A 115343-nucleotide genomic window follows, 5' to 3' on the forward strand; every position below is an offset into this window, starting at 1 on the left:
CTCATGGGCTGGGAGCACGCCTGCGAGCTGTTCCCGCTGATGGACGCCGCCGACGATCTCGTACGACCACTGCAGGACCGCGAGGTGCGTGTGGACCGCGAAACCCTCAGCCTCGGCCATGCGGGCGTGTACTCCAGCTTCCTGCGCCACGCCGAGACCGCGGCCGCCCGCCACGGCCTGGACACCCGCAGCATCCTCGTCGAGGTCGGCCGGCGGGGCATGGTCGGTGGCCAGGAGGACATGATCACCGACATCGCGCTGGATCTGCTCGCCCGCGCGGAGACATCGTCCTGAATTCCCTGATCGGAAAACTCCTGGCCGTGCGCGACGGGGAACGCTACGATCCCTCGCGATGACGACTCATTCTGTTGACAGATTGGGGGTCCCGTCCACGCCAGGTGAGTGCTGATGCTCACTCTGACTGCAAACGGAGACTCCCGCCATTCCCTCTGGCGACGTTCCTTCTGGCAGCGCGTGCGCGAGTTCGCCGTGCCGCCCTCCATGATCGAGACTGCGACCTCCCGCCGCCTCGTCGGCGACTGGGCCGGGGCTTGTGCCGCCGCAGGCTTCGATGTCGATCTCAACCTGCGTTCCGTGGCGCGCAGCCACGGCCGGGAGCTTGCGGCCCTAGTCCGGGCCGATCTGCGCCGCTTGGCTCCCGACCTGGTGCGCTGGCACATGCCGAGGATCGCTCCCGACGGGTTGCTGCGCCCAGGACTGACCATCGCTCTGGCCCGGTACGACGCTGCCGGGCGGGACGGCCCAGGTCCGGTGCACCTGGTGGTGCGGACTCCGCCGGCCTGGGCGGACGCCGGGCAGCGGATCAGCCTCGCGCTGTGGGACGGATACCGTCCCGAGGCCGCCGCCCGGCGTCATCCGCATCCCCGTCCCAGCCGGCGCTTCCGTCTCGACCTGCATCGGCATCTGTGGGATGCGAGCAGAGCCTTTGAGCTACTGACACGGTCCGGGGCGGATCGGCCGAGCGACGACAACATCCCTGAAGTGGACCGGGAGTTGCTTGGCCCGGTGCCGGACGGTCGGCGCTGTGCCGTCGAGCGGTGGGCGGCCGAGGCGGGGATTCTGCTCGGCGCCGAAGGGCGGCGCGGGGTCGGCGCTTGCGTTCTCGTACGGCTCGGGGGCAGGCGCCGGCTGGTCCTGGACCTGACCGCGGGCAGCGATGACGTCGGGCCGCCCTCGGTGCGACTCGCCGAGGCGGCAGGGTACGGCGACTGCTCCGCGCTGCCGGCCCTGCCCGATGCGGCGACCTGGGTCCCGCCCGACCTGGAGCTCCTGCGCACCGGTTCGATCACGCCCGAGCACCTGCACCCGCTGGTCGCTTCCGCCCTCGTACCGGACTACTCGCCGGCCGGCCCGCCCCCTGCTCCGGAACCGGCAGGGCAGCCGCGTCTCGTGGAGTGCCGTGGAGCTCGGCACCGGATCGGTCTGGTGGATGGCGTACTGGCCCCGCTGGACCATGACCCGGCCGAGATCCGACGGGAGGAGCTGCTGGTCGCGCTGACCGGGACTCCGTTGCCCTGTCTGCAGGCCATCGACGAGGCGCACCGTCGTCCGGACTGTCTGACGGGTGTCCGCGAACGACTGGACCACGGCGACATCGCCGGTGCACTTGCCGTAGTGGAAGGCCTGCTCGGCCCTGAGGCGGTGCTGCGCGACGGACCGCTGCGCGACGAGCTGGAGGCGGCCGCGGAGCGGCGGATCACCTACGGCCTGTTCAGGGAGGGGCTGACCGGACTCGACCGCGGGCCTGCGCGCTACCGCCACCGTCCCGGAGACCTCATCCGCACCCCCAACCGGCGCTCGCGTCCACGCCACGCGAACTTGCGCTGACCTCACCCTCGTACACCCGTCTCACTCGGCTCACCCCGACTCAAAGGTGATCAAACATGCCTGCACACACTCCGTTCCCCGCTTCCCAACTCGACGTCGCCGACGAGCTGTTGACCCTGCTGCGCGACGCCACCACCGAACCCCGTCCCGACATGCAGCTCGAGGCCCTGACGCTGGCCGTCGCCGCCGATCTGCCCGTGCTGCTGTGGGGTGAGCCGGGGATCGGCAAGACCGCGGCCCTGACCCAGCTCGCCGAGGCCCTGGACCTTCCGCTGACCACGGTGATCGCCAGCGTGCACGAACCGTCCGACTTCTCCGGGCTGCCCGTCGTCGGAGACGATCCCGCCGAGCAGGGGGTCCCGATGGCCCCGCCGGACTGGGCGGTGCGCCTGGTGCGGGCCGGGCGGGGGCTGCTGTTCCTCGACGAGCTGTCCACCGCGCCGCCCGCGGTGCAGGCCGCGCTGCTGCGCCTGGTGCTGGAGCGACGCATCGGCGCCCTCCAACTGCCGCCCGGGGTGCGGATCGTGGCCGCCGCCAATCCGCGGTCCTCCGCGGCCGACGGCTGGGAGCTGAGCCCGCCGCTGGCCAACCGTTTCGTGCACCTTCAGTGGATCCACGACCACGAGGTCGTCGTCCGGGGCCTCGGCGGGACCTGGCCGCGGGCCACGCTGCCGCAACTCTCCCCGGAAAAGCTGACGGAGGCGGTGGACTTCGCCCGCCGTGCGGTGTGCGGGCTGCTGACCGCGCGGCCCAAACTCGTGCACCAGCTGCCCGGCAACGAAATGCGGCGGGGCGGCGCGTGGCCGTCTCCCCGGAGCTGGGAGATGACGCTGTGCCTGATCGCCTTCGCGACCGCGGCCGGCTCCTCCCGGGACGTGCTCTCCTTGCTGGTGCGGGGCACGGTGGGCGACGGACCGGGCCTTGAACTGCTGGCCAGTCTGGACCGGCTGGATCTGCCCGATCCCGAGGTGCTCCTGGCCGACCCCACGAACGCCGAGCTGCCCGAGCGGGGTGATCTGCGCCAGGCCGTGCTCGACGGTGTGGTGGCGGCGGTCCGCGGCCGCCCCGAGAAGTCCCGCTGGGACGCGGCCTGGTCGCTCCTGGTCCGCGCGTTGGAGACGGGGGCGCCGGACCTGGTGGTGGTGCCCGCGACCACGCTCGCCACGCTGCGCCGCGAGGACTGGGACGTACCGGCGGCGATCGAGAAGCTCGCCGGAGCGGTGTCCGTGTCCCGGCGGGCGGACCAGGCGGCGGCCCGCGCCGCCCTCACCGCGAAGGCCGGCCGATGAGCCCCGACGAACCCGGGGCCCTGGACCTCGACAAGCTCTTCGCGGCCCGGCTGCAGGCCGCCCGGGCCCGCCCCTACCTGGCGACCGCGCTGTTCGCCCTGCACACCGTCGAGTCGCGGCAGGTGCCGACGATGGCGGTCGACCGGCACTGGCGGTGCTATGTCTCACCGGGGTTCGTGGACCGTATGCCGGTGGAGGACCTGGCGGGTGTGTGGGTGCACGAGGTGTCGCACCTGCTGCGCGACCATCACGGGCGCAGTGACCGGGTCGCCCGGGAGCGCGGGCTGACCGGCCCCGGAGAACGGCTGCGGATGAACATCGCCGCGGACTGCGAGATCAACGACGACATCTACGGCGACGGGCTGGTCCCGCCCCGGGGTGCGGTGCGGCCGACGGCCCTGGGGCTGGACGAGGGGCAGCTGATGGAGGACTACCTGCGTCAGTTCACGCTCGGCGCGCGGACGCAGAGCATGGCCTGGCTGGACTGCGGCAGCGGCGCCGACGGGCTGGCGCGGGAGTGGGAGCTCGGGCCGGACGGCGCGCACGGCCTGAGCGCACAGGAACAGGACGCGGTGCGGTTCCGGGTGGCGCAGGGGCTCAAGGGCCGTCCGGGGAGCGCCCCGGAGGGGTGGCGGCGATGGGCCGAGAAGGCGTTCCATCCACCGCAGCCGTGGCGGGAGTTGCTGGGCGCGGCGGTCCGTTCCGCGGCCTCCGGGTCGGGCGCGGGCGAGGACTACAGCTACGGCCGGCCCGCGCGGCGCTCGGCGTCACTGCCCGGCGTCGTGCTGCCGAGCCTGCGGCGCAGACCGCCCCGGGTCTCGGTGATCATCGACACGTCCGGGTCGGTCAGTGACACCGAACTGGGCAGCGCGCTCCTGGAGGTCGCCGCGATCTCCCGTGCCGTGGGCGGCCGCCGCGACCTGGTGACCGTGGTGCCGTGCGACGCGGCGGCCCGGATCGCGCACCCGCTGTGCCGGGCCGAGGGCATCCCGCTGATGGGCGGCGGCGGCACGGATCTGCGCACGGGCTTCGCCAAGGCGCTGCGCACGCACCCGGGCCCCGATGTCGTGGTGGTGCTGACCGACGGTCAGACGCCCTGGCCGGACTCGCGACCGGCGTGCCGGACGGTGGTGGGTCTGTTCCCCCGGCAGGGCGCAAGCTGGGACGAGGAGGATCCCGACCATGTGCCCGATGCGCCGCCCGCCTGGGCCCGGGTGGTCGACATCGGGTAGGCGACCGCGGCCCGGCGGGCACTACGAAGTGGTAACAGACAGCAACCGTATGGTGGTTGGACGGGTCCAGCCCACCATGGGCCGAGCGGCACGAGGTGGAGATCGTCTCCGTGCTGCGGCACCGGGAGCACCCGAACTTCGCCCTGGATCCGAAGGTGACGCTGCGCCCGCTGGTGGACCTCAGACACGAGAGGGAGCATGCGTCACATCTGAGACCGGCGAGGGTGTTCCCGCGCGCCGAGTACCGGTACGGGCAGTACAGCGAGCTGACCGACCGGCGGATCGGCGAGTGCCTTGCCACGACCGACGCCGACGTGGTGATCGGCACCCGGCCGGGGCTCAATGTGCACCTCGCGCTCGAGGCTCCCCGGCATGTCGCGCGGATCGGTCAGGAGCACCTCACTCTGGACGACCATTCACCGCGGCTGCGCAGCGCGCTGCGTCGGGCCTACCGCCGGCTCGACGTCGTCACCACGGTCACAGAGGCGGACGCGGGCGCCTACCGGCGCAAGATGCGGCTGCCGGGCGTACGGGTGCAGGAGCTGCCGAACAGCGTGCCGGACCCCGCGCTGCCGGCCGCGGACGGCACCGCGAAGGTGGTCGTCGCGGCCGGCCGACTGGCCCCTGTGAAGCGCTACGACCTGCTGATCGAGGCCTTCGCCGTGGTCGCCGCCGCACACCCGGACTGGCTCTTGCGCATCTACGGCAAGGGCGAGGAGCACGACCGGCTGCGCCGGCTCATCGCGGAACTCGGCCTGTGCAACAACGTGTTCCTGATGGGTGCGGCGGCCCCGATGGAGGCAGAGTGGGGCAAGGGCTCGATCGGTGGACAACGACCTGTCCGTCGAGGTGAGAAGGACCGGATCTACTCTTGCCCGGTGACCAGCTTCGATCCGCCGGACCAGGCGGGCAGCGCACCCCGGCCGCAGTCGCTGATGCTGAGCTTCTTCGGCATTCACGCCCTGGGCCGGGACGTGGCCCTGTCGGCGAGCAGTCTGATCGACGTGTTCGGGCAGGCCGGGATCACCGAGGACGCCGTACGGTCGACGCTGACCCGCATGGTCAAGCGCGGCCTGCTGGAACGGCACCGGCGCGGCCGTAAGACGTACTTCGGCCCGACGCCCCGCGCCACCCGCGTCCTGCAGGACGGCCACGACCGGGTCTGGCACACCGGCGCGGTCAACCGCACCTGGGACGGCACCTGGACCCTGGTCGGGTTCTCCCTCCCGGAGGCGTGGCGCCGCGAGCGGCACGATCTGCGTTCCCGGCTGCTGTGGAGCGGTTTCGGCCCGCTGCAGAACGGCCTGTGGGTGGCGCCCGGCACGGTGGACGTGCCCGGGATCGTCGCCGGGCTGGACCTCGACCCGTATCTGCGTGTCTTCCAGGGAGCCACGGCCGTCGCCCCGACCGACGCCCGGACGATCCTGCACACGGCGTTCGACGTGGAGTCCGTCGCCAAGGGATACGAGGCCTTCCTGGCCCGCTGGAGCACGGACGCCGACGAGCCGGCGAACGCACTCGTACGGCAGCTGCTGCTGCACACCGACTGGCTGGACCAGGTCCGCCAGGATCCCCATCTGCCCGCCGAGCACCTCCCCGAGGACTGGCCGGCGGCCCGCGCCGAGGAGCGGTTCCACGAGCTGGCGCGCCGCTGCGAGGAGCCGGCGCGTCAGGAGGCCGCGAGCGCACTGGACGTGATCGCGGTGGCCGTCCCGTAGTACCGCCCGGACATCCGGTGGCACCCCCCGGGCACAGCCATGCTCACCGTTACTGGGCAATCTATTGACCGCCGTCGAAAAACTGCCCTACATTCATCGCGTTCTTGGCGTCCCCGCTTCGTTCAAAGCCGCCCAGCCGCTCAAAGGGGAGCACCTGTGTCCACCGAAACGCGCACCCAAGCCGGCGCCACCGCCGCCTCACAACCATCCGGCGGTCTGCCCGTCGGCACCCTGATCGCCGGCTGCTTCGCGGTCTGTCTGGCACAGATCGCCCTGGCCATGCCGGCCACGCTGAACGGGCTCTTCCAGGAGGACCTGCACCCCGTCGGTTCGCAGCTGACCTGGATCTCGGATGCGTTCCTGCTGCCCGTCTCCGTACTGGAGCTGACCTTCGGCGTCCTCGGTGACCTCTTCGGCCGCAAGCGGCTGCTGGTCGGCGGCGGTGCGCTGCTGGTGGTCGGCGAGGCACTGGCCGCCGCCAGCACCGGCATCCACATGCTCTGGGTGGGCCAGGCCATCGCCGGGCTGGGCGCGGCGGCGCTGTTCCCGACGTCGCTCGCGATGATCGCCGCGGGCACCCACTCGGCCAAGGACCGTGCCCGCACCATCACGATCTGGGCGGCGGCCCTGTCCAGCGGCGGTTTCGTCGCCCCCGTCCTGGGCGGCATCACCGGCAACTACGGCTCCTGGCGGTGGGCGTTCATCGTCGTCACCGGCCTGGCCCTGATCAGCACCGTGCTCAGCCAACTGCTGGCACACAACTCCAGCGCCCCGGAGGGCCGTTCACTCGACCTGGCCGGACAGATCACCATCGGCATCGGCATGTTCGCCCTGCTCTACGCGGTGATCCAGGGCCCGGCGGACGGCTGGACGGCGACGCCGGTGGTGATCGCGTACATGGTCGCCGCGGTGTTCATCGGCCTGTTCATCGTGGCCGAACACCGAGCCGCCTCCCCGCTGTTGCGGCTCGATCTGTTCAAGAACCGGGCCTTCGCGGTGGCGTCCTTCGTCGCGGTGGTCGGCATGTTCAGCTACCTCGGCACCGCCTACGCGACCAGCATCCGGCTCGGCCCGATCCAGCACCAGAGCCCGCTGCGCGGCTCGTTCGCGTTCATCCTCCTCAACGCCTGGACGCTGCTGCTGATGCCGCTCATCTCCCGGCTGCTGGAGAAGGTCAGCCCGCGCTGGGTGCTCGGCGCCGGCCTCGGACTGATGGCCACCGGGGACTTCATCGCCGCCACCCTCTCGGTCCACGACCGCGCCCTGACCTCTCTCATCCTCCCCATCGGCCTGGTCGGCATCGGCTTCGCGCTGACGGTCTCCTCGATCACGGCGACGGCCGTCAACACGGTGGAGGTCCACTACGCGGGTATGGCCAGCGCATCGACGAGCCTGTTGCGCGACTTCGGCTTCACACTCGGTCCGGCGGTCATCGGTGCGATCGCGCTGAGCCATGCGGCGAACGAGTTCACCTCGAAGCTGGCCACCTCCCACCTGTCCGCCGAGGTCAAGGCGGCCGCAGGACAGGTGGCCGCGGAGGGCGGCCCGCTCGCCTCCAACTCCGTGCCGCCGTCCTCCCCGCCGGGAGGCGCCGTTCCCCTCGCCCTGGAAGCCCTCGGCAACGGGTACGCCATCGGCTACGTGATCTGCGGCCTCTCGGCCCTGGCCTGCTGCCTCCTCAGCGTGATCGCGCTGCGCGGGAAGGGCGACAAGGACGCAACGGTGGGCATCGCGGAGGAGGAGCCCGCGGCGGCCTGACCGGTCGCGTAGTTCCCCGCGTCCCAACAGGGCGCGGGGCTGTATCCATATGCGGCTCCGCCGCGCGGGCGCGACCAGCCCCGACGGACCCGCAGACGATCGACGGCCAATCACGCCCCGCGGCGGAGCCGCAGATGAATGCGGCCGAACCGCAGCGGACTTCGCCCGGGAGCGGCAATTCGGCACAACCCGCGGAGCGCACGTCACCGCACTGTCACAGAAGATCCACACGTGTCACAGCTGACCCACAGGAGAAACCCCCGGCGAGGCAGTCATGTCTCCATGGTCGGGTGCCGGCGAAGGACCGACCCCGCACCATCCGAACTCGGGGGACTCCATGCAGTACGTGAACGGCATCCGCAAGGCCGCGCTGGCGATCGCCGCACTCTCGGCCGCCCTGTCGGTGACCGCGTGTCAGGCCGACGGCTCCAAGGCGGGGGCCGAAACGTCGTCGAAGGCGCCGAGCAGCGCGCCATCCGCTCCCACCACACCGGGCACGACGACCCCGGCACCCTCCCAGGCCCCCACCTCCCAGGCCCCCACCGCGAAGGCCCCGACCGCGACGGCATCCCCCATATCCGGCTCCGGTTCCACAGGTACGGCCGTGAAGGCGTGCGCGGCGACCGCCCTGAAGGTGACGGCACACCAGGCCACCGACCGCCCGGAGGGCACCGGGATCGGAGCGGCGGTGATCGAGTTCACCAACGTCTCCGCCAAGCCGTGCACCCTGCAGGGCCACCCCACGGTGGCCGGCGCGGGCAACGGTTCCCCGGACCACAACGCCCCGCTGAAGGTGACGCCCTCCGGCTCCGCCGCGCCGGTCAAGCTGGCCCCGGGCGCCAAGGCCTCGCTGAAGCTGACCTTCGTCCAGGTCCAGGGCGAGGGAGACGGCTACTGCAAGTCCGGCGCCAAGCCGGTCGGCTACCCGACGCTGGTGGTCGGCCTGCCGGCCTCCGGGGCACACCAGGTCGCCCTGGACGACGGCGTCTTCGCGGAGTGCGACAACACGGTGACCGCCACCGCGGTAGCGGCCGCGTAGTCCTGAGCGCACAGGACATTTTCACCATGGACACCGAAGGCGTTCGCCTTCTCCTCAATTCGGTCTGCCTGTCCTGATTTATTGGCTGGTCGGTCACGGGTTCCGTGATCGACCAGCCCGGACGACCAGCTCACCACGGAGAAGGACCAGACTGTGATACCCAACCCGACCGGAAACGATCACCTGCCGGTGTACGAAAGCCTGCTGCGTGAGCGCGGTGACGTCGTGGCGGAAGCCCGTGTGGCCGCGGAGCAGATGCAGGACCAGGCACCGCAGGCGTCGAGCAGCCACGACTGGGATCCGTCGGACTTCGGCCCGCAGTGAGCAAGGAGCCCCGCCGGTGAGGAAGGGGCTCCTCCTTTGCGCCACCCCGCCGGAATGTTCGATCACCGGGCCCTCGTCCCCGTAGGCTCAACGTCATTGACCTGCAAGGGGATTGACGGCCGCCGTGCCGAGCACGGGCCGGAGGGGCAGGAACATGACGCACGACGGGCTGATCCGGCCGCTGCCGGAGCTGCTGAAGGCGCACGCGTGGGAGGCGCCCTCACGTGTGGCGTTCGCCGACGACGTGCGCGCCGTGACCTACGAGGAGTTGGAGCGGCGCACAGGTCGACTTGCCGCGTACCTCGCCCGGACCGGTCTGCGGCGGGGCGAGCGGGTCGCGATCTGCCTGGGCAACTGTGTCGAGACGGTGGAGAGTGTGCTGGCCGTCGTCAGGGCAGGAGCGGTCGGCGTACCGCTCAATCCCCGGTCCTCCGACGCCGAACTCGCCCATTTCCTCGAGGACAGCGGCGCCTCGGTCCTCGTCACCGACCCCGCGCACCTGGCCCGGCTGCACCGCCTGCGTCCCGGACAGGACCGTACGCGCATCCTGCTGACCGGCCCGGGCCCACTCCCCGAGGACGCCCCGGACGGCACGGCCCTCTTCGACGCCATAGCCGCCGATCCCTCCCCCGCCGGGCCGCCCCGGGACGATCTCGGCCTCGACGAGCCCGCCTGGATGCTCTACACCTCCGGCACCACCCACCGGCCCAAGGGCGTGCTGTCCACGCAGCGCGCCGCCCTGTGGTCGGCGGCCGCCTGTTACGCCCCGCTGTTCGGGCTCTCCTCCGCGGACCGCCTGCTGTGGCCGCTGCCGCTGTTCCACAGCTTCGGGCACTCTCTTGCCGTCCTGGGTGTCACCGCGGTCGGCGCGAGCGCCAGGATCACCGCCGAACTCCTCCCGCCCGACGGCCTGTTGCAGGAGCTGCGGACACCGCGCGAAGACCTGGGCGGCCCCTACACCGTCCTGGCCGGGGTGCCCGCCACCTACCACCAGCTGCTGGCGTCCGCCCAGGAGGAGCCGTCCCCGACTCCGCCGGGACTGCGGACCTGCATCGTGGCGGGCGCCCCGAGCGCACCCGCCCTGCGCCGGGCGGTGGAGGACCTGCTGGGGGCGCAGCTGCTCGATGCATACGGCAGCACCGAGACCTGCGGCATGATCGCGGTGAACCGTCCGGACGGGCCGCGGGTCGACGGTTCCTGCGGCCCGCCGGTGCCGGGCATGGAGGTGCGCGTCGTCGATCCCGGCTCCGGCAACGATGTCGCGGACGGCGACGAGGGCGAGATCTGGGTGCGCGGCCCGAGCCTGATGACCGGCTACCACAACCGGCCGAAGGAGACCGAGGCCGCGCTGCGGGACGGCTGGTACCGCACCGGAGACCTCGGCCGACGCGTCGCACACGGCCATCTCACCCTCACCGGCCGGGTCAGCGAGCTGATCATCCGCGGTGGGGAGAATATCCACCCCACGGAGATCGAACAGGCCCTGCTGCGCTGCCCCGGCGTGCGGGACGCGGTAGTGGTGGGCGCCCCGCACGACGTCCTCGGCGAGGTCCCGGTGGCCTATGTCGTCCCGGGACCGGAAGGGTTCGACCCACGGCAGGTCCTGGACGCGTGCCGTACTCGGCTGGCCGCGTACAAACTGCCCGTCGAGATCCGCGAGATCGCGGCCGTACCGCGCACGGCGTCCGGCAAGATCGCCCGGCACGCCGTCGTGACGGGAGCGGTCCGGCCGGCCCCGTCCTCCCCCACGGCCGCCGCGGGAGCCCTGCGGCAGCGGCTGCTGTCCCTGCCGCCGGAGGGGAGGGAGCGGGCGCTGCGCGAGGCGGTGCTCGCGGAGACGGCCGCGGTCTGCGACAGCGGACCGTACGAACGGCTTGACGCGGACGGCCCGTTCACCGATCTCGGCCTGACCTCCGTGGGCGCCGTCACGCTCGTCGACCGGCTCGGCGAGGCGACCGGGCTGCGGCTGCCCTCGACGCTGGTCTTCGACCAGCCCACACCGGCCGCGCTGGCCCGGCACCTGCACCACACCCTCTTCACGCCCGCCACCGCGTCCGTCCCGCCCTCCGCCGCAGACGCGGGCACCGACGATCCGGTGGTGATCGTCGCCATGGGCTGCCGCCTGCCCGGCGATGTCGACTCCCCCGAGGACCTGTGGCGGCTGGTGTCGGAGGGCAGGGACGCCACCTCGGACTTCCCCACCGACCGGGGCTGGGACCTGGCTGCCCTCTACGATCCCGACCCGGACCGGATCGGCACCTCGTACACGCGCCGGGGCGGATTCCTGCACCGGGCGGCGGAGTTCGACGCGGGTCTCTTCGGGATCTCGCCGCGCGAGGCACTGGCGATGGATCCGCAGCAGCGGCTGCTGCTGGAGACCTCGTGGGAGGTCTGGGAGCGGGCGGGCATCGACCCCGCCGCGATCCGCGAGAGCGACACGGGCGTGTTCGTGGGCGTGATGCACGGCGACTACTCCGCCCGCTTCACCACCCACGAACTGGAGGCCCATCTGGGCCTGGGCTCGTCCGGCAGCGTGGCCTCGGGCCGCATCTCGTACGTCTACGGCCTGCGCGGGCCCTCGATCACCGTCGACACCGCCTGCTCCTCCTCGCTGGTGGCGCTGCACTGGGCGGCGAAGGCGCTGCGCTCCGGGGAGTGTTCCCTCGCGCTGGCGGGCGGGGTCACGGTGATGGCGACGCCCAAGCCGTTCACGGCGTTCAGCCGGCAGCGCGGTCTCGCGCCCGACGGCCGCTGCAAGTCGTTCTCGGCCACGGCGGACGGCACCGCCTGGGCCGAGGGTGCGGGCCTGGTGCTGCTGGAGCGGCTGTCCGACGCCCGCCGCCACGGCCACCCGGTGCTGGCCGTGCTGCGCGGCTCCGCGGTCAACTCCGACGGCGCGTCCAACGGGCTGACGGCGCCCAACGGCCAGGCCCAACAGCGGCTGATCACACGGGCGTTGGCCGACGCGGGACTGCGCCCGCAGGACGTGGACGCGGTGGAGGCGCACGGCACGGGCACCACGCTCGGCGACCCCCTGGAGGCGCGTGCCCTGCTGGCCACCTACGGCCAGGGGCGGCCCGAGGACCGGCCGCCGCTGTGGCTCGGCTCGGTCAAGTCGAACCTCGGTCACACCCAGGCGGCCGCCGGAGTCGCCGGAGTCATCAAGATGGTGCAGGCCCTGCACCACGAGGAACTCCCCCGGACCCTGCACACGCAGACCCCCACACCACACGTCGACTGGTCCGCCGGCCGGGTGCAGCTGCTGACCGAGGCCCGCCCGTGGCCCGCGACGGACGCCGGGCCGCGCCGGGCCGGTGTGTCGGCCTTCGGTATCGGAGGCACCAACGCGCACGTGATCCTTGAGGAGCCCTGGGCAACGACAGCGCCCCAAAGGGGCGCGGCGACCAGCCACGATGACGCCGCAGACGAAGGACGGCACATCACCGCACCTCCCGCGGACCTCTCAGCGGCAGCCCCCTGGCTGCTCTCCGGCGCCGACGAGACGGCCCTGCGGGCCCAGGCCCGCCGACTCGCTGACCGCCTGAAGGCCCGCCCCGGCCTCTCCGCAGCCGACATCAGCCTCTCCCTGGCCGTGTCGAGGTCGGCGCTCGCCCACCGGGCGATGGTGCCGGCCGACGACCGAGCGCGCATGCTGTCGGCCCTGGAGGCACTCGCCGAGGGCGGCGACGGCATCGGCTCGATGCGGGCCGTCGCCGACCCGGGCCTGCGCACGGCCTTCCTGTTCACCGGGCAGGGCGCCCAACGCGTTCGGATGGGCGCGGAGTTGCGTGCCGCGTTTCCCGTCTTCGCCACCGCTTTCGACGACGTCTGCCGGGAGCTCGACGCCCGTCTCGAACTGCCACTGGGCCAGGTGCTGTCCGCGGAGCGGGTTTCGCCCGAGGCCGCGCTGCTCGACCGTACGGACTTCACGCAGGCCGGTCTGTTCGCCTTCGAGGTGGCGCTGTTCCGGCTCCTGGAGTCCTGGGGGGTGCGGGCCGACTTCCTGACCGGCCACTCCGTGGGAGAACTGGCGGCGGCCCATGTCGCCGGAGTGCTGGATCTGCCCGACGCGGCGCAACTGGTCGCGGCCCGCGGCCGGTTGATGCAGGCCCTGCCCGCCGACGGGGCGATGATGGCCCTGCACGCGACCGAAGAGGAAGTCCTCTCGGCGCTCGGGAACGCGGGCGACCGGGTGGCGATCGCCTCCCTCAACGGGCCGCGCTCGGTGGTGATCTCCGGCGTACGGGAGACGGTGCTCGCCGTCGCGGCCGGGTTCGAGGCGCGCGGCCGCAGGACCGTACGCCTGCGGGTCGCCCACGCCTTCCACTCACCGCTGGTGGAGCCGATGCTCGACGACTTCCGCCAAGTTGCCGAGGCGCTGGCCTTCCGGCCGCCACGGATACCCGTGGTCTCGGCGGTGACAGGCGGCCCGGCCGAGGCCGCGGAGCTGTGTTCCCCGGAGTACTGGGTACGGCACGCCCGCCGGCCGGTGCGGTTCGCCGACGCCCTGCACTGGCTCGGGGACAACGGCGTCTCCGCGTTCCTGGAGATCGGCCCCGGCCCCGCCCTCACGGCGGCGGCCGAGGAATGCCTGACCGGCCCGGACGGCGACGGACCGTTGTGCATCACCGCCACCCGCGGCGGCGAACACGAGCCGCAGACCCTCCTGACCGCCGTGGCCCGTCTCCATGTACGCGGGGCGCGGGTCGACTGGCCCGCGGTGTTCGCGGAAAGCCGGGCCCGGCGGGTGGACCTGCCGACGTACGCCTTCCAGCGCCGCCGCTACTGGCTGGACGCGCCGCAGACCCCGGCCCCTGTGGCGGCCGCCCACGAACACCCGCTGTTGGGCCCGGCGTTCACCGTGCCGGACACCGACCGCACGGTGTTCTCCGGACTGCTCTCGCCCACCATGCACCCGTGGCTCACCGATCATGTGGTCGCCGGTGCGGTCCTCGTGCCCGCGACGGCGTTCGTGGAACTGGCCGTACAGGCGGGCCACGAGGTCGGCTGCGGCAGCCTCGACGAACTCGTCGTCGTGGCCCCGCTCATCCTCGCCCCGGACACCGGGGTCCGCGTCCAACTCGTCGTAGGCAAGCCGGACGAGTCCGGCCGACGGCCGTTCGACGTCTACGCCCGCCCCGACGTGGATGCAGAGCCCGCCTGGACCCGGCACGCCACCGGCCTGCTCGGCCCGGACCCCGCAAAGACTCCGTCGCCGGACCCGGAACTCACGGCATGGCCCCCGGACGGTGCCGTCGAGGTCGATCTCACGGACGCCTACGACGGTCTCGCTGAGAGCGGCCTCGCGTACGGGCCGGCCTTCCGGGGCGTACGGTCGGCGTGGCGGCGCGGGGACGTCCTGTTCGCGGAAGTGCGGCTGCCCGAAGGGGTGTTGACGGACGCCGACCGCTTCGGCATCCATCCGGCACTGCTGGACGCGGCACTGCACGCGCCGCTGCTGACGGGCTCCGCGGACGGGGAGGAGGCTCTGCGGGTGCCGTTCGCGTGGACCGGCGTGCGGCTGTACGCGGTGGGGGCGTCGGAGGTACGCGTACGGGTCGCCCCGACCGGAGCGGATGCCCTCTCGGTGACGCTCGCCGACCGGGCGGGTCGCCCGGTGGTGCGCGTGGATTCCCTCGTCACACGGGAACTCCCCGTCCCGACGGCCGAACTCGACGTGGTGGGGCAGGCCTTGTGGCGCCCCGCCTGGTCCCCCGTGGAATCGTCCGACGGCGGACGGGACTTCACAGCACTCTGGGCGGTTCTGGGTCCGGACGAGTTGGACCTGCGCGCGCTGCTCCCGGATGTCGTGGACACCGCCGTACCCGAACCGGACACCGTCGTCGTCACGGCCGTCGGCCCGGCGGCGGCTCCCGACCCGATGCCCGCCGTACACGCGCTGACGGCCAAGGTGCTGCGCACGCTGCAGGACTGGCAGGACGATCCGCGCACGGCGGGCTCGCGTCTGGTGGTGCTGACGCGGAACGCAACCGCGCCGGACCCGGACCTGGCCGGTGCCGCGGTGTGGGGGCTGGTGCGCACGGCCCAGTCCGAGGTACCCGGGCGTGTCACGCTCGTGGACGTGGACGGACGACCCGAGTCGCTACGGCTCCTGCCCGCGGCCGTGGCCACAGGTCACCCTCAACTGTCCATCCGATCCGGGCAGTTGCACGTTCCACGCCTGGTCCGTGCCACCGGCCACGCATCCGCGGACACCCCCCTCTGGACCGGCACCGTACTGATCACCGGCGGTACCGGCGCTCTGGGTGCGGAGCTCGCCCGCCATCTCGTCACCTCGTACGGCGTACGACACCTGCTGCTCACCGGGCGCCTGGGGCCGCAGGCACCGGGCGCCGGGGCACTGCGCGCCGCGCTGGAGGAGCTGGGCGCCGAGGTGCGGATCGCGGCCTGCGACGCGGCCGACCGTGCCGCGCTCGCCGAGGTGATCGACAGCTGTGCGCCCGCTCTGACCGCCGTGGTGCATGCTGCCGGGGTGCTTGACGACGGGGTCCTGACCGCGCTGACCCCGGAGCGGATGGCGGCGGTGCTGCGGCCGAAAGCGGATGCGGCCTGGCATCTGCACGAGCTGACGCGCGACCTGGACCTGTCGGCGTTCGTCCTGTTCTCCTCGGTCTCCGGTCTGTTGGGCCGCGCGGGCCAGGGCAACTACGCGGCGGCGAACTCCTTCCTGGACGCCCTGACCTGCCATCGCACCCGCCTCGGACTGCCGGCCGTGTCCCTGGCTTGGGGGCCGTGGGAGGCCTCAGGGGGTATGGCAGGAGCACAGCAGCGGAACGGTGACGTATTCCGCCCGCTGTCCACGGCGCAGGGGCTGACCCTGTTCGACGCGGCGCTCCGCGACGGCGGGTCCGTGCTGGCGCCTGTTCTGCTGGACCGGGCGGGCCTCCGTTCCGCCCAAGGACCGCTGCCGCCACTCCTGCGCGGGCTGGTGCGCCCTCGTACGCCCGCTCTCGGGAAGGCCCGGTCGGGTCCTGAGCAGCCATGGGAGCCGGGAGCATGGCGCCGGATGCTGGCCGAGCTTCCCGCCGATCAACGGGAAGGCAGGCTTGCGGAGTTGATGAGCGCCGACGTGGCGGCGGTGCTCGGATATCCGGACGCCGAGGCGCTCCCGGCCGGCAGGTCCTTCGCCGAGCTGGGCTTCGACTCGCTGATGGCCGTGCAGGTCCGCAACCGGCTGAGCATGGCGCTGCGGCTGCGGCTTTCGGCCGCCGTGGTGTTCGAGCATCCGACGGCTCAGGGGCTGGCCCGTCACATCCTCGGTCTGCTGGAGGACGACCTGCCGTCGGCGGCGCCCGATACCAAGGGGACAGCGGGCCCGCGGCCCGCGCAGACCCTGTCCTCGCTCTACCGGCGGGTCTGCGAGGCCGGTCAGGTGGTCGCCGCGATGCAGATGCTGGTCACGGCGTCCTGGGCGGTTCCCACGTTCGACGCGGGCGAGAGTCGTCGGCACGCGATCCCGCCGGTGCGGCGCGCCACCGGTGCCGGGGACGGCGGGGCGGTGCTCGTGTTCTTCACCGGCACCCACCCGACGTTCGGCGTGCCGGGCGGGGAGTTCGCTCCCTTCCACGGTTGTTTTCAGGGGGAGTTGGACGTTCTGGAGTTCCCGCACCCGGGCATCGGTGCGGGCCGCGCGGTGCCGGCCGACCGGGACACCCTGGCGCTCACCCACGCCGAGTCGGTGCTGCGGCACGTGGGCGGCCGGCCCTTCGTGGTCGTCGGCGTCAGCACCGGGGGCGCGGTGGCACACGCCGTGACCCGGCGGCTCGAAGCACTGGGGGCCGCTCCTGTGGGGCAGGTGCTGCTGGACAGCTACCTCGTCAACGACGGCAACAGCGACAAGGACTGGCTGCTGTCGCTGCCCGCGGTCATCGCGCCGCGGCTGGGCGGCACCGAGTTCGCCGCGGACGAGGACGCCGGTGTTGCGGCGCTGGGGGCGTACACCCGTATGTTCCTGGGCTGGAACCCCGAACCGGTCGACACCCCGACCCTGCTCGTGAGGGCCACCCGGCCCACCGCCGAGATGGCGGCGAGCGCGGGCCCGGACGAGTGGCGGACGTCCTGGCCGCTGCCGCACACCCAGGTCGACGTCCCGGGCGACCACTTCTCGTTCATGCAGGAGCACGCCCGGACCACCGTGGCGGCCGTCCGCGCGTGGATCGACTCCCTAGGAGAGGCACCGTGACCGTTGCACAACCCACCCGTGAGCACAGGGACGTTGAGGAGTTCGACGTCATCGTCGTGGGCGGTGGTCCGGCCGGGTCCACCGCCGCCACCGCCGTCGCGCTGCGCGGCCACCGCGTCCTGCTCCTGGAACAGCAGACGTTTCCCCGCTACCAGATCGGCGAGTCGCTGCTGCCCTCCACCGTGCACGGGGTGTGCCGCATCCTGGGCGTCGAGGACGAGGTCGCGCGGGCGGGCTTCAAGCTGAAGCGCGGCGGGACGTTCCGGTGGGGCCGCAACCGGGATCCGTGGCAGTTCTCCTTCGCCCTCTCTCCCCGGCTGGCCGACCCGACCTCGTTCGCCTACCAGGTCGAGCGGTCCCGGTTCGACGCGATCCTGCTGGACAACGCCCGCCGGGTCGGCGTCGACGTGCGGGAGAACTGCCGCGTCAAGGGCGTGCTCGCCGACGAGGAGCGGGTGCGGGGAGTCAGCTGGAGCGGACCCGGCGGCGAGTTCCGCGAGGCCCGGGCCCGCCATGTCGTGGACGCCTCCGGGAACGGCAGCCGCATCCACACCGAGGTCGGCGGCAGCCGGACGTACTCCGACTTCTTCCGCAACATCGCGGTGTTCGGCTACTTCGCCGGGGGCAGACGGCTGCCCAGGCCCAACGACGGCAACATCTTCTGCGCCGCCTTCGACGAGGGCTGGATCTGGTACATCCCGCTCCGCGACGACCTCACCAGTGTGGGGGCGGTGGTGAGCCGGGAGAGCGCCGCCGCGATACAGCGGGACCCGGTGGCGGCCTGGCGCCGCCTGATCGACTCGTGCCCCGAGGTCCGCGACCTCCTCCAGGGGGTTCCACAGGCCACCGAGGTGCCCTACGACCAGGTCCGCGTACGCAAGGACTGGTCGTACTGGAAGTCCCGGCTGTGGCGGCCCGGCATGGCACTGGCCGGCGACGCGGCGTGCTTCGTCGACCCGGTGCTCTCCTCGGGCGTGCACCTCGCCACGTACGGCGCCCTGCTCGCGGCCCGCTCCATCAACAGCAGCCTGGCCGGGACGCTGGACGAGGGGCGCCTGTTCGACGAGTTCGAGGCCCGCTACCGGCACGAGTACAGCCTGTTCTACGAGTTCCTGGTCTCCTTCTACGACATGCATCAGGACGAGCGTTCGTACTTCTGGAAGGCCCGCAAGGTCACCAATGTGGGCGCGACGGAACTGGAGGCGTTCGTGGAACTGGTGGGCGGTCTCGCCTCCGGCGACGCGACTTTCGGCGGGCTCGGGGAGGCGGGCGCACGGCTGACGGCGGCCTCCTCGGAGCTCGGCGCGGCGGTGGGCCGGCTGCCGGACTCCGACGGCCTGCGCAACCCGCTCTTCGAGTCCGCCTCCATCCGTCAGGTGTTCCAGGAGGGTGCGGTCCTGCAGGAACGCGGCGTGTTCGGCGGCCCGTTGGAGGAGGAGACGCCGGTGCGGCCCGGCGGGCTGGTGGCCTCGGAGGACGGGCTCACGTGGGTGGACCCTGGTCACTGAGCACAGGGCGAGTCACTTCCGGAGGTCCTCGTCCACGGCCGTGAGACCCGCCACCGTTCGCCGTACGGTCGGGTGGCGGTACAGCTCCCGCAGCCGCGGGGACGGCAGACCGCGGGCGCGCAGGGCGGCACGTTCACCGTCAACTACCCGTCGCGGGCGACGGACTTGCGCAACGGGCGCCACTGGCGATGGCGCTGCGTTTGCGTCCAGCCCCATCCCGCTGACGCGGTGGTGGGGCAGGGGCCGTTGACATGGCCCCGCGTCGCCACAACACCCACGCGCGGGCGCGGATGTTGCGGGAGCTGTTGCGATCTGCGTGATCAACGAATCCGCAGTCCCGGCATGCGAACCAAGCCTGACTCACCCGGTTTGTCTTGTCTGCATGCCCGCACTCGGCGCAGGTGCGGGAGGTGTACGCCGGATCGACGTGCACCACCGGCACCCCCGCCTTGCGGGCCATGTTTGCCATGAACTGCCCCAGCCGGCCGAAGGACCAGCTGGAGTGGGTGGCCCTGCCCCACTGTCTCAAGGGCGTGCAACTGGACGAATTGTTCCGCTCGTTCTCGGCTGTCGCTGTTCACATGGAGAACCTATGAGCCGTGGGCCCGAGCCCGGAATCCTCGTGCCGGGCGTGCCACTCCCGACCGCGACGTTGCGTCGGCCGCTCAGCGGAGGCTGTCCCACTGCACATGCAGGGCGGCCGGCTTGCGGAAGACCAGGCCGTGCGGGGCTGCGGGTCGGTCCGGGTCGAGGCGCAGGGCGGGGAGGCGTTCGAGCAGGCGTTGGAGGGCGATGCGGGTCTCCAGGCGGGCCAGGTGGGCGGCGATGCAGTGGTGCGGGCCGTGGGCGAAGGCCAGTTGGAGGCGCGCGTTCTCGCGGCGGACGTCGAAACGGTCGGGGTCGGGGAAGACGGCGGGGTCGCGGTTGGCGCCGGCCAGGGAGACGGTGACCAGATCGCCCCGGCGGACGGTGGCCGGGCCCAGCGCTATGTCACATACCGCGTAGCGGTCCACGACGGCCGCGCCGGGTTCCAGGCGCAGCGACTCCTCGATCGCACCGTCCAGCAGTTCGAAGTCGCCGAGCACGAGGGCGAGTTGGTCGGGATGGCACAGCAGATGCAGCAGCCCATTGGTGATCATCGCCTCGGTGGTCTCGATGCCCCCGAACATCAGGACCGCGGCGTTGGACGCCACCTCGGGCAGCGCCAGCCGTCCGGCGGCGGAGACCAGCAGCGAGGAACTGCCCCGGTCGGCAACGGTGTTCTCCACGGCGGCCCGTAGCTCCGCGTACGCGGCGGCTCCGGCGGGTCCCGCCGCATGGCCGGCGGTGATGTCCGAGACCGACTGCACGATGGAGTCGTACCAGGAAAGCACCGTGTCCGTGCCGGCGCCGGACAGCCCGAGTGCCTCGGTCACGACGGCGACCGCGAGCGGTCCGGCGAAGGCGCGTCTCAGTTCGGCGGCGCCGGCCGGCTCGAGTGCGGTGATGAGCCGACCGGTCTCCTGCTCGATGAACGAGGCGAAGCCGTCCCGCACCTGCCGCGGGCGGAAGGGGGCGTTGAACGGCTCGCGGTGGCGGGTGTGCTGCTCCCCGTCCAGGGACAGCATGCTCGGCCCGACTACCTGCGCGGTGGAGAAGCGGGGGTCGTCGACGGTGAAGGTCGCGGCGTCGCGCATCACCTGCAGCGCGAGGTCGCGGCGGGTCACCAGCCAGCCGCCCAGCTCGGGCAGCCACGACACGGGCTCCTGTGCCCGCAGCTGCGCCAGTCGTGGATGCGGATCCCCGGCGAGTTCGTCGAGCGTGGTGGCGGCACCGAGCGGGAAGGAGTCGGTGACGCTCATCGTGCGGGACCGTTGCGCATGGCGGGAAACACACGCCTCTCGGGTAGTTCGAATACGGCTGCGGTCGTGATTATCCCCGCCCCCGGGTGTGCGTTCGTCACAGGGGCCCCGGGTGATTCCCACGCTCGTCAGGTGACAGACGCACGATGTCCTCGCCTGCGCCTTCTGCCATCGTGGGAGGTGAGAGGCACCAGGGAGGCGGACTGAACCCTTGGAGACTCCCGTGGACAAGCGGTACGAGGTCTACTCCCTCACCGACCCCCATTTCTACGACGCACCGCATCACGGCCGGACGCGTGGCAGCTTCCGGCAGACCGGCCTTCCGCTGCCCGATTCGTGGGCGCGAGAGGAACTCGGCGACTGGGTGGTGTGCCGTCCCACCGGCACCGTCTTCCCCCGGCAGGGCTGGAAGATTCATGTCTCGGCCTGTCCGGACAACGCGCAGTCGATCCTGGACGAGGTGTGGGACTACTGCGTCCCGCGCCGCATCGCCTTCAAGTTCCTGCCCGGCATGGACGCCCTGTTCCTCGCCAACGCGAAGTACGCACACCGTGGCTCCAGCGGCAAGTTCGTGACGGTCTACCCCGTGGACGAGGCTGAGTGCGAGCGCATCCTCACCGAGCTGGACGACCTGCTCGACGGCCGGGAGGGCCCGTACATTCTCAGCGACCTGCGCTGGGGGGACGGTCCGCTCTACGTCAGGTACGGGGCCTTCGCCGACCGGTACTGCGTGTCGGACGACGGCGAGCTGGAGCAGGCGGTGGAGGATCCCTCCGGCCGTCTGGTGCCCGACGTGCGCGGCCCCACCTTCCAGGTTCCCGAGTGGGTGCAGCTGCCCGGCTTCCTCGAACCCCACCTTGCCGAGAGCAGGCGCACCACGGTCGCCGACCTGCCCTACCGGATCGAGAAGGCGCTGCACTTCTCCAACGCCGGCGGACTGTACGCCGCAGTGGACACCCGGACGCAGGAGCGCGTGGTCCTCAAGGAGGGGCGGCCGCACGCGGGGCTCACCCCGGACGGCGCGGACGCCGTCACCCGGCTCCGGCGCGAGCGGGAGGCCCTGGAACGGCTGGCCGGACTGCCCTTCGTGCCCGCGGTCCGCGACCACTTCGAGCTGGGCGGCCACCACTTCCTCGTCGAGGAGCTCGTCGAGGCCACGGCTCTGTACAACGAGTTCGTCAAGCGCTATCCGCTCGCCGCACTGGCCCCTGACTCCGCCTCTTTCGCCGACTACACCGACTGGGCTCTCGACATCCACCGGCAGGTGGAGGAGGCCGTCGCGGCGGTCCACGAGCGGGGCATCGTGATCGGGGACGTGCACACGGACAACATCCTGGTCCGCCCGGACGGCAGGGTGGTGCTGGTCGACTTCGAGGGCGCCGCCGACGTGACGCAGGCGCGGCGCCAGGTCCTCGCGGCGCCGGGCTTCATCGCCCCGCGCGGCGCCACCGGCTTCGACATCGACCGCTACGCGCTGGCCAGTCTGCGGCTGTTCCTGTTCCTGCCGCTGACTGGCCTGATCGAACTGGACGTCGGCAAGGCGGGCCAGCTTGCCAGGGAGGCCGCCCGGCTGTTCCCGGTCCCCCGCGCCTTCCTCGACGAGGCCGTCCGGACCATCACCGGCGACGGCGGCATCGACGCCGGGGCGGGCGACGCACCCCGGCTGGACCCCGACCCGGCGGGCTGGCTGCGCGCCCGGGACTCGATCGCCTCCGCCGTCCTCGCCGCCGCCGCGCCGGAGCGCGACGACCGGCTCTTCCCGGGCGACATCGAGCAGTTCCTGCTCCCGGGAGGCGGACTCGGCCTGGCCCACGGCGCGGCAGGCGTGCTGTATGCGCTGGACGTGACGGGCGCGGGACGCCATCCCGACCACGAGGACTGGCTGATCCGGCACGCACTCGACCCGGCACCGGGCACCCGCCTCGGCTTCTACGACGGCCTGCACGGCGTCGCCCATGTCCTCGAGCACCTCGGACACCACGAGGAGGCCGCCAAGGTCCTCGACATGTGCCTGGGTGAACGGTGGGAGCCGCTGCCCCTCGACCTCAAGGGCGGACTGTCCGGCATCGGCCTCAACCTGCTGCACTTCGCGATCACCACCGGCGACGCCACCTGCCGTGACACCGCCTGCCGGGTGGCGGAGGTCGTCGCCGACCGCCTGGGCCCGGCCGACGCCGTACCGCAGACCAGCGGCGGCGCCCACCCCCGGGCGGGGCTGATGTTCGGGTCGTCCGGACCCGCGCTGCTGTTCCTGCGCCTGTACGAGCGCAGCAAGGACCCGGCCCTGCTCGACCTGGCCGCCACGGCGCTGCGCCAGGACCTGCGCCGCTGCGTCGTGCGCGAGGAGGGGTCGATGGAGGTGAACGAGGGCTGGCGCACCATGCCGTATCTCGCCGACGGCAGCGTGGGCATCGGCATGGTGCTCGAGGACTACCTGGCCCACCGCGCCGACGAGGAGTTCCTGGACGCCGCCGCGGCGATCCGCAAGGCGGCCAGGGCGTCCTTCTACATCGAGCCCGGGCTCTTCGACGGTCTCGCCGGGATGATCCTCCACCTCAGCCGCCCGCACCCGCCAGGTACGGCCGCAGCGCGGGACCCCCTGATCGCCGACCACGTACGCCGCCTGGCCCGTCACGCCTGTCTCCTGGACGGTCAACTCGCCTTCCCCGGCGAGCAGTTGCTGCGGCTTTCCATGGACCTGGCCACCGGCGGCGCGGGCGTCCTGCTCGCCCTGGGTGCCGCGTTCCACTCCCGGCCGGCCGGACTGCCGTTCCTGACGCCTGACCTGCCCGCTCATGACTTCCCCGTCCCCACGCGAGTACGAGAGAGGAGGTGAGGACACATGTCGCTCCTCGAACTGCAAGGTCTCACCATCGAGACCGAAACCGGGCACGCTCCGCCGCCGGGCAGCCGCGCGAGCAAGGGCTGCGGAGGCAGCCGCCTGAGCCTGCTGCTCTGCTAGTTCTCACCCCAACGGCGGGGACACCGGAGGTGTCCCCGCCCCCCTCGTCCGGAACCATCCGACGACGGCAGACGGGAGCGGCCCGTGGACCGACGTGCGGCGGACCGACTGCTGCTGACGGCGGTACGGCGGGGCGGCACCTGGGGCGGCTTCCTGGCCGCCACCTCCCTGGTGCTCGCCGGTGTCTACGTCGTCCTGCCCGCCGTCATGGGCCGCACGGTCGACGCCGTGCTGGGGCGCGGTGACGCCACCCTGTGGCTGACCCTGTCCGCCGTCGCCGTCACGCTCCTCGTGGTGTGCGACGCGGCGGACGACTACGCAGGCGCCGTCGCCAACTCCCGCTCCACGGCTTGGCTGCGGCACACCCTGCTCGGGCACCTCCTCGACATGGGCAGCCGTGCCACCCGCCGCCACACTCCCGGCGATCTGGTGACGCGCCTGGTGAGCAACACGGCCCGGACCGGCAGCGCTCCCTCGGGCCTGGTGTGGGCGGTGACCGAAGTACTTCCCCCGGTCGGGGCGGTGGTGGCCCTGGCCCTCATCGACCCCTGGCTGTGCCTGACGTTCCTCGCCGGACTGCCGCTGGTCGTCCTGGTGGTGCGTGCCTTCGTCCGTGACGTCTCCGACGTCAACGACCGCTACTTCGCCACGCAGGGCCGTATCGCCGCCCGGCTCGTCGACGCTCTCACCGGCATCCGCTCCATCGCCGCCGCGGGGACCACGGCGCGGGAGGCCGAGCGGATCCTGCAGCCGCTGCCGGAGCTGCACCGCCACGGCATGGGGATGTGGCGGGCGTACGCCCGGGTCTCCGCGCGGGACGCGGCGGTCGTCCCCCTGCTGGAGGTGGCCGTGCTGGCGGTGGCCGGTCTGGAGCTCGCCCGGGGCCGCATCACACCGGGTCAGACGCTCGCCGCGAGCGAGTACGTGCTGCTGGCCACGGGCGTGAGTTCGCTGGTCGCCTCGGCGCACCGGCTCGCCTTCGCGCGTGCCACCGCGGGGCGGGTCGCCGAGGTGTTGGCGGAACCCGCCGTGGTGTACGGCGACACGCCACTGCCGGACGGGGGTGGCGGCCGGCTGGAGTTCCGCCGGGTCACCGTCCGCACTCCGGAGGGCGGCACGGTGCTGGACGGAGTCGACCTGGCCCCGCCCCCCGGCATGCTGACGGCCGTCGTGGGGCGTTCGGGATCCGGCAAGTCGCTGCTCGCCGCGCTGGCCGGGCGGCTGGCCGACCCGGACGAGGGCGAGGTCCTGCTCGACAGCGTGCCGCTGCGTGACGTGGACCGCGCGGCGCTGCGGCGGGCCGTGGCGTACGGCTTCGACCGGCCGGTGCTGCTGGGCGAGACGTACGCCGACGCGATCGCCTTCGGAGGGCGCGGCCCTGCGCAGGCCGAGGTGCTGGCGGGGGCGACCGCCGCGCGCGCCGACGCCTTCCTCCAGACCCTGCCCGAGGGGTACGGCACCCCGCCGGCCACCGCCCCGCTGTCCGGTGGGGAGACCCAACGGGTGGGCCTTGCACGCGCGTTCGTCCAGGCCGGCCCGGCCGGCCGTCTCCTGGTGCTCGACGACGTGACGGCCGGCCTCGACACCGTCACCGAGCACCACATCGGCAAGGTGCTCACCGGGTCCGGGCGGCTCGCCCGCCGTACCCGGCTCGTGGTGACCCACCGGGCGTCGACCGCGGCCCGCGCGGACCACATCGTCTGGCTCGACGCGGGCCGTGTCCGCGACCAGGGCACACACCGAGCGCTCTGGGCGGACCCGGCGTACCGGGCCGTCTTCCGCCCGGAGCCGCCACCCGACAGGGGCACACAATGAACCCCGCGGCCCACAGCCTGCTTCGCTCCGCCCTCCGCGCCCGGCGCCGGGAGTTCACACGGCTCACCGGCTGGTCGCTGGCCCAGGCGGTGCCTGCGCTGCTGTCCGGCCGGCTGGTCGCCCGCGCAGTCTTCCGCCCGGAGCCGCCACCCGACAGGGGCACACAATGAACCCGGCGGCCCACAGCCTGCTTCGCTCCGCCCTCCGCGCCCGGCGCCGGGAGTTCACACGGCTCACCGGCTGGTCGCTGGTCCAGGCGGTGCCTGCGCTGCTGAGCGGCTGGCTGGTCGCCCGGGCCGTCGACGACGGCTTCCTCGCCGGCCGCAGTACCGAGGGTCTCGGCTGGCTGGGGCTGCTGGCCTGCACTGTCCTGCTCGGCGCCTGGGGCACCCGGCAGGCCACACTCCAACTCGCCGACGTCGTCGAGCCGTTCCGCGACGACCTGGTCACCCTCGTCACCACGGGCACGCTGCAGCGCTCCGCCCGGCTCGCCGGGCCGGCCGACACGGCGGGCGTGGCACGGCTGACCGAACAGGTCGAGATCGCCCGTGAGTCCTACGGGGCGATCGTGATGTTCGTGCAGACCTTCTCGGTCACCGCGGTGAGCGTGCTGCTCGGGCTGGTCGTGCTCGATCCCGCCCTCCTGCTGTTCGTGCTGCCGCCCCTCGCGGCCGGGCTCGCACTCTTCCTGCTGGCCCTGCGCGCGATGGCCGCACGACAACGGGCCGTCGTGCTCGCCGACGAGGCCATCGCCGAGCAGGTGGGCGCGGTGGCCGACGGGCTGCGGGACGTCACGGCCTGCGGCGCCGAGGACGTCGTACGCGCTCGGGTCGGCGCCCGCATCGACGCGGCAGCCGGCGCGGCCCGCGCCCTTGCCCGGCTCACCGCCGTACGGACCGCCGCACTGGGCGTCGGCGGCTGGCTCCCGATCGTGCTCATCCTCGCCGGAACCCCCTGGCTGGTCCACGGCGGGATGACGACCGGCGCCATCCTGGGCGCCCTGACATACGTCTCCCAGTCCCTGCAGCCGGCCCTACGGGGCTTCGTCCAGGGTCTCGGCGGCAGCGGCCTTTGGCTCCTGGTCACCGTCACCCGAATCCTGGAAGCCTCCGCCCCCACGACAACGGGCCCCCCACCCCGACCTGCCGACACCGGCCCGTACAACCCCCCGCCCGCCGTCGGCACCGCGGGAAGCCACAGGGTCACCGACCGCTCCCCAGGGACGGTGACGGGCGGGCACCAGGGGCCGCAATCCCTGGAGCCGGGCAGCAAGCCTGACAAGGCCCCACCGGCTGCCCCGGCGGGCAGGCGCAGGGCTGCCGGCCTCTCCCCCAGGACAGTGACAGCCAGGCCCGGGGAGCCACAATCCCCGGAGAAAGGCGCGGAGCCGGACAAGGCCCCACCCACTGCCCCGGCGGGCAGGCGCAGGGCTGCCAGCCTCTTCCTCAAGACAGTGACAGACAGGCCCGGGGAGCCACATTCCCTGGAGAAAGGCGCGGGCCCGGACAACGCCCCACCCACCGCCCCCGCTCCGGAAAAGCGCAAGGCCGCCGGCCTCTTCCCCAACACGGTGACAAGCAGGCCCAGCAGACCACCACCCCTGGAGCAAGACACCGAGCCCGACACGGCCCCGCCCACCGCCCCCGCGGGCAAGCGCAGGGCTGCCGCCCTGTCCCCCAGGGCGTTTTCAGGCGGGTCGAGCAAGCCACAGTCCCATGGGAGGGGCACCGAGCCCGGCGAGGCCTGGTCTGCTGCCGCCGGAGTCTCTCCCATGGCGGTGACGGATGGGCCCGGAGGGTCTCACCCCCATGAGAGGGGCACCAAGCCGGACGACGCCCCGGCTGCCGCCTCCGGTCCGGGAGCATTCCGGCCCGTCGGGCCACTTGACGAAGCCGCGGGCCCGACCGGAGGGGTGCTGCCTCCGGACGGCGGACCCGAACCGGACGATCGTCCCGCCACGGGCTCGGGGGCACCCGCCCCCTCCCCCGTAGCACAGCCCCGCGACGGGAGTGTGGAGTTGTGCGGGGTCACCTTTGGGTATGCCCGTTCCGCCGAGCCGGTCGTCCGGGATCTCGACCTCGTTCTCGCGCCGGGCACGCACCTGGCGGTGGTGGGTCCCAGCGGGGCGGGCAAGTCGACGCTTGCCGCGCTCGTCGCGGGGGTGCTGGAACCGCGCGCCGGACGTGTCCGGCTGGGGGGTGTACCGGTGCGGGAGCTGGATCGGGGCCGGTTGTCCCGGGCCCGTGTGCTGATCCCGCAGGAGGCCTACGTGTTCACCGGCACCCTGCGCGAGAATCTCGCCTACCTTCAGCCCGCGGCCACCGAGCCCGAGCTGGACGCGGCGGTCCGCGCCATCGGTGCGCAGGCCCTCGTCCGACGCCTCGGCGGCTATGCCGCAACCGTGGATCCGGCCGTGCTCTCGGCGGGTGAGCGGCAGCTGATCGCCCTGGTCCGGGCCCTGCTGCCGCCGACCCGGCTGGTCCTGCTGGACGAGGCCACCTGCCACCTCGACCCGGCGGCGGAGGCGGTCGCCGAACGGGCCTTCGCCTGCCGCCCGGCCACCCTGATCGTCTGCGCCCACCGGATCAGTTCCGCGCTGCGCGCCGACCTCGTCCTCGTCATGGACGGCTCGCACTGCCGCCTCGGCACGCACGACCGGCTGATGGCCGACTCCGCCCTCTACCGCGACCTGATCGGCCACTGGGACGGACCAGTGGATGCAGCGCGAACGGCCGCCGGCGGCGAACTCGCCCGCCCGAAAGGGAGGTGAGCCGGCCGGCCGCGGCCCCGGCTACAGCCATCCCGACTGCCGGGCAATCCGGATCGCGTCGATGCGGTTGCGTGCACCGGTCTTCCTGGAGACCGCGTTCAGATGGTTGCGGACCGTTCCGACCGACAGGGACAGCCGGTCGGCGATCTCCCGCGTCGGTGTGCCGTCCGCAGCCAGCCGCAGCACCTCGAGCTCCCTGGGGGTCAGCGGGCTCCTGGCCGAGGAAAGCGCCCGCAGTGCCAGCTCCGGGTCGATGAACCGCTCGCCCGCCGCCACCTTGCGCACCCCCTCCGTCAGGAAGTTGCTGGGGCTGTTCCTGCCGATGAGTCCCGCGACGGGCTGGGCCAGCGCCTGGCGCAGATACTCGGGCGTCGACGTGCCGGCCACCAGCAGGATCCGGCACTCCGGCAGCCGCTCGCTCAGCTCCTGCGAGGTGCCGAGCGCCCCGTCCTCTACGGCATCGCCGTCACAGTCGATGACGACGACATCGGGCCGGTACGACAGCGCCCGTGTGAGGGCCTGCCCGCACCCCGGTGCCGCTGCGACCACCTCGATGTCCTCCTCACGTGTCAGCAGCGCAGCCAGTGCCCCGCGCACCAGGTCGGTCTCCTCGACGAGAAGAACACGGATCAACATCGCTCCCGCCCGGCCCGCAGCGGCCTGCTCCCGCGACACGCCCCGGACACTCCGACGGCGCCGTACGAAGTATCTCCGGTTATCTCCCTATTTGCCGAATGCCGCCCCGCCCCGAGGCGGGCGACAGAGGCAGGGCGCACGCAGGACACGCCGCCGAATGGCCCATCCAGCAGGTAAACGGTCTATCAGGTCATAGCGTTCGCGATATGGAGAAATACCGCATTGCGTACATGATGTGCACCGCCGTGGTGGTCGGGACCGGGCTGGGTGCCGCTCCGCCGGCCGCCCGTCATGCGTTCCATGTGGTCATGCCGGGCCAGTCGATCCAGAAGGCGGTGGACGCCTCCCAGCCCGGAGACACCGTTCTCGTGGCCCCCGGCACGTTCCACGAGAGCATCAAGGTGACCACGCCCGGGCTGACCCTGCGCGGCATGGGCCGCAGCACAGTGATCGAACCGAGCGTGAAGAAGGCCGCGAACAGCTGCGCCGAGGGCGGCAACGGCATCTGCGTCGTGGGCACGAAGGACCGTAACCTCGAGGGCGTCACCGTTGCCTCGCTGACCGTCACCGGCTTCGCCCGGACCGGGGTGTTCGCCATGGCGACCGACCGGCTGGTAGTGCGGAACGTGACCGCGGCGGGCAACGGCGTGTGGGGCATCGCCCAGGAACGCTCGGTCCGCTCGCTGATCCAGGACAACAGCGCCGTGGACAACGGTGACGCGGGTGTCTTCCTCGCCAACACCATCAAGGAGGAGGCGGGCGCCACGGACACCGGGGGCACGCTGATCGACCACAACCGGCTGGAGGGCAACCGGGTCGGCCTGACCGTCCGGCGGCTGCGGAACCTCACCGTCGCGCGCAACCGCCTCACCGCCAACTGCGCGGCGGTGTTCGTCGTCGGTGACGAGAACAAGCCGAAGGCAGGCGCCCTGACCGTGCGCGACAACCTCGTCGTCCGCAACAACAAGTCGTGCCCGAAGACAGCACGGCTGGACGCCCTGCAGGGCTCCGGCATCGTTCTGACCGGCGCCGAGGACACCCTGGTGACGCGGAACGTGGTCAGGGACAACGTCGGCAATTCGTCGCTGTCGGGCGGCATCGTCCTGTTCAAGAGCTTTGTGGCCGTCACCAGCGACCGCAACCGGATCAGCGACAACGTGGTCGAGGGCAATTCCCCGGCAGACCTCATCAACACCGACCACGGCACGGGCAACACCTTCGAACGCAACTCCTGCCGGTCCTCCCAGCCCGCAGGACTGTGCTGACCCGCAGGTCACGGCCCGTCTGCGGGCCCAGTAGGAAGGAAGCGGCACATGACGACCGCACAGACAGCCCCACCGCCGTCCATGCGGCTGAGGGAGCTCGCGTTCGCGGCGGCATGTGCCGCCGCCCTCCGGGCGGCCGCCCGGCTGGGAGTCCCCGACGCCCTCGGTGACGACCCCATGACCGCGGAGGACCTGGCCGCCGCGGTGAAGGCAGAGGCTCGGCCGCTGCGACGGCTGCTGCGCACCCTGTCCTGCTACGGCGTCTTCGCCGAGCTGCCGGACGGGACCTTCGCCCACACCGACGTCTCCCGGCTGCTGCGCGAGGACGATCCGAACAGCCTGCGCGCCATCTCGCTGTGGTGCACCGAGCCATGGACCTGGGACGCCTGGCCGAGGCTCGACGAGGCGGTGCGCACCGGGCGCAATGTCGTCGAGGACCTGTACGGCAAGGAGTTCTTCCCCTACCTGAACGAGGACGCCCCGGAGTCCGCCGACGTCTTCAACCGGGCCATGACGACCTCCAGCGTGCAGTCGGCGCGGGACGTCGCCGACTTCCTCGACCTGTCGGGGAGTTCGTCGGTCGCCGACCTCGGCGGCGGCCAGGGGCATGTGCTGGTGAGCCTGCTGGACAAGTACCCCTCGCTGCACGGCAGTCTGCTGGACCTTCCGCGAGTGGTGGAGAACGCGCTGCCGAGGCTGCGGCCGGGCGGCGACCTCGCGGACCGCGCGTGCGTCGTGCCCGGCGACGTCCGGGTGTCCGTGCCGGTCGCGGCGGACGTCTACGTCATCAAGAACATCCTGGAGTGGGACGACGACAGCACCGCGCGTACGCTGCGCAACGTCCGTGCGGCGGGGGGCCCGAAGGCCCGGGTCGTGGTCATCGAGAATCTCGTCGACGACTCGCCCTCGATGCGGTTCAGCACCGCCATGGACCTGCTGTTGCTCCTCAACGTCGGCGGGGCGAAGCACACCACCGACAGCATGGTCGGCCGGCTGACCGACGCGGGGCTGGTCATCGACGACATCCGCCCCGTCAACCCCTATCTGCACGCGTTCGACTGCCACGTCCCGGGCTGATCGGACCCCCGAGGACCACCGGTCGCCGGGCCCGCGACGCTGCGGGCCCGGCGACCGGTGAGGTGCGGCGGCGTCAGCCGGCCGGGTCGCGCTCCCAGAGATAGAAGCGCTGCGCCATGGCGTCCTTCGGGGAACGCCAGGTCTCGGGGTCGTACGCGCTGACGTACGCGGACAGCCGCTCGCTGACGTCCCGGAACTCGGGGTGCCGGGTGACCTCGGCGATGGCCGGGCCGGGTTCCCGCTCGGACTCGATGAGGTGCATGTACACGTCGCCGAACTGGAAGAGGCTGCGCCGGACCACCCCGACAAGGTGCGGCAGCTCTCCCCGGTCGGACTCCGCGAACACCTTGGCGATGTCCGGCGCCGAGCCCGGGGCCATGCGGGCGACGATCAGTGCTTGGTGCATGGTGGCTTGTTCTCCGTCCGGCTCAGCCGGTCAGACCCGGCGTGGCACCGCGCTCGGCGGCGACCTTCTCGATGCGGTCCCGGATCAGCCCCATCTGGACCTTGGAGTTCCGGTTGATGTTGTCGGTCATCCAGGCGTCGTCGACCGGTGCTTCCGGTTTCATCGCGAAGTCCTGCGTCCACACCATGCGGGTCCCGCCCGGCACTTCCTCGTACTGCCAGTGGATGTTCATGTGGGCGAAGGGTCCCGTCTCGACCCGGCGGGCCCTGACGGTGAGCGTGTCGCGGTCCGGCTCGCGTTCGGAGACCCAGCTCCACACGGTGCCGTTCTCGTCGGGGTGCATGGTCAGCCGGAAGGTGGTCTTCTGCCCCTCCCGGGCCAGGACTTCGACGGAGGCGTACTCGGTGAACAGCCGCGGCCAGTTCTCCAGGTCGTTGGTCATCTCCCAGACCAGGTCCAGCGGCGCCGCGATGGTGATCTCGTTCTGCGTGTGTCCGGTCATCTCACGCTCCTGTCATGAGGGCACTGTTGACGAGGTCGAGGAACTGCCGGGGGGTCTTGGAGCGTTCGGCGTCGGGCGGCATCGCTGTGCCGTAGCGGTTCTCCAGTTCGCCCACGATGCCCAGCAGGCCGAGCGAGTCGACGCCCAGGGTGTCGAAGCCGGGGTTGTGCAGCCCGAGTTCCTCGGGACTGACGGTGACACCGGCGGACTTCTTCATGAGTTCGGCCAGCTCTTCGACGGTTATTCGGTCGGACATGCGCTTCTCCTCTACTGCTTGCGACGCCTCAGGTCGAGGCGCCGGTGGCGCCGTGCCGCAGCACCAGCGCCGAGTTCGACCCCATGAGGCCCCGGCTGAGGACCAGCGCCGTGCGCGCCTCGGCGACGCGGGCCCGGCCGGTCACGAGGTCGAGTTCGTGGCAGATGTCGTAGACGTTGGGGGTGGGCGGGATCAGGCCGTGCTCCATGGCGAGCACCGCCGCCGCGGCGTCGAGCACCGCCGCCGCGCCGTAGCCGCGGCCGATGCCGGTCTTGGGTGCGGTGACGGGCACACGGGTGCCGTGCGCGCCGAGCGCGTCGGCGATCGCGAGGGCCTCGGCACGGTCGGCCTCCGGCACGCCGAGGGCGTCGGCGAAGACGACGTCGATCTCCTCGGGCGCGCAGCCGGCTTCGGCCAGGGCGCCCCGGACGGCGTGGGCGAGGCCTTCCCGGGACTGTTCCCAGCGGGAGGCGCCGGTGAAGGTGGCCGCGTGTCCGGCGAGCACCGCCTGCACACGCGCGCCCCGCGCCAGGGCCGTCTCCTCGTCCTCCACGACGAACATGGCACCGCCCTCGGCGGGGACGAATCCGCAGGCCGCGGAGGTGAAGGGGCGGTAGGCGCGGGCCGGGTCGGCCTCGGTGCTGAGCTCCGCGTAGCCGAGCTGGCAGACGACGGAGTAGGGGGCGAGCGGCGCCTCTGTCGATCCGGTCACGATCACGTCGGTGCCGCGCCGCACGGCCCGCGCCGCGTGTGCAAGGGCGTCCAGGCCGCCGGCCTCGTCGCTGGCGACGACCGAGCAGGGACCCTTGAACCCGTGGCGGATGGAGATCTGGCCGGTGCTGGCGGCGTAGAACCAGGCGATGGACTGGTACGGGCCGACGAACCGACTGCCCTTTCCCCACAGTTGCTGCAGTTCCCGCTGCCCGAACTCGCCGCCGCCGGAGCCGGCCGCGGTGACCACACCCACGGAGAACGGGGAGCCGTCGGTTGCGTCCCGGCCGAGCCGGGCGTCGTCCAGCGCGAGGTCGGCCGCGGCCATCGCGAAGTGCGTGAACCGGTCGGTCTGGACGAGGAAGCGTTCCTCGACGGCGGTGGACGGGTCGAAGTCGCGGACCTCGCCCGCCACCCGCAGCGGCAGGTGCGTGCAGCCCTCGCGGGTGACCCGGTCGAGAACGCTGATGCCCTCCTTGACGGACTTCCAGAAGGTTTCCGTGCTCGATCCGTTGGGTGCGACCACGCCGATTCCGGTGATGGCCGCCCGCCGTATGTGCGGTTCGCTCATCGTGTCTTCTCCCTCGGCCGGGTCAGGACCACCGCGGACTGGAAGCCGCCGAACCCGCTGCCCACCGAGAGCACACTGTCCAGTTTCCGCTCGCGTGCGACGCGCGGGACGTAGTCCAGGTCGCACTCGGGGTCCGGGGTCTCGTAATTGGCGGTCGGCGGGACGACCTGGTGGGCCAACGCCAGGACGCAGGCGACGAGTTCGATGGCGCCGATCGCGCCGAGGGAGTGGCCCACCATGGACTTGATGGAGCTCATCGGGGTGTCGTAGGCGTGCGGGCCCAGGGCCCGCTTCACCGCGGCGGTCTCGTGGCGGTCGTTCTGCTGGGTGCCCGAGCCGTGCGCGTTGACGTAGTCGATCGCAGTCCCGTCCAGCCGCGCGTGGTCGAGGGCGGCCTCGATGGCCTTGGCCATCTCCACGCCCTCACGGGTCAGTCCGGTCATGTGGTAGGCGTTGCCGAAGGTGGCGTAGCCGGCGAGTTGGCAGTACACGTGCGCCCCGCGGGCCCGGGCGTGCTCCAGTTCCTCCAGGACGAGCACCGCGCCACCTTCGCCCATGACGAACCCGTCGCGGTCGGCGTCGAAGGGGCGTGAGGCGTGCGCAGGGTCGTCGTTGTTCGCGGAGGTGGCCTTGATCGCGTCGAAGCAGGCCATGGTGATCGGGGAGATCGGCGAGTCCGAGGCGCCGGCGATGCACACGTCGGCGCGGCCCTCCTCGACGGTGTGGAAGGCGTATCCGACGGCGTCGAGCCCCGAGGTGCAGCCCGTGGAGACGGTCTGCACCGGGCCGCGCGCCCCGAACCACTCGGCCACCGTGGAGGCAAGGGTGCTGGGCGCGAACGCGCGGTGCAGATGCGGGCCGGCCCGCTGCGCGTCCACATCCCAGCGCTGCCCGTGCCGGCTGACCAGCACATAGTCGTGCTCCAGCCGTGTGGTGCCGCCGACCGCGGAGCCCAGCGAGACCCCGACCCGCCAGGGGTTCTCCCGCTCGGGCTCGAGGCCGGCGTCGCGTATCGCTTCGGCCGCGGCGGCCAGGGCGAACTGTATGTAGCGGTCGCACCGTGCGGTCTGCTCCGCGTCCAGCGCGTGCGCCGCCGGGTCGAAGTCGCACTCGGCGGCGATGCGGGAGCGCAGGCCGGCCGGGTCGAAGAAGGTGATGCCCCGCGTCGCCGTGCGCCCGGCGGACAGGAGATCCCAGAACGCCGGTACGCCGATGCCGCCGGGTGCGACGACGCCTATGCCGGTGACCGCCACCCGGCGTGTCATGACCGCACCCCTTCGGCCGCGTCGCTCTCCTCGGTGTCGACGTGGCCGAGCGGCGGGCTCGGGGCCAGCGGGCCGAGGTGGAAGACGATGCGGGCCTCGACGTTGCCGACGTTGCGGAAGCGGTGCCGCATGTGCATGGGGATCATCAGCCCCTGTTCGGGCCGCAGCGGATGGGGGACGCCGTCGAGGTCCACCTCCAGATCCCCGCACACGACGTACACGAACTCCTCGGAGTACGGGTGATAGTGCTCCCCGATGCGCTCGCCGGGCTGCACGATGGCGACGCCCATGAATCCGCTGGTGGAGCCGACCGTGGCGGGGGTGAGCATGGCACGCAGGTCGCCGCCGCGCCGACGGTTGGGCTCGACCTCGCTGAGATCCACGATTCTGGGACGGGATGTGATCACGGCGTTCCTCCGATCAGGTCCTGCATCGACGTGGGGGCTGGGGCCGCCACGGCCGGCTGATGGCAGCTCAGGCCTCGGGCGAGCGGCGGTCGGTGACGAGGTCCATGCGGGCGAGCTCGATGCAGCGTGCGAGCTCGCCGTGCCGGGGCGCGGACGCGTCGATGCGGAAGGTCGTCAGCTCGGCCAACTGCCCGGGGTCCTCCAGGCCGAGGGCAAGGGCGGGGTCGGCGGCCGCCAGTCCACCGCGTACGTCGATCAGCCGTACGACGACGTCGTCGCGCTGGAAGATCGTGCTGCGCAGGATCGGGCTGCGCGGGTCGTCCGCGGCGGTCTCGTCCTGCCGGGCCAGCGACTCGGCAAGGCGCATGCCGCAGCCGGGCCGGGCCGGATAGGACAGGGCGTGCCGCTCCTCCCGGGGGTCCTGCTGCTCCAGCGTCACGTGGTGGACGGCGGGCAGTGCGGCCCGGGTGAAGAAGACGCGGGCGGATTCGGGGTCGTCGAGGTCCCGGTCCTGCTCCAGATACGGGTTGATGGCCTCCTCGACGGCGCGCACCTCGGGCTGCCGGGCGACATGGCGCAGCGCGGCGAGCAGGTCGCCGCGCACCTCGATGGCCCGGACCACCCGATTGCCGTGCATGAACAGCGAGGTGCGGCACAGCCGGGTGGAGTCGTCGACCTTCGGCTCGGGCGAGGCGTAGTCGGCGAGGATCTTCGCGACCTTCTCCTCGCTGCCCGGTGTGACGGTGAAGGTGAGGGCGTGCCGGATCAGGCCGTCGCCGATCCTGGGCGAGGCCTGGAGCCGGCGCCTGCTCGCCGCGTCGGGGGCCGGGCTGCCGGTCTCGCGGACGATGTGGAAGCGCAGCGACCTGGTGTCCCGGACGCAGCTGTGCAGCGGCTCCACCATCCGCACGTGCTCCTCGCTGTTGACCCAGGCGAGGAAGGGCGGGGCGCTCTCCCACTCGCTGGTGATGAGCCATTGGGAGGGGTTCTCGATGGACTGGCACAGCTGGTCGCTGACGTGTCCGGGGACGGAGGCGACCTGGTTGCACAGGAGCTCGTAGGCCTCCAGGAACTGCTGCTGGGCTCCGTCGTAGACGTCCACCAGCAGGACGACGCGGAGTCTGGAGCCGTCGAACACGGACTGGGAGACCCGGGGCGACACCTGTCGGGCCGGCGGACCGGAAACACGTTCGGACGTGGTGGTCATCCTGCGCACATCTCCTTCGAGGGGGCGGAAGCGGACGTCGGCCGCGGTCGGCGGCGTCGGCGTTCCTCGATCGTGTGCCCGTGGCCCGAAGCGCGCGACTCGTATGGCCTACGCGGGTGATGCTCAGACGAGGTGGGCGAAGACCACCAGGTTGTCCGTGTAGTCCATGACCGACCGGTCGTAGTTGCCCGCGCAGGTGATGAGCCGCACCTGGGCCTGGGGCGTGTCGTCGTACACGCGGTCGCTGGGGAAGTCGTCCTTCTCGAAGGTCTCCACGCTGTCGACCCGGAAGGTCGCCGTGCGCCCGTCGGCGCGCAGGACGGAGAAGACGTCGCCCTTGGTCAGCTCGCCGAGGTTGGCGAAGACGGCCGCGGACGTCTTGGTGTCGACGTGCCCGGCGATGATCGCGGTCCCCGTCTCTCCGGGGGAGGCCCCCTTGGTGTGCCAGCCGACGAGGTTGGTGTCGTCGCCGGGGGGCGGCTGCAGCTGCCCGTTGGGGCCGAGGGAGAGGCCCGTGAAGGGGGCGTCGACCCAGATCTTCGGGATGCGCAGGCGCACGGGCCTCGACCGGGGCAGGTGCTTGCCCACCGGCTGCCCGGCGGAGTGCGGGACGGACGCAGCCTGCTGCGGCGCCGACGCGGCGGGCTGCGCGCGGGAGGAGTCGGCGGAGGTGTCGTGACCGCTGATCATGCTCGCTGCCAGCACCAGGCAGGCGGCGGCGCACATCATCATCACCCCCGAGCGGGGGACTCCCGGTTCGGCGGGCGACGCCTGGTCGTCGGAGGGAGGAGAGGGCGGAGGAACTGCCATCGGAGAGCACCTCATTCAGGCACGGCGGCAGAACGGACGGGGCGGGCGGCGCGCGAGCCGCGGCCGCCGCACGGGGCTCGAGTGACGGCCGCGGCTGCGCTATTGCATCGGGCACGGGTCAGGCCGTACCCACGGCCGGCTTCTTGCGCCGCACCGCGTACAGCCCGGTGGCAACGACCCCCAGCACCGCCAGCCCTCCCGCGGTCGCGGTCGGCGCGGCGAGCGCCCCGCCGCCGGTGTGCATGCCGCCCCTGGGCTTCTCGTGGTCGCCGCCGCCCGAGGAGTCCTCACCCCGGCCGCCGCCCTGGTCGTCACGGCCCTCGTGGTCGTGGTCGCTGCCCCACGAGTCGTCCCGGTAGGTGTCCGGATCCGTCTTCGAGTCCCGCGGGCCGCCCCAGTCGCCGTCGTCGTTCACCGCGGTCAGCGCACCACCACCGGTGTGCACGCCACCGCGCGGTTCCTCGTGCTTGGGCTGCTTGCCGTGCTCCTTTCCGTGCTCCTTGCCGTGTTCCTTCCCGTGCTCCTTGCCGTGCGAAGAACCGTCGTGATCCCAGTCGCCACCGCTTGCGAACGCGCCGGGCGCACCGATGGCGAGGACGGCGGAAGCCGCCGCTGTGGCCAGAAAAATGCGAGCAGAACGCATAGGAACGTCCTTCCGCCAAGGCCCGGCAGCTGGTACTTCATCAGCTGACTTGACCGGACCCCGACGTGAACCACCGTCAGTCAGTCGTCACCTCACCACCAGTCGGGGCGATCACCTGGGTGACAGGCTCAGGAGCTCGGACAGCGGTGCCGCCGGCGGTGATCAAGCCAGTGCGAGCACGGTTGCCAGGACCTGCCGCAGCACCGATTCGGCGTCCGGATCCGGGCCGGGCGACCGCCATGCGACGAACCCGTCGGGCCGCACGAGCACGGCGCCCCCGGCTGTGATGCCGTGCCGCTCGGTCCACTGCGCCTCCCCTTCCGGTACCAGTTCGGCCCCGGGGCCGGTGCCCACTCGGTACGACCGGATCGGCACCGCCGACTCCTCTGCGAGGCGGCCGGCCGCCTGGTGCCATCCGCTCGGGTCGCCGGCGTCGCTGAGCAGGACCAGGGACCGTTCGTAGAGGTCGAGGGTGGAGATCCGTTCGGTCCCGTGCCGCACCCACAGGTGGGGCGCCCTGCTGCCGGGCTCGCCGGTCAGTTCGAGGTTCTCCGGAACGACCGCGGCCGCGGGGTCGGTGCCGACGACGGCGCCCTGCCGGTAGCGGTAGCCGAGGGCGACGTTGAGGATGCCGCGCCGGGGGCCGCCGCCGGCGTCGGGCGGCGGGGTGAATCCGGGGTGGCTGTGCTCGGCCGACCGGTCGGCGGCCCGGGCGCTGGTCGCCTCCGCCACCGGGCGGCGTTCGGCGTCGTAGGAGTCCAGCAGGCCCTCCCCGGCCCAGCCGCCGAGCACCGCGGCCAGCTTCCAGGCGAGGTTGTGCGCGTCCTGGATTCCGGTGTTGGAGCCGAAGGCCCCGGTGGGTGACATCTCGTGGGCCGAGTCCCCGGCCAGGAAGACCCGTCCGGACCGGTAGCTGCGGGCGACGCGCTGGGCGGCGTGCCAGGGGGCCCGGCCGGTGATCTCCACGTCGAGGTCCGGCACGCCGACCGCGCGGCGGATGTGCTCGATGCACCGCTGGTCGGTGAACTCCTCCAGCGTCTCGCCGTGTTCGGGGTGCCAGGGGGCGTGGAAGACCCAGTTCTCGCGGTTGTCCACCGGGAGCAGCGCGCCGTCGGCGGCCGGGTCGGTGAGGTAGCAGACGATGAAGCGGCGGTCGCCGACGACGTCCGCGAGGCGGCGGGAGCGGAAGGTGACGCTGACGTTGTGGAACAGGTCGCCGGGCCCGCTGTGGCCGATGCCGAGCTGCTCGCGGACGGGGCTGCGGGGGCCGTCGGCGGCGACGAGGTAGTCCGCGCGGACGGTGCTGTGCTCACCCGTCTCCCGGCTCTTGACCACCGCGGTGACACCGGTGGGGTCGCTCTCGAACGACATCAGTTCGGTGGCGAAGCGCAGGTCGCCGCCGAGCGCCGCGGCCTGCTCGAGCAGAACCGGCTCCAGGTCGTTCTGGCTGCACAGACACCAGGCACCGGGGCTGAAGCGGGCCAGTCCGCCGCCGGGGTCGATCTCCCGGAACAGCCACTCGCCCGCGTCGCCCACCAAAGTGGGGGTCTGCAGGATGCCGTGGTTGTCGGCCAGGGTGGCGGCGGCCTCATGGATCGCCGGCTCGACGCCCGCGACACGGAACAGTTCCATCGTGCGGATGTTGTTGCCGCGGCCGCGGGGGTGGATGGAGGTGCCGGTGTGACGCTCCACCAGCAGATGGTGCACTCCGAGCCGCCCGAGGAACAACGAGGTCGACAGGCCGACCAGAGAGCCCCCGACGATGAGCACCGGGACCCTTTGGGTGTGCCGGCCGGCCTGATCGGCTCGTTCGTACGTCACGCTCGCCTCCCGCGCATGGTGTCCCGCCGTCCGGCCGGGATCCTCATGCATGCCCCGGGAAGCGGACGGCACCGCAGGCTTCACCCGCCTGTCACCCGGTGGGCAGGCCAAAGGGCGGGGAAGGCGGGGAGTGAGTAGGACGATCGGCGATCGGGCAAGGACAACACGCCGGATCGGGCCGATGCCCGATGGCCCGAACGGGCGACCCGCCGTCGTGAGCGCTACAGGGCTCCCAGCTGGGCGGTCGAGTCCGTTGCACAGGTCCAGGGCACGCCGCCGGGTGTCGAGAGCGGGACCGGGAAGAGGGCGAAGGCCCGGTCGTGGCACTCCACGGCGGTGGCGTTCCGGCCCAGGTGCCGGTGCATGTGGCGAAAGCTGTCCCAGGTGTGGGCCCGGCCGCTTGGGTCGCCCGTCGCCTGGACGAGCGCCGGCGCTCGGCGGCAGTGGTCGAGCGCCTGGCGCAGTTCGGCGAGGTATCGGCCCGATGTCGTTGAGGGCGACCGCCTGTCCACGGCAGTCATGGCACCGATCGACGCGCCGCGACGCCGGCGCCCGGCGTACCGCAGCGCCGGTCGACCTTCGGCTAGGCGGTATCGGCCGTTGCGGTGCTCGGGACGTGCGTACCGGTGCTGCCGAACCGGATGCCCTTGGCCTCCTTGCCGACGGCGCTCAGGACGATCACCACCGCAAGGGCGGGCACCACGGTCCACGACATCGCCGCCGGATAGCCGTGCCGCTCGGCGACGGCCTCCTGGATCGGCAGGTTGAGGGCGGCGATCAGATTCCCCAACTGGTAGGTGACACCCGGGTAGAAGCCTCGGATCGCATCCGGGCTCATCTCCGTCAGGTGCGCGGGGATGACACCCCAGGCGCCCTGTACGCACACCTGCATCAGGAAGGAGGAGAGCATCAGCCAGCCCACGGCGGTGGACAGCACGAAGAAGGGCACCACGGCCAGACCCGCGGCAGCCGCGACCATGATCGTGCGACGGCGGCCCAGCCTCTCGGAGTAGGCACCGAGCACCATGCCTCCGATGATGGCGCCGATGTTGTAGACCACGGCGATGGCGATCGCGGTGTCCGGGGACAGACCGAGGCCCTTCTTGACGAAGGTCGGGTAGACGTCCTGGGTACCGTGCGACATCCAGTTGAAGGCGGTCATCAACGCGACCAGATAGACGAAGCGCTTGAGCACCGCCGGGTTCTTGAACACCTGGTAGGCGGGGGTGCGGTTGAGCGCCACGCTCTTCTCCCACACCTCGCTCTCCTCCACCCGGGTACGCACCCACAGAGCGACCAGGGCGGGCACCAGACTGAAGGCGAACAACCCCCGCCAGCCGAAGGCGGGTTCGATGCCGAAGAAGGCCACGGCGGCGAGCAGGTATCCCAGTGAGTAACCGCTCTGCAGCAGCCCCGACCAGAAACCGCGCCGCTCGGCCGGGATCTTCTCCATGGCCAGCGCCGCGCCCAGGCCCCACTCGCCGCCCATGCCGATGCCGTACAGCAGGCGCAGCACCAGCAGCACGGCGTAGTTGGGCGCGAAGGCGCAGGCGAACCCGACGACCGAGTAGAAGCAGACGTCGACCATCAGCGGGAGCCGTCGGCCCTTGCGGTCCGCCCACATGCCGAAGAGCAGTGCCCCCACCGGGCGCATCACCAGGGTGGCGGTGGTGAGGAAGGCCATGTCGGTGAGGGAGACATGGAAGTCGTCGGCGATCTCGCTGTAGACGAGGACCACCAGGAAGTAGTCGAAGGCGTCCATCGCCCAGCCCAGATAGGCGGCGACAAAAGCATTGCGCTGATCCTTCGTGAGACCCGATGCCTGCTCGCGGACGGTCTTCAGCATGCCTGCCCTTCCCACGGCTTCGCAGGTGAGGCTAGGTGCGGGCAGCGAAGCGGGCAACGCAAGCACAGGCAAAGCACGCACCACAATTCCCCAAAATCGGCGCCCAGTTCACGTGGGACGACCGGGCGTCAGCAGGTCTGACGGACGTAGCCGTCGGCCCCCTTGGGCATGACCGACTCGTCACGGCGCACGATGCTCAGTGTGCCGCCCCAACCGGTGCACGCTTTCGCCATGCCCTTCGCCGTGTACTCGACGACGAGCACGTTGTCGCCGAACGCGTCGGCGAACTCTCCGCACTCGTTCCACTCGGCGCACTCCTCGGCCACGGCGAAGTCGAGGCCCACGGACGCATGGTCGGGCAGGAGCTCAGCGGTGTTCTTCTGGGCGATGGCCAGGCCCTTGTCGTGGGCGTGGGCCGACAGCAGCTTCATCAACGCCTTGGCCTGGCCGGACTTGAGGTGGGTCGGGAAGCGCGTGAAGGCGTCGTAGTTGTCGGGCTCCACGGCCTTGTACCCCCTGGCCGCACACTCGTCGATCCAGCTGTTCAGCTTGGCGGCGATGCGCTGCCGCTTCGCGGCCGTGCGGATGTCCAGGATCGCCTCGCCCCACGCCTTGTCATGGACGACGTCACCCTTGGCGTCGCGCAGCAGCAGGTCGGAGGCCCAGTCGTGCTCCTCGCCCTTCTGCGCCTGGAAGGCGTTGATGTTGCAGATGTTGTAGACGCCCGGCGCGGGCTCGCTGTCGTGGTCGCGGCTCACGACCCGTGCACCAGCCGCCAGGGGGTACGCGCCGCCGATCTGGTAGTCCCACTGCACATGCTTCGGCGGCAGGGTCACCGTGGCGGCGGAACCGGTCGAGGGCGAGGCGGACACGGAATCCGGGGACCGGGAGCCGTCGTGTTGGTGCGGCCCGAGTCTCACCGCGGCGATGCTCACCCCGGTGACCGCCAGGGCAGCGGCGAGGCCGATGAGGACGCGCCGCCGCCGGCGTCCGTGACCGGTCCGGGTCCCGACCGCTTCCGTCCTTCCCTCGTCGGCGGCCGGGCCCGGCGCGACGGGGTGGGTGAGGGAGGCACGGCGGTCGGCTTCCGCGGAGTCGGACACTCCCGGTGCGACCGGCACGACCGAGACGGCGGCCGGCACATCGGAATCCGGCAACTCCTGGAGCATCCGGCGCAGTTCGTCGAGCCCGGGCCGGGCGGCCGGGTTCTTGTCCAGGCACCGCTGGGCGATGCTCCGGAGCGGTTCGGCGACACCGTTCAGGTCCGGGGCCTCGTGCATCACCTGATAGCCCGTCAAGTACGGGCTGCTGCCGTCGAACGGACGGTTTCCGGTGGCCGCGTACACCAGCACCGACCCCAATGAGAAGACGTCCGAGGCCCCGGTGACCTCGCGCGGTGCGGCGAACTGCTCCGGAGACATGAAGGGCGGGGTGCCGATCAACCGGCCGGTCATGGTGAGGGCCTCGTTGTCGACGGCGTACGAGATGCCGAAGTCGATGACGCGGGGTCCGTCCTCGGCCATCAGGACGTTGCTCGGCTTCAGATCGCGGTGCACCATGCCCACCCGGTGGATGTCCCGCAACGCCTCGACGAGCCCCAGCGCGAGCACGCGCAAGGCTCGTCCCCGCAGCGGGCCGTCCTTGGCCACGGTGTCCGACAGCGTGCGGCCCGGGACGTACAGCGTCGCCATCCACGGCACTTCGGCGTCCGGATCGGCGTCCACGACCGGTGCGGTGAACGCGCCGCTCACGCGGCGGGCCGCCGCGACCTCCTGCCGGAAGCGCGTCCGGAACTCCTCGTCCTGCGCGTACGGCGCGTGCACGACCTTGACCGCGACCTGGCGACCCGAGTCCGAGTGCCCCAGATAGACGATCCCCATGCCGCCACTACCGAGCCGGCCGACCAGCGCATAGCCGCCCATGGACTCCGGATCGCCGGGGCTCAGCGACATCGCGGGTCACCTTTCCCATGTGCCGTGCTTCGAAAAGCTGTTCAAGTGCATCCGAAGATCAGACTAGTACTGAGACGGCTGGGTCCGGTGCGCAACCTCGATGGCAAAGGGAGGGAGCAGGGACCTCTCGATCCGCGGCATCAAGGGGGCCGACCGAGGACGTCGCCGCCCGAAAGTGCCTCCGGTTGTCCGTCGGTGAAGCCGGTGACGAGTCCCCTGTTGTCGGCCTGGAAGCATGAGGACGTTCACCTCGGACGCTCTGCCGGCAGGCCCTCCCGAGGTCAGAACCCGTCAGCCCTCGACGGCGCCGTCCCTGTTCAACGGGCCCCAGGAGCCCTGCTGCGCCGGCCGGCGGCCCCGGGCCTGCGAGATGCGGCCCACCACGACGGTGGCGAGGGCCGAGCCGGCGGTGAACAGGGCGCTGGGCAGTCCCGCGAGGTCGGTGGAGCCGAGCATGTCCTGCGCGAGCAGGGCCCCGGCCGTGATGCCGGCCGCGAGCCCGGCCCCGCTGAGGACCTGGCTGCTGACCAGGACGGCGAGGGCGCGACGCTGTGCCTGGGGCCGGGGGGACATACCGGCGGCGGTGCTGGTCACAGGTGAGTCTCTCCCTGAGGCTGCAGAACGTCGACGACGAGATAGCCGTCGATGCGGCGCAGGTGCTCGCTGTCGGGGTCGGGCGGGAGTGCGTGGCCGAGGTTGTCCGCGCGCACCTCGCCGATCCATTGGTCGTGCTGGTACTCGTGGTTGATGAGCGAGGTCAGCAAGTGAGCGGCCACGATGGTGAGTTGGGCGGGGGCACCGACCCGGCCGGCGGCGATGTCCCCGATGCGGGCGTGGACGCGTTCGGCGACGGTCTCGCGGAACTCGGTCAGCCGTCTGACCGTGGGCAGCGTCCCGCGGAACTTCTCCGGGTTCGCCGAGTCCATCAGGGCGTCCAGCTCCGGGTCCGGGCTGGGCTCGGCCGCGGTCAGGTTGCGAATCATGAAGTGGGCGACATGGGCCTGGTGGCCCAGGTGCCAGCCGATGGCGCTGGAGTTCTCGTGCGGGCGCCAGGTCACCTCGTCCGGCGTGAGGTCCCTCCACAGGTCGTCGGTGTAGGCACGGGCACGGTCGTACTCGCGAAGCAACACGTCTACCGAAAGCATGGGTTCGCCTCTTCCGTGTTCAGGGACGCCGTCACCGCTCGCTCGGCGGCGGCGAGGGCGCCCTCGATGTGTCCTGCGTACTGGTGGCCGTCTCGGTCGACGCCCAGTGCAGCCTGCCGTGCAGCGCGGGCCGCTGGTAGAGGGGGTGCCCGAACAGGGAGTGGTCCGCGAGGCGGTGGATGGCGGGCGTGTCCGCGAAGGTACCGGTCGGCACACCGCCTCCCCCATCGCTCTCCCTCCGGCGCCCGTGTCCCAAGTTCATCCCAGCGGTATTCCGTCACCGCAGGTCACAGCCCGCATGGCTGTCCCCGCGTCCCAATCCGGGACAGGAGGACCCGGCCTTCGGACCACCGCTGCCAGCATGATCCGCGACGGGGGTTCCGGTCACTCACAAGCAAGAGGGGGAACACCAGATGGGACAGAGGACGACGCTTCTGCGGGGACTGACCCTCGCCGCAGCAGCGGTCCTGCCTTTGTACGGGCCGACGGCGGTGCAGGCGGCGGAGCCCGCAGTCACCGCGGTCGCCGTCTGCGGGCACACGAGCGCACAGCCCACGCTGCAGCGGGGATCGACGGGGAGCTCGGCGGTCGAGGCACAGTGCGAACTCAACCTGGCGACGAAGCCGAGCCGTTACACACCGATCGCGGCGGACGGCTCGTTCGGGCCGGCGACGGAGACACGGGTCAAGGAGTTCCAGCGGTGCGCCGGGCTGGGCGTGGACGGTGTGCTCGGCCCGCAGACCTGGGCGGCGCTGAACACCTGGGCCGCCCAACCGCACACGTGCGCCACCCAGGGCACGTCGGGTACGGCGCAGTCGACCGTGTGCGGCCACACCGCCGCACGTCCGACGCTGCGTCGAGGGGCGACGGGCAGCGAGGTCAAGGAAGTTCAGTGCCGGCTGAACCTGGCCATGGAACCGTTCCACTACCCGCCGCTGACCATCGACGGTGACTTCGGCGGCGGGACCGAGGGCCGGGTCATCGAGCTGCAGAACTGCGCCGGCCTCAGTGCCGACGGCGTCGTGGGCCCCAACACCTGGGCCAAACTGGTGGATTGGTCCAGCCGCAACACGTACTGCACGCCCCCGCGCCCCGCCGGCCATCCGATCGACGGCCTGGACACGGCCAAGTACCAGCATCCCGGCGGCGCGCCGATCGACTGGAAGGCCGTCCGGGCCTCGGGTGTCGAGTTCGCGACCGTCAAGGCCACCAGGGGCACGAACGTCACCGACGAATACCTCGCCACCGACCTCGAGGCGGCCAGGGCGGCTGGGCTGGCCGTCGCGCCCTACCACTTCTACACGGGCACCTCGCCCGACACGGGTGCCGCGCAGGCCGACCGTTTCATCGCCGCGGTGCGGGCGACCGGCTACACCGGGCAGCGTGCGGGCGACCTGCCGCCGGTCTTCGACCTGGAACGCATGGACGACGGCAGTGGCCGCTGTCCCACCTACGGCACGGTGGACGACACCAAAGCCTGGCTCGACAAGGTGGAAGCTGCCTTCGGCCGCACGCCGATCATCTACACCCAGAAGTCCTTCCTGGACGACTGCCTGGGTTCGACCACCGCCTTCGCCGGCTATCCGCTGCAACTCGCGGACTACCGCCAGTCGATCACCCAGCCGCCGCTGCCGAACGGCTCGACGACCTGGGCGATGTGGCAGTACACCGACGCCGCGCTGTTCCCGGGCATCAAGGCACCGGCGACCGCGGACGTGTTCAACGGCACCCAGGCCGATCTGGACCGTCTGGCCAACCGCTGATCCGCCGGAAACAGCAGAGCCCGATCGCTTTCTGACCCCTCTCACCACCGGAGACCACCATGGCCCGCAAAAGGGTGTTCGCCTCTGCGCTGTTCACCGCGGCCGCACTGCTGGGAGCGGGCGTCGCGCCCGCCTCGGCACAGCCCTCGGCCGCCGCTGTCAGCTGCTACGGCGGCGCCAGGACACTGACGTACCACTACCAGGCGGCCGCCAAGGAGTACGGCACCTACACCACGTCCTCGCGGTGCAACGACATCAACATCCGGCTCATCACGGACGAGCCGGGGGTGTACCTGGACGCCTGTGTGGTGTTCGTCGACCACACCACCAAGTGCAACAACGACGACGCGTACACCACACACGGCACCGAGTGGGGGACCGTCGCGACCGACGTCAAGGACGGCACCCACTTCGTTCTGCGGGTGCACGCCTATGACACCGACGCGCAGAACGTCACGTTCCAGATCGCCTACTGACCTCTCCCGCACCACCGTTCCCCGAAAGGGCAATCATGGCTTCCTCCTTCCGGCCCCTCAACCGCCGCGCCATGCTGCGTGGCACGCTGGCCGCCGGTGCCGGCGTCGCGTTCGGGCAGCTGCTGTTCTCGGGCACCGCAGAGGCCTATGCGTGGTCGCGCACCCTGACACAGGGCGACAGCGGCGCCGACGTGACCGAGCTGCAGATCAGAATCGCGGGGTGGGCGGCGGACAGTGCCGGCCACAGCCGGGTCGGCATCGACGGGGACTTCGGCCCCGGCACGGCGGCGGCCGTGCGCCGGTTCCAGACGGCGTACGGCCTCAGCGCCGACGCCAGCGTAGGACCCAACACCCAGGCGAAGCTCAACGCGCTGGAGCAGTCGGACGGCTCCACGCTCCACTTCAACTGGAGCGAGTTCGTGGACCAGTCGAGTGGCACCTTCGACGGCGGCAAACTCAGCGCGTCACAGGTGAAGGAGAACGTCCGCCGCTGTATGTACAAGCTGGAGGCGCTGCGCAAGAAGCTGGGCGACAAGCCGATCACGGTCAACTCCGGCTTCCGCAGCATCGCGCACAACGCCGACATCGGCGGGGCCAGTGACAGCATGCACCTGTACGGCACCGCCGCCGACCTCGACGTGCCCGGCGTGGCCAACAAGACCGTCTACCAGAAGGCGGAGACCTGTGGGTTCTCCGGGCTGGAGAGGTACACCGTCGACCACCAGCACGTCGACAGCAGGGCCGACCTCGGGCGCGACTGGTGGTGGGAGAGCGGCACGATCTGACGCCGCTTTCGGGGGAGCGGAGCTCCGGGTGGCGCCGTGGCGGTGCCCGGAGCTCCGGACGTCAGCTCTTCGGTGTGTCCTTCAACGCCGCCTCGCAGGAGGGCCAGTCGTGGAAGTCGTGCCGGACGCTCCACAGCCGATGAGCCGCCTTGATGTTCCAGTCCGGGTCGAACGCCCGGCGCGGTGTGCCGTCGAGGTCCCGCAGGCGGGCGTCGGAGATCTGGAACACGCCCCAGTTGCGGCTGCCGTTGGTGTTGGGCAGCACCCACAACGGGTCGAGGAACGACGCACAGCGGGCGATGGCCACGGCCGTGTCGGGATCCTCGACGAACACCTCCCGGATCCGCTTCGTCACCTCGGCCGGCGACCAGGTCGTCATGCTCACCTTCTGCGCATAGAGCGCCTTCTTGGTGTCCTCGTCGACCACGCCTCGGGCCGTCACTCCCGCCAGCACCTGGAACGCGGTCACTCTGCGCAGTGTCTCCGGCCCGAAGTCCCCGTCGACTGCGAGTCTGCCCTTGGCCCGCACCAACAGGTTCTGGACCTCGCGCACGCACTCGTCGTGCTCCCCCATGCTCACGGTTGCGCACGCCGGGGACTCCAGCACCTTGCCCTTGGCCGCCGGCTCACCGGCCGGACCACTGCCGGGCAGCCACACGAAGCCGGCCACCAGTACCACCGCGGCGACGGCGGCCAGCACCGCCACACGGGAGGACAGCTTCTCGGGCATCCGGGACCGTCGCGGCTTTTCGGTCCCGTCGGGGGTGATCTCCGGCGGGGTGATCTCCTCGGCAGTCGCAGCCGGTACGTCCCGCTCGGTGTCCGCCAGCGCCCACAGCCGGTGCAGTTCGCGGAGCTCCTCCGCACTGGCGCCGCACACCTTGGCGAAGGCGTGCACCACCCGGTAGTCCGTGGGGACGCTGAGGCCGGAGCAGTACCGATGCAGACTGGAACCACTGACGCCCGCCTCCTTGCCGAGGCGGTCGTAGCCCCGACCGCTGCGGTCCTTCAGCATCCGAAGGCAGGCGGCGAACTTTTCGGCATGCGGAGAGGCAACCACGCATCCACCCTTGCTCAAGCCTCTACTGACGGAGAGAAGCTACACGGTGTGAAGGTAGTGTGTACGCCCTTTCTCTTCCGAATGTGACCGTAAACTTCCTTTCCAATAACGGTATTTGACAAAGAGTCAACCGGCTGGCGACGGGCGGGTGCGGTCAGGGGTACGGCAGTCAGGTCCTGACTCCGCCCTGGGGTCCGGCGGGGCGAATCAGCGGGACCGGGTCAGTTGCTCAACCCGGTGGTGCAGGTGCTCGACGTGGTGTTCGGACTCCGGCTTCATCAGGACGCTGCGGAGGATCCGGGCGGCGTCGGTGTCTGTTGTGATCTTGGGGTGGCGGGCGGTGAACGCCTCGTGGCCGGCCTTGAGGGTGCTGACGTACACGGGATCGGGGGCCGTCATGCCGTCCGCCAGGATGCGCGCGGATGCCGCGTCGATGCCGCTGAGGGTCGCGGGATCGACAGCGGGGAAGTAGGTGACGATGTCCAACTGGGGCTGCTGGTAGAGCTCCAGGAGGTCCGAGGTCTCGATCAGGTCCGCCCACTTCAGGGCCGCTCGGCGGCCGGCCGCCAGGACCCGGCCGAGACCGTCGGGGGTGGGCGGCAGGAGCTGGAAGGTGAGCCACAGGGCGGCCGCGGAGGCGCCGGCGCGGGAGCATTCCAGGCTGATCTCGCCGAGGTGCAGCTCGGCGGAGGTGAAGTAGGTGTACGGCGAGTCATGGAGGTAGAAGCGGCCCACCTCGGGGTCGCGGAAGAGGACGGCTCCGCAGCCGTAGGGCTGCAGGCCGTGCTTGTGGGGGTCGACGACGACCGAGTCGGCGCATGCGATGGCACGCCAGGGCTCGGGCGCCAGCCCCTCGATGCCGGCGGCTCCGGCCAGGAGCGTGAAGAAGCCGCCGTACGCGGCGTCGACGTGGACGCGGACGCCATACCGCTCGGCCAGGGGCAGGATGTCGTGAACGGGGTCGACGGCGCCCAGTCCGGTGGTGCCGGTGGTGACGACGACGGTGCCCACCTGACCGGTGCGCAGTACGCCCTCCAGCGCTTCGAGGTCCATCCGTCCCTGGCTGTCGGTGCGGACGGGGTGGCTCGTCATACCCAGCACGTGACACATGCGGCCGTGGGTGTAGTGGGCGTCGGCACTGTGGGCGATGCCGCGGCCGGGGTGGAGTTCGCGGGCGACGAAGAGGGCTTCGAGGTTGGCGATCGTGCCGCTGGTGGTGAGGTGGCCGAGGTGGGTGTCGTAACCGAACATCGCGGCGAGCTGCGCGACGACCTCCCGTTCCATCGCGGCGGTGGCGGGGCCGCCGTCCAGGGCGTGGTTGTTGGGGTTGATCAGCATGGCGGTGAGGTAGCCGACCACCGCCGCGGGGTGCGGGGGCTTGAGCATCTGGCCCGCGTAGTGCGGGTGGAAGAAGGGGTAGTTGTCCTTCAGCCTCTCGGTGAACCCTGCGAAGACCGACGCGAAGCGGTCGTCGTCCACCTGCAGGGACGGGTGGCGCTGATAGGGACCGAAGGCCTCGGTCCAGTCCTGTATCGCGTGGGTGGCCCGGCTGAGCCAGTGCTGCAGGTCCACGTTGATCTTCCTCTCGCTCGCGATGGTGAGCTCACTTCTCGAGAATTTAGCTGAGCAGTCAGCAATTGACTAGTCAGCGATTGAGACAGCAGTAGGTGAGGAAGCAGTAAAATCGACGATGATGAACCCCACCCCGCAGCCCAGCGACGAAGTCGCAGCCCGTGCCGCCAACAGCCCGCTTGTGCGGGACTTCGGCCTGCTGATCAAGTCCGCCACGCGCCTGGAACAGCGCATCGACAGCGCGCTGCGGCAGGAGTGCGGGATCAGCCACACCATGCTTGAGGTGCTGATACGTCTCTGCCGCCGCCCCGGCGAGGAGGTCTCCCAGCGACAGCTGGCCGACGACCTCACCCTCACCAGCAGCGGCACCACCCGCCTGGTCGACCGCATGGAGGACGCCGGCCTGGTCCGTCGCGTACCGTCCGCCGAGGACCGGAGGGTGGCCCTGGTGGAGCCGACCCCCGAAGGACGTACGGCGTTCGTGCGGGCGGCGGCCGTCCATGCACAGGTGGTGGAGAAGTACTTCGTCAAACCGCTGACAGCCGACGACTACACGCAGCTGACCGGAGCACTGGGCGAGATCGACAAGGCCCTTCGCGAAGACAACGGTTGAGACCCCCGTCAGGGCAACCCCTGGTTTAGCTTGAGGGCCCACCGTTGACAGCCCCTGCGCGGCTCCAGGGCGCCCTGGCCCAGAGAGGCTTCCAACTCGTCGGTAACCCTCTCCCTCATGATCGGGCAACCTGGCGAACGTTCCCCGGCTCCGTCCGGCCTGCGGGGACAAAATCCGCTTACCCATACCGGCCCGACATCCCGCCTCAGAGTGGTGCGAGTGACCCTAAACTGGGAAAAGCACTCCCGGGATGATCGAGGGCAGCGTGTCGGCCAACGGTATGGCATCGAGCTCATACCCGCTCAGCGCCGCGGGTGTCGGCGAAGCGCCCGAGCGCGACGACGCGTTGGCGAGGGCCGTGGTCCATGCCGTGGAGGTCACCGGAGCACATACCGGAAGCGTGTTCCTGCTCTCCGGCGACCATCGCTCGCTCGTCGTGGCCGCGTCCTGCGGGACACCGCCCTCTCTGCTCAGCGGGTGGCGTCGGATCCCGGTCAACAGCCGTATGCCGGTGGCGGAGGCGTGCCGCTCCGGGCGCATGGTCCACCTGGCCGGCGCGGAGGAGACGATGCGGCGCTTCCCCCAGCTCTCGATCGCCCTGCCCTACCCGTTCGGCTCTGCATCGGTCCCCGTACGGGCGGGCGAGCGGACGTTCGGCGCCATCGCCGTGGTGTGGACGCCCAGGCCGGACGGGACAGGACTGTCGAGGGCGCAGCGCGGCCAGTTGCGCTCCGCCGCCGACCGGCTGGGCACCGCCCTCGCCGGACTGCGGGCCCGCGGCACGCTCGGTGAGTACGACGAGCGGACGGCTCCGGTACTGGTCCCGCTGCCGTCCGCTCCGGCGATCCGGGTGGGCCTGTTCGACTGGAACCTCGACACCGGAGCCCTCACTGCCGACGACGAGCTGTGCGCGATCTTCGGGATTGCGCCCCGCGCGTTCGACGGTCGGGCGGCCACACTGGCGGCCTGCATCGAGCCGGCGGATCTGCCCGGTTTCGGGTCCGCCGCCCGCGCCGCGGTCGAGGAGGGACACCTACTGGCGCACCGCCTACGGATCCTGGACGGTCGTGGTGGACACCGCGTCGTCGAGCTGTGGGGCCGGGTACCGGAGAGCCCCGACGACTCGGAGGCCTCTTGCCACCTGGTCGGCGCCGTGCTGGATTCCGGGAGCGGCATGGCCGCCGTGGCGGCGATCGAGCGGCTCGCGGACGGTTTCTTCGCGCTCTCTCCCGACGGACGCCTCGTCTACGCCAACCACAGCCTCGAGGATCTGCTGCGGGTCCGCCAGGACGAACTGCTCGACCGGCGCCTCTGGGACATCCTGCCCTGGCTGGCCGATCCCGTGTACGAGGACCGCTACCGGGCCGCCGCCGTCTCCCAGCAACCGGTCTCCTTCCTGGTCCGCCGCCCGCCGGACCAGTGGCTGGTCTTCTCCCTCCACCCGGGCGCTCAGGGCATGACGGGATGGGCCTCACGAGTGCGGCAGCCCGTACCGGCCGGCACCATACCCGGTGCACCAGTCACCGAGGAGGGGCCGCCCATCTCCTCGGCACCTCCGCCCGGGGCTCCCCGCGTGGGTTCCCTCTACCGGGTGCTCACGCTGGGCAGCGCCCTCACCGAGGCGGCCACCGCGGACGAGGTGTTCGATGCCGTCGCCGAACAGTTGCTGCCGGCGTTCGGCGGCCAGAAGCTGGCGATCGCCGTGGTGGAGGAACGGCGCCTGCACCTGCTCGCTCAGCGCGGCCTGTCGAAACGCTTTCTCGCCCGGTTCGAAGGCACCCCGCTGCATGCCCGGCTGCCCGTGACGGACGCTCTGACCTCCGGGGTCCCGCTGTTCGTCGAGTCCCGGGAGCAGCTCCGCGAGAGCTACCCCGGGCTCATGGTGGGTCACACCAACTCCTGGGCGTTCCTGCCGCTGATCGCCTCGAACCACCCGGTCGGCGCCTGCATTCTCGGCTTCGACGACATCCACCGGTTCCCCGACGAGGAGCGCGGAGTCCTCACCGCACTGGGCGGCCTGATCGGCCAGGCGCTGGAACGCGCCAGACTCTACGACGCCGAATTCGCCCTCGCCCGCGGCCTGCAGCACGCGCTGCTGCCGCACCGGCTGCCCACTGTGCCGGGGCTGCACGTCACCGGGCGTTATCTTCCGGGCACCAGGGGGATGGACATCGGTGGCGACTGGTACGACGTCATCCCCACCGGCGACGAAGTCGCACTGATCGTCGGGGACGTCGAGGGGCACAACGTCCCCGCCGCGGCCGCCATGGGCCAACTGCGCAGCGCCATGCGGGCATTCGTCGCCGCCGGCCACCGACCGAGCGACGTCGCCGCCGGCACCAACCGGCTCCACATGGACCTCGACCCGGTGCTCCTCGCCAGTTGCTGCTACGCCCAATTCCATCCCCGCTCGGGGATCGTGCGCATGGTCCGCGCGGGCCATCTCCCGCCCCTGCTGCGCCTGCCCGACGGGCACACCAAGATCCTGGACGTGCCCGGCGGCCCACTGCTCGGCATCGACGCGACGGCGCGCTTTCCGGAGTCGGAGCTGCGTCTCGCTCCCGGCTCGGTCCTGGCCCTCTATACGGACGGGTTGATCGAGAGGCGCGACTCTGACATCGGCTCCGACATCGAGCGACTCCGGGGGTCGCTGGCCCGGCTTGGCGGGGGCAGCCTGGACGATCTGGCCGACGGGCTGCTGCGGGATGCCTGCCACGCTTCCCCCGACAGGGCGGACGACATCGCGCTCCTGCTCACCGAGTACGCCCCGCCACGTTGACCAGCCACTGCCGCCACTGTCACATGCGCCAGATCTTCCGGTACGCCTCCCGGTATCCCGCCGGATCCCAGGTCGTGGCGCCGTGGCTGTTGTCGGCCGTGCTGATGTGGACGGGGGCCACATACCCGCTGGCCGGCCGGCCGGAGAAGGCGCGGTTGAACTCGTCGACGATCTGCCAGCCCTGCTGGGACAGCGGCTCCGGCACGGTGGCCGCCTGGTACTGCTTGCTGTTGATGCGCTGGAAGGCGGAGGGGTCGCCGTCGCCGGCGCCGATGTTGAAGGGCGGGCCGGAACCCTTCTTGCCGGCCGCGCGGAACGCCGGGGCGGCATCGGCGAAGTACAGGTCGTTGATGGCGACGGAGTGGGTCCATCTCCCCTGGAAACGGGAGAGCAGTGAGGAGATCTCCCGGGGCGTGCGACTGCCGGCATCCGGGATCGGGATGTTCTCGTACGCCAGCAGCTCTACCCCCGCGCAGGTGGCCAGCTCCTTCCTGATCAGGTCGGACTTGTACTTGGCGAAGGGGATCGAGGCATCGGTGAAGACCACGGCCCCGGCTGTGCCGTCGGAGCTCGAGATGACCCACTGCGCACTGGCTCTGGCCACGTCCTCGACTTTGGTGGTGACGTTGGTGAAGAGCCTGGGGCGGCGGCTGGGGCCGGGGGAAGCGACCGCGTGCCAGCCGATGAGCGGGATGCCTGCCGCGTTCGCACGCGCCACCTGCTGCGAGGTCGAGCCAGGGTCGAAGCCCCCGATGACGATGCCCGAGGGTCTGACGTCCACGGCCTCGCTCATCGCCGCCTGGATGCCGGCGGGGGTGCCGCCACCGTCGATCACCCGTACGTGCCAGCCGATGACGCGCGCGGCTTTCCGCACACTGTCCGCGGCGCCCGCGACTCCGGGATTGGTCATGGTCTGGGCGACGTAGACGATGGTCTTGCCGGCCACCGCGGTGGGACCGCTGGTCGGTCCGTTCCAGGGGATGTCGGTCCGCTCCGCCCGGCTGACGGCGGCCTGGGCCCTGGTCTGGGCCGCGGGGCAGCCGCTCGGACCCGAGGTGGTGTGCGCCGGGCCGCTCGACGAGCCGCGTTCACAGCCGGCCAGCACGAGGACCGCGGCCACCAGGGCGGTGGCAGTGGACCGCGCGTTGCGGACGGTGGGGGTGTTGCGGTTGCGGTGCACGGAAGCTCCTTGCGGAGGATGCCGCCCGGGCACTTTGGCGGTGCCCGCGGCGTGGGTCATGGAGGGCTGCCCGGCGTGCCGTCGTCCTGTGTCACGGCGGGCGAATCGCGGGCGCCGACCGCGCCGGTGCGCAGTCGGCGACGAGCGGAGTAGCCGGCCAGTCCGACGGCGAGGAGCAGGGTGCCGCCGTAGAACAACGGGACCGTCCAGAAATCGCCGCCCATCTGGGCGATGCCGGTGAGGCCGACGGCGAGGACGGCGACGGCGACGAGGGTGCCCAGGGCGTTGGGGCGCCCGGGCTTGATGGCGGTGGAGCCGAGGAGGGCCCCGACGAACGCGGGCAGCAGGTAGTCGAGGCCGACGCTGGGATTGCCGATCTGCTGCTGGGCCGCGAGCAGCACTCCGTCGAAGCCGACGATCAGTCCCGACGCGGCGAAGGCGTAGACGGTGTACTTGCGGGTCGGGATGCCGACCAGGTCGGCGGCGCGCGGGTTCGATCCGACGACGTGCAGGTACCTGCCGAGCGGCAGCCGCTCCAGAACCACCCAGAGGGCGACCGCGAGCACGAGCACGTAGAAGGCGGGAACCGGCAGGCCGAGGAACGTCGAGTCGTAGATGTCGGTGAAGGCGGCCGGGAGGCCTTGCGGGCCGGGGACGATCCGGCTGCCGCCGGTGACCCAGCCGGTCACCGCGTACATCATGCTGCCGGTTCCGAGGGTGGCGATGAACGAGTCGATCCGTCCGAATTCGACGACGACACCGTTGAGGACGCCCACGACACCCCCTCCGGCGATCACCGTGAGGCAGGCGAGCGGCCAGGGCCACCCGTCGGCCACGACGAGCTGCATCACCATGACGTGCGCCAGGCCGAGACCGTAGCCGATGGAGAGATCGAACGCGCCGGTCACGATGGGGACCATCGCGGCGAGTGCGAGGACGGCCGGGATCGACTGGTTGGACAGGATCGAGTCGACGGTGTCCCGGGTGGGAAAGGTACGCGGCAGGGTGAGGGAGAAGATCAGGAAGAGCAGGGCGGTGAGGGTCAGGAGGCCGTAGGCGCCGATGAGTTGCCCGCTCCGGCCGTGCAGTCGGGCGAGTCGCCTCGGTGGGCCAGGGCGACGCGGCCGTGGCGGGGGCGCAGCCGGAGAGGGGGAGCCGGTCACGGATTCGCCGCGGTTCCGGAGGAGGGCAGGGCCGAAGCCGCCCGCGTGAGCTCGGTGACCGTGAGGGCGGGGCCGGTCAGCTCGGTCGTGACGGATCCGCGGACGAAGACCAGGGCGCGCCGGCACACGCCCGCGACCTCCTCGAAGTCGCTGGAGATGAGGAGGACCGCGAGGCCGGCGGCGAGCGCCTCGTCGAGCAGGCGGTGGATCGCGGCTTTGGCACCGATGTCCACGCTCGCCGTCGGTTCCTCGAGGATCAGCAGGCGCAGGGCCAGCCGCAGCCACCGGCCGATCATGACCTTCTGCTGGTTCCCCCCGGACAGGGTGGCGATGGCGGCCTCGCTGTCGTGGGGACGCACCGAGAACCGTTCCATCAGGGTGCCGGCCTCGGCGCGTTCACGGCGGGGGCTGATCCAGCACAGCGCCGACATGCCTCCCGCCCGGGGGTTGGCCAGGAGGTTCTCCCGTACGGTCAGCTCGGCGAGGCAACCCTCCCGCTGTCTGTCACCGGGTACGAGGGCGACACCCCGTCCGACGGCGTCCGCGACCGTACGGGGATGGTACGGGCGACCGCCGAGAAGGGCCCGTCCCCCGAGGAGGGGCCGGGCGCCCGCGAGGGCCCGGGCGAGACCCATGTGTCCCGCGCCCGTGAGGCCGACCAGGCCGAGGACTTCCCCCCGCCTGAGCTCCAGACTGACCGGTCCCGCGTCGGGGGTGCGCACCCTGTCCAGGGTCAGGACGGCCGGGCCGCCGGCCGGGGTGGTGGCGGGGCGGTGATCGGCCGGCCCCTCGCCGGTGATGGCGCGCACCAGGCGGGCAGGAGTGTGGGTCGCCGTCGAGCCGTGGCTGACCAGGCGTCCGTCGCGCAGCACGGCGAAGGTGTCGGCGACCTCGTACACCTCGTCGAGGCGATGGCTGACGTAGAGGATGCCGTGCCCCCGGTCGCGCAGGGTGTGCAGCACCCGGAACAGCCGGGTGCAGTCCGCGGCGGGCAGGCGGGCGGTCGGCTCGTCGAGGACGATGAGTCTCGCCCGTGCCGCCAGGGCTCGTGCGACGGCGACAAGCGAACGCTCGGCCGGGGCGAGGCGGGAGATCGGCGTGTCGGGGTCGAGATGTCCGGCGACGACCCGCAGGGCCTCGGTGCAGTGTTCTCGGGTGAGCCGCCAGGAGATCAGTCCGGCGCGGCGCGGATACCCGGTGCTCAGAGCGATGTTCTCGGCTACCGTCATCCACTCCACCAGGCCGAGATCCTGATGGATGAAGGACATGTGCCGGGAAGCGGCGTGACTCCCGAGCGGGTGCCCGGCCACGGTGACCTGCCCCGAGTCGGCGTGGTGGACGCCGGCGAGCACCTTGATGAGCGTGGACTTCCCGGCTCCGTTGGGACCGAGGAGGGCGAGGACGCTGCCGGCGTGGACATCGAGGTCGACCCCGGCGAGCGCGAGGGTTCCCCCGAAGCGCTTGGCAAGTCCGCGGACACGGACGAGAGGTTCCGCCCCGAAGGGCGGGACCGCATGCGCAGAGGTGTCGTGGGCCTCGTGCACGGACCTCTCCGGGGTTGGACCTGTCGTGTTCTTCCGATGTACATCAGTGACATTAGCGTCACATATCGCACATTTTCTGACATCTGGCCGCTCTCTGTTACCCCAACGGAGCAGCGAATCGCCGGGGTCGGCGCCTCAGGCCCCCTCGAGCCCGCATTCGGCCCAGATGACCTTGCCCTGCTGGGTGTAGCGCGTGCCCCAGCTCTGCGTCAGCTGCGCGACGAGGAACAGGCCGCGGCCGCCCTCGTCGGTGCTGGCCGCCCGGCGCAGGTGCGGGGCGGTGTTGCTGGTGTCGGAGACCTCGCAGATCAGGGTGCGGTCGTGGAGCAGCCGTACCCGGATGGGCCCTGCGCCGTGGCGGATGGCGTTCGTGACCAGCTCGCTGAGCACCAGTTCGGCGGCGAACGCGGCCTCGTCGAGTCCCCAGTCGGTCAGTTGCCGGGTGGCGGAGGCGCGGACCTCGCTGACCAGGGCCGGATCCGCGGGCAGGTCCCAGGTGGCTATCCGCTGGGGGTCCAGGGCGTGGGTGCGGGCGACGAGCAGGGCGATGTCGTCGCAGGGGTGGGCGGGGGCCACCGTGTCGAGTACCGCCTCGCAGGTCTCGTCGGGCGTGCCGTTCGCCTGGGCCAGCGTGGCGCGCAGCTGATCGAGGACCACGTCGACGTCGCGGTGACGGTCCTCGATGAGCCCGTCGGTGTAGAGGACCAGCCGGCTGTTCTCAGGGAGGTCGAGCTCGGCGGCTTCGAACGGCAGACCGCCGAGGCCGAGCGGGGGTCCGGCGGGCAGGTCGGGGAACCACACGGTGCCGTCGGGGTGGACCAGAGCGGGCGGGGGATGGCCGGCGCGGGCCATGGTGCACTGCTGTGTGGTCGGGTCGTAGATGGCGTAGAGACAGGTCGCGCCGATGATGCCTGCGTCCACGGCGCCGGGGTCCTCCCGGTCAAGGCGTCCCACGAGTTTGTCGAGGTGGGTGAGGACCTCGTCCGGGGGGAAGTCGAGTTCGGCGAAACTGCGGGCGGCCGTGCGCAGCCGCCCCATGGTGGCCGCGGAGAGCATGCCGTGGCCGACGACGTCGCCGACGAAGAGCCCGATGCGGCTGCCGGACAGGGGTATGACGTCGTACCAGTCCCCTCCGACGTCGGATTCGGCGGGCAGGTAGCGATGGGCGACCTCGACGGCGTCCTGGTCCGGCACACCGTGCGGGAGCAGGCTGCGCTGCAGGGCCAGGACCATGGCGCGTTCGCGTGTGTAGCGCCGGGCGTTGTCGATGGACAGTGCGGCACGGGCGGCCAGTTCCTGGGCCAGCGACCGGTCGTCGTCCCCGAACGGTGGCGAGTCCTGCGCGCGGTAGAAGCCGGCCACGCCCAGAACTGCGCCGCGGGCGACCAGGGGCACCGCGATGAGGGAGTGGACGTGGCTCAGCAGCTGTGCGGAGTGCTCAGGGTCCTGCCCGAACCAGCCCGCGGCAGCCTTCAGGTCCGGTTCCAGCACTGCCTGGCCGCTCGTCAGACACCGCGACTGCGGCATCGTCGGACCGTAGTCGACCTGCTTGCCGACCGGGTGGAAGGGACAGTCGTCATGGATGCCGTGGACCACCGTACGGCGTAGGTCACTGCGAGGATCGGCGGATTCCTCGCCGCGGAGCACGGCTTCCGGCAGGTCGATGGTGACGAAGTCGGCCAGTTGCGGCACCGCCGACTCGGCGAGCTCCCGGGCGGTAGTGCGCACATCCAGGGTCGTACCTATGCGGACGCCGGCCTCGGACAGCAATTCCAGGCGGCGGCGCGCGGCCAGGGCGTAGGTCCCCACGTGCGGCTCCCCCACCATCATGAGCCCTCTTGCCGAGGGCGGGGAGTCGGAGTGCTCGTCCGTCGTGCCGTCGCCGGCCGTGACGCGCTCGACGCCCACGGGGACAGGGCCGTGCTCCGTGCCGGGAAGATACTCCGACGGCGGGGTGACAGGGAGCTGCCCGCGCGCCAGGTCGGGAACGGCCCCGGAGAACGTGAGGGAGGTGGCGACGGCAAGCTCGGCAGGGGGGCCCAGCGGCTCGTGGACCTGATGCGGGAAGGCGAGGGGCTCGCGCGGTGAGGGACCGGGGACCACGGCCTCGATGGCGAAGCCCTCCACTCCGGAGGCACTCGTCATCGGCCGGCTCACGAGCGTGACCCGACGGCCGTCGGACAGGGGCACGTCGGCACAGGCCCGCTGCGCGCAGGCGATCAGCTCGGCGGCCTTCTCCATGAGGATCGCCCGGTCGCGGGGGCTCATCTCCACGGCCAGTTCCCGCACCCCTATGCGGTGCCGAAAACCTGCGGCGGCCTCGGCTCCGCTGTCCAGGTACGCCCGCAGCAGAGCGCGCTCACGCGAGGAACTCTGCCCCAGCAGCCGCCGCTCGATGGTCTCGGCCGCCTTGCGTATCACGGTGTCCAGCGCCGGGTCCTCGGCGCTGCGCGGATAGCCGAAGCACAGGACGCCCTCGATGCGGCCGCTGAGCGGGTCGCGGACGGGAAGCGCGCGGCAGGCACTGCCCTGGGAGCGCTCGGCGAAGTGCTCGGCACCGTAGACCCGGATGGGTTGGCGCTCGGCCAGGGCGAGACCGATGCCGTTGGTACCCGCGACCTTCTCGGCGAACACGAACCCGGGGACGCTCTGGATGGCCGGGAGAGCTCTGGCCAGCGACGCTTCTCCGAAACGGCGCAGGAGAACCGTCCCGCTCGCATCGGCGAGGGAGATGTTCATCGCGCTGCCGGCGAACGTGGCCTGCAGCCGGTCGAGCACCGGAACGGCCGCGCGGACGATCCGTCCGTCCGGTTCGAAGTCCTCCCGGAAGGGAAGGTCGGGCTGGTCCGGTGACAGCCCCAGGGTCCGGCAGCGCCGCCAGGAATCCAGGATCGACGCGCGCACACCCGTCTCGACCGGCTCACCCTGCAGGAACCGCTCACGGAAACTGGCGGGCCCCGTGCCGCCTGGCGCACGCCCCGTCGGTATCGGTTCTTCGCCGGCCCGAACCACGCTCCGCCTCACTCGCGCCTTCGACAGTCAACCCTTCCGAAATGTCTGATATGGACGAGGATACGGGTATTGGAGGCGCGAGTCACCGTTCACAAGGCCCCTCACACACGGTGACCGGACCGGCTCGGCGTCACAGGACATCGGTGTCACAGGACCGCGACCGGGTTGACGGGCGAGCCCGTCCCGCCCGGGACGTTCAGCGGCGCCACGACGAGCATGAAGTCGTAGCGCCCCGCCGTCGCGGTCGCGGCGGACAGCGCTTCCAGGTCGAGGTTGTCCAGCAGTGGCATCCCCATCGCGGCCACAGCCAGGGCGTGGACCGGCGAGTGCACGCCGTCCACGGGTGAGGGCCGTACGTCACTGTCGCCGTCTCCGCCAAGCAGCGCGATGCCACGCTCGGCCAGCAGCGGCAGGGCGTCCACATGGAAGCCCGCGCTGGCCGTGTCGGGGTCCCAGGCGCCGAGTGCCTCGCGGCGCCGGACGTGTCCGGAGCGCAGCAGTACCGCGTCGCCGTCGCCGATCGTCACATCGAGCGCCTTCTCCACAGCGACGATGTCCTTGGCGTGCACCGCTCGTCCCGGCTCCAACCAGTGGATCCCGAGGACGGCGGGCAGGTCGAGGAGCACTCCCCTCGTGACGAGGGACCCGAGCGTCGACACCGCGCCGAAGCGGGCGCCTGCGGCATCGACGACCTCGTGTGCCGTGCGGCCGTCGTAGAGCTGCCCCCGATAGGCGATGTGGCACAGCGCGTCGAGGTGGGTGATGCCCTTGCCGTGATAGTCGGCGGCGATGAAGTCCTTGTGGGTGGAGGGTTCCGGCGCCTCCACGTCACCGAGGTCGGTCATGTGGTGCAGGGCGGGCTTGCGGTTGCCGGGGCCGGGGCGGGTGTTCCACGGCAGCGCCAGCGGGACGACCGTCCCGGTCCGCACGCCCGCTGCGGCCCGCCGCACATGGTCCGCTGTGACCCGGTTCCAGGCACCGCGGTCGGCCGGGGACCAGCGACCCCACGTGCGAACCGCCTCGAAGAGTGCGTCGAACTCCCGACGGGAGACGGCGGGCCCGTTGCCGACGCCGGTCGGCGCGGGATTCGCGGCATCGGCGGAACTCGGACTCATCTGCACTCACCGCTCCCGGGCTGGAACGGCTCCGACGCCAGGACGTCACCGGACGCGACACGGATCGGGCTGACGGGGTGTGCGCCCGGCTGACGCCGTGACACGGAGAAGCACCGTCCTCGTGATCGGAAAACCAGCTTCGCACATTCACGGTGCCCTTGGAGAGGTGTGCCCGCAGAGAGGGGTTGTACAGGTTTCGTCGCCACCGCGCCGGGTCCCCCATCCCGGCGCACGTCCACCGCGGTACCGAGGTTGCAGTCACGAGCCCGCAAGAAACGAGAAGCGCACCTTCCGCTCCGCGTTGTCCCTGTTCGTATCCACCAGACACACCGACTGCCAAGTCCCCAACTCCAGCCCGCCACCCACCACGGGCAGCGTCGCATGCGGCGGTACGAGCGCCGGGAGGACGTGGTCGCGGCCGTGGCCGGGGCTGCCGTGGCGGTGCTGCCAGCGGTCGTCGGCGGGGAGGAGGGTGTGGAGGGTGGCGAGGAGGTCGTCGTCGCTGCCGGAACCCGTTTCGAGGATCGCGATTCCGGCCGTGGCGTGCGGGACGAAGACGTTCAGGAGGCCGTCGCGGCCGGCGGCCGCCTCCCGCAGGAAGGCCTCGCAGTCGCGGGTCAGGTCGACGACCTGCTCCGTGGAGCCGGTGGCGACGTTCAGGACTCGGGTGGTGAAGGCATCTGACATGCAGCCCATCCTGACCCATTCGCCGGGTTTCGCAGGTCAACGGCGGTTCGCTTGTCGATACGGATGGTCCAGTCCGCGAGACGCCATTGACCGTGCACGGACGACCTGGCTACTTTCACCGCATGTTGCGTTCAGCCATGCTCACCACGCGCGGTCACATCGACCTGCTGCGGGTGGCCTCCGCCGCGTGTCGCCGCGGCTGCTGACGCCTTCCCCACTTTTCCCACTCCCCCATTGCCTGTACTTCGCCGTACCCGCACGCTCCGCGTGACGTGGCGGCGCTGAGGCGCGTACCCCCTCCCTCACCGGACGCTCTCCTCCCATGGAGCACCCATGAGCATCAGCCATGCCCCGCCCGGCTCCTCCGAACCCGATATTTCCTCTATATCCACATCGAAGGGAGTCGATGTCGACTCCCGCGACTCCGCGTCCCTCGAGCTCACCCCCATCGTCCCCGCGTCCACCCGCCGCACCCGCGTCCCGCGCTGGCTGCGCCGCACGGCAGGCCCCCTCCTGCTGCTCGCCGTGTGGCAACTCCTCAGCTCCACCGGTGTGTTGGCGTCGGACGTCCTCGCCTCGCCCGGCCGGATCGCGCAGGTCGCCGGGGATCTGATCGGCGACGGTTCGCTGGCCTCCGCCATGGGCACCTCGCTGCAGCGCGTGGCGTTCGGGCTGCTGCTGGGCACTGTCGTCGGGACCGGACTCGCCCTGGTCTCGGGCCTGTTCAGGATCGGCGAGGATCTGGTGGATGCGCCGGTGCAGATGCTGCGGACCGTGCCGTTCGTGGGTCTGATCCCGCTGTTCATCATCTGGTTCGGCATCGGCGAGGCCCCGAAGGTCGCCATCATCACCCTCGGCGTGACCTTCCCGCTCTATCTCAACGTGTACGCCGGAATCCGCGGCGTGGACGCCCAGTTGATCGAGGCCGGGGAGTCCCTGGGCCTGTCCCGCTGGGGGCTCGTGCGGCATGTCGTGCTGCCGGGAGCCCTGCCCGGCGCGCTGACCGGGCTGCGCTACTCCCTCGGCATCGCCTGGCTGGCGCTGGTCTTCGCCGAGCAGGTCAACGCCGACTCCGGCATCGGCTTCCTGATGGTGCAGGCGCGCGACTTCCTGCAAACCGACGTGATCGTGGTCTGCCTGATCGTCTACGCCTTCCTCGGCCTGCTGGCCGACTTCATCGTCCGCTCCCTCGAAAGGCTGCTGCTGCAATGGCGACCGACGTTCACCGGCCGGTGATCCCGCAGACCGCGGTACGGGTCGAGGGGCTGACCCGCTCCTTCGACGGTCGTGCCGTCATCGACAACCTCCAACTCGACGTGCGCCCGGGCGAGTTCGTCGCCCTGCTCGGCCGCAGCGGCTGCGGCAAATCCACCCTGCTGCGCATCCTGGCGGGCCTCGACCGCGACATCGAGGGCACCGTCCTGGTGCCGCGCCGCAAGGCCGTCGCCTTCCAGGCACCACGGCTGATGCCCTGGAAGAAGGTGTGGCGCAACGTCCTGCTCGGACTGCCCGGCAAACCCGCACGCGCCGTCGCCGAACAGGCCCTGGACGAGGTCGGCCTGAGCCACCGCTCCGGCGCATGGCCCAAGACCCTCTCCGGCGGCGAGGCCCAGCGCGCCTCCCTCGCACGGGCGTTGGTCCGTGAACCCGATCTGCTGCTGCTCGACGAGCCGTTCGGCGCGCTCGACGCGCTCACCCGCATCAAGGCACAGCGCCTGGTGGGCGAGTTGTGGCAGCGCCGGGGCTGCGCGGTGCTGCTGGTCACACACGACGTCGAGGAGGCCGTCCTGCTCGCCGACCGCGTCCTGGTGATGGACGACGGCGTCATCGCGCACGAGCAGGAGATCGATCTCGAGCGGCCGCGCGACATCACCGACCCCCGGTTCGCCGAGCTGCGCGCCGGGCTGCTGGAACGGCTCGGCGTCGACACCGCCGCCGAAGCCGCCTGAACTCCCTTTCCGCCAACCTCAGTTGCACAGAACGGATCCACCCATGCGACGACGTCTCGCCCCTGCCGCGCTGCTCCTCCCCTTCGCTCTCCTGCTCACCGCCTGCGGCGGGAACTCGTCCGCGAGCACGGGGACCGGCACCGACGGCAAGGGCTCCCTCACCCTCAACGTAGGGGATCAGAAGGGCGGTTCCGAGGCCATCCTGCGGGCCGCCGGAGAGCTCAAGAACCTCGACTACAAGATCAAGTGGTCCACCTTCACCTCCGGCCCGCCGCTGCTGGAGGCCGTCAACGCCAAGGCCGTCGACATCGGCGGCGTCGGCAACACCCCGCCGGTCTTCGCGGCCGGCGCGGGCTCGAAGATCACGGTCGTGGCCGCCTTCCACGGCACCTCCAAGGGCGACGCCATCCTCGTACCCAACGACTCGAAGCTGTCCAGGCCCCAGGACCTCAGGGGCAAGTCGGTCGCCGTGGCGCAGGGTTCGTCCGCCAACTACCAGCTGGTCGCCTCCCTCAAGGCGGCCGGGCTCAGCCTGAGCGACGTCAAGGTCAAGTATCTGCAGCCGGCCGACGCGCTGGCCGCGTTCACCTCCGGCAAGGTGGACGCCTGGGCGGTGTGGGACCCGTACACCTCGCAGATCCTGCAGGCCAAGCAGGGCCGCGTCCTCACCACCGGCGACGGCGTCACCAACGGCCTGACCTTCCAGGTGGCAGCGCCGAGTGCGTTGCAGGACAAGAAGAAGGCCGCCGCCATCAAGGACTATCTGGAGCGGCTGCGGCGGGCCACGGCGTGGGTCTACGGCCACCAGGAGGAGTGGGCGAAGGTCTGGGCGAAGGACACCGGGCTGCCGTACGAGGTGGCGCTGGCCTCGGTGCGGCGCACCAACGCCACCCGGATCTCGGTCGCAGTCGACAAGCCGCTCATCGCCTCCGAGCAGCAGATCGCCGACGCCTTCACCGACTTGAAGCTCATCCCCAAGAAGGTCGACTTCGCCGACTTCGTGGACACCCGGTACAACGGCAGGCTGCCTGCCTCGACCACGCCCGCCCGGGCGTCCGAGGGCTGAGCGCCTCACACTCTCCCGGGCCCCGACCCCTCGTTGCGGGCGGGCGGTGATTCGGCACACCACGGACCCGCCGCGGGAAGATCCACGGCTTCCGCGCGGTTGGTGGAAACGTGAACGATGCGCGCGAGGTCGAGGTAGTCGTCGTGGGCGCTGGTCAGGCGGGTCTGTCCAGCGCCTACCACCTGCGGCGCACCGGTTTCGAGCCGGGGCGCGACTTCGTGGTGCTCGACCACTCCCCCGGACCGGGCGGCGCCTGGCAGTTCCGGTGGCCGTCGCTGACGTACGGCAAGGTGCACGGTATGCATGCGCTGCCGGGCATGGAGCTGACCGACGCCGATCCGGCGCGGGCCTCGTCCGAGGTGATCACCGAGTACTTCGCCTCGTACGAGCGCACCTTCGACCTGCGGGTTCGCCGGCCCGTCGATGTGCGTGCCGTGCGGGAGGGCGTGGGCGGGCGGTTGCTCGTCGAGACCTCGGACGGCGACTGGTCGACGCGGGCTCTGATCAACGCGACCGGTACCTGGGACCGTCCGTTCTGGCCGCGCTATCCCGGTCAGGAGAGCTTCCGGGGGCGGCAGTTGCACACGGCGCAGTACCCCGGGCCCGAGGCGTTCGCCGGGCAGCGGGTGGTCGTGGTCGGCGGTGGCGCCTCGGGTACGCAGCATCTGCTGGAGATCGCCCCGTATGCGGCTGCCACCACCTGGGTGACCAGGCGGCCGCCGGTCTTCCGTGAGGGCCCCTTCACCGAGGACGTGGGGCGGGCGGCCGTCGCGCTCGTCGAGGAGCGGGTGCGGCAGGGGCTGCCGCCGAGGAGTGTCGTCTCGGTCACCGGACTGCCGCTGAGCGACGCGGTCCGGCAGGGCATCGCGGACGGGGTTCTCGACCGCCGGCCCATGTTCGACCGGATCGCACCGGACGGGGTGGAGTGGAACGACGGGCAGCGGGTGGAGGCCGACGTCATTCTGTGGGCCACAGGGTTCCGGGCGGCCATCGACCATCTGCGGCCGCTGCGGCTGCGCGAGCCGGGCGGCGGGATCCGCGTCGAGGGCACGCGTGCGGCCGCCGATCCGCGGGTCCATCTCGTCGGCTATGGCCCCTCGGCCAGCACCATCGGCGCCAACCGGGCGGGCCGGGCGGCCGTACGGGACATCCGGCGGCTGCTGGCGGGGCAGCCCACCGAGCCCGTCGCCGCCTGACGACCGCCCCGCAGGCTACTTCGTGGCCTGCGGTGCGGGGGTGTTCTGCGGGATGGGGCTGTTCTGCTGCGCCGGGCTTTTCTGCTGGGCGGGGGCGTTCTGCTGGGCCGGGCTTTTCTGCGGGATGGGGCTGTTCTGCTGGGCTGGGCTGTTGTGCTGGGTTGGGCTGTTCTGCTGAGCGTTGAACTCGGCCACATTGCGCTGGTGCTCGGCGAAGTCTGCGGTGAAGCGGGTGTCGCCCGGCCTGACCGTGACGAAGTACAGCCAGTCGCCCGCGGGTGGGTTGATCGTGGCGCGCATCGCCTCCTCGCCCGGGTTGTCGATCGGCGTCGGGGGCAGGCCCATCCGCTGGTAGGAGTTGTAGGGGCTGGTGAGCTTCGTGTCGTCGGCGCTGGTCTTCAGGGTGGCGCGCTTGAGGGCGTAGTTGAGGGTGGAGTCCATCTGCAGCGGCATCCCGCGCTCGAGCCGGTTGAAGACGACCCGCGCCACCTTGCCCATGTCGGCCTTCGAGGCGGCCTCGGCCTGCACGATGCTCGCGACGGTGACCGCCTGGTAGACGTTCATCGCGTTGCGCTGCGCGCCGGCCGCGACCGGCGCGCCGTTGAACTTCTTGTTGGCGGTGTTGACCATGAACGACAGCAGCGACTCGGGCGTCGTCTTCTTCGTGACGGGATAGGTCGCGGGGAAGAGGTAGCCCTCCGGGTTGCCCGCCGCGTCCCTCGGCAGCTTCAGGCGGGCCTTCGCGAGGGCCTTCTCGGTGCTGCCGGCGGGCAGGGTGAGGGCCTTGTCGACGGCGTCGTAGACCTGACTCGCGCGCCAGCCCTCCGGGATCACCAGGGAGGCGGGCTTGGCGTCCTCCACGCCGTGCCGCACGGTCAGCAGCGGTACGACCACGGCGGCACCGGCCACCACGGCTCCGGTCGCGAGGAGGATGAGGACGAGTCGGCCCCGGCGCGTCAGTCGAATCGTGCCCCGTGGCGGAGTGTTCTGATGCATGCGGGCACGGTAACCCGCATATCACCATAAACCCGACAGATCTTCAGCCTGTCGGTTCCAGTTGGGCATCCCGGCGTACGAGGGCCGCATACCGCCCGTCCTGATCCAGCAGTTCTTCGTGCGTGCCCCGTTCGGCCACGCGGCCGGAGTCGAGGACCACGATCTGGTCGGCGTCACGGACGGTCGAGAGGCGGTGCGCGATGGTGAGTGTGGTGCGGTTGGCCGACAGGGCGTCGATGGCCTCCTGGACGGCCGCTTCGGTGCGGTTGTCCAGGGCGCTGGTCGCCTCGTCGAGGATCAGCACCGGCGGGTCGCGCAGGATCGTGCGGGCTATCGCCAGGCGCTGCTTCTCGCCGCCGGAGAAGCGGTGGCCGCGCTCGCCGACGACCGTGTCGTACCCGTCGGGCAGCGACGCGATGTGGTCGTGGATCTGGGCGGCCCTGGCCGCCGCGTGGAGCTCCTCGTCGGTGGCGTCCGGCTTGGCGAAGCGCAGGTTCTCGGCCACCGAGGCGTGGAAGAGGTACGTCTCCTGGGAGACGACGCCGACCGCGCGGGCGAGGGTGTCGAAGTCGAGGTCGCGGACGTCGACGCCGTCGAGGGTGACCCGGCCGCCGGTGATGTCGTAGAGCCGGGGTACCAGATAGCCGAGCGTCGACTTGCCGGCGCCGGTGGGGCCGACGACCGCGAGGCTGCTGCCCGCGGGGACGGTGACGTCGATGCCGTCGAGGGTGGGGCCCCTCTTGTCGTCGTCCTTGTCGTAGCGGAACTCGACGTCCTCGAAGCGGACCTCGCCCTTGATCCGGTCGAGGTGGACCGGGTTCTCCCGCTCGGTGATGTCGATGGGCAGGTCGAGGTATTCGAAGATGCGCTGGAAGAGCGCGAGCGAGCTCTGGATCTGCACGCCGGTCGACAGCAGGCTGACCGCCGGACGGAACAGGCCCTGCTGGAGCGAGACGAAGGCGACGATGGTGCCGATGGAGATGTCGGGGCCGCCCGCCTGCAGGGCGATGCCCGCTGTCCAGTAGATGACGGCCGGCATGGCGGCCATGACGATCGTGATGACGGCCATGCGCCAGCGGCCGGACATGTTCGACCGCACTTCGAGCTCGACCAGGTCCTCGGACTCCTCGGCGAAGGACTTCGTCAGCGAGTCGGAGCGGCCCATGGTGCGGCCCAGCAGGATGCCGCTGACGGAGAGCGACTCGGTGACCGTGGCGGCCATGGCGGCCATCTGCTTCTGGCGCTCGGTGGTGATCTTCTTGCGTTCCCTGCCGACGCGGCGGCTGATCCACACGAAGACCGGGAGCAGGAGCAGCGAGACGACGGTCAGTCGCCAGTCGAGGGCAATCATCGCGACGATCGTGGCGACCACGCTGGTCAGGTTGGAGACCAGAGAGGTGGCGGTGGAGGTGACGGTGGCCTGCATGCCGCCGATGTCGTTGGCTATGCGGGACTGGACCTCGCCGGTGCGGGTGCGTGTGAAGAACGCGAGCGACATGCGCTGCAGTCGGCCGTAGACGGCGGTGCGCAGGTCGTGCATGACGCGCTGGCCGACCGTCGTGGAGATCAGGGTCTGCAGCACGCCGAAGACGCTGGTGAGGACGGCGCTGAGGATCATGCCGAGCGCGAGCAGGCTGAGCAGGCCGGTGCGGCCCTGGGGGATCGCGACGTCGAGGGTCGCCTTCAGCAGGAAGGGCGTGGCGACGGAGACCAGCGAGGCGGCGCCGACCAGCAGGCCGACGACGGCGAGACGGGCGCGGTAGGGGCGGAAGAGTCTCAGGATGCGGCGCACCTGCCGGGGTTGCTCCTTGGCATCGGCCGGCGGTGTCCAGCGGGGTTCTCGATCGGGATGCAATGGACTCCTAGGGAGTGAGGTGGCGAAGACTGGCGGAGCTTAGCTCATTGTTACCTATGCTCACAATGAATTAGGTCCTGATATTGTTCCCGTATGGCCACCCCCGATTCCGACAGCCTGCTCGCCGAGCAGCTGCTGCGGTTCACCCGCCGTGTGCACCGCATCCAGAAGCGGCACATCGAGCAGTGCGGCCTGGGCATCACCCCTGCCCAGTCCCGGCTGCTGCGCACACTGGCGCACTGGAGCTCACCGCCGCGCATGGCCGATCTGGCCGAGCGCCTGGAGGTGGTCCCCCGGGCCGTGACCACACTGGTCGACGGACTGGAGGCGAGCCGCAAGGTGCGGCGGGTGCCGGATCCGACCAACCGTCGGGTGATCCGGATCGAGCTCACGGACGACGGCCGCAAGGCGCTTCGCGATGTGCGCGGGGCACGCAGGTCCGCCGCGGCGGAGATCCTCGCCCCACTGAGCGATGATCAGCGTGTTGTCCTTGGCGGACTGCTGGACACGCTGGTGGACGGGGCGCCCGAGAGTCGCTGCGGGTAGGGGGCGAAACGGTACGCGGGCGGCTGCGGGTGTGCGGGGGTCGATCGCACCCACGCGGCGGAGCCGCAAATCGACACAGCCCCGCGCCCCTTTATTAAGGGGCGCGGGGAACTGCGCGATCAGCCACGAACCACCCGCAGCCGCCCGCGAAACAGGACGTCCCGGGCTACTGGGCGACAGGCACCGGCGCCTCCGTCTCGTCGGAGACAACCTCGCCGTCCAGCACCTTTTTCGCCCGCTCCACATCCAGCGCCCCCTCCCAACGGGAGACGGCGAAGACGGCGACACAGTTGCCGAGCAGGTTCGTCACCACACGCATCGAGTCCATGATCCGGTCCACGCCCAGCAGCAGCGCCACCGCTCCGGCCGGGATGGCCCCCAGCGAGGAGGCGGTCGCGGACAGGGCGAGGAAGGCGGAGCCGGGGATGCCCGCCATGCCCTTGCTGGTCAGCATCAGCACCAGGACGACGGTGATCTGCTGGCCCAGACTGAGGTCGACGCCGACGGCCTGGGCGATGAACAGTGTGCCGATGGAGAGGTAGAGCGAGGCTCCGTCGAGGTTGAAGGAGTAGCCGGTGGGCAGCACCAGGCCCACCGCGTCGTCGCGGGCGCCGGCCTTGCGCAGCTTCTGCATCACCCGCGGCATGACCGACTCGGTGGACGCGGTGCCGAGGGCGAGGAGCATCTCCTCACGGATGTAGCGGAGGAACTTCCACAGGCTCAACCCGGTGACCATGCGCAGGGCTACGGCGAGCAGGGCGACGAAGAGCGCGGCGGCGACGTAGCACAGGATGATCAGCTTGGCGTAGGTCTCGATCACGCCGAGTCCGTACTGGCCGATCAGGACGGCCATCGCGCCGAACACCGCGATCGGGGCCAGCCGCATCACGAAGCCGACGATCGCGAAGATGATCTCCTGGGCCTGCTCGATGGCGGGCAGCACCTGGGGCACCTTGGTGTGGCCGAGGTGCAGCAGCGCGGCGCCCACCAGGCAGGCCAGGATGAGCACTTGGAGCAGGGAGTTCTCGGCGAAGGCGCCGATGAAACTGGTGGGCAGCGCATTGACGATGAACTCGGTCGTCGAGGGCAGCGCGCCGCCGCCCGTCTTCGCGTCGACCGCCTTGGTGCTCAGCGTGGAGGGGTCGACATGCATGCCCGAGCCGGGCTGGACAACGTTGGCGGCGACCAGGCCGATGATCAGCGCGGCGGTGCTGGCGACCTCGAACCAGATCAGGGCCTTGAGCCCGATCCGGCCGAAGGCCTTGAGGTCACCGGCCTTGGCGATGCCGACGACGACCACGCAGAACACCAGCGGCGAGATGATCGTCTTGATGAGCCGGGTGAAACCGTCGCCGAGCGGCTGGAGATCCGCGGCGAAGCCGGGCCACAGCTTCCCGACGGCGATTCCGAGTACGAGCGCGCAGAGGACCTGCACGAAGAGAGAGGTACGCAGTATGCGTGCGACGCGTCGCGGGGCGGAGGGGACGGACGGCGGCACGGGCACTCCTAGTGGGGACGTCAACCACACAGAAGCCGTGGGGACTTCTGCGATACGGAAAGCGGCTTCCGTGACGATCACTTTTGCGCTCCGGATGATCCCTCCCGCAACCTCTGTGTTGCGGACATGTAAATCACGGTCCGTGTGACGCATCGCACACAACTGGCCTCAGCAGCCGTCCCGATCCTCCGTCAGCACCCCCTGAACGGTCGTCAGGGAGTGGTCGTAGCAGCCCGCCGAGCCGTACAGCCGGTAGCGCTCGCTCGTCGTGCCGACCGCATGCCGCTGGTCGCGCGGGACGCCCGTCGTGTACGTGGCGTCACCGGTGACCGTGTCGTCCAGCTGCGACCAGCCCGTCCGCCGGCCACCGCGCGTCTCGACGACGGCGGCACGGTCGCCGAGGGTCAGCACGGTACGCAGCCGGGCGTCGTCGCCGATCGTGGTCGAGCCGTTCATCGTGTACGTGCGGTGGGTGAGCGTCGTGCGGGCTGGTCCCCGCCCGTCGACGGTGACCGACTCGTCGTCGGTCCATTTGGCGTCGAGCCCGTCCACGTTCTCGCCGTCGGTCCACCGGTGGGTGGAGGTGTTGGCGAGCGTACGGCTGACCGTGGTGGCCACCCGCCCGTGCGAGGTGTCGACATATCCGGAGACGGTCAGCCGGTGACCGGCCTCGGTGTCCACCCTCTCCGGTGAACCGGCCGTATACGTCGAGGAGTTCGCGAGCTCGCCCGCCCGGTCCACGGTGAGCTTCCCGGGCACGTGCGCCCGCCCGGCGTCCTGCCACACCAGCACATCGACCGGCGCGCTCCAGCCGCTCTGCCCCTCGGGCACGCCCACGACCGAGACGTCGACCTTGTGCGGGCGGCCGTCGTTGAGCAGCCCCGCGAAGGGTGTCAGGTCGTATTCGATCGGCTTGACGTCGAAGGCGCGCGGTGCCGGAACGACGTACCAGAGGAAGGGGTTGGACCAGCCCCCGGTCCACACGTGCGGGAAAGGCGCGGCGATTCCCGCCAGTTGGCCGTCGACCCTGATCTGCACCTCGCGGTACGGTCCGCCGTCGGCCTGGCAGGAGTACGGCGCCTTGTCGGGCACCGCCAGGTACCAGAACTCCTCGCAGCCGCCGCCCGATCCGGTGGCGTACACCTCGGCGAGGATGCGTTCGCTGTTGCGCGGGGTGGTGAGGGTGTTGCCGTCGCCGAGGGTGAGGACCTTGTCCGCGGGCGCTGCGGCCGGCTTGCCCCGGTAGAAGGTCAGTGTGACCTTGACGTCGAGCACGCCGGTGTAGGTGTCGTCGACGACGTTCCCGATGAGCATCTCGACGTCCTGGCTGCTGCGGAAGGTGTCGCTGTAGCGGGTGACGTCCTTCTCGACGGACCACGCGATGCCGTCGGGCGAGGGCTCAGGGGTGGAGGTGCGGAGGATCTCGACTCCGCCGACGTGCAGATAGCCGAGCCGGTCGAACTGCCGCCCCTTGACCTTGCCGTCGAGGCGCAGCACCACCTTGCTCCAGCGGTCGCCACAGCCCTTGGGCGGTGTGTACGTTCCCTTGTAGGGGGTGAAGTCCTTGAACTGCGCCTCGGCGAGCGTGACTTGGCAGGACTTGCCGACCGGTCCCCCGACGGGCGGAGCCGCCGTCACCGGGTCGTGCCAGTCGGTGCCGAACTCGCCGGGCACTTCGGCGGCGCGCGCCGGCCCCGCCCCGAGGAGGGTGCTCGCCAGGAGGGTCGCTCCGGCGAGCATGGACATGACGATCCGTCTCTTCATGGCCGGTGTTCTACGGGGAGTTGGCACCTGGTGGCAATGAGGCCTCCGGCAGAAAGGCTAGGCCTCCAGGTCCGCCCTGTCCCCCATCACCACCACGGGATGCCGGTCCGGGTCGAGCGTGCGCAGCAGGTACTCCATCGCCGCCTTGGACAGGCTGACGCAGGCCGACGTACCGCTGCCGTGGTCCATGTGCAGCCAGATGCTGCCGCCCTTTGCGTCACCTTCGGGGCGGGTCGCGTCGTTGGGCGCGGCGCCCTTGACTCGGTTGTAGTCGATGGCGATGACGTAGTCGAAGTCGTGCCAGTGCGATGCGGCCCACCGGCGCGGGGCCGCGAAGGACGCGTCGCGCGTGTACGGGAGCCGGGCGCCGGGGTCGGGCAGGACGCCGCCCGCGTCGGTGAGGGTGAACACGCCGACGGGGCTGCGCCGGTCGCCCTCGTGATGGTCGGTCGTCCAGCCCTTCTTGCCGTTGTGCGCCGGCCAGCTGCGGGTCCGCTCCCAGGACGAACCGTGCTTCGTGTACAGCACGACCGTGGAGGCCGCGGAGTCCCTGCCCGCGCCGTAGACCGCCACGACCTGACGGGAGTTCGCGGGAATCCGGTGTCGCAGGCGGTCGCCGACGCCGGGGATGGGGGTGCTCTCGGCGGTACGCGCGCGCGTGGCGGCCGTATTGCCGGCGGCTCCTGCCTCTGCGGTGCTGTTGCCCTGCGCGCCGCCGCACGCGGTCAAGGCCGTCAGAAGGGCTCCCAGGGCCGCCGCCGCGGCCGCCGCACGCGGTGCGCCGATCTTTCGCATCGCCCCATTCTGTACGGCTCCGCGGAAAACCGCTTGCTTCCGACCACGCTGCGACGCGAACCTGTCACGGTTTGCTGCCGCCGTTCGCGGCTCCCCCCACACCCCCTGACACGAGCCACTGGGACGTCAGTCGTCATGCAGATTCAAGACCTTCCGTATCCCGACCCGGGTGTGCCGGACGCACGCTCCGGTCCCCGATTCCTGTGGTGGCTGGGCCGTAACCAACTGGGCGGTCAGTTCAAGTCGCTGGCCTGGGGCCTGCTGCACTTCGCGTCGGTCTCGGCGCTGCCCTTCTGTGTCGGCACGGCCATCCAGGCCGTCGTCGAAGGCTCGGGCACCCGACTGGCCCTCGCGGGCGCCCTGTTGGCGCTGGCGGGCTTCGGCACCGCACTCGGTGACACGTTCCTGCACCGTGCCGCGGTCACCAACTGGATCACGGCCGCCGCCCGCGTCCAGCAGCTACTCGCCCGCAAGGCCTCGGTGCTGGGTTCGGCGCTGACGCGGCGCGTCGCGGCCGGCGAGGTCGTGGCCGTCTCCACCGGTGACGTCGAGAAGATCGGCTGGTTCGTGGAGGCCGTCTCCCGGTTCACCGCGGCGGCCCTCACCGTCGTGCTGGTCTGCGTCGCCCTGCTCGTCTACCAGCCGGCACTCGGCGTGCTCGTCGCCGCGGGCCTGCCCCTGCTGGCGATCGCGGTGCTGCCGCTGCTGCCCCGGGCGACCCGACGGGCCGATTTCCAGCGCGAGAAGGCGGGCCGGGCCACCGAACTGGCCTCGGACACCGTCGCCGGACTGCGCGTGCTGCGCGGCATCGGCGGCGAGGAGCTGTTCCTCGACCGCTACCGCCGAGCCTCCCAGGAGGTCCGTCACGCGGCCGTGCGCAGCGCACGCATGTGGTCCCTGATCTCCGCGATCCAGGTGCTGCTGCCGGGCCTGCTGATGGTCGCGGTCGTCTGGTACGGCGTCCACCTGGCCCGCCAGGGCCGCATCACCGTCGGCGAACTGGTCACCGTCTACAGCTCGGTGATGGTCCTGACATATCCCTTGCGGCACTTCGAGGAGATCGCCATGGCGTACTCCTTCTCGCGGCCCTCCGCCAAGCGGGCGGCGCGGGTGCTGTCGCTGGAACGGGCCACGGACACCGAGGGCTCACGCACGGCCGACGTCCCCTCCGGGGACCTGTACGACCCGGCGACCGGTCTGCTCGCCCCCGCGGGCCGGCTGACCGCCGTGGTGTGCGGCGACCCGGACGCGGCGGGCCTGCTCGCCGAACGGCTGGGTGGACACCCCGCCGAGCAGGGCACCTCCGTCCTGCTGGGCGGCGTACCCCTCGACGAGCTGCCGCTGGACACGGCCCGCAAGGCGGTGCTCGTCCAGGACAAGGACCCGGTGCTGCTGTCCGGTTCGCTGCGCGAGCTGCTCGACGTGCCCGCTTCGGGCCACGTCGCCGCCGCCGACGCGCTGGCGGCCGCGCAGTGCGAGGACGTCCTGGAGGCGCTCGCCCAGGGGTCGCTGGACGCCACGGACCCGATGGACACGCGGATCACCGAACGCGGACGCTCGCTGTCCGGCGGGCAGCGACAGCGGCTCGCGCTGGCCCGGTCCCTGATCACCGACCCGGAGGTGCTCGTCCTGGACGAGCCGACCTCGGCCGTCGACTCGCACACCGAGGCGCGGATCGCGGAGGGGGTACACGCGCTTCGGGAGGGGCGCACGACGGTGGTGTTCACCTCCTCTCCGCTGCTCCTGGACCACGCGGACCGGGTCGTCCTTGTCCACGAGGGCGAGGTCGCCGCGGTGGGCGTGCACCGCGAACTGGTGCACACCGAGCCCCGCTACCGGGCCGTGGTGACCCGGGAGACCGAGGACGAGGCCGCCCTGAACGGCGCACTCGAAGAAGACGACGTCCTGAAAGAACTGGCAGAGATCGAGGAGACAGCATGATCGGCGTGGCGCCACCGGCGTACGACCCGGCGGCCCCGACGACGGCGCACACCCTGCCCGTCGGCGCCCCCGCGACCGTACGCGCCTATGTGGCCGAGCTGTTCCGCCGGCACCGCCGTGCCTTCCTGGCCCTGATCGCCGTGAACACGGCAGCCGTGCTCGCCTCGATGGCGGGCCCATGGCTGCTGGGCGACCTGGTCGAGCGGGTGTCGGACAACGCACGGCAGCTTCATCTGCCGCTCACCGTCTCGCTGTTCGTCCTCGCGCTGCTCGTCCAGGCCGTCTTCGTGCGACAGGTGCGGCTGCGGGGGGCGATGCTCGGCGAGCGGATGCTGGCCGATCTGCGCGAGGACTTCCTCGTACGGTCGGTCGGTCTGCCGCCGGGCGTCCTGGAGCGGGCGGGCACGGGCGACCTGCTGTCCCGGATCACGACGGACATCGACCGGCTCGCCAACGCCATGCGCGAGGCGGTACCGCAGCTGGCGATCGGCGTGGTGTGGGCGGTGCTGCTGCTCGGCGGTCTCGTCGTGACGGTGCCACCGCTGGCGCCCGCCGTGCTGGTCGCCGTGCCGCTGCTGGTGGCCGGCTGCCGCTGGTACTTCAAGCGGGCGCCGTCCGGCTACCGCTCGGAGGCCGCCGGGTACGCGGCCGTGGCCGCCGCCCTCGCCGAGACGGTCGACGCCGGGCGCACCGTGGAGGCCCACCGCCTCGGCGAACGCCGCATCGAACTGTCCGAGCGCCGGGTGAAGGAATGGACCGCTTGGGAGAACTACACGCTCTGGCTGCGGTCCGTGCTCTTCCCCGTCATCAACCTCACCCATGTGACCGTGCTCGCCTCGGTGTTGATGATCGGCGGCGTGTTCGTCCTGCAGGGCTGGATCGGGGTGGGCCAGCTGACGACGGGCGCGCTGATCGCGCAGATGCTCGTCGACCCGGTGAACCTGATCCTGCGCTGGTACGACGAGCTGCAGGTGGCTCAGGTGTCGCTGGCCCGGCTGGTCGGCGTGCGGGACATCGAACCGGACGCCGGCGAGGAGTCGCTGGCCCCGGACGGGCGCGACGTGCACGCGGACCGGGTGCACTTCGGCTACCGCGAGGGCGTGGACGTGCTCCGCAAGGTGTCCCTGCAGGTCGCACCCGGCACCCGGCTGGCGCTGGTCGGCCCCTCGGGCGCGGGCAAGTCCACGCTGGGCAGGCTGCTCGCCGGGATCTACGCACCGCGGGAGGGGCGCATCACCCTCGGCGGCGCCGAGCTGTCCCGGATGCCCGCCGAGCGCGTCCGCTCCCATGTGGCCCTCGTCAACCAGGAGCACCACGTCTTCGTGGGGTCCCTGCGCGACAACCTCCTGCTGGCCCGGACGAGTGCCGGAGATGCCGAGCTGTGGGCGGCCCTGGGCGCGGTCGACGCCGACGGATGGGCACGTGCCCTGGACGACGGTCTGGACACGGAGGTCGGCTCGGGCGGGCTTGCGCTCACCCCGGCCCAGGCCCAGCAGATCGCGCTGGCCCGACTGGTGCTGGCGGACCCGCACACGCTGGTCCTGGACGAGGCGACCTCGCTCCTGGACCCGCGTGCGGCACGCCACCTGGAGCGCTCCCTGGCCCGCGTTCTGGACGGCCGCACGGTGGTCGCCATCGCCCACCGGCTGCACACCGCCCATGACGCCGATGTGATCGCCGTCGTCGAGAACGGCCGCATCAGCGAGCTCGGCAGCCACGACGAGCTGGTCGCGGCGCAGGGCGCGTATGCGGCGCTGTGGCGGTCCTGGCACGGGTGAGCGTTCCCGGCCCGGTCGGAGGCCGCCGTACGGCGGTCCCCGGCCGGGTCAGTACCCGTAGCCACCGCTGCCGCTGCTGTTCGACGCCGGGACGGCCTTCTTGATCGCCGTGCCCTTGGCGTTCAGGACGTACCAGACCTTGTCGATGCCCTGCCCCTTCAGATCGCCGGCCTTCCGGTCCTTGGCGTAGTAGTACAACGGATGTCCGGCGTACGTGACCTGGGCCTTTGCCGCCCCCTTCGTGTGGCCGATCAGGTTCGCTTCGACGCCTGCGCCTGCGTGCGGCTTGCCCTCCATGTGCGGCCACAGCTTCATGCAGGTGGCGTCACAGTTCATCGAGTTGGTGTTCTTGCCGTCCGCGGTGAACAGGTACAGCGTGCGTCCGCCGCCGTCGACGAGGATGTCGCCCACCGGTGAGTGGCTCGCCCTGATCGTCGAGGTGTCCATGGTGGCCGCTGCCGGGCGGGGGCTGTGGGCGCTGCCGCCCCCGCCGCCGCAGCCGGCGAGCGCCAGACCTGCGAGTGCCATCCCCGCCACGGTGATCCTGCTTCGCCTCATGGTCTCTCCGTCCCTTCTGACGGAGGTTGTACGGGCGAGCGATGTGGACGGATTGGGGTGGATTGCGGTCAATCCTTTCGGTGCTCCCGTGCGTACATATGAACGTGGAGCTGTTCCCGCGTGCCGACCGGGTCGACGACGCCGCGCTCGTCGCCGGATTCGCGCTGGGCGACGAGCAGGCGGCTGCCGCCTTCGTGCGCCGCTTCCAGGACGCGGTCTACGGGCTGGCGCTGTCGGTGACCCGTGATCCGGTACTCGCCGAGGACGTGAGCCAGGAGGTGTTCGTACGGGCCTGGCGGGCCGCGGGGAACTACGACCCCCGGCGGGGCTCGGCGCTCACCTGGCTGCTGACCATCACCCGCAACGCCGCGATCGACGCCGTGCGGGCGCGGCGCTCCACTCCCGTCCTGGCCGAGACCATGGAGCGACTCCTGGACGTGACCCTGCGGGCCGAGAACGACTCCGCCGGCACGGAGCGACTCGCCCTGATCGCCCTGGAGAGCGAGCGGGCCCTCGACCGGCTGCGGGCCCTGCCGGTCGAGCAGGCCCGGGCGGTGGCGCTCGCCGTGCTCGGCGGCTGCACCGCCGCCGAGGTGGGTCGGCACGAGCGCATCCCCCTGGGCACCGCCAAGACCCGCATCCGCACCGGCCTGCGCAGGCTGCGCGACGCACTGAAGGAGGGAAGCCGCGATGGAACACCCTGACGAGGACGAACTGACCGCCCTGGCTCTCGGCACCCTCCCCGGCGAACCGGCGGAGTTGCTGCGCCACCTCACCGTCTGCGCCACCTGCCGCAGGGCCTACGACGACCTGTCGGCGGCCGTCGACGCGGTGCTGCCCGCGGCTCCTGCGGTCGCGGCCCCGCCCGGCTTCGACGCCCGGGTCCTCGACCGCCTGGACCTGCGCCGCCCCTCCCCCGCCCGCCGGCGCCGCCGGACCCCGCTGCTGGTCGCCGCTGCCGCCGCGGCCGGGCTGTGCCTGGGCACGGCCGGCACCGCACTCCTGCACCACGAGTCCGCCCCGGTCCAGGTGACGGCGAGTGACCACGGAGGTCTGCTGCTCACCGGCTCGGGGGCGCGGGTGGGCACCGTCGAACCGAGCCGGGCCGGGAACGAGCACGTCTTGGTCATGCAGATCACGGCCGGCCGGCCCGGCACCCACTACACCTGCCGGCTCCTGCTCAAGGACGGCTCCTCCCGCAACGCCGGCCAGTGGTGGATGCCGGCGTCCGGCCGGGCCACCTGGATCGCGTACGGGTCGGCCGGCACGATCGACCGCGTCGATCTGGTGACGGACGACGGCCACGTCTGGTCATCGGCCGTGCTGCGCAGCTGACGTCGGCCCCGCCCCGCGACTCTCGGGCATGCCCCACAGAGCGGCTTCCCCCTGCGCTGCGTACCTCCCTGGTGCCGTGCCGTTGCGCAGTCCCGAACAGGGGTGGAAGGCTGGATATCGGCACCGGCTCGGGGAGCGCCCTGGGACCGACAAGTCCCCTCGGGCGCAGCCTGTGCTCCGCGTCACGGCGCACCGAAGCCCCGCGCGGTGAGAAACGGGCCCGTCCCCACCACCTGGAGGTACCCGTGAACAGCGCCGACGGATGGGGAGACGACGTCTACCAGCCCGACGGATCCGAGATCCAGGAGGACTCCGGGCTGCTCGACGTGGAGGACACCCTGGTCGACGACGGCGTCGACGACCCCCTCGACCGGGGCTGGTCCCCTCCGGACCGACCATGGGCAGTGGAGCGCGCCGATGTGACGGCGGCGGAGCGGCAGCACGGGGAGACCCTGGACCAGCGGCTCGCCGAGGAACTGCCGGACCTTGTGATGCCCGACACCGACGGCATCGGCGACTGCGAGGGCACCGACGGGGAACTCCTGGACAACGAGGTCGGCGCCGCTCGCTCCGGCCGTCTCGTGGCACCGGACGAGGGCGCGCACGAGGACGAGGAGAGCGCCCTGGTCGCCCGGGACGTCGGCATCGACGGCGCGGCGGCCTCCGCCGAGGAAGCGGCCATGCACATCGTCGACGAGGACGCCCTGTCCGGCTGACCAGCCGCCGACCAGCCAAGGAGCACCGTATGCAGCAGGACAAGCACCCCGACTACCACCAGGTCGTCTTCCGCGACCGTGCCGCAGGCTACGCCTTCCTGACCCGGTCCACCGCGACCAGCGACCAGACCATCGAGTGGGACGACGGAGAGACATATCCGGTGGTGGACGTGGAGATCTCCTCCGAGAGCCACCCGTTCTACACCGGCAAGGCACGGACCGTGGACACGGAGGGGCGTATCGCCCAGTTCGAGCGGCGCTACGGCTCAGGGGCGGGCGGCCAGGGCACCTGAGAACCCGACCGGAAAATTCATGGCGTTCGGCGGTCACATCCGCCCCCCGGGATCCGTCAGCCCAACGAAAGCATCCCGAGGATTGTGGAAGGAAACGCCATGACCACGCAGTCGCGCCTGCCCAACCCGCTCAAGCTGGTCCCCGAGTTCGGTCCGGTCAACGGAGCCCTGTTCAAGGCCACCGGCAACGGCTCGATCCCACAGACCACCATCAGCCTGCTGCAACTGCGCGCCGGCCAGCTGGTCGGAAACACCTACCTGACGTCCCTGCACACCGGCAACCTGCGCAAGGCGGGCGAGTCCGACGAGCGGATCATGGGCGTGGCGACCTGGCAGGACGCCCACTGCTTCACCGACGCCGAGCGGGTCGCTCTCGCCCTGGTCGAGGCGGTGCTCACCCCGAACCCGCACGGTGAGCGAGTCTCCGACGAGCTGTACGCGGAGGCCGCCAAGCACTACGAGGAGAAGGCCCTGGTCACCCTGACGATCTCCATCTGCCAGGTCTTCTTCTACATCCCGCTCGCCGTGATCGGCCGGCCACTGCCCGGTGTGTCCCCGGCCGAGCAGTGGAGGGACTGACCTGGGGCAGGCACGCGGAGTGGGCCCGTGGCCGTCCGGACCTCACCCCTGCGGGCGGGCTCTCTCAGATGAAGTTCAACGCCGCCGCGCAGCCCACCCCGCCCAGCAGCATGAACACCGGCATCAGCACCTTGAGCTCGACCCAGCTGCCGGCCCGGAACCGCATGACCTTCGGCGGGCCGATCGGGTACCAGCGCTTACGGCCCACCGGTATCGGCCACAGGATCGGGCAGCCGGAGACCGTCAGCGCGTCCCCGATGTCGTGGACTATCGCGCCCAGCACGATCGGCAGCCCCAGCCACAGGTACTGCTGGCCGGGCTGGGTGAACAGCCAGTCCGATCCGTTGCCCGGCTTGTCCAGGATGCCGGCGAGGATCCAGGCGCTGGTCGCGGCCAGCAGCCACACCAGCACGTCGCTGCTGGAGCCGCGGGCCGCCCGCCACAACAGGCCCTCGATGGCCAGCACCATGTGGACGAAGAGGATGGCCAGCACCGCCCAGCGGCCACCGGTGATGGCGGCGACCGACGTACCCGCACCGATCAGGACCGCCCACAGCCAGGTGTGGGTGAGGGTGCGGTGGCCGCCGGAGCGGCGCGGGTCGCCCTGCTTCCTCGTCGCCTTGTAGACGGCGTAGGAGAGCTTGTCGACGATCTCGCACAGCCCGCGCGAGAGGGGGCCGAAGGCCCTGGAGATGGTGGCCGCCTTGTGGTCCAGATCCGGGGCGAGAGCGGCTCCGGCGCAGATCAGAGCGCCGACCAGGATGACCGGCCAGGGCATCGGGTGCCCGGTCGCCGCGGCCGCCGCACCGACGCCGAGCCAGGCGGCAGCGCCCGACAGTGAGTGTGCTGGTCCCATCATGGCCGTTCCCCGCCCCATTCCTCTTGTGCCGCTGTCCAGTTGACCGGGTGCGCTGACGCTCCGTCGGCGACACAGCGTACTGGTCGTGATCTTCCTGCCGACAGCCGATTCCCCTATGGGGGAGGACGCCAGGCAAGATGGGTGCGTGACCCTCATCGATCAGCTGCCGCCGACCGCCGACCCCGACGCCCTCTACGAAGCCTTCGAGTCGTGGGCCCAGGAGCGAGGTCTCACCCTCTATCCCCATCAGGAGGAGGCGCTGATCGAGGTGGTCTCCGGTGCGAACGTGATCGTGTCGACGCCGACCGGCTCCGGCAAGAGCATGATCGCTGCCGGTGCGCACTTCGCCGCCCTGGCGCGGGACGAGGTCACCTTCTACACCGCTCCGATCAAGGCGCTCGTCTCGGAGAAGTTCTTCGAACTGTGCAAGATCTTCGGAACCGAGAACGTCGGCATGCTCACCGGCGACGCGTCCGTCAACTCGGACGCGCCCGTGATCTGCTGCACCGCCGAGGTCCTCGCCTCGATCGCACTGCGCGACGGCAAGGACGCGGACGTCGGCCAGGTCGTCATGGACGAGTTCCACTTCTATGCGGAGGGGGACCGCGGCTGGGCCTGGCAGATCCCGATCCTGGAGCTGCCCCAGGCGCAGTTCGTCCTGATGTCGGCCACGCTCGGCGACGTCTCGATGTTCGAGAAGGACCTCACCCGGCGCACCGGCCGCCCCACGTCGGTGGTCCGCTCGGCGACCCGCCCGGTCCCGCTGTCCTACGAATACCGGCTCACCCCGCTCACGGAGACGCTGACCGAGCTGCTGGAGACCCGGCAGGCGCCGGTCTACATCGTGCACTTCACGCAGGCGCAGGCCGTGGAGCGGGCGCAGGCCCTGATGAGCATCAACATGTCCACGCGGGAGGAGAAGGACAAGATCGCCGAGCTGATCGGCAACTTCCGCTTCACCACCAAGTTCGGCCGCAACCTCTCCCGCTATGTGCGGCACGGCATCGGCGTCCACCACGCCGGGATGCTGCCCAAGTACCGGCGCCTGGTGGAGAAGCTGGCGCAGGCCGGTCTGCTGAAGGTGATCTGCGGTACGGACACGCTCGGTGTGGGCGTCAACGTGCCCATCCGCACGGTGCTGTTCACGGCGCTGACGAAGTACGACGGCAGCCGTGTGCGCACGCTGCGCGCCCGTGAGTTCCACCAGATCGCCGGCCGTGCCGGGCGGGCCGGTTTCGACACGGCCGGCTTTGTCGTCGCCCAGGCCCCCGAACATGTCGTGGAGAACGAGAAGGCCCTTGCGAAGGCGGGCGACGACCCGAAGAAGCGCCGCAAGGTCGTCCGCAAGAAGGCGCCGGAGGGCTTCGTCGGGTGGACGGAGAACACCTTCGAGAAGCTCATTGCCTCCGATCCGGAGCCGCTGACCTCCCGCTTCCGGGTGACGCACACGATGCTGCTGTCGGTGATCGCCCGCCCGGGCAACGCCTTCGAGGCGATGCGCCATCTGCTGGAGGACAACCACGAGCCGCGCAAGCAGCAACTGCGGCACATCCGGCGGGCGATCGCCATCTACCGCTCGTTGCTGGACGGCGGCATCGTCGAGAAGCTCGACGAGCCGGACGCCACCGGCCGCATCGTCCGCCTCACTGTTGATCTGCAGCAGGACTTCGCGCTCAACCAGCCGCTGTCCACGTTCGCGCTCGCCGCATTCGAACTCCTCGAACCCGAATCGCCGTCCTACGCCCTGGACATGGTGTCCGTCGTCGAGTCGACGCTGGACGATCCGCGGCAGATCCTCGTCGCCCAGCAGAACAAGGCCAAGGGCGAGGCCGTGGCCGCGATGAAGGCGGACGGCGTCGAGTACGAGGAGCGCATGGAACGCCTCCAGGACATCAGCTACCCCAAGCCCCTGGAGGAGCTGCTCTTCCACGCCTACGACACCTACCGCAAGAGCCACCCGTGGGTGGGCGACCATCCGCTGTCGCCGAAGTCCGTCATCCGGGACATGTACGAACGGGCCATGTCCTTCACGGAGTTGGTGTCCTTCTACGAGCTGGCCCGCACCGAGGGCATCGTCCTGCGCTACCTCGCCAGCGCCTACAAGACCCTCGACCACAACATCCCCGACGACCTCAAGTCCGAGGACCTGCAGGACCTCATCGAGTGGCTCGGTGAGATGGTCCGCCAGGTCGACTCCAGCCTGCTGGACGAGTGGGAGCAGCTCGCCAACCCGGAGGAGATGACCGCCGAGGAGGCCCAGGAGAAGGCCGACGAGGTCAAGCCGGTCACCTCCAACGCCCGCGCCTTCCGGGTCCTGGTCCGCAACGCCATGTTCCGCCGGGTGGAGCTCGCCGCCCTCGACCAGGTCGAGGAACTGGGCGAGTTGGATGCCGACTCGGGCTGGGACGCCGACGCATGGGGCGAGGCGATGGACAAGTACTGGGACGAGTACGACGACCTGGGCACCGGCCCGGACGCCCGCGGCCCCAAGCTGCTGCTCATCGAGGAGGAGCCGGAGCACGGCCTGTGGCGCGTTCGCCAGATCTTCGCCGACCCGAACGGCGATCATGACTGGGGCATCAGCGCGGAGGTCGACCTCGCGGCCTCCGACACCGAGGGCCGGGCGGTCGTCCGCGTCACCGACGTCGGCCAGCTGTGAGCCGCGTCGTGAGTCAAGGAGAATCCCCCGCATGACGAACCCGGCCGAGAGACTGGTAGATCTGCTCGACCTGGAGCAGATCGAGGTCAACATCTTCCGCGGCCTGAGCCCGCAGGAGTCCCTGCAGCGGGTCTTCGGCGGCCAGGTCGCGGGCCAGGCACTGGTTGCCGCCGCGCGCACCACGGACGGCGAGCGTCCGGTGCACTCGCTGCACGCGTACTTCCTGCGCCCGGGCCGCCCGGGTGTGCCGATCGTGTACCAGGTCGAACGGGTGCGGGACGGCAGGTCGTTCACCACCCGCCGGGTCACCGCCGTGCAGCAGGGCCGCACGATCTTCAATCTCACCGCCTCCTTTCACAAGCCTGAGGAAGGTTCCTTCGAGCACCAGCTCCCGCCGGCCCGCAAGGTCCCGGCCCCGGAGTCCCTGCCGACGGTCACCGAGGAGATCAGGGAGCATCTGGGCGCACTGCCCGAGCGGTACGAGCGGATGGCGCGCCGTCAGCCCTTCGACATCCGCTACGTGGACCGGCTGCGCTGGACCGTGGAGGAGGCCAAGGACGCCGAGCCGCGCAGCGCCGTGTGGATGCGCGCGGTCGGGCCGCTGGGCGACGACCCGGTCGTGCACACCTGCGCGCTGACCTACGCCAGCGACATGACCCTCCTGGACGCCGTCCGCATCCCGGTCGAACCCCTGTGGGGCCCACGGACCTTCGACATCGCCTCGCTGGACCACGCCATGTGGTTCCACCGGCCGTTTCGCGCGGACGAGTGGTTCCTCTACGACCAGGAATCGCCTGTTGCGACGGGCGGCCGGGGTCTGGCCCGCGGGCGGATCTACGACGTCGAGGGCCGGCTGCTGGTGTCGGTGGTCCAGGAAGGTCTGTTCCGGGCGCTGTAGCTCACGGAGTTCTGCGGCGCAGCCAGCCCAGCAGACCATGTGAGCGCCCCGGTTCCTCGGGCTCGTAGGGGTCTTGTTCCAAGGCTGTCGAGGTCATGGGCGGATCCAGTGCCGGGGCCGTCGACGGCGCGGGTGGGTTGTGTGCCGTCGACGGTGCAAGTCGTTCCTGTTCCCCTGCGTCCGCCGGCCTCGGCCGGGCAGTCGGGCGCGGCGCGGGCTGGAGTCCGCGCGCATGGCTGACTGCCTGTGCGAGATCGGCCCGCAGCCAGTCGATCTCGTCCGGGTCCTGCGCCATGGTGAGGCTCTCGGCCAGGTGCGCGGCGGGCGAACCCGGTGCGCCGTGGCCCTGCGGCCTGGGACGGAACCGGTTCAAGTGGACCCGCTCGTAGGGGTCCTGGACGATTTCCGCGACCTGGACGGCGTCGAGGAGGGAGGCCACGGCCGCGGCGCACGCCCACGGATGGCTGTCGGCCCGCCGCAGCAGGAATCCGAGGTGTCGCGAGCGCCAGTTGCGGGGCCGCAGGTCCAGCCCTTCCACGAGCTGCTCCCGCGCACCGGAGGGCGTTCGGCCCGTCATTAGCGGGGCGTTGTTCTCGTCGGCTGCGAACTGCCGTAGCTCTTCTGCCAGATAGAGCCAGACAACGGCCCGGTACCGGTTGAGGTAGAACTTGACGGGCTTGACCACGCCGAGCCGGGCCAGCCGCGTGAACTTGCCGGGCGTCACTTGCAGAAGGGCTGCTCCCTCCTTCGTGCCCACGGTTTCGACGCGTCGCTTCAGCGCCTCGGGGAAGCCGTCCTCGGCGTGCAGTCGGTCGATCTCCGTGCGGGTGACCCGCCGGCCCCCGCCCCCTTCGTCGGGCAGGGTGCGGATGCATCCGAGGTCCACCGCGAGGTCGAACTCTCCTCGCCTGAGCCCCAGTTCGCGTGCCGCGCGGCTCGACGCGCAGGAGGTGCTGTGCGGTTGTGTGACAGTGTTGCCCGACATGGCCGGTCTCCCCCGTGGAGTCTGTGGCTCGCGCCGGTCGCGCGGCCTCGGAAAAAACCGTAGCCGCTTCGGCGGATCTTGTGGCGAGCCTGTGGATAACTCCACGGGAGACGGCAAACGTGCAGGTCAGATCTCTGTGGTCGGCGTTCGCTCGGGCTGCCTGGCCTCCACGCCGAGGTGTTCGCCGACTCGGTTGACGAGCAGGGTCATCTCGTAGGCGATCTGGCCGATGTCGGCCTCGGCACCGCTGAGCACGCACAGACAGCTGCTGTTGCCGGCGGCGGTCACGAACAGCACCGCGTCGTCGAACTCGACCATCGTCTGGCGCACTCTGCCCGCGCCGAAGTGGCGTCCCGAGCCCTTGGCCAGGCTGTGCAGTCCGGACGAGACGGCGGCAAGATGTTCGGCGTCCTCGCGCCGCAGTCCCGTACTGGCTCCCGTCACCAGGCCGTCGTTGGACAGGACCAGTGCGTGCCGCACATGTTCGACGCGCTCGGTCAGGTCGTCCAACAGCCAGCCAAGTCCCTGGTTCTGCACCATGATCCGGTCTCCCCGCGTGATGACTCCCCCTGGCCGGAGGATCTCCACGCCAGCCTTCACCACGACCGCGGCGCGGGCAAGGAGGATAGGGGCATGGCGCAGAAGATGACCGACAAGGAATGGCGGGACTTCGTCTCGCACGGCACCCGCACCGGAAAGCTGGCGACCGTCCGGGCCGACGGCAGCCCGCACGTGACTCCGATCTGGTTCGTGCTCGACGGAGACGACGTGGTGTTCAACACGGCGAGCACGAGCGTGAAGGGGCGCAATGTCGTGCGTGACGGCCGGGTCGCGCTGTGCGTGGACGACGACCGGCCGCCCTTCGACTTCGTCGTCCTGCAGGGCCGTGCCCGGATTTCGGAGGATCTCGACGAGCTCAGGCAGTGGGCCGCCCGCATCGGGGCGCGCTACATGGGCGAGGAGCGTGCCGAGGAGTTCGGGGCCCGCAACGGGGTTCCGGGGGAGCTCCTCATCCGTGTCACGATCGACAAGGTGCTGGCGGAGAAGGCCGTCGCGAGCTGAGCGGGGCCGCCTGCCGGGAGTGCCCGTCAGCCGACCGAGTCGAGCAGCCGGGCGGTGTGCATCCGCCCGGCGTACTCGACGAGCCGGATCAGCACTTCCTTCCCCGAGTCGCGGTCACGGGCGTCGCACAGCACCACCGGTGTTCCCCGGTCGAGATCAAGGGCGCGGGAGACGTCCTGGGCACCGTAGGTGCGGGCGCCCGTGAAGCAGTTGACGGCGACCACGAACGGGATGTGCCGGTGCTCGAAGTAGTCCACCGCCGGGAAGCAGTCCTCCAGGCGCCGGGTGTCGGCGAGGACCACGGCGCCCAGGGCCCCTTGCGACAGTTCGTCCCACAGGAACCAGAAGCGGTCCTGGCCCGGTGTGCCGAAGAGGTACAGGGAGAGGCCGGACCTGATGGTGATGCGTCCGAAGTCCATGGCGACGGTCGTGGTGACCTTCTGGTCCACGCCGTCGGTGTCGTCCACCAACTGGCCTGCCTCGCTGAGCAGTTCCTCGGTGCGCAGCGGCCTGATCTCGCTGACCGCGCCCACCAGGGTGGTCTTGCCCACGCCGAATCCGCCGGCGACCAGGATCTTCAACGCCAGTGCGGCCGTCTCGCCGCCCTGCTCGTCGGAGTGCTCGGAGACCATCGATCACTTCTCTCGGGAGTGCCGGGTTGCCCCGTAGGGGACCGGGTGGTGGTGAACTGTCATCTACAACGCCCGTAGCCCTGCGATCACCTCGCGCAGAATCCGTTCGTCAGGAAGCTGTGCGGGCGGTACGGGACGGCTGACGGTGACGCAGCCGAGTTCCAGCAGGTCGCCCAGGAGCACCCGGACCACACCCACGGGCAGGTCGGCGCCCGCGGCGAGTTCGGCGACCGACTGGGTCTCGGTGCGGCACAGGTCGATCAGGGCCCGGTGTTCCGGCCCGAGCCCGGTGTCGTCGTCGACGCCGGGTGCGCCCGCGTCCAGGGTGACCAGGGCGATCAGGTCGAAGCGAACCCCGGTGGGGCCGGGCCTGGTGCGGCCGCCCGTCATGGCGTACGGGCGGACGAGAGGGCCGGCCTCTCCGTCGTACCACTGGCTGCCCGGCTCGAGCGGGGTGCCGGTGCTGTCGGCGTTCATGTGCGCGCGCCACCCTCGTGTCTCATCGGGCGGCCGGTGGCCGCGCTGTGACACGGGTCGGCGTGTACAGGTGCTCGCCGACGCGTTTGACCAGTCGTGCCATCTCGTAGGCCACCAGGCCGATGTCGGCGGTGACGGCGGTGAGTACGGCGAGGCAGGAGCCGTCGCCCGCGGCGGCCACGAACAGGAAGCCGTCGTCCATCTCCACCATGGTCTGGCGCACCCCGCCGGCGCCGAAGTGCCGTCCCGCGCCCTTGGCCAGGCTGTGGAAGCCGGAGGCCACGGCGGCGAGGTGTTCGGCGTCCTCGCGACGCAGGTCGCTCGAGGCGCCCACGGCGAGTCCGTCGTTGGAGAGCACCACGGCGTGCCGTACCTCGCTCACACGCAGCACCAAGTCGTCCAGCAGCCAGTCGAGTTCGCCGGAACGCCGGTCGGCCCTCGTGCTCGGGTCCTGGATCATGCGCGGTCTCCTTCGCTGCTGTCGCTGCGCGGTGTGGGGTCCGGTCCCACACCGCGGCCGGGTTGCCTGCCACCGCCGCGCGTCCAGCCGTCGCGGTAGGCAGCCATGCGGTCCCGCACGATCTCGGGGGTGCGCCGGTCGTCGCGGGCGGAGGCCGGCGGTTGGGCGGGCTCCTCGGGGCGCTGTTCGCGCAGTTGGGGGGCGAGACTTGCCTGGCGTACGCGGCGGGGCAGGTCGTCGGACTCTTCGGTGTCCTCCGGGGGACGGTGCAGGCGCAAGGTGGTGACTCCGGGGGGTGGGGTGTCGGACGTCGTGTCCACCGCGGCCGGTACGTGGGCCACCAGGGCGGGCCGCTCGGTCGTCGCCGGGACGGAGTCCTGGTGCAGGACGGCGTCGGGCACGCGCGCGTACTCGCGTTCCACCGGCCGCTGCGGATCCGCGGCCTTGGCGGGGGAACGTTCCGCCGCGCCGCCCTGCAGCAGGGCGGTGGGCAGCAGGACGACCGCGGTGGTGCCGCCGTAGGGGGAGGTGCGCAGGTGCACCTTGATGCCGTGGCGGGCCGCGAGCCTGCTGACCACGAAGAGGCCGAGCCGGTCGCTGTCGAAGAGGTCGAGGGCCTCGGACTGTTCGATGCGGCGGTTGGCCTCGGTGAGGGTCTCCGTGCCCATGCCCAGCCCGCGGTCCTCGACCTCGATGACATAGCCGTTGCCGACGGGTTCGCCGGTGATGCGCACGCGCGTGTGGGGCGGCGAGAACTGGGCCGCGTTCTCGACGACCTCGGCCAGGAGGTGGGTGAGGTCGGCGACGGCCGAGCCGACGACGGAGGCCTCGGGGAGCTGTCGCACCTCCACGCGCGCGTAGTCCTCGACTTCGGACACGGCCGCGCGCACCACGTTGGTCAGCGAGACCGGCATGCGCCAGGCCCGGCCGGGTGCCGCTCCGGAGAGGATGATCAGGCTCTCGGCGTGGCGCCGCATACGGGTGGTGAGGTGGTCGAGGCGGAAGAGGTCACTGAGCTCGTTCGGGTCGTCGGAGCGGCGTTCCATGCTGTCGAGGAGGCTCAGTTGGCGGTGGACGAGGACCTGGCTGCGGCGGGCGAGGTTGACGAAGACCCCGGAGATGCCGCTGGCGAGTTCGGCGCGCTCGACCGCTGCGCGCAGGGCGGCGCGGTGGACCGTGCTGAGGGCCTCGGCGACCTGTCCGGTCTCGTCCTCGGCGGGTGGTCCCGGCGGGGCCTCGGCCTGGATGTCGATCTCCTCGCCGGCGCGCAGCTTCCGCATGGCCTCGGGGAGGTTCCGGCGGGCAATCTCCAGGGCGCTGTTGCGCAGGCTGACCAGTTCCACGACGAGGCCGCGTCCGATGCGGACCGAGATGACGAGCGAGGCGGCCACCGCGGCAAGGCCGAGGAGCACCGCGGCGCCGGCCGGGGTGAGCAGTCCGCGGGTGAACGGATCGGCGCGGTGTGCGACGCCGCGCCCGGCGTCCTGCTCGATCGTCCGCATTCCGTCCTGCACGCGCGCGTGCGCCGGGTTCCAGGTGGCTTCGGGTGCCGCGGCGATCGCGCGCCCGCCCGGGGCGGTGGCGAGGATCCGGTCCTCCGTACGGCCCAGAGTGGCGTAGGCGTTGCCGTCGGCGAGGGTGCGCCAGGCAGTGCGCTCGGGGCCGCTGAGGTCGGCGACGGCGGCCTCGGTGAGCGTGCGGCGGGTGTCGACGGCTCCGGTGAAAAGCCGCAGCCGCTCGCCGCTGAGTCCACGGGTCAGGCGGGCACTTGAGAGCACCGAGTCCTCCTGGGCCAACGCCTCGCCTGCACGGGAGAATTCGAGCAGCACGCGCGCGTCGGAGCCCAGATCTGCGTCCTGGATGCCGGTGAGCGCGCCGCCCACCGCGAAGGCGCTGTTGATGGTCCTGGTGTATTGCCCGTACGTCATGTCCCAGTTCGCGCGGCGGTCGAGCACCGCGGTGCGCAGGGACCGCAGTTGTTCGGCGCCGGTGACGAAGGTCTTGAGCCGCTGGGCCACTCCGGAGGGCAGTTCCTCACTGTCGGCGACGGTGTGGTCGCCCCCGAGCCGCAGCCCTGCCACGGCCTGGTCGGTGCGGTCCGCGAGCTTCCTGTAGTCGTCGCTCCGATCGGCCGAGGGCGCGGTCGCGGAGCGCACCGCGGCCGAGCGCTCGGCCTGCAGTGCGGCGACGGCCGTGGCGACCGGGGTGCGGATCTGGGAGTCGACGCGCTGCAACTGCCGTAGCCGGGCCACGTCCTGGGCGGTGCTGACGGTGGCGTACGCCCACAGGGCAAGCAGCGAGACGACCGGAACCATGAGCAGACACACGATCTTGGCGCGGACGGTGCGCGGTCGTATCCGCCAGCGGACTCCGGGCGCGGGTGCGTCAGCCGGCGCCGCGCCCGCGGTCTCGTCCGGGACCTCGTCGGCGGGCGGGCCGGCGTGGGCGCGACGGCCGCGCACGGGAGGCGGGGGCGGCGCCTCGGCGCCGGGGCTGGGGGTCCTACGGGGTGTACGCATGGCCTCCTCGCTCGGGAGTGGTACGGGGGCGGGCCGGGTCATCGCTAGCGGGCGACGGCGCTCTCGACCGGCCGCTGGGCCGAGGCGGATGCCTCGCGCTCCCCGGTCGTCGGCGACAGCGCGACGAAGGCCGAGGTCAGGAACAGATAGGAGCCGAGGCCGACGGCGAGGGGGAAGATGAACTGCATCGCCGTGGCCCCGGGGAGGGCGTGGCCAGAGGGTGTGACGCGGACGCTCACCGCGAACATCGCGGTGTAGTGCATGCTGGTCACCGCGGCGCCCATGATCAGGGAGGCGACGGTGACGGCAATGGGCGACTTGATGTTGAGCCCCGCCCACAGGGCCGCCGTCGCCGCTACGACGGCGATCAGGACGGAGAGTGCGACGAGCGCCGGGTCGTAGCTGACGTGACCGTGCAGCCGCACCGCGGCCATGCCGAGATAGTGCATGCTCGCGACACCGACCCCGGTGGTGAGTCCGCCGAGGAAGAGCGCGCGGGTGCGATCACGGCTGTAGCCGACGGCGAAGACCCCGGCACAGACCACGATCATGGCGACGAGCAGGCTCACGATGGTCAGCGGCACGTCGTAGCGGATGTCGGTCCCGCTGACGCCGAAGCCGAGCATGGCCACGAAGTGCATGGTCCAGATGCCGGTACCGATCGCGGAGGCCGCGGTGATGAGCCAGTTGCGGCGCGAGCGCCCTGTGGCGCCCAGCGCACGGACCGTGCAGCGCAGTCCCAGTGCGGCGCCGATGCAGGCCATCACATACGACAGCACGGGGGTAAGCCAGCCGAAGGTGGCGTGGTCCAGGTGTCCCATGGCCCCGGGACGCTAGTCCTGGCAGGGGCGCACAGAGGGCGCGCCTTTCGAAAGCTGTTGGAATATGACGCAGAGATGTACCTGAACGATCGCGCCCCGCTCGAACATGTGCGCCGCAGCGTCATCCGTGTCGGTGAGGGATCATGCGGAACATGAGCGACGACCACACACATGTCCAGGAATTCTTCGGCGCCCGAGCCGCCGACTGGGACAGCCGGTTCCCCGACGACGGTCCCGCCTACGGCGCCGCGGTCGCCGAGCTCGGGCTGCGCGAGGGCGACCGCGTGCTCGACGCGGGCTGTGGCACCGGCCGGGCCCTGACGCCGCTGCGCGCCGCCGTGGGCACCTCGGGAGTGGTCGTCGGGGCCGATCTGACCCCCGCGATGCTCCAGGCCGCCGTACGGGCGGGCAGAGGCCACGACGGGCAGCTGCTGCTCGCCGACGTCGCCGCGCTGCCGCTCCGGTCCGAGGCGCTGGACGCGGTGTTCGCCGCTGGGCTGATCGCTCATCTTCCCCAACCGGTGGAGAACCTGCGGGAGTTGGCCCGCGTCGTCCGCCCCGGCGGCACACTGGCGCTGTTCCATCCCATCGGCCGGGCGGCACTGGCGGCACGGCAGGGCCGCCGGATCACTCCGGACGACCTGCGCGCGGAGCCCAACCTCCGTCCGCTGCTGGCCGTTTCGGGCTGGCGGATGACCTCGTACGTCGACGAGGACGCCCGCTTCCTGGCGCTGGCCGCGCGGGAGGACTGACGGCTCAGCAGCGGCCGGCGACTGCCGCCGCGAAGACGTCGGGGTGGTCGAACATGACGTTGTGGCCCGCGCCGGCCACCGTCACCACGCGCACACCCGCCGCCTCCAGGGCTTGCCTGCCCGCGAGTTCACCGCTCAGCTCGCCCTGCAGATAGACGCGCTCGATCGGCAGCTGTTCGAGGATGCTGCGCATGACGGGCTCCGAGCCGCGCCGCAGACCGACGGCCGAGCGGTGCAGGGCACGCGGATCTGCCAGCCGCATGGTCGCCGCCCAGAGAGGACCGACGTTCTCCAGCACGCGCGCGTGGCCGCCGTCGACGAACGCGTCCTCCTCGTGGGCGGCGATGCCGCTGCTGCCTGCGGTGGGCGGCGGGGTGGCGTCGAGGTTGGCCTCCGTGAGGACCAGCCGGGAGACCAGGTCGGGCCGCCGGTGGGCGAGCACGATGGCGACGGCTCCGCCCATGCTGTGCGCCACCAGCTCCGCTCCCGTCAGGCCCGCCGTGTCCAGGGCGGCGGCCAGGGCATCAGCGTGCTCCTGGAGGGTGTAGCCGAAGTGTTGGGGGCGATCACTGATGCCGTGCCCGGGCAGATCGACGAACAGGCTGCGTCGGCCCGCGAGTTCGGGGCGGGCCGCGATGTGCGCGTGGTACACGGCCGACATCGAACCCAGGCCGTGCACGTACACGCGCGCGGGTTCCTCGCCGGGCGTCTCCGTCCAGCGGATGCAGCTTCCCCTGCCGTCGAACTCGGCCTGCTTCACAGCGTCCTCCCTGATGCACGACGGTCACTCTCGACTCACCAGGAAGATACATCGCCACCGAGGTATAGCGAAGTCGATATACAAGACTGGCGATGTACAGCGCCCGTGAGGAAGAATGCGGGCATGCTGGAGCTGGCGATCCTCGGATTCCTGTACGACGCCCCACTGCACGGCTACGAGCTGCGCAAGCGCATCAACGCGCTGACGGGCCATGTGAAGCCGGTCGCCGAGAGCACCCTGTACCCGGCGATCAAGCGCCTGGAGAATGCGGGCCTGCTGGCGCGCGCCACGGAACCCGGGGCCGTGGCCGCCCCGCGTCACGTCCTGACGCTCACCGAGAAGGGCAGAGATGAATTGCGCAGGCGGCTCGCCGAGCCCGACCTGCGCGACATCACCGACGAGAACCGGTGGTTCACGGTCCTCGCCTTCCTGCGCCACCTCGACGCCCCGGCAGCACAGGCGGCCGTGCTCCGGCGCAGGCTGGCCTTCCTCGAGGAACCGGCGAGCTTCTTCTACGACGGTGACCGGCCGCTGCGCGCCGAGGAACTGGATGATCCCTTCCGCCGTGGGCTGCTGACCATCGCGCGGGCCACGTCCCGGGCCGAACTCGCCTGGCTGCGGGAGACGATCGGGTCACTCGACGGCTGATCCGTTCCCGCGCCGCACGGGGCAGCCCTGCACCCCGGAACCGGACGAGTGCCCAGTTCGTTCAGCTCGTAGCCGTTCGGACAGCTCTTGATGCCCATGTGCCGGCTCGTGTTGCGGTAGTGGATGGCGGCGACGGTCCCGTGGCGCGACAACCGGCGCGCACGTAGGCGTCGATCCACCGCCGGTGAGTTCCGCCGCCCCGGCGAGCAGCCGCCCGCTGCCGGGTACGGCGTACGAGCCGCTGGAAGCGCTTCACCCCGACGTCCCCCTTCTGTCGCCGGAGGTCCAACTCTACGTTGAACAGCAGGAGATGAACGGTCGGCCAGGGCAACCACGCAGGGGGAAGGTGGTCAGCATGTTGGGCAAGGTGCGCAAGTCCTGTGCGAGATTCCTCAACGCCGTTCGCGCGGACATCGGCGACCGCGGGGACAAACGTACACACAATCTTTTCGAAGCCGCGGCCGCGTACGTCTCGGCGTGTGCGGAGGACGACCAGGACAGGATCGAGGAGGCAGCGGGCTGGGTGTCGCCGGAGGCGCTGTCTTTCGGGGTCAACGAGCTGGCGTGCCGGGCGATCATTGCGCTCGCGCGGGAGCGCGACGAGTCGCCGGGGGCGGTGGCCCGCGCGCTTCTGGGGCTCCCGGTGGCCTGACGCGTCGGGTCAGGTGCGGTCGATTCGCCCCGTCCAGCCGGAAAACTGCAGCTCCGGGTGTGCTTGTGAGTCGTGACAAGCTGCTTCCGCTCGCACTAGGGTGCGCGCGATCGGATGAATCGATGGGGAGGCTGGGATGGTCGGGACGGACGAGGACGCCGTCGCCGCCGCGGACGATGCGCTTTATGTGCTCACGGCGGTACTTCTGACGCCGGCGAAGTTCCCGAGCGTGCTGGGCGACGACTATCCGGAAGCCTGCGCGGCGCTCGGCCTCGCGCCGCTCGCCGACGGATACGGCCTGGTGCTCGGCCAGGACGGTGACGGCGCCCGGTGGACGGTCGTGGTCGACGACGTCTCTCTGGTCGCCGTCGCGATCGCGTCCTGGGACTGCGGGATGGAGTACGACCTGTCGCCGGACGAGCGCTCGGTCGTGGCCGCGCTGCCGGGCTGGCCGCTGGCGGTCGCCGTGGCGGCTCCCGGTGTGCCCGAGCCGCACGATCCCGGCCCCGAGGTCGCGGACGGTCCACCGCTGGCACCGCCGGACACCAGCAGGTGGGGGCCGGCTCAGCGGCGGCTGGGCGCTGACGAGATCGCGCTGCAGTGGGCAGTGTGGCGGGAGCAGATAGACGACTCCGCATTCCCGACTCCTGGCGGGGCCTCCGAGGCCGCGGAGAAGCCCGCGGAGGACGCCGAGAAGGGGGACGCTCCGGCCGCTGCGGACGGGCAGCCGCGGCACGGCGGGGTCCGGCGGGTGCTCGCCGAGGCGCGCGCGTACGTGGACACTCCGCCGCCTCTCGGCCGCGTCCGGTCGTCCTTCGCCCCGGGCGACGCGCGGACCCTGCGTGCCGACGGTCCGGGCTGGTCGCTCGTCGCCCGTACCGACGACATCGCGTTCGTGCTGCTCGACGCGGAGCCCGGCGAGGTGCTGCCGGTGGGCCGCGGACCGGAGCTGCCGGGTCTGCTCGAGGCGCTCGACAAGATGGCCGTGCGGCCCAGCTGAGTGAGCACAGGACCCGCACCCCGCACGCGCTGCCGCGGCGGGGGGCCTGTACACCAGGGTGCCGACGGGCACGTTGACGTGCGTGCCGGGCAGGGCAACAACCAGGACCCCCAGGCGTACGGACGAGTCCGCGGCGTCGGGCAGTCGTGAGGCTGTCGGGACAGGCTCTGCGACGGCACGGCACGATCGTCGGCACTCGCGGCGAAGTCTGCGCCTGACTGCTTGCGTCGATCTCCTTCCCTCGCACGGCACTTCACCAGCGGCCCCTGTTCTGAGCCGCCATGTGGTGGGCGCGTTCCATGTGGTCCCGGCCCATGGATGCCGGGGAGGCCGGACCGCACGATGGGGCAGCCTTGGCGCCCGCTCCCCCCGCGGGCCTCGTTCTCTGCCGTCCTGCCCTGGAGGTCCGTCATGCGTCCGTCCCGTGGTGTTCCGCTCGCTGCCGCCGCCCTGGTGGCGGCGGCCCTCACCTGGCCGGCTCCCGCCCAGGCCACGGCAGTCGGCGGGGATCACTGTGTCCGCCAGGAGCGAGTGCACGTGCCGGGCGCCGCCTTCCAGCAGAGCGCCTGTCTGCCCGACCTGACCACGACCGGGCTCGCCGGTACGCCGTACACCGACATGGCCGATCAGGCGGGACTGACGGCCAAGGCGACCCGTACCCCGTCCGGGGTTCCTGGGCTGCAGATCGACGGCTATTTCCCGGACTCCTCACACTTCAACACCACCCACGGCTGGCGGCACGACGCGCAGTTCGTCATCCGGTTGCCCGACCACTGGAACGGCGGCCTGGTGGTCACCGGCGCTCCCGGCACGCGCAGGCAGTACGCGACGGACACGGCGATCTCCGACCAGGTGATCGCCCAGGGTTACGCGTACGCAGCGACCGACAAGGGCAACAGCGGTGCCGACTTCTACCGCGACGGATCCCGGCCCGGTGACGCGGTCGCCGAGTGGAACGCGCGGACCACTCAGCTCACCCGAGCGGCGAAGCGCGCGGTGGCACAGCGGTACGGGCACGCCGCGCGCCGCACGTACATGACCGGCATCTCCAACGGCGGTTATCTCACCCGCTGGCAGTTGGAGAACCACCCGGAGCTGTACGACGGCGGCGTGGACTGGGAGGGCGCGCTGTGGACCGCGGACGGGCCGAGCCTGCTCACCTCGCTGCCGACGGCGGTGGCGCGGATGCTGGGCTCGGCGCGGGACGAGGACCTGTACGCGGTGGGCTTCGCGCGTGGCTCGGAGTTTCTGTGGCCGTACCACGAGAAGGCGTACTGGGGCGTCACGCAGAAGATCTACCGCGCCGAGTTCGACCCGACGTACGACCGCGGCTGCCCCGGCCCGTCCGCCGGCAGCACCGTGGAGCAGATCCTGTCGCCCTGCCCCGCCGACGCGGTGTACGACTATGCGTCGCGGCCCGCGTCCGTCCATCGCGCCGTGGCCCGCGTGGCGCTCACGGGGCGCATCGGCCGGCCGCTGATCACGCTGCACGGCGACCTGGACGCGCTGTTGCCCAAGGCCGCCGACTCGGACGTGTACGCGCGCATGGTGGCCGCGAGCGGACGGGGTGCACTGCACCGCTACTACACGGTCCAGGGCGGCACGCACGTCGACGGGTTGTACGACACCTATCCGGACCGGCTGCGGCCGATCCTGCCCTGCTACCGCTCGGCGCTCGACGCGCTGGTCTCCTGGGTGGAGACGGGCGCGCAGCCGCCCGCGGACCATACCGTCGCACGGCCCGCGGACGGCGATGTGGTCGACTCCTGCGCGCTGGCCGACCGGGCCGATCCGGTGCGGTAGTGCTTCAGCGGCCGAGCTCCTTGCGGGTGATGCGGCGCAGCCTGCGCCGCTGCGAGGGGTCCAGCGTGAGGTATGCGGCGGTCGGGATTCCGAGGACGATCAGGACCACCGCCCAGAAGGGCAGCCAGATCCACAGGAAGAGCCCGAGCGCCACACCTCCTATGGCGATCTTCGCGTTGTTCGACATGTACGTCGCCTCCTTCGCGGCCTGTGCCGCTCTCTGTCCTGAAAACGGGCCCGCGCCTCCCGCGGTTCCGGACCACGACCCTGAGACGTCCCTGAGGTACGACCCCGACTCGTCCCTGAGAACACTGTCCGTCATTCCGCCCTGAGGGGCTCCCCCACTGCATGCAGGTGACGCAGGGCCTGCCGGTAGGAGTCGACGAGTCCGGTCTCCGCATAGGGAATACCCAACTCCCGGCAGTGTGCGCGCACCAGGGGCTGGGCGAGCCGGAGATGGGGGCGGGGCATGCTGGGGAAGAGATGGTGCTCGATCTGGTAGTTGAGGCCGCCGAGGAACCAGTCGGTCAGGGCGCCGCCGCGGATGTTGCGCGAGGTGAGCACCTGCCGGTGCAGATGCCCCCAGCGCTCGCCGTTCGGGTCGGGCATCTCCATGCCTTTGTGGTTGGGGGCGAAGGCCAGTCCCAGGTGCAGGCCGAACAGCGCCTGGTGGAGGGCGGCGAACGCGAGGGCCTTGCCCGGGGAGAGCGAGGTGAGCAGCAGCGTCGCGTACGCGGCGACGTGGGTCACCAGCAGCAGGCCCTCCACCGCGCGCTCCCGGGGTGACTGCCGGCGCAGGTCCTGGAAGCCGTGGATCTTCAGGGCGACACCTTCGAGGAGGGTGAGGGGGAAGAACAGCCAGGCCTGGTTGCGGGTCAGCCGGCGCCGGAAGCCCGACCGCTCCTTGGCCTGTGCGCCGGTGAAGACGAGGACGTCGGCGACGACGTCCGGGTCCTTGTCGATGTGGTTGGGGTTGGCATGGTGGCGGTTGTGCTTGTCGTTCCACCAGGCGTAGCTCATGCCCAGGAGCAGGTTGCCGTGGATCAGGCCGATGAAGTGGGCCGCCGACTTTCCGGCGGATATCTGGGAGTGGCCCGCGTCGTGGCCGATGAAGGCCGTGCGGGCACCGAACACGGCGAGCAGCGGTGCCAGGAGCAGGGACCACCAGGAATCGCCGGTCAGGACGATGCCGGTGACGATGCCCGCCAGGGCGAGTGCGTTGCCGGCGATGCCGAGCGCGTACCAGGTGCGCCGCCGTTCCAGCAGTCCCTGGCCCCGGACCGTGCGCAGGAGGGGCGCGAACTCGCTTCCGGCGGGCGGTGCGTCGCGCGTTCCCCGGAGGGGTTCGGCGACGGCTGTGGTGGGCTCGGGCATGTCCGGTCTCCGGCTCTCTGAGGCAACGGGCTGACCTGAGGAAACGTACGAAGCGATGACCTGTTGCGACCATGACGCCACCACCCGTGTACGGGCGGGGGTCAGCCGGTGGTGCGTCGGGGGGCTCACGACACCCCCGACGCGAGACGTGGCCGGGTGGCGACTCGGCCGTATCCCGGTTGCCCGCCGGATGCTGTACCCTCGGCGACCCCGACCCCCAGTAGTCAAATTTGAGGAATACGGCTTCGCTGTGCAGAGGATCCCCACGGCAACACCGTCAGAGATCTCCGAACTGGCCCGCTGCTGCACCGTTTTCGTGCCCGGTGACCCGGCCCGCACCGGCCGGGTCGCCTTCTGGCGGCCCGACGGCAGCGCCCCTCCCCCTGTCGCGGCCGGGACCGCCCAGGACCTGGCCGTCGTCCTGCCCGGCGGCGACGGCGTCGAGCTGGTCGACGTTCCCGCCGTCCTGCTGCCGGTGCGGGCAGCGCTTCCGGTCCTCACGCGCGCGCGTACCGATGCGCACGCACACCGGGGGGCCGTCTTCTGGGGCTCGGCTGCGGTGCTCGCCCTGCAACTCCTCGCGCGGGGACTGCTGTTGCCCGGTCTGTCCCCCGGCGATCACGATGCCTGGCGCGTCGGCCCCCTGCCCCCGGAGGACGTCGACCGCATCCGCGAGCTGGCCGCCGCGATGCCTCCCGAGGCGCACGCCCTACCAGTGGGCGGCTCCGGGCCGCTGCGGCTGCCCACCCCGGAGGGACTGCTGCGTGCATTTCTCGACGCGGTGGCCGACACGCTCCCGCGCTCCCCCGCGGCCTCCCTGGTGACAGGCGGGCCCGCCTACGCGGCACAGACACCCCAGCACCTCCCCGGGCAACGGGCGTGGGCCGCCGATGTCGCCGCCGGGCACGACGCGGGCGTGCGGCTCTCGCTGCGGATCGAGGTGCCCGGCCTTGAAGAGCTGACGCAGGAGGTCGCTGCCGTGCCGTTCCGGGCCGTGCTGCAGGTGCACAGCGTCAGTGATCCGGCGCTGGTGGCGGACGCGTCCGAGGTGTGGGGCACCTCCGGAGACGGGGGCCAGGGTTTCGGTCCGCGCGCGCGGATGGATGCCCTGCTCGCACTGCGCCGGGCGGCCCGGTCCTGGCCGCCGCTGACGCCCCTGCTGTCGGCGAGCGTGCCGGACGCCGTCGAACTCGCCGACGAGGAAGTCACAGAACTGCTCGGAGCGGGCGCCCGGGTCCTCGCCGCCGCCGGAGTCGACGTGCACTGGCCGAAGGAACTGGCCCGGACGCTGACAGCCCGTGTGGTCATCGGTCCGCCGGACGAGGAGCCGGTGGTCGACCGCGCCGCCTCGGACACGCCGTCGTTCCTGTCCGCCGACGCGCTGCTCGCCTTCAACTGGCGGTTCGCACTGGGCGACGAGCAGCTCACGCACGCGGAGCTGGACCGGCTCGCCGAGGCAGGCCGGCCCGTCGTGCGGCTGCGCGGCCGATGGGTCCTCGTCGACCCCCGGGAGGCGCGCCGCGCCCGCGCCCAGCAGGACCGCAAGATCACACCCATCGACGCGCTCGGAGCCGCGCTGACGGGCTCGACGGAGGTCGACGGTCGCCGGGTCGACGTACATCCCACGGGGTGGCTGGCGGCCCTGCGGGAGCGGCTCGCGGCCCCGGAGTCGCAGGAGCCGGTCGCGCAGCCCGCCGCTCTCACGGCCACCTTGCGGGACTACCAGCGCCGGGGCCTGAGTTGGCTGGCCCGGATGACGTCCCTGGGCCTGGGCTGCTGTCTGGCCGACGTTGTTCCGACAAACCTCGTGTCCCACACGGTTGTGTCGCATTGGGCGGGTGATCGGATCGAAGTCCCGCTACTAGAGGCTAGCTGACGTGGTGTCGCTTTCCCAGCTCGACCTAGGCGATTGATGTGAGGGAGGTCACTTGTCGATGGTCGCTCGGCCAGCTGCTGAGCTGTGCCGACTACCGGCAACCTGCCCAGGCGGCGTCCGGCAGCTGAACCTGCCCGCTGGTGACGTCGGCGCCACCGGCCGCTGAGCGGGGCCCGTGCTGGTGGAGGGGATACTGGAGGCCATCAAGATGCAAGCCGGCGTGCCAAGACCGCAGGACATCACCCTGGTGCAGCCACAGCGCCTCGGGACCGTCATTGACGAGCGGGCCCGCCCGCACTTGGGAAACGACACATCGTCGATGACCCACACCTCGGGCTTGATCACCTGGACCAGCCGCTCGGCGATCCGCCGCCGCACCGGCTCCCACCGCCACGGTGACTGGTTGACGAACTGCTGCAGGGCCTGCATGTTCCCGTCCGGCAGCCGCTGGGCCATCGGCTGGATCGACTTGCGCCGCCCGTGCGAACCCGATGTCCCGGACGCTGCACTTGGCCTCCTGGGCACGTATCGAGCCGTTCCTCGCCGACGCCCCGCACTCGGCACGCGCCGACAGCCTCGCTCTGGCCGCCCTCGGAATGGCCAGCGACTACGACGGCATCGCATTCAGCGCGCAGGACGTGACGGTGGACGAAGCGGGGCCGACCACCCGCAGCGAGCACCGTGAGGCACCTGCACAGCCGCGTCTCGCCCCACAATGGAACGAGTTGCGGCTGGCCGGAAACCTACTGGGGCGCTCCCGCGCGCCAGTCTCCTCCCTCGTGTCCGTCACTCTGCCCGACGGCACCCCCCTCGTGGCGGCAGGAGACACCAAAGGCGAGGTCCGCCTGTGGGACCCGCTCTCCGGCACAGACTTCGGGCTACCTGTACGACGCGCTCCATACGCACGTGCCCTGGCTGTGCTGGCCGGCCACCAGGGAGAACCCCTCCTTGCGGTCGGCTGCGCCAACGGCGCGTGGCTCTACGATCCGCAGAGCGGCCGGATCGACCACCTCCCCGTTTCAGTCCCTGTGCACGCCCTGGCCGTCTTCGCCACAGCCGGCGGCAGTGCCCGGCTGGCGCTGGGCACCACCGAGGGCCTAGTGATCTGCGATCCTCTCGGCCGGCGGGGTGCTGTCCAGAACGCCCCGGGCAACCATGTGGGGCGATTCAGTCAAGGCCCTTGCAGCACTCCAACTGCCCACCGGCCAGCCCCTCCTCGCCGTCGGCAGAGAGGGCAGCACGGTCGAGATTCTCGATACCGAGTCGCTACGGCCGGTCACTCAGGTCGCGGGCCAAGGACGAGGGGTCTCGGCGCTCGCCCTGTACCTCGACCCTGACGGCAGGCCGCGGATGGCCGCGGCTTCACGGTCCACGGGCTCCGTGCGCAACTACGACGCGTGGACAGGCGAGGAGACCGCACCTGTCATCCGCGAGTCTGCCGTCGCCATCTGCTTGTACCCCGTCGGCCTAGATCCCCGCAAAGGAACGCTGCTTGCTCTAGGCCCCAGCCGGGGCGGGCCTGTACGCCTCTGGGACCCAGAAACTGGGGCGGCGGTGAGCGAGTTCGCAGCCGACCACGACAAGAGGGTCAAGGGCCTGGCTGTCCTCGACACGGGAGCAAAGGCACCGCTGCTGGTGTCCGGATCCGACGATCACACCGTGCGGATCTGGGACCCTTCCACCCCTGCATCACTCCGAGCTACACGCTGGGAAGAGCCGAGTGACGGTTCACTCCTGGCCCCAATGCCCATGCCGGGAAGGGCGACCCGCCTTGTGAGGCCGAGCTCCATACGCTTCCTCAACGTCACCGCAGCCGCCACCGGAGAAGTACTGCAGCAGGTCAGTCTGCCTGAAGAAGCGGCACCCGCAGGGCTGACCGCTATCACCAGCCACCTGTGGCCCAATGGATCGGTATCAGTGATTGCCGGCACATTCCGGGGCGACATCTTCCGTTGGGACCAGGAAAACGGCTGGTTTCGCATGCATGATCCGATCCACGCGATGGAGCGGATCATGCCGATACATAGGCTGACCCGGACACGTGCCCTGACCACGTTCCGGGCAGATGGCACGGACCAGGTCTTCCTGGCCAGCGGCACTAGTTCAGGCACCGTGACCTTCCACGACTTGGACACCCGCGAGCCGTGGTCTGTCATCCATGAAAGAGGAGCCGTCCGCGCCCTGGCGGCTCTGCCACACCCGGAAGGCGTGATGACGGCCTTCTCGGCCGCTGCCACCGTACGGTTCTGCCGTCCCGAGCAGCCATCCGCACCACTACTCCCCCGGCGTATCGGCGTCGTCGGCTGCCTGACCACATGGACGGCGGAGGACGGTTCTATCCTCCTCGCCACCGGAGGCTCCGACGGCACCGTCCGCCTCTGGTCCCCGGAGGCACCGAAGCGGGAGGCGTACCCCGTACTGCACGGCCATCAAGGCCCGATCACCGCCATTACTAGCTTCCAAGCTTCACCCACCGCACCATGCCTCCTTGCCACGGCGGGCCAACAGGACACCACCGTGCGAGTGTGGGACCCCCGCACGGGCGAGGAACTGGCGCGTGTCGTCACTGGCGCTGCTCTGACGTCACTCTGCGCCCTGCCCATCGGGGGCGATCCGCAGCTCTCGGATCCGCTGCTTGCCTTCGGCGGACCGGCGGGCGCGGGTGCGATTTCGGTCAAGCTGTGAGCCAAGCAGGGCCACTCGTAATGCCTAGGGCGGGGTACGGTCCCTACAAGCAGGGCTGTTGATTGAGCCCCAAGGGTGCACTACTACTGAGCCCGGATCCACCGGCTTGATTCCCGGTTGATCGTTTCGGGGTCGTGCAGGCCGTGCTGGGGCTGAGTTGCGGATTCGGGCATGGGGTGGCCGCTGGTCTGCCCAGCTCTTCCACTCTGTCCACAGGTCTCGGGCCCTTTCGGGTGGGTCGGGCAGGGAATGTCAGTGGGCCGGTGGTGCGTGCACTGTGCTGAAGAGCTGGTTGAAGTCCTCGTTCCAGGGCCAGCGTTCGGGCAGGTGCAGGGTGAGGCGGCGGGCGGAGCGGGCCAGGCGGGCGGGCACGTTGATCAGGTGGTCACGGATGGTGGCGGTGGTCGCTTTGGCATGGAACGCGGAGGCCAGGGTGCCGGCGGCGCGGGTCAGGTTGTGTGCCAGGGCCGCCAGGGCGAGCCACGCGGCATTGGCCTGGAAATGACCGGACGGCGCGTGGGCGAAGCCGCTGTTCTTGACATCGGCGATCACCTGCTCGACGACAGCGTGCCGGCGGTGATCACGCTCGGCATCCCTCAAGGCGAGCGGGGAGTCGGTGAACGCGGCGTGGTAGCGCCAGGTGTCGAAGAGCGTGCCCTGCCCGGCGGGAACGGTACCGGCGCTCAGGCGCTTGACGCGGCGCACGATCAGTCGGGCGGTGACCTGCTGTTTCTTCGGCTTGGAAGTGAAAGCGGTGTAGCGGATCTCGGCTATCTCGGCATCGGAGATCCAGCACTGGCCCTCCTCGTCCCAGACCGCTTGGGGATATTTGATCGGTGTCCAGGCGTCCTCGTCGATGCGGGCGATGGTGGCTTTGACGGAGGCGTTCATCCGCATGGTGATGGAGAAGCGGGCCCCCAGGGCCCGGCAGGCGTTGATGACGTCGGTGCCGTAGAACGCGGAGTCCGCCCGCAGTACCAGCAGGCCGCTGGCGCCGCAGGCGCGTGCGGTGCGGATGGTCTCAGCGACGAACGCTGCCGCCCCGCGCGCGGAGTTCGAGGGTCCCTTGCGCAGCCTGGTGGCGGCGATCACGGGGGCGGACAGGGGTGTGGAGACGACGCCGAGCAGTGCATTCAGGCCCTTGACCTTGCTGTATCCGTATCCGGCGCCCTGTTTGGCGTAGCCGTGGGTGCGGCGGATGGTGTCGTCGATGTCCACGTATGCGGCCTGGTCCGCGCCGGGCAGCAGCGGGGTGTGACGGGCCAGTTCGTGCAGGAACCGGCGGGCCACGGCGTGCAGTTGCTTCACATGCCCGTGGGTGAAGGAGCGCAGGAACGACCCGAGCGTGGACGGGGCCCGCACTTCGGAGAACAGGCGGCCCATCGCGCCGTGCCGCAGCCGGTCCATGTCGTCGATGCTGTCGGCGCCCGCGGCCATGCCGCCCACCAGCGACATCAGTTTCGCCGCTGAGAAGGCGCCGGTGCCGTCCTTCGAGGCGGGCAGCCGGACGTGCTCCCCGACCAGCGCGGGCAGACCGCACCGCTCGGCCAGCCGCACCACCGGCTCCAGCCCGCCGTACGCGATCAGGTTCGGATCATCGAACGCGGATGAGACCGCCACTGCGGCATGGGAACTTTGCATCTCGGAAGTGCCTTGTCGATCGTGCCTGATGTGGTCCTAGAAAAACCCCATCATCGCAGGTCGCAAGGCACTTCTTCGTTTCTGGGTGAACCATCCACCGGCATCAAGCCGGGGTGATCCGGACTCAGCGCACCAGGAAAGGGGGGTTCTGACAGTACCTGTATCACCAGGGTCTCCCAGATGTGCACAACGCCTGTCAACCTGGCGTGAGTCGCAAGCGCCGACAGCACTCCATGGACACGCACTGCAGCTTTACCTCCATCAGCTCAATTCAGCTGCTGCCCCGAATGCGTGACCGTGTCGGCGCATTTTGGCACGACAGAAGGAACGGATACCAATGACGGACAACCAATTCACCACTCACACGGAACTTTTCGATCTGAGTGGGAAGTACGCACTTGTCACTGGCGGCACCAAGGGCATTGGGATGATGATTGCGCGCGGCCTTCTCCAGGCGGGCGCCCGCGTCGTCATCAGCTCACGTAATGCGGACACGTGCGCGGAGGCACAGCAGCTGCTATCTGAATTCGGTGACGTCCAAGCAATTCCCGCCGACCTGTCCAGGCACGACGAGTGCCAGCGCCTCGCTGATCTCGTCATGGCCGACTCGGAACGCCTGGACATCCTCGTCAACAACGCGGGAGCGATGCGTAGCGATCCGCTGGAGACGTTCCCGGACGAGGCCTGGGATGCAGTGCTCGACCTCAACCTCAAGTCGCCGTTCTGGCTGGTGCAGGCACTGCTTCCCGCACTTCGCAGGGCGGGAACCGCCGATGATCCGGCACGGATCATCAACATCGGCAGTATCGCCGCCATCCACGTCGCCCAGGCGCCCACCTACTCGTACGCCAGCAGCAAAGCGGCTCTCCATCAGCTCACCAGAGTGCTTGCCCGGGAGCTGGGTCCACAGCACGTCACGGTGAACGCGGTAGCACCGGGAGTCTTCCCGTCGCAGATGATGGGGGCCACGCTCGCTGCCATCGGCGACAAGATCGCGGCGGCGGCCCCTCTGCGCCGGCTCGGCCGCGACGACGACATGGCGGGTGCCGCCGTGTTTCTCGCCAGCCGGGCTGGGTCCTACCTCACGGGCGCCATCATCCCGGTAGATGGCGGCACCGCGACGACTGCAACGGGTACTCCCCCCGTCATGGGCCACTGAATAGTACGGCTGAACGGGCCTATGGTAGGGGGATGGCCACGATGGATCCACGCACCGAGATCCGGGAGTTTCTCAGCTCGCGTCGCGCCCGCATCGCACCCGAGCAGGCGGGCCTGCCCGCTTACGGCGGTAACCGCCGGGTAAAAGGTCTGCGCCGCGAGGAGGTCGCGCTGCTCGCGGGGGTATCGGTCGACTACTACGTGCGCATGGAGCGCGGCAGCCTCGCCGGTGCCTCCGACGGAGTGCTCGACGCGTTGGCCTCTGCCCTGCAACTCGACGAGGCCGAGCGCGACCACCTGTTCCACCTGGCGCGCCAATCCAGGGCGCCCCGCAGCCCACGCCGGCGCAGGCCTGCCGTGGCGGTGCGCTCGACGCTGCAGCAGGTGCTCGACGCGATCTCCGATGCGCCGGCCTGGATCGGTAACGGCCGTTATGACGTGCTCGCCATGAATCAACTCGCTCGCGCGCTGTATTCACCGGTGCTGGCCGATTCGCGACGGCCCGCGAACACAGCGCGGTTCGTCTATCTGAAGCCCGAGGCGGCCAGAGATTTTTTTGTCGATTACGACCAAGTCGCCGGTGCCGTGGCTGCGAAGCTGCGCATGGAAGCCGGCCGCAATCCGCACGACGAGGAGCTGATCGCCCTGGTCGGCGAACTGTCAACGTGCAGTGAGCTATTTCGGCAGCGGTGGGCATCTCAGGACGTGCGGCTGCACCGGTCCGGCCGTAAGCGTATGCACCATCCGGCCGTGGGCCAGCTCGACTTGGACGTCGAGTCCCTGGAACTGCCCGCCGAACCCGGCCTGCACCTCAACGTCTACACCGCACCCGCGGGCACACCGACCGCTGACAATTTGGCGCTCTTGGCGTCGTGGGCGGCCACCCAACAGACGCTGGCGACCGAGCTCGAAGCACACAACGGATAGTCCAACCCCTTCAGCCGTACTAGGATCCGTTTCCCCGACCAGCGCGGGCAGACCGCACCGCTCGGCCAGCCGCACCACCGGCTCCAGCCCGCCGTACGCGATCAGGTTCGGGTCATCGAACGCGGATGAGACCGCCGCCGCGGCATGGGAAGATTGCATCTTGGAAGTGCCTTGTCGATCGTGCCTGATGTGGTCCTAGAAAAACCCCATCACCGCAGTTCGCAAGGCACTTCTTCGTTTCTGGGTGAACCATCCACCGGCATCAAGCCGGTGGATCCGGGCTCAGGGGATCTCGACCAGGGGTGGCTCCCCCCACGGCGCTTCAAGCGCCTGCCGCAACGCCCCGACGGCGGCGGTGCCGATGCGTTCGGCCAGCTCTCGCTCGATCACGGCGAGCGCGACCTGGGCCCTGCGATGAACACGAACGCCTTCGCCAGTGGGACGGATCAGACGGCGGCGGGCGGAGGCGGGGTCAGAAGCCTGCTCCAGCAGCCCCATGCCGATCAGGCCGTGCACGGCCTGATGGACGGTCTGCCGAGTGACGCTGTTCCGGCGGGCGAGTTCGGAGATCGTGGTGCCCTGTTCGTCCAGGGTGGCGAAGACTGCCGCCTGCGCAACGGTCACCGGCTGCTCGCCCGCAGCCTCCATGCTGGCCAGCAACGCGTCGTCGCACCAACGCTTGGCCTCAGCGAGGAGCTGGGGCAGGTTCGGCGCGGGCGTGGTCATGGCTCCTCAAAAGGACGGGATGCCGAGCATAGCGCCCCTTCGCGGGCGGCCCGATTCGGCAGACCTCCGCGTCACGGCGGGGTTCCCTACACGAGAATGTCAGGTAGCCTGACATTCATTCGGCCCGTTGCACCGGAGGTTTCCATGACCATGGAGTTCACCACCCCGTACCGATCCCGCTCACGCATCCCCGCCGAGCCCGGCACGCCCTACTTCATCGAAAAGGGCATGGGCGACCGCGCCCACCTGTTCACCGACCTGGTCACCGTCTACGCCGGTGGCGAGCAGACCGAGAACACCTTCAACTTCTTCACCCTCGAAGGCCCCAAGGGCGACCTCATCCCCGCCCACTCCCACGCCGACACACACGAGGTCTTCTACGTCACCGACGGCGCGGTCCGCCTCTTCGTCGAGGACCTCCAAGGCGAGCAGCACGAAAAGCTCCTGGGCACAGGCGACTTCGGTTTCGTACCCAAGAACTGCCCGCACGCCTACCGCATCGAGCGCCACCACAGCCGGATCGTCGGTGTCGCCGCGGGCCCGGGAAAGACCTTCGAGCGGTTCTTCGAGAGCCTCGGCACGCCCACCGACGAACTCGGCCTGCCGCAGAGGCCGTACGTGCCCGAACCCCACAAATTCGGCACCGTTCCGCTCCAGCACGACGTGCAGTTCCTGCCCGACCACCAGTGGCGCACCGGCGCCTGACCCACCGTGACCTACCTCGAAGCACTGCTGGCCGGAACCCTGGTCGGCGCCCTGTACGCGGCGCTACGGGTCAAGGCCCCCGCTCCCCCTCCCGTCGCCCTGGCCGGTCTGCTGGGAATCCTGCTCGCGCAGAGCATCTTGGAACGGCTGTGAGGGGCCGACACCGCACTCGGGCGGTCACATTCGGCCGCCACCTCGCCGTCTCCTTCGGCGCCGGGCTGATCATGGGCGCCCTCTTCTGGGCCTGGAATCTCAGGGCACCGGCACCGCCCCTGCTGGGCCTCACCGGGCTCCTGGGAATCGGCCTCGGGGAGCGCGCAGCCACGTCGCTCGGCGCACGGATCGCCCGCCGCCGCGCCCCGGCAACACCACCCCAGGTACCGCCCGCAGCCGATCCGGAGAAGACCCGCCGCTGCACCTGCGCCCCGTCCACCCCGCACTGAACCGCACGTCGGCCCCCGCCCGACCGGACTGCCCGCCCCTCCCACATCCCCCGGCGCAGCCCGCACAGCCGCCGCCCGTCTCGTTGGGAACGCCCCCGCATGCCTTTGCCGCCCGAACTCGCCGCCCTGCTCGCCGTTCCAGCCCCCGCCCAGCTGCCCCTCCCGCCTGCCGCGCGCCCCGCCCCGGGCACACGGCTGCTGCGCGGCGCCGTCTACTCCGCCCCCGCCGGGATCCGACCGCTCGAACTCGACCTGTGGCTGCCCGACGAGGTACAAGCCCCTCTGCCAGTCATCATCTACATCCACGGCGGCGGCTGGCGAACAGGCACCCGCACCGACATGGGACCCCGGTTGCGAACGTGGCGCCCCAGTCCCTTCGCCCGCCTCGCGCAGGCCGGATTCGCCGTCGCCAGCCTCGATTACCGTCTCACCGGCGAAGCCACCCACCCCGCCCAACTGGAGGACGTCACCGCCGCCAAGGCCTGGCTCGACACCCGCGCCGACGAACTCGGCCTGGACACCGGCCTCACCCTCGCCTGGGGCGAATCCGCCGGGGCCCACCTGGCCGCCCTGCTCGCCCTGACCACCCCGGTACGCGGCTGCATCACCTGGTACGGCCCCATGGATCTCACCACCCTGGCGGACCAGTCCCGGCCCGGCAGCTACGACTCCGCCAGCCCCACGACACGCGAAGCACTGCTGCTCGGAGCGCCCCCCGCCAAGGCCCCCGACCGCGCCCGCGCGGCCAGTCCGGTCACTCACGTCACCGCCGACGCCCCGCCCTTCCTCATCCTGCACGGCACCGACGACACGCTCATCCCGCTCGCCCAGGGCGAGCAACTCGCCACCGCCCTACGCGCGGCGGGAGCGCGCGTCGACTTCCGTCCCGTCCCCGGCGCCAACCACGCATGGGGCGGCCTGCCCGACGAAGAGGTCGAACGCTGCTTCACCACCTCCCTGGACTTCGCCCGCGCACTGACCATGCCGCAACGGCCTTAACTTGTCCTACCTTTCCAGGCGTGGGTCTGAACCCTCTCCGCTGCGACGCTGCGGTGGCTAGAGGGCGTCTGAAAAGCCGGTCAGCGGGCTGATCTTGCGATGCGCCACACGAGGAGCATGGCCATGGTGAGGTAGATGGCGTTCTCCGAGCAGACGCGCAGGTGCTCGTAGTCCTTCGACAGCCGGCGACACCGTCCCAGCCAGGCGAACGTCCGCTCTACCACCCAACGCCGCGGGACCACGGGTCTGCCGGGGTGGGTCGGGTGTTGGCTGGCAGCGGCGGGTAGATACAGGGCGAGAAGGTGGTCCTGTACCGCGTCGGGGAGGCGAGGTGGTGCGCCGGACGGTCAGCGGGGCACCTCGGGTCGCAGCACGCGTATGACGGCCTCCCTGTCGCATTCGTGGGTCATTCCGGGAGCCACGTCCAGCTGGACAGTGCCCGAGGCGAGTCCCGACACCGTGGCGTGGATCCCACCGCATGTCACGACGCGGTCCCCGACGCATAGACCCTGACGCAGAGCGGTCAGTTCGCGGGCGAGCCTGCGCTTGGGGCGTAACAGGGCGAAGTAGGCGACGACCGCTGGTATCACGAGCGGCACCAGCAGCAGAGGAAGAGAGGAGAGGCTGATCGCGGACACGAGTCGAGTCCCCTTCGATCCCGAGCGTGCGAGCTCAGGCAGTGGTGACGGCCCGGGTGAGGGCGTCTCGGATGTCGGCCGGGTCGGGGAGGGCACTGGGCCGCCCGTCCCGACGGCGGTACAGGCGGCAGGTGAGCGCGGGCGGCGTATCCGCTCCGGGCGGGACGATGTCCACGCCGTCGACGCGGATGGTGGGCGAGCCGATGAAGTGCTCCCGGGCCGCCTCTTCGTCACTCACGAGCTGGTAGCTGTCGATGGTCGACGGGTCCAGTCCGAGCTCGGTCATCGCCTCGGCGAGCATGGCCCGGGCCTTGCCGTGGGAGGGACAGCCCGACCACCACAGCAGTTCCACGCGCGGGGCGGCCATCACAGCGTCCACTTGATGGTGCAGCCCACCGGCTGGGTCCGGTCGGGCTCGGGGGCGGTGCCGTCCAGGACGTGCCGGAGAGCACTGCGCAGCCAGGCCGCGTTCAGGGACTCGTCGTCGACCTCGGCGTCGGGCGCACCGTGGTAGGCGACGACGCCCCAGGCGTCGAGGACGAAGACGTCGGGGGTGTGCCGGGCACCCCACCGGCGGGCCACGGCCTGTCCCTCGTCGACGAGATAGGGGCCAGCGAAGTCGCCCGCGGCGACCCGCTTACGGGAGTCCTCCACCGAGTCCTTGGGGCTGACCGCGGGGTCGTTGGCGTTGATCTGCAGGAACCGCACGCCATGGTCGGTGTAGTCACGGGCGACCTGTTGCAACCGGTCGTGCCAGCCCAGCGCCCACGGGCAGGGATTGCAGGTGAAGACCACGACCGTGGCGGCGGCTTCCCCGTGGCGCAGGGTCACGAGGTCGCCCTCGGTGTCCGGCAAGGTGAAGGAGGGCGCGGTCTGCCCGGGCTTCAGGGGCTGGGCGAGGTCATCCGGCTCGGTGTGATGGGGGTGCGGGGTGATCCGGGCGATAAGCCCTTCGTCGTTGAGGTCGAAGGAGAAGTCCATCGCGCTGATGGGGCCGCCAGGGCTGGACAGAGGTGCGCCGGCGGGGCCGGTTCCGCGGACCGTGACCCGTCCTGCTTCCCGCAGCGGAAGCACGTTCCACTCGACCTGGCCCAGTCGGCCGGCGGGCATGGAGGTGGCCCTGTCGATGACCGCGTCGGCGCCCTGCGCCTTGCGTCCCGCGAACTCGAAGACTGCGTCTGCGGCGAGCACGGCCCGTAGGTCACCGGCCGCGTCCTGCGACGTCTGAGCCGCGAACCAACCCCGCACGCTGGCGGGCGCCGTTTCCAGGGATGCCATGGGGGAGCTCCTGATCTCTCGTGGTGCCGGCATGCGACCTGCACCGTCCCCGCCACTCTAGGACGTGTGACATAAAATTTGTATCTACAAAAGTTATGTCACATTCACTGGGCTTCCCGTGCCCCGGTGCCTTCCGGGGTGAGCGAACGGAAGTAGGCATGCGCCTGCGGACCCCAGGAGTGGCGGCGGTCCTCGACGAGGTCGCGGGCCCGCGCGTAGGGCCAGTCGAGTCCCAGGACGTCACTCGGCAGTCCGGGCTCGGCCAGCACGCACGCGCGCCAGGCGTGGACCAGCTCGGTCCAGTCCCTGAAGCAGTCTTCGGGCCCTTCAGGAGCTCGATCGCCGAAGTCGGCGAGGAGGCGTTCGTAGCGGTCGGCGACGGCGTCCAGGTCCCAGGCGCGCTCGGCGACAATGCGCGCCTCCGGGTGTTCGATGCGGGAAACCATCCTCGTGACGCTCACCCCCGGCTCGGCCGACAGCGCCTCGACGATCTCGTCCTTGAAACGGGCCCGGGGAGAGATCCACACGCCGTTGCCCAGATAGCCGAGTCCGTTGAGCAGCATCGAGGTCCGAAGTCGGTAATGGGCGCTGGGGTTGCGGCCTTTGGACTGCACCACGAACACGTCCCATGTCCCGTCCCAGTCATCCCGGCCGGCCTCGCCCCGCAGATGCTCGGCACCCAGCAGCAGGGTCTCCCGTGCCTCCTCAGTGAGTTCCACGTACGACCTGTTGCCGTGTCGGCTGCTCGTCAGCGCGCCTTCACGGGCGGATCTGGACACCGCCTGCCGGACGGCGGCGGGCCCGTGCCCGAGCACGCGCAGCGCTCCCACGAGCGTCTCCTGCCACACACCCTCGCCGTCCGGCGCCACGTACTCCTCGAGGACATCGAGAAGGGCCTGCGTCGCCGAGCCCGAGCGGCCTGTCCGGCCTCCCGGAGGGACGCTCTGCGCCGTCGAGATCCCGGAGGGCTGCTCGGGTGAGGCCGTGATGCGACGCGGCGACATGAATCCTCCTCCGGCGGCCCGCGGGACGACCGGTTTCGTGCGAGGCCGCGGCCACCGTCACAGCGAAATCTACCTACGCGCCTTCCGGCCGCCCGGGGAGCCTGCCAGCTCCTCGCGGCGCTCGTACGTCGTGCCCTCGCCGGTCACCTCTCGTGTGGCACGCCCCGGCCGCCCACGGCGATGGAGGCGCCGCCGTCCACTAGGAAGTTGGCGCCCGTAGCCCAGGAGGCCTCGTCGGACGCCAGGAGGAGGGCCACGTAGGCCACGTCTAGGGGTTCCCCCAGGCGGTCGAGAAGCACATGGCGGTGGGCGTTCTCGGCCCCTTCCCCGGTGCCGAGCAGCTGAGCGGGGGTGCGGATGCCCCCGGGGGAGATGGAGTTGGCGCGGATCCCGTGCGCTGTCCCCTCGATGGCGAGCTGGCGGGTGAGCGCCATTGCCCCGCCCTTGGCCGCGGTGTGGGCGATCGCGGGCAGGTTGGGCACGACACGCTGGGCGTTGACCGAAGCCGTGTTCACGAGGGACCCACCGCCGACCGCCAATCGGTCCGAGGCCGGGGTAGGCAACGTGGGGTGGGCCAGGCGACTGGCGGCGGGGCGTTGCTCCTGTCCGTTGAATCCTCAGCTGCTGCGGCTTCGTGGGCCGCTGGGGGAGCCGCAGGTATTGCCGGTATTGCCGGAGCGGCCGGCACGGTCGTGGTCCGGCAATGCCGGACAGTTCGCGTCAGCCGGCGCGCTGTGCGTTCCGGCGTTGCCGCAGGTGCTCGGCGAACTCGCCCGAGACGACCACGAGCGCAGCAGTCCCTGCACACCCCAGGGGGCCAGGGACTGATCCGTAACCTTGCTGAGCAGCCCAAAGCCGAGGGTGACAAACGCGCACCACGCCATCCACGCGCCGACTGCGTACCAGCGGGCTCTTTTCACGGCGTCACCTTTCTCGGGATCAGGAACAGACGCCTGAGCCATCGGCGGCGGATGGGCATCGTGTGCCGGTGTCCACGGGTGTCTGTCCGGGGTCACGTGAGGAACTCATCGATTTTCTCTACGACTTGAACCTTCAGGCGGGCTGGAAACCGTCTGTGCGCCGTATCGCCGCACTCGCCGAGCTGTCGCACAGCACCGGTCACAAGGCGCTGACTCGTCGTGATCTCCCCGATCTGCACGTGATCGTGGCCATTGGGCTCGCACTGGCCGATGAGGTCTGCGTAGCGGACTCCGACTTCGACCGGGACGCCTACCTCGACGGCATCGACCGTCGGATGACCGAACTCTGCATGCCGCGACTCGGGAAGGGGCGCTTCCTGTCGCCGGAAGCGTCCGCGCCGCTGTGGAACGAGCCTGGTCCGACCGTGTGCAAGAGCCGATGGGGCCGATCGGTGATCGCCAGAAGCGTGCCGTCTCCCAACCCATAGCCATCTCTCGGCTGGCTCCCGGGCGCCTGACCTCGGCTTCCCGGGTCGCGCAG

General features: G+C 71.0%; 101 protein-coding genes and 5 pseudogenes (1 of these 106 cut by a window edge). 53 read left to right on the forward strand and 53 right to left on the reverse strand.

Annotation, left to right across the window (positions count from 1 at the left end):
* The 11 genes and pseudogenes from dmpG to IH68_RS0109345 form a co-directional block, all read left to right on the forward strand.
* Positions 1-294 carry the 3' end of a 4-hydroxy-2-oxovalerate aldolase gene (gene dmpG, locus IH68_RS0109295; protein WP_030931287.1) on the forward strand. It extends 708 nt beyond the left edge of the window, so only the last 294 of its 1002 coding nucleotides appear in the window; the start codon falls outside the window, past its left edge; its stop codon occupies positions 292-294.
* Between the two features lie 114 nt (positions 295-408).
* Positions 409-1848 carry a hypothetical protein gene (locus IH68_RS0109300; RefSeq protein ID WP_030931290.1) on the forward strand — a complete coding sequence of 480 codons (1440 nt, stop codon included), beginning with the start codon at positions 409-411 and terminating at the stop codon, positions 1846-1848.
* Positions 1849-1904: 56 nt separating this feature from the next.
* A complete protein-coding gene (locus tag IH68_RS0109305) occupies positions 1905-3137 on the forward strand; it encodes an AAA family ATPase (protein WP_030931293.1) in 1233 nt (410 codons plus the stop codon).
* A complete protein-coding gene (locus tag IH68_RS0109310) occupies positions 3134-4369 on the forward strand; it encodes a DUF2201 family putative metallopeptidase (protein ID WP_030931296.1) in 1236 nt (411 codons plus the stop codon). The genes IH68_RS0109305 and IH68_RS0109310 overlap by 4 nt, the downstream gene beginning before the upstream one ends.
* Positions 4370-4449: 80 nt before the next feature.
* Positions 4450-5196 (forward strand): annotated as a pseudogene (locus IH68_RS57915) (glycosyltransferase); the annotation flags it as partial.
* A 51-nt stretch (positions 5197-5247) separates the two neighbouring features.
* Positions 5248-6087 (forward strand): PaaX family transcriptional regulator C-terminal domain-containing protein, encoded by an 840-nt coding sequence (locus IH68_RS0109320; protein WP_030931619.1) that lies wholly within the window; start codon positions 5248-5250, stop codon positions 6085-6087.
* 156 nt (positions 6088-6243) lie between these two features.
* Positions 6244-7845 (forward strand): MFS transporter, encoded by a 1602-nt coding sequence (locus tag IH68_RS0109325; protein ID WP_051833308.1) that lies wholly within the window; start codon positions 6244-6246, stop codon positions 7843-7845.
* A gap of 337 nt (positions 7846-8182) precedes the next feature.
* A complete protein-coding gene (locus IH68_RS0109330; RefSeq protein ID WP_030931302.1) occupies positions 8183-8884 on the forward strand; it encodes a DUF4232 domain-containing protein in 702 nt (233 codons plus the stop codon).
* A 153-nt stretch (positions 8885-9037) separates the two neighbouring features.
* On the forward strand, positions 9038-9208 hold the full coding sequence (locus IH68_RS56320; RefSeq protein ID WP_159403658.1) for a hypothetical protein: 171 nt from the start codon (positions 9038-9040) through the stop codon (positions 9206-9208).
* Positions 9209-9362: 154 nt separating this feature from the next.
* Complete coding sequence (locus tag IH68_RS0109340) at positions 9363-17411, forward strand: type I polyketide synthase (protein WP_030931305.1); 8049 nt, start codon at positions 9363-9365, stop codon at positions 17409-17411.
* Positions 17408-18919 carry a tryptophan 7-halogenase gene (locus IH68_RS0109345; protein ID WP_030931308.1) on the forward strand — a complete coding sequence of 504 codons (1512 nt, stop codon included), beginning with the start codon at positions 17408-17410 and terminating at the stop codon, positions 18917-18919. Before IH68_RS0109340 ends, IH68_RS0109345 begins: the two co-directional genes overlap by 4 nt.
* A gap of 139 nt (positions 18920-19058) precedes the next feature.
* Here IH68_RS0109345 and IH68_RS52880 read toward each other — a convergent pair whose 3' ends face one another.
* Complete coding sequence (locus IH68_RS52880; protein WP_324607667.1) at positions 19059-19388, reverse strand: transposase; 330 nt, start codon at positions 19386-19388, stop codon at positions 19059-19061.
* A 196-nt stretch (positions 19389-19584) separates the two neighbouring features.
* A complete protein-coding gene (locus tag IH68_RS0109355) occupies positions 19585-20760 on the reverse strand; it encodes a cytochrome P450 (RefSeq protein ID WP_030931315.1) in 1176 nt (391 codons plus the stop codon).
* 223 nt (positions 20761-20983) lie between these two features.
* On the opposite strand from IH68_RS0109355, the gene lanKC reads away from it, so the two are divergent.
* The 5 genes from lanKC (at position 20984) to IH68_RS57920 (ending at position 28307) form a co-directional block, all read left to right on the forward strand.
* The gene (lanKC, locus tag IH68_RS0109360) at positions 20984-23596 is read left to right on the forward strand and encodes a class III lanthionine synthetase LanKC (protein WP_030931317.1); all 2613 of its coding nucleotides are present in this window, start codon (positions 20984-20986) and stop codon (positions 23594-23596) included.
* A gap of 6 nt (positions 23597-23602) precedes the next feature.
* A complete protein-coding gene (locus IH68_RS55135) occupies positions 23603-23722 on the forward strand; it encodes a SapB/AmfS family lanthipeptide (RefSeq protein WP_099926849.1) in 120 nt (39 codons plus the stop codon).
* An 84-nt stretch (positions 23723-23806) separates the two neighbouring features.
* Positions 23807-25537, forward strand: a complete 1731-nt coding sequence (locus IH68_RS0109370) for an ABC transporter ATP-binding protein (protein WP_037884676.1) — start codon at positions 23807-23809, stop codon at positions 25535-25537.
* A complete protein-coding gene (locus IH68_RS56325; protein WP_159403659.1) occupies positions 25534-25707 on the forward strand; it encodes a hypothetical protein in 174 nt (57 codons plus the stop codon). Before IH68_RS0109370 ends, IH68_RS56325 begins: the two co-directional genes overlap by 4 nt.
* Positions 25704-28307 carry an ATP-binding cassette domain-containing protein gene (locus IH68_RS57920; RefSeq protein WP_234341293.1) on the forward strand — a complete coding sequence of 868 codons (2604 nt, stop codon included), beginning with the start codon at positions 25704-25706 and terminating at the stop codon, positions 28305-28307. Before IH68_RS56325 ends, IH68_RS57920 begins: the two co-directional genes overlap by 4 nt.
* Positions 28308-28328: 21 nt before the next feature.
* On the opposite strand, the gene IH68_RS0109390 is transcribed toward IH68_RS57920, so the two are convergent.
* A complete protein-coding gene (locus tag IH68_RS0109390; protein ID WP_107057426.1) occupies positions 28329-28943 on the reverse strand; it encodes a response regulator transcription factor in 615 nt (204 codons plus the stop codon).
* Between the two features lie 206 nt (positions 28944-29149).
* Between IH68_RS0109390 and IH68_RS0109395 the strand changes: the two genes are divergently transcribed.
* Together IH68_RS0109395 and IH68_RS0109400 are read left to right on the forward strand one after the other, a co-directional pair.
* Entirely contained in the window at positions 29150-30208 is a 1059-nt protein-coding gene (locus tag IH68_RS0109395; RefSeq protein WP_030931326.1) for a right-handed parallel beta-helix repeat-containing protein, read from the forward strand.
* 48 nt (positions 30209-30256) lie between these two features.
* Positions 30257-31285: a methyltransferase gene (locus IH68_RS0109400; protein WP_030931329.1), complete on the forward strand. Its 1029-nt coding sequence runs from the start codon at positions 30257-30259 to the stop codon at positions 31283-31285.
* Between the two features lie 73 nt (positions 31286-31358).
* On the opposite strand, the gene IH68_RS0109405 is transcribed toward IH68_RS0109400, so the two are convergent.
* The 16 genes and pseudogenes from IH68_RS0109405 to IH68_RS0109480 form a co-directional block, all read right to left on the reverse strand.
* On the reverse strand, positions 31359-31691 hold the full coding sequence (locus IH68_RS0109405; protein ID WP_030931332.1) for a TcmI family type II polyketide cyclase: 333 nt from the start codon (positions 31689-31691) through the stop codon (positions 31359-31361).
* 22 nt (positions 31692-31713) lie between these two features.
* Positions 31714-32193, reverse strand: a complete 480-nt coding sequence (locus IH68_RS0109410) for an SRPBCC family protein (RefSeq protein WP_030931334.1) — start codon at positions 32191-32193, stop codon at positions 31714-31716.
* Position 32194: 1 nt separating this feature from the next.
* Entirely contained in the window at positions 32195-32449 is a 255-nt protein-coding gene (locus IH68_RS0109415; protein ID WP_030931337.1) for an acyl carrier protein, read from the reverse strand.
* 28 nt (positions 32450-32477) lie between these two features.
* Complete coding sequence (locus IH68_RS0109420; protein ID WP_030931340.1) at positions 32478-33731, reverse strand: ketosynthase chain-length factor; 1254 nt, start codon at positions 33729-33731, stop codon at positions 32478-32480.
* On the reverse strand, positions 33728-34996 hold the full coding sequence (locus IH68_RS0109425) for a beta-ketoacyl-[acyl-carrier-protein] synthase family protein (RefSeq protein ID WP_030931343.1): 1269 nt from the start codon (positions 34994-34996) through the stop codon (positions 33728-33730). The genes IH68_RS0109420 and IH68_RS0109425 overlap by 4 nt, the downstream gene beginning before the upstream one ends.
* Positions 34993-35403, reverse strand: a complete 411-nt coding sequence (locus IH68_RS0109430) for a cupin domain-containing protein (RefSeq protein WP_030931345.1) — start codon at positions 35401-35403, stop codon at positions 34993-34995. The genes IH68_RS0109425 and IH68_RS0109430 overlap by 4 nt, the downstream gene beginning before the upstream one ends.
* Positions 35404-35470: 67 nt before the next feature.
* A complete protein-coding gene (locus tag IH68_RS0109435) occupies positions 35471-36610 on the reverse strand; it encodes a SchA/CurD-like domain-containing protein (RefSeq protein WP_030931346.1) in 1140 nt (379 codons plus the stop codon).
* Positions 36611-36733: 123 nt separating this feature from the next.
* A complete protein-coding gene (locus IH68_RS0109440) occupies positions 36734-37420 on the reverse strand; it encodes a class F sortase (RefSeq protein WP_078912383.1) in 687 nt (228 codons plus the stop codon).
* A 118-nt stretch (positions 37421-37538) separates the two neighbouring features.
* Positions 37539-38063, reverse strand: a complete 525-nt coding sequence (locus tag IH68_RS0109445; protein WP_030931362.1) for a hypothetical protein — start codon at positions 38061-38063, stop codon at positions 37539-37541.
* Positions 38064-38225: 162 nt separating this feature from the next.
* On the reverse strand, positions 38226-39935 hold the full coding sequence (locus IH68_RS0109450) for an FAD-dependent oxidoreductase (RefSeq protein ID WP_030931365.1): 1710 nt from the start codon (positions 39933-39935) through the stop codon (positions 38226-38228).
* A 170-nt stretch (positions 39936-40105) separates the two neighbouring features.
* Entirely contained in the window at positions 40106-40405 is a 300-nt protein-coding gene (locus IH68_RS0109455) for a hypothetical protein (protein WP_030931368.1), read from the reverse strand.
* Between the two features lie 62 nt (positions 40406-40467).
* Positions 40468-41730, reverse strand: coding sequence for an MFS transporter (locus IH68_RS0109460; RefSeq protein WP_030931370.1), 1263 nt, complete (start codon positions 41728-41730; stop codon positions 40468-40470).
* Positions 41731-41858: 128 nt separating this feature from the next.
* Positions 41859-43682, reverse strand: a complete 1824-nt coding sequence (locus IH68_RS52885) for an endo alpha-1,4 polygalactosaminidase (protein ID WP_078912384.1) — start codon at positions 43680-43682, stop codon at positions 41859-41861.
* A 345-nt stretch (positions 43683-44027) separates the two neighbouring features.
* Positions 44028-44255: pseudogene (locus tag IH68_RS0109470) on the reverse strand (MFS transporter); the annotation flags it as partial.
* Between the two features lie 17 nt (positions 44256-44272).
* The gene (locus IH68_RS0109475; RefSeq protein ID WP_030931378.1) at positions 44273-44827 is read right to left on the reverse strand and encodes a DinB family protein; all 555 of its coding nucleotides are present in this window, start codon (positions 44825-44827) and stop codon (positions 44273-44275) included.
* Between the two features lie 31 nt (positions 44828-44858).
* Positions 44859-45041, reverse strand: coding sequence for a hypothetical protein (locus tag IH68_RS0109480; protein ID WP_234341294.1), 183 nt, complete (start codon positions 45039-45041; stop codon positions 44859-44861).
* Positions 45042-45240: 199 nt separating this feature from the next.
* Between IH68_RS0109480 and IH68_RS0109485 the strand changes: the two genes are divergently transcribed.
* The 3 genes from IH68_RS0109485 to IH68_RS0109495 are packed head-to-tail and all read left to right on the forward strand — an operon-like array spanning position 45241 to position 47851.
* A complete protein-coding gene (locus tag IH68_RS0109485) occupies positions 45241-46590 on the forward strand; it encodes a GH25 family lysozyme (protein ID WP_030931397.1) in 1350 nt (449 codons plus the stop codon).
* A gap of 59 nt (positions 46591-46649) precedes the next feature.
* Positions 46650-47066 carry a hypothetical protein gene (locus tag IH68_RS0109490; protein ID WP_030931412.1) on the forward strand — a complete coding sequence of 139 codons (417 nt, stop codon included), beginning with the start codon at positions 46650-46652 and terminating at the stop codon, positions 47064-47066.
* Positions 47067-47101: 35 nt separating this feature from the next.
* On the forward strand, positions 47102-47851 hold the full coding sequence (locus IH68_RS0109495; protein ID WP_030931415.1) for a D-Ala-D-Ala carboxypeptidase family metallohydrolase: 750 nt from the start codon (positions 47102-47104) through the stop codon (positions 47849-47851).
* Positions 47852-47912: 61 nt separating this feature from the next.
* Here IH68_RS0109495 and IH68_RS0109500 read toward each other — a convergent pair whose 3' ends face one another.
* Together IH68_RS0109500 and IH68_RS0109505 are read right to left on the reverse strand one after the other, a co-directional pair.
* A complete protein-coding gene (locus IH68_RS0109500) occupies positions 47913-48911 on the reverse strand; it encodes a helix-turn-helix domain-containing protein (RefSeq protein ID WP_030931418.1) in 999 nt (332 codons plus the stop codon).
* A 207-nt stretch (positions 48912-49118) separates the two neighbouring features.
* Positions 49119-50483: a pyridoxal phosphate-dependent decarboxylase family protein gene (locus tag IH68_RS0109505; protein ID WP_030931421.1), complete on the reverse strand. Its 1365-nt coding sequence runs from the start codon at positions 50481-50483 to the stop codon at positions 49119-49121.
* Positions 50484-50601: 118 nt separating this feature from the next.
* On the opposite strand from IH68_RS0109505, the gene IH68_RS0109510 reads away from it, so the two are divergent.
* Positions 50602-51096, forward strand: a complete 495-nt coding sequence (locus IH68_RS0109510; RefSeq protein ID WP_234341297.1) for a MarR family winged helix-turn-helix transcriptional regulator — start codon at positions 50602-50604, stop codon at positions 51094-51096.
* 280 nt (positions 51097-51376) lie between these two features.
* A complete protein-coding gene (locus tag IH68_RS0109520) occupies positions 51377-53875 on the forward strand; it encodes a SpoIIE family protein phosphatase (protein WP_234341299.1) in 2499 nt (832 codons plus the stop codon).
* Between the two features lie 19 nt (positions 53876-53894).
* On the opposite strand, the gene IH68_RS0109525 is transcribed toward IH68_RS0109520, so the two are convergent.
* The 6 genes from IH68_RS0109525 to IH68_RS0109550 form a co-directional block, all read right to left on the reverse strand.
* Positions 53895-55055 carry a substrate-binding domain-containing protein gene (locus tag IH68_RS0109525; protein ID WP_030931429.1) on the reverse strand — a complete coding sequence of 387 codons (1161 nt, stop codon included), beginning with the start codon at positions 55053-55055 and terminating at the stop codon, positions 53895-53897.
* Between the two features lie 56 nt (positions 55056-55111).
* The gene (locus IH68_RS0109530; RefSeq protein WP_030931431.1) at positions 55112-56218 is read right to left on the reverse strand and encodes an ABC transporter permease; all 1107 of its coding nucleotides are present in this window, start codon (positions 56216-56218) and stop codon (positions 55112-55114) included.
* Entirely contained in the window at positions 56215-57762 is a 1548-nt protein-coding gene (locus IH68_RS0109535; protein ID WP_030931435.1) for a sugar ABC transporter ATP-binding protein, read from the reverse strand. The genes IH68_RS0109530 and IH68_RS0109535 overlap by 4 nt, the downstream gene beginning before the upstream one ends.
* Before the next feature lie 135 nt (positions 57763-57897).
* Positions 57898-60774, reverse strand: coding sequence for a SpoIIE family protein phosphatase (locus tag IH68_RS0109540; RefSeq protein WP_030931438.1), 2877 nt, complete (start codon positions 60772-60774; stop codon positions 57898-57900).
* Positions 60775-60920: 146 nt separating this feature from the next.
* Positions 60921-61889 (reverse strand): cyclase family protein, encoded by a 969-nt coding sequence (locus IH68_RS0109545; RefSeq protein ID WP_030931441.1) that lies wholly within the window; start codon positions 61887-61889, stop codon positions 60921-60923.
* 258 nt (positions 61890-62147) lie between these two features.
* Entirely contained in the window at positions 62148-62576 is a 429-nt protein-coding gene (locus IH68_RS0109550; RefSeq protein ID WP_030931444.1) for a secondary thiamine-phosphate synthase enzyme YjbQ, read from the reverse strand.
* A gap of 137 nt (positions 62577-62713) precedes the next feature.
* On the opposite strand from IH68_RS0109550, the gene IH68_RS59720 reads away from it, so the two are divergent.
* The 5 genes from IH68_RS59720 (at position 62714) to IH68_RS0109570 (ending at position 66787) form a co-directional block, all read left to right on the forward strand.
* Positions 62714-62782, forward strand: coding sequence for a putative leader peptide (locus tag IH68_RS59720; protein WP_351286961.1), 69 nt, complete (start codon positions 62714-62716; stop codon positions 62780-62782).
* 127 nt (positions 62783-62909) lie between these two features.
* Entirely contained in the window at positions 62910-63812 is a 903-nt protein-coding gene (locus IH68_RS0109555; RefSeq protein WP_030931447.1) for an ABC transporter permease, read from the forward strand.
* Positions 63785-64525, forward strand: a complete 741-nt coding sequence (locus IH68_RS0109560; RefSeq protein WP_030931450.1) for an ABC transporter ATP-binding protein — start codon at positions 63785-63787, stop codon at positions 64523-64525. The genes IH68_RS0109555 and IH68_RS0109560 overlap by 28 nt, the downstream gene beginning before the upstream one ends.
* Positions 64526-64568: 43 nt before the next feature.
* Positions 64569-65591, forward strand: a complete 1023-nt coding sequence (locus IH68_RS0109565; RefSeq protein ID WP_030931453.1) for an ABC transporter substrate-binding protein — start codon at positions 64569-64571, stop codon at positions 65589-65591.
* 110 nt (positions 65592-65701) lie between these two features.
* Positions 65702-66787 (forward strand): NAD(P)-binding domain-containing protein, encoded by a 1086-nt coding sequence (locus tag IH68_RS0109570; protein ID WP_030931457.1) that lies wholly within the window; start codon positions 65702-65704, stop codon positions 66785-66787.
* 15 nt (positions 66788-66802) lie between these two features.
* On the opposite strand, the gene mltG is transcribed toward IH68_RS0109570, so the two are convergent.
* On the reverse strand, positions 66803-67783 hold the full coding sequence (gene mltG, locus IH68_RS0109575) for an endolytic transglycosylase MltG (protein ID WP_078912386.1): 981 nt from the start codon (positions 67781-67783) through the stop codon (positions 66803-66805).
* 43 nt (positions 67784-67826) lie between these two features.
* Positions 67827-69638, reverse strand: coding sequence for an ABC transporter ATP-binding protein (locus IH68_RS0109580; RefSeq protein WP_030931462.1), 1812 nt, complete (start codon positions 69636-69638; stop codon positions 67827-67829).
* A 93-nt stretch (positions 69639-69731) separates the two neighbouring features.
* Here IH68_RS0109580 and IH68_RS0109585 point away from each other — a divergent pair, with 93 nt between their 5' ends.
* On the forward strand, positions 69732-70184 hold the full coding sequence (locus tag IH68_RS0109585) for a MarR family winged helix-turn-helix transcriptional regulator (RefSeq protein WP_030931465.1): 453 nt from the start codon (positions 69732-69734) through the stop codon (positions 70182-70184).
* A gap of 166 nt (positions 70185-70350) precedes the next feature.
* On the opposite strand, the gene IH68_RS0109590 is transcribed toward IH68_RS0109585, so the two are convergent.
* From IH68_RS0109590 to IH68_RS0109600, 3 genes are all read right to left on the reverse strand, one after another.
* Positions 70351-71682 carry a cation:dicarboxylate symporter family transporter gene (locus tag IH68_RS0109590; RefSeq protein ID WP_030931468.1) on the reverse strand — a complete coding sequence of 444 codons (1332 nt, stop codon included), beginning with the start codon at positions 71680-71682 and terminating at the stop codon, positions 70351-70353.
* Positions 71683-71850: 168 nt separating this feature from the next.
* Complete coding sequence (locus tag IH68_RS0109595; protein ID WP_234341300.1) at positions 71851-73446, reverse strand: peptide-N4-asparagine amidase; 1596 nt, start codon at positions 73444-73446, stop codon at positions 71851-71853.
* Between the two features lie 57 nt (positions 73447-73503).
* Positions 73504-74241: a L,D-transpeptidase family protein gene (locus IH68_RS0109600; protein WP_030931475.1), complete on the reverse strand. Its 738-nt coding sequence runs from the start codon at positions 74239-74241 to the stop codon at positions 73504-73506.
* Between the two features lie 135 nt (positions 74242-74376).
* On the opposite strand from IH68_RS0109600, the gene IH68_RS0109605 reads away from it, so the two are divergent.
* Positions 74377-76182 (forward strand): ABC transporter transmembrane domain-containing protein, encoded by a 1806-nt coding sequence (locus IH68_RS0109605; protein ID WP_030931478.1) that lies wholly within the window; start codon positions 74377-74379, stop codon positions 76180-76182.
* Positions 76179-77960, forward strand: coding sequence for an ABC transporter ATP-binding protein (locus IH68_RS0109610; RefSeq protein ID WP_030931481.1), 1782 nt, complete (start codon positions 76179-76181; stop codon positions 77958-77960). Before IH68_RS0109605 ends, IH68_RS0109610 begins: the two co-directional genes overlap by 4 nt.
* 48 nt (positions 77961-78008) lie before the next feature.
* Here the strand turns inward: IH68_RS0109610 and IH68_RS49700 are convergent, their stop codons facing one another.
* Positions 78009-78518 carry a hypothetical protein gene (locus IH68_RS49700; RefSeq protein ID WP_063763505.1) on the reverse strand — a complete coding sequence of 170 codons (510 nt, stop codon included), beginning with the start codon at positions 78516-78518 and terminating at the stop codon, positions 78009-78011.
* 98 nt (positions 78519-78616) lie between these two features.
* Here IH68_RS49700 and IH68_RS0109620 point away from each other — a divergent pair, with 98 nt between their 5' ends.
* The 5 genes from IH68_RS0109620 to IH68_RS0109640 all read left to right on the forward strand — a co-directional run bounded on the left by IH68_RS0109620 (position 78617) and on the right by IH68_RS0109640 (position 81441).
* Positions 78617-79222 (forward strand): RNA polymerase sigma factor, encoded by a 606-nt coding sequence (locus IH68_RS0109620; protein ID WP_030931497.1) that lies wholly within the window; start codon positions 78617-78619, stop codon positions 79220-79222.
* Positions 79209-79853, forward strand: a complete 645-nt coding sequence (locus IH68_RS51690) for a hypothetical protein (RefSeq protein ID WP_030931501.1) — start codon at positions 79209-79211, stop codon at positions 79851-79853. Before IH68_RS0109620 ends, IH68_RS51690 begins: the two co-directional genes overlap by 14 nt.
* Positions 79854-80098: 245 nt before the next feature.
* Positions 80099-80569, forward strand: a complete 471-nt coding sequence (locus IH68_RS0109630) for a DUF5709 domain-containing protein (RefSeq protein WP_030931504.1) — start codon at positions 80099-80101, stop codon at positions 80567-80569.
* Between the two features lie 29 nt (positions 80570-80598).
* Complete coding sequence (locus tag IH68_RS0109635) at positions 80599-80862, forward strand: type B 50S ribosomal protein L31 (protein WP_030931507.1); 264 nt, start codon at positions 80599-80601, stop codon at positions 80860-80862.
* A gap of 99 nt (positions 80863-80961) precedes the next feature.
* On the forward strand, positions 80962-81441 hold the full coding sequence (locus IH68_RS0109640; protein WP_030931510.1) for a carboxymuconolactone decarboxylase family protein: 480 nt from the start codon (positions 80962-80964) through the stop codon (positions 81439-81441).
* Positions 81442-81505: 64 nt separating this feature from the next.
* On the opposite strand, the gene IH68_RS0109645 is transcribed toward IH68_RS0109640, so the two are convergent.
* Positions 81506-82300, reverse strand: a complete 795-nt coding sequence (locus IH68_RS0109645; RefSeq protein WP_030931513.1) for a metal-dependent hydrolase — start codon at positions 82298-82300, stop codon at positions 81506-81508.
* Between the two features lie 145 nt (positions 82301-82445).
* Here IH68_RS0109645 and IH68_RS0109650 point away from each other — a divergent pair, with 145 nt between their 5' ends.
* Both IH68_RS0109650 and IH68_RS0109655 read left to right on the forward strand, forming a co-directional pair.
* Positions 82446-84959, forward strand: coding sequence for a DEAD/DEAH box helicase (locus IH68_RS0109650; protein WP_030931516.1), 2514 nt, complete (start codon positions 82446-82448; stop codon positions 84957-84959).
* 31 nt (positions 84960-84990) lie between these two features.
* Positions 84991-85857, forward strand: coding sequence for an acyl-CoA thioesterase (locus tag IH68_RS0109655; protein ID WP_030931518.1), 867 nt, complete (start codon positions 84991-84993; stop codon positions 85855-85857).
* A 1-nt stretch (position 85858) separates the two neighbouring features.
* Here IH68_RS0109655 and IH68_RS0109660 read toward each other — a convergent pair whose 3' ends face one another.
* Complete coding sequence (locus IH68_RS0109660) at positions 85859-86842, reverse strand: DUF6397 family protein (RefSeq protein WP_030931520.1); 984 nt, start codon at positions 86840-86842, stop codon at positions 85859-85861.
* A gap of 126 nt (positions 86843-86968) precedes the next feature.
* Complete coding sequence (locus IH68_RS0109665) at positions 86969-87382, reverse strand: roadblock/LC7 domain-containing protein (RefSeq protein ID WP_030931522.1); 414 nt, start codon at positions 87380-87382, stop codon at positions 86969-86971.
* Between the two features lie 93 nt (positions 87383-87475).
* Between IH68_RS0109665 and IH68_RS0109670 the strand changes: the two genes are divergently transcribed.
* Positions 87476-87904 (forward strand): PPOX class F420-dependent oxidoreductase, encoded by a 429-nt coding sequence (locus IH68_RS0109670; RefSeq protein ID WP_030931524.1) that lies wholly within the window; start codon positions 87476-87478, stop codon positions 87902-87904.
* A gap of 26 nt (positions 87905-87930) precedes the next feature.
* On the opposite strand, the gene IH68_RS0109675 is transcribed toward IH68_RS0109670, so the two are convergent.
* From IH68_RS0109675 to IH68_RS0109695, 5 genes are all read right to left on the reverse strand, one after another.
* Positions 87931-88536 (reverse strand): GTP-binding protein, encoded by a 606-nt coding sequence (locus tag IH68_RS0109675; RefSeq protein ID WP_030931526.1) that lies wholly within the window; start codon positions 88534-88536, stop codon positions 87931-87933.
* 63 nt (positions 88537-88599) lie between these two features.
* Positions 88600-89013, reverse strand: a complete 414-nt coding sequence (locus tag IH68_RS0109680; protein ID WP_030931528.1) for a DUF742 domain-containing protein — start codon at positions 89011-89013, stop codon at positions 88600-88602.
* Positions 89014-89035: 22 nt separating this feature from the next.
* Complete coding sequence (locus IH68_RS0109685; RefSeq protein ID WP_030931529.1) at positions 89036-89473, reverse strand: roadblock/LC7 domain-containing protein; 438 nt, start codon at positions 89471-89473, stop codon at positions 89036-89038.
* Positions 89470-91992 (reverse strand): nitrate- and nitrite sensing domain-containing protein, encoded by a 2523-nt coding sequence (locus tag IH68_RS0109690; RefSeq protein ID WP_030931531.1) that lies wholly within the window; start codon positions 91990-91992, stop codon positions 89470-89472. Before IH68_RS0109690 ends, IH68_RS0109685 begins: the two co-directional genes overlap by 4 nt.
* Before the next feature lie 44 nt (positions 91993-92036).
* The gene (locus IH68_RS0109695) at positions 92037-92813 is read right to left on the reverse strand and encodes an MHYT domain-containing protein (protein WP_030931534.1); all 777 of its coding nucleotides are present in this window, start codon (positions 92811-92813) and stop codon (positions 92037-92039) included.
* Positions 92814-92965: 152 nt separating this feature from the next.
* Here IH68_RS0109695 and IH68_RS0109700 point away from each other — a divergent pair, with 152 nt between their 5' ends.
* On the forward strand, positions 92966-93565 hold the full coding sequence (locus IH68_RS0109700) for a class I SAM-dependent methyltransferase (RefSeq protein WP_030931537.1): 600 nt from the start codon (positions 92966-92968) through the stop codon (positions 93563-93565).
* 4 nt (positions 93566-93569) lie between these two features.
* Here IH68_RS0109700 and IH68_RS0109705 read toward each other — a convergent pair whose 3' ends face one another.
* The gene (locus tag IH68_RS0109705) at positions 93570-94325 is read right to left on the reverse strand and encodes an alpha/beta fold hydrolase (RefSeq protein WP_030931540.1); all 756 of its coding nucleotides are present in this window, start codon (positions 94323-94325) and stop codon (positions 93570-93572) included.
* A 123-nt stretch (positions 94326-94448) separates the two neighbouring features.
* On the opposite strand from IH68_RS0109705, the gene IH68_RS0109710 reads away from it, so the two are divergent.
* The 4 genes from IH68_RS0109710 to IH68_RS0109725 all read left to right on the forward strand — a co-directional run bounded on the left by IH68_RS0109710 (position 94449) and on the right by IH68_RS0109725 (position 98428).
* Complete coding sequence (locus IH68_RS0109710) at positions 94449-94973, forward strand: PadR family transcriptional regulator (RefSeq protein ID WP_030931543.1); 525 nt, start codon at positions 94449-94451, stop codon at positions 94971-94973.
* A 355-nt stretch (positions 94974-95328) separates the two neighbouring features.
* The gene (locus IH68_RS0109715; RefSeq protein ID WP_030931546.1) at positions 95329-95625 is read left to right on the forward strand and encodes a hypothetical protein; all 297 of its coding nucleotides are present in this window, start codon (positions 95329-95331) and stop codon (positions 95623-95625) included.
* A gap of 136 nt (positions 95626-95761) precedes the next feature.
* Positions 95762-96625, forward strand: a complete 864-nt coding sequence (locus IH68_RS0109720; protein WP_030931548.1) for a hypothetical protein — start codon at positions 95762-95764, stop codon at positions 96623-96625.
* Between the two features lie 411 nt (positions 96626-97036).
* Positions 97037-98428 carry a tannase/feruloyl esterase family alpha/beta hydrolase gene (locus IH68_RS0109725; protein WP_030931551.1) on the forward strand — a complete coding sequence of 464 codons (1392 nt, stop codon included), beginning with the start codon at positions 97037-97039 and terminating at the stop codon, positions 98426-98428.
* A 4-nt stretch (positions 98429-98432) separates the two neighbouring features.
* Here IH68_RS0109725 and IH68_RS0109730 read toward each other — a convergent pair whose 3' ends face one another.
* Positions 98433-98615 carry a hypothetical protein gene (locus tag IH68_RS0109730; RefSeq protein ID WP_030931554.1) on the reverse strand — a complete coding sequence of 61 codons (183 nt, stop codon included), beginning with the start codon at positions 98613-98615 and terminating at the stop codon, positions 98433-98435.
* A gap of 131 nt (positions 98616-98746) precedes the next feature.
* The gene (locus tag IH68_RS0109735; protein WP_030931557.1) at positions 98747-99802 is read right to left on the reverse strand and encodes a fatty acid desaturase family protein; all 1056 of its coding nucleotides are present in this window, start codon (positions 99800-99802) and stop codon (positions 98747-98749) included.
* Between the two features lie 250 nt (positions 99803-100052).
* Between IH68_RS0109735 and IH68_RS0109740 the strand changes: the two are divergent.
* Positions 100053-101591, forward strand: a pseudogene (locus IH68_RS0109740) (SNF2 helicase-associated domain-containing protein); the annotation flags it as partial.
* 372 nt (positions 101592-101963) lie between these two features.
* On the opposite strand, the pseudogene IH68_RS52890 reads toward IH68_RS0109740, so the two are convergent.
* Positions 101964-102203 (reverse strand): annotated as a pseudogene (locus IH68_RS52890) (transposase); the annotation flags it as partial.
* Between the two features lie 1029 nt (positions 102204-103232).
* Between IH68_RS52890 and IH68_RS52895 the strand changes: the two are divergent.
* Positions 103233-104363, forward strand: coding sequence for a WD40 repeat domain-containing protein (locus IH68_RS52895; protein ID WP_159403660.1), 1131 nt, complete (start codon positions 103233-103235; stop codon positions 104361-104363).
* A 252-nt stretch (positions 104364-104615) separates the two neighbouring features.
* Here IH68_RS52895 and IH68_RS0109755 read toward each other — a convergent pair whose 3' ends face one another.
* Positions 104616-106004: an IS1380 family transposase gene (locus IH68_RS0109755; protein WP_030931568.1), complete on the reverse strand. Its 1389-nt coding sequence runs from the start codon at positions 106002-106004 to the stop codon at positions 104616-104618.
* A gap of 337 nt (positions 106005-106341) precedes the next feature.
* Between IH68_RS0109755 and IH68_RS0109760 the strand changes: the two genes are divergently transcribed.
* The gene (locus tag IH68_RS0109760) at positions 106342-107163 is read left to right on the forward strand and encodes an SDR family oxidoreductase (protein ID WP_030931570.1); all 822 of its coding nucleotides are present in this window, start codon (positions 106342-106344) and stop codon (positions 107161-107163) included.
* Between the two features lie 41 nt (positions 107164-107204).
* Positions 107205-108089, forward strand: coding sequence for a helix-turn-helix transcriptional regulator (locus IH68_RS0109765; RefSeq protein WP_199931864.1), 885 nt, complete (start codon positions 107205-107207; stop codon positions 108087-108089).
* A gap of 282 nt (positions 108090-108371) precedes the next feature.
* On the opposite strand, the gene IH68_RS0109770 is transcribed toward IH68_RS0109765, so the two are convergent.
* Complete coding sequence (locus IH68_RS0109770; RefSeq protein ID WP_030931574.1) at positions 108372-108815, reverse strand: MarR family winged helix-turn-helix transcriptional regulator; 444 nt, start codon at positions 108813-108815, stop codon at positions 108372-108374.
* Between the two features lie 144 nt (positions 108816-108959).
* On the opposite strand from IH68_RS0109770, the gene IH68_RS0109775 reads away from it, so the two are divergent.
* From IH68_RS0109775 to IH68_RS0109790, 4 genes are all read left to right on the forward strand, one after another.
* Complete coding sequence (locus IH68_RS0109775) at positions 108960-109520, forward strand: quercetin 2,3-dioxygenase (RefSeq protein ID WP_030931576.1); 561 nt, start codon at positions 108960-108962, stop codon at positions 109518-109520.
* Between the two features lie 6 nt (positions 109521-109526).
* Positions 109527-109673 carry a DUF1427 family protein gene (locus tag IH68_RS52900; RefSeq protein WP_078912388.1) on the forward strand — a complete coding sequence of 49 codons (147 nt, stop codon included), beginning with the start codon at positions 109527-109529 and terminating at the stop codon, positions 109671-109673.
* A complete protein-coding gene (locus IH68_RS49710) occupies positions 109670-109963 on the forward strand; it encodes a DUF1427 family protein (RefSeq protein WP_037884678.1) in 294 nt (97 codons plus the stop codon). The genes IH68_RS52900 and IH68_RS49710 overlap by 4 nt, the downstream gene beginning before the upstream one ends.
* Positions 109964-110062: 99 nt before the next feature.
* Positions 110063-110962 carry an alpha/beta hydrolase gene (locus IH68_RS0109790; protein WP_030931578.1) on the forward strand — a complete coding sequence of 300 codons (900 nt, stop codon included), beginning with the start codon at positions 110063-110065 and terminating at the stop codon, positions 110960-110962.
* Between the two features lie 163 nt (positions 110963-111125).
* On the opposite strand, the pseudogene IH68_RS59725 reads toward IH68_RS0109790, so the two are convergent.
* The 6 genes and pseudogenes from IH68_RS59725 to IH68_RS0109820 form a co-directional block, all read right to left on the reverse strand.
* Positions 111126-111207: pseudogene (locus tag IH68_RS59725) on the reverse strand (transposase); the annotation flags it as partial.
* Positions 111208-111309: 102 nt separating this feature from the next.
* A complete protein-coding gene (gene yajC / locus IH68_RS56330; protein ID WP_051833316.1) occupies positions 111310-111600 on the reverse strand; it encodes a preprotein translocase subunit YajC in 291 nt (96 codons plus the stop codon).
* 34 nt (positions 111601-111634) lie between these two features.
* Positions 111635-111967 carry a hypothetical protein gene (locus IH68_RS56335; RefSeq protein ID WP_030931580.1) on the reverse strand — a complete coding sequence of 111 codons (333 nt, stop codon included), beginning with the start codon at positions 111965-111967 and terminating at the stop codon, positions 111635-111637.
* Positions 111967-112878, reverse strand: coding sequence for a redoxin domain-containing protein (locus IH68_RS51700; protein ID WP_051833318.1), 912 nt, complete (start codon positions 112876-112878; stop codon positions 111967-111969). Before IH68_RS51700 ends, IH68_RS56335 begins: the two co-directional genes overlap by 1 nt.
* A gap of 104 nt (positions 112879-112982) precedes the next feature.
* Positions 112983-113882, reverse strand: coding sequence for a PaaX family transcriptional regulator C-terminal domain-containing protein (locus IH68_RS0109815; RefSeq protein ID WP_030931586.1), 900 nt, complete (start codon positions 113880-113882; stop codon positions 112983-112985).
* Positions 113883-114025: 143 nt separating this feature from the next.
* Positions 114026-114445 (reverse strand): SDR family oxidoreductase, encoded by a 420-nt coding sequence (locus tag IH68_RS0109820; RefSeq protein ID WP_324607669.1) that lies wholly within the window; start codon positions 114443-114445, stop codon positions 114026-114028.
* Between the two features lie 425 nt (positions 114446-114870).
* Between IH68_RS0109820 and IH68_RS49720 the strand changes: the two genes are divergently transcribed.
* Positions 114871-115290: a hypothetical protein gene (locus tag IH68_RS49720; RefSeq protein ID WP_159403661.1), complete on the forward strand. Its 420-nt coding sequence runs from the start codon at positions 114871-114873 to the stop codon at positions 115288-115290.
* Positions 115291-115343 lie beyond the last annotated feature (53 nt).

Source organism: Streptomyces sp. NRRL S-646, from assembly GCF_000720765.1.
Lineage (GTDB): Bacteria > Actinomycetota > Actinomycetes > Streptomycetales > Streptomycetaceae > Streptomyces.

Coding starts and splice junctions, on each gene's coding strand:
- IH68_RS0109300 (WP_030931290.1), top strand. CDS start 409: ATGCTCACTCTGACTGCAAACGGAGACTCCCGCCATTCCCTCTGGCGA.
- IH68_RS0109305 (WP_030931293.1), top strand. CDS start 1,905: ATGCCTGCACACACTCCGTTCCCCGCTTCCCAACTCGACGTCGCCGAC.
- IH68_RS0109310 (WP_030931296.1), top strand. CDS start 3,134: ATGAGCCCCGACGAACCCGGGGCCCTGGACCTCGACAAGCTCTTCGCG.
- IH68_RS0109330 (WP_030931302.1), top strand. CDS start 8,183: ATGCAGTACGTGAACGGCATCCGCAAGGCCGCGCTGGCGATCGCCGCA.
- IH68_RS0109340 (WP_030931305.1), top strand. CDS start 9,363: ATGACGCACGACGGGCTGATCCGGCCGCTGCCGGAGCTGCTGAAGGCG.
- IH68_RS52880 (WP_324607667.1), bottom strand. CDS start 19,388: ATGGCAAACATGGCCCGCAAGGCGGGGGTGCCGGTGGTGCACGTCGAT.
- IH68_RS0109355 (WP_030931315.1), bottom strand. CDS start 20,760: ATGAGCGTCACCGACTCCTTCCCGCTCGGTGCCGCCACCACGCTCGAC.
- IH68_RS55135 (WP_099926849.1), top strand. CDS start 23,603: ATGTCGCTCCTCGAACTGCAAGGTCTCACCATCGAGACCGAAACCGGG.
- IH68_RS56325 (WP_159403659.1), top strand. CDS start 25,534: ATGAACCCCGCGGCCCACAGCCTGCTTCGCTCCGCCCTCCGCGCCCGG.
- IH68_RS57920 (WP_234341293.1), top strand. CDS start 25,704: ATGAACCCGGCGGCCCACAGCCTGCTTCGCTCCGCCCTCCGCGCCCGG.
- IH68_RS0109390 (WP_107057426.1), bottom strand. CDS start 28,943: ATGTTGATCCGTGTTCTTCTCGTCGAGGAGACCGACCTGGTGCGCGGG.
- IH68_RS0109395 (WP_030931326.1), top strand. CDS start 29,150: ATGGAGAAATACCGCATTGCGTACATGATGTGCACCGCCGTGGTGGTC.
- IH68_RS0109400 (WP_030931329.1), top strand. CDS start 30,257: ATGACGACCGCACAGACAGCCCCACCGCCGTCCATGCGGCTGAGGGAG.
- IH68_RS0109405 (WP_030931332.1), bottom strand. CDS start 31,691: ATGCACCAAGCACTGATCGTCGCCCGCATGGCCCCGGGCTCGGCGCCG.
- IH68_RS0109410 (WP_030931334.1), bottom strand. CDS start 32,193: ATGACCGGACACACGCAGAACGAGATCACCATCGCGGCGCCGCTGGAC.
- IH68_RS0109415 (WP_030931337.1), bottom strand. CDS start 32,449: ATGTCCGACCGAATAACCGTCGAAGAGCTGGCCGAACTCATGAAGAAG.
- IH68_RS0109420 (WP_030931340.1), bottom strand. CDS start 33,731: ATGAGCGAACCGCACATACGGCGGGCGGCCATCACCGGAATCGGCGTG.
- IH68_RS0109425 (WP_030931343.1), bottom strand. CDS start 34,996: ATGACACGCCGGGTGGCGGTCACCGGCATAGGCGTCGTCGCACCCGGC.
- IH68_RS0109435 (WP_030931346.1), bottom strand. CDS start 36,610: ATGACCACCACGTCCGAACGTGTTTCCGGTCCGCCGGCCCGACAGGTG.
- IH68_RS0109440 (WP_078912383.1), bottom strand. CDS start 37,420: ATGGCAGTTCCTCCGCCCTCTCCTCCCTCCGACGACCAGGCGTCGCCC.
- IH68_RS0109445 (WP_030931362.1), bottom strand. CDS start 38,063: ATGCGTTCTGCTCGCATTTTTCTGGCCACAGCGGCGGCTTCCGCCGTC.
- IH68_RS0109450 (WP_030931365.1), bottom strand. CDS start 39,935: ATGCATGAGGATCCCGGCCGGACGGCGGGACACCATGCGCGGGAGGCG.
- IH68_RS0109455 (WP_030931368.1), bottom strand. CDS start 40,405: ATGACTGCCGTGGACAGGCGGTCGCCCTCAACGACATCGGGCCGATAC.
- IH68_RS0109460 (WP_030931370.1), bottom strand. CDS start 41,730: ATGCTGAAGACCGTCCGCGAGCAGGCATCGGGTCTCACGAAGGATCAG.
- IH68_RS52885 (WP_078912384.1), bottom strand. CDS start 43,682: ATGTCGCTGAGCCCCGGCGATCCGGAGTCCATGGGCGGCTATGCGCTG.
- IH68_RS0109475 (WP_030931378.1), bottom strand. CDS start 44,827: ATGCTTTCGGTAGACGTGTTGCTTCGCGAGTACGACCGTGCCCGTGCC.
- IH68_RS0109485 (WP_030931397.1), top strand. CDS start 45,241: ATGGGACAGAGGACGACGCTTCTGCGGGGACTGACCCTCGCCGCAGCA.
- IH68_RS0109490 (WP_030931412.1), top strand. CDS start 46,650: ATGGCCCGCAAAAGGGTGTTCGCCTCTGCGCTGTTCACCGCGGCCGCA.
- IH68_RS0109495 (WP_030931415.1), top strand. CDS start 47,102: ATGGCTTCCTCCTTCCGGCCCCTCAACCGCCGCGCCATGCTGCGTGGC.
- IH68_RS0109510 (WP_234341297.1), top strand. CDS start 50,602: ATGATGAACCCCACCCCGCAGCCCAGCGACGAAGTCGCAGCCCGTGCC.
- IH68_RS0109520 (WP_234341299.1), top strand. CDS start 51,377: ATGGCATCGAGCTCATACCCGCTCAGCGCCGCGGGTGTCGGCGAAGCG.
- IH68_RS0109545 (WP_030931441.1), bottom strand. CDS start 61,889: ATGAGTCCGAGTTCCGCCGATGCCGCGAATCCCGCGCCGACCGGCGTC.
- IH68_RS0109550 (WP_030931444.1), bottom strand. CDS start 62,576: ATGTCAGATGCCTTCACCACCCGAGTCCTGAACGTCGCCACCGGCTCC.
- IH68_RS0109555 (WP_030931447.1), top strand. CDS start 62,910: ATGAGCATCAGCCATGCCCCGCCCGGCTCCTCCGAACCCGATATTTCC.
- IH68_RS0109560 (WP_030931450.1), top strand. CDS start 63,785: ATGGCGACCGACGTTCACCGGCCGGTGATCCCGCAGACCGCGGTACGG.
- IH68_RS0109565 (WP_030931453.1), top strand. CDS start 64,569: ATGCGACGACGTCTCGCCCCTGCCGCGCTGCTCCTCCCCTTCGCTCTC.
- mltG (WP_078912386.1), bottom strand. CDS start 67,783: ATGCATCAGAACACTCCGCCACGGGGCACGATTCGACTGACGCGCCGG.
- IH68_RS0109585 (WP_030931465.1), top strand. CDS start 69,732: ATGGCCACCCCCGATTCCGACAGCCTGCTCGCCGAGCAGCTGCTGCGG.
- IH68_RS0109595 (WP_234341300.1), bottom strand. CDS start 73,446: ATGAAGAGACGGATCGTCATGTCCATGCTCGCCGGAGCGACCCTCCTG.
- IH68_RS0109600 (WP_030931475.1), bottom strand. CDS start 74,241: ATGCGAAAGATCGGCGCACCGCGTGCGGCGGCCGCGGCGGCGGCCCTG.
- IH68_RS0109605 (WP_030931478.1), top strand. CDS start 74,377: ATGCAGATTCAAGACCTTCCGTATCCCGACCCGGGTGTGCCGGACGCA.
- IH68_RS0109610 (WP_030931481.1), top strand. CDS start 76,179: ATGATCGGCGTGGCGCCACCGGCGTACGACCCGGCGGCCCCGACGACG.
- IH68_RS49700 (WP_063763505.1), bottom strand. CDS start 78,518: ATGAGGCGAAGCAGGATCACCGTGGCGGGGATGGCACTCGCAGGTCTG.
- IH68_RS0109620 (WP_030931497.1), top strand. CDS start 78,617: ATGAACGTGGAGCTGTTCCCGCGTGCCGACCGGGTCGACGACGCCGCG.
- IH68_RS51690 (WP_030931501.1), top strand. CDS start 79,209: ATGGAACACCCTGACGAGGACGAACTGACCGCCCTGGCTCTCGGCACC.
- IH68_RS0109635 (WP_030931507.1), top strand. CDS start 80,599: ATGCAGCAGGACAAGCACCCCGACTACCACCAGGTCGTCTTCCGCGAC.
- IH68_RS0109640 (WP_030931510.1), top strand. CDS start 80,962: ATGACCACGCAGTCGCGCCTGCCCAACCCGCTCAAGCTGGTCCCCGAG.
- IH68_RS0109645 (WP_030931513.1), bottom strand. CDS start 82,300: ATGATGGGACCAGCACACTCACTGTCGGGCGCTGCCGCCTGGCTCGGC.
- IH68_RS0109655 (WP_030931518.1), top strand. CDS start 84,991: ATGACGAACCCGGCCGAGAGACTGGTAGATCTGCTCGACCTGGAGCAG.
- IH68_RS0109660 (WP_030931520.1), bottom strand. CDS start 86,842: ATGTCGGGCAACACTGTCACACAACCGCACAGCACCTCCTGCGCGTCG.
- IH68_RS0109665 (WP_030931522.1), bottom strand. CDS start 87,382: ATGGTGCAGAACCAGGGACTTGGCTGGCTGTTGGACGACCTGACCGAG.
- IH68_RS0109670 (WP_030931524.1), top strand. CDS start 87,476: ATGGCGCAGAAGATGACCGACAAGGAATGGCGGGACTTCGTCTCGCAC.
- IH68_RS0109675 (WP_030931526.1), bottom strand. CDS start 88,536: ATGGTCTCCGAGCACTCCGACGAGCAGGGCGGCGAGACGGCCGCACTG.
- IH68_RS0109680 (WP_030931528.1), bottom strand. CDS start 89,013: ATGAACGCCGACAGCACCGGCACCCCGCTCGAGCCGGGCAGCCAGTGG.
- IH68_RS0109685 (WP_030931529.1), bottom strand. CDS start 89,473: ATGATCCAGGACCCGAGCACGAGGGCCGACCGGCGTTCCGGCGAACTC.
- IH68_RS0109690 (WP_030931531.1), bottom strand. CDS start 91,992: ATGCGTACACCCCGTAGGACCCCCAGCCCCGGCGCCGAGGCGCCGCCC.
- IH68_RS0109695 (WP_030931534.1), bottom strand. CDS start 92,813: ATGGGACACCTGGACCACGCCACCTTCGGCTGGCTTACCCCCGTGCTG.
- IH68_RS0109700 (WP_030931537.1), top strand. CDS start 92,966: ATGAGCGACGACCACACACATGTCCAGGAATTCTTCGGCGCCCGAGCC.
- IH68_RS0109710 (WP_030931543.1), top strand. CDS start 94,449: ATGCTGGAGCTGGCGATCCTCGGATTCCTGTACGACGCCCCACTGCAC.
- IH68_RS0109715 (WP_030931546.1), top strand. CDS start 95,329: ATGTTGGGCAAGGTGCGCAAGTCCTGTGCGAGATTCCTCAACGCCGTT.
- IH68_RS0109720 (WP_030931548.1), top strand. CDS start 95,762: ATGGTCGGGACGGACGAGGACGCCGTCGCCGCCGCGGACGATGCGCTT.
- IH68_RS0109725 (WP_030931551.1), top strand. CDS start 97,037: ATGCGTCCGTCCCGTGGTGTTCCGCTCGCTGCCGCCGCCCTGGTGGCG.
- IH68_RS0109730 (WP_030931554.1), bottom strand. CDS start 98,615: ATGTCGAACAACGCGAAGATCGCCATAGGAGGTGTGGCGCTCGGGCTC.
- IH68_RS0109735 (WP_030931557.1), bottom strand. CDS start 99,802: ATGCCCGAGCCCACCACAGCCGTCGCCGAACCCCTCCGGGGAACGCGC.
- IH68_RS0109755 (WP_030931568.1), bottom strand. CDS start 106,004: ATGCAAAGTTCCCATGCCGCAGTGGCGGTCTCATCCGCGTTCGATGAT.
- IH68_RS0109760 (WP_030931570.1), top strand. CDS start 106,342: ATGACGGACAACCAATTCACCACTCACACGGAACTTTTCGATCTGAGT.
- IH68_RS0109765 (WP_199931864.1), top strand. CDS start 107,205: ATGGATCCACGCACCGAGATCCGGGAGTTTCTCAGCTCGCGTCGCGCC.
- IH68_RS0109770 (WP_030931574.1), bottom strand. CDS start 108,815: ATGACCACGCCCGCGCCGAACCTGCCCCAGCTCCTCGCTGAGGCCAAG.
- IH68_RS0109775 (WP_030931576.1), top strand. CDS start 108,960: ATGACCATGGAGTTCACCACCCCGTACCGATCCCGCTCACGCATCCCC.
- IH68_RS0109790 (WP_030931578.1), top strand. CDS start 110,063: ATGCCTTTGCCGCCCGAACTCGCCGCCCTGCTCGCCGTTCCAGCCCCC.
- IH68_RS56335 (WP_030931580.1), bottom strand. CDS start 111,967: ATGGCCGCCCCGCGCGTGGAACTGCTGTGGTGGTCGGGCTGTCCCTCC.
- IH68_RS51700 (WP_051833318.1), bottom strand. CDS start 112,878: ATGGCATCCCTGGAAACGGCGCCCGCCAGCGTGCGGGGTTGGTTCGCG.
- IH68_RS0109815 (WP_030931586.1), bottom strand. CDS start 113,882: ATGTCGCCGCGTCGCATCACGGCCTCACCCGAGCAGCCCTCCGGGATC.